Consider the following 113,148-nt stretch of genomic DNA (forward strand, 5'->3'; position numbering starts at 1 on the left):
CGAACTGTTCCGCGTCGAAGATCAGTTTGGCTCCTGGCCGCAGGTAATGAAAACCCACTTTGTCAGCGGCGGTGAGCTGGACAAACTGCTGGCGGCGGGGCGTAAGTAATGTTTGCTGCTGCATCTAAGCGCGTGCTGCCGGGCTTTACCCTGAGCCTCGGCACCAGCCTGCTGTTTGTCTGCTTGATTTTACTGCTCCCCCTGAGTGCGCTGGTGATGCAGCTGGCGCAGATGACCTGGGGTCAGTACTGGGAAGTAGTGACTAACCCGCAGGTGGTGGCGGCCTACAAAGTCACGCTGCTGTCGGCGTTTGTCGCCTCAATTTTTAATGGCGTATTTGGCCTGCTGATGGCCTGGATTCTGACGCGCTATCGCTTTCCGGGCCGGACGCTGCTCGATGCGCTGATGGACCTGCCGTTTGCTCTGCCGACGGCAGTCGCCGGCCTGACCCTCGCGTCACTGTTTTCAGTCAACGGCTTTTACGGCGAGTGGCTGGCGAAGTTTGATATCAAGGTGACCTATACCTGGCTCGGTATCGCGGTCGCCATGGCGTTTACCAGTATTCCTTTCGTGGTCCGGACGGTTCAGCCGGTACTTGAAGAGCTGGGGCCGGAATATGAAGAAGCGGCGGAAACGCTGGGCGCCACGCGCCTGCAGAGCTTCCGTAAAGTGGTGCTGCCTGAGCTCTCTCCGGCGCTGCTGGCTGGGATCGCGCTGTCATTTACGCGTAGCCTTGGCGAGTTTGGCGCGGTGATTTTCATCGCCGGCAACATCGCATGGAAAACCGAGGTCACTTCCCTGATGATTTTCGTGCGCCTGCAGGAGTTTGATTACCCGGCGGCGAGCGCGATTGCGTCGGTGATCCTGGCGGCTTCGCTGCTGCTGCTGTTTTCCATCAACACCCTGCAAAGTCGCTTTGGTCGACGTGTGGTAGGTCACTAATGGCGGAAGTTACTCAATTGAAGCGTTACGATGCTCCCCGCATCAACTGGGGGAAATGGTTTCTGATTGGCACCGGAATATTGGTTTCCGCTTTCATTCTGATCGTGCCGATGGTCTATATCTTCGTCCAGGCCTTCAGCAAAGGGCTGATGCCGGTACTGCAAAACCTGGCTAACCCGGACATGCTGCACGCAATCTGGCTGACGGTGATGATTGCGCTGATTACCGTACCGGTTAACCTGGTTTTCGGTACTCTGCTGGCGTGGCTGGTAACGCGTTTTAACTTCCCTGGCCGCCAGCTGCTGCTGACGCTGCTGGATATTCCTTTTGCCGTCTCGCCGGTGGTGGCGGGGCTGGTCTATCTGTTGTTCTACGGTTCCAACGGCCCGCTCGGCGGCTGGCTGGACGCGCATAACCTGCAAATCATGTTTGCCTGGCCGGGAATGGTGCTGGCCACCATTTTTGTCACCTGTCCATTTGTGGTGCGCGAGCTGGTTCCGGTGATGATCAGTCAGGGCAGTAATGAAGATGAAGCGGCGATCCTGCTCGGCGCGTCCGGCTGGCAGATGTTCCGCCGGGTGACTCTGCCGAATATCCGTTGGGCGCTGTTATACGGCGTGGTGCTGACCAACGCTCGCGCTATCGGGGAGTTCGGCGCCGTTTCGGTGGTTTCGGGCTCGATTCGCGGTGAAACCCTGTCGCTGCCGCTGCAGATTGAATTGCTGGAGCAGGATTACAATACCGTCGGTTCCTTTACCGCCGCAGCTCTGCTGACGTTAATGGCTATTTTGACTTTGTTTTTAAAGAGTATGTTGCAATGGCGCCTGGCTAATCAGGAAAAACGCGCGCAACTGGAGGGGAATCATGAGCATTGAGATTGTCAATATTAAGAAATCTTTTGGACGCACTCAGGTGCTGAATGATATCTCTCTGGATATCCCTTCCGGACAGATGGTCGCGCTGTTGGGGCCGTCCGGCTCCGGAAAAACCACGCTGCTGCGTATTATTGCTGGTCTGGAGAATCAATCCAGCGGTCATATTCGTTTCCATGGCACCGACGTGAGCCGCGTTCACGCCCGTGACCGTAAAGTGGGCTTCGTCTTCCAGCACTATGCGCTGTTCCGCCATATGACGGTATTTGAGAATATCGCCTTCGGCCTGACGGTGTTGCCGCGTCGTGAACGTCCGAACGCCGCCGGGATCAAAGCGAAAGTCACCCGGCTGTTGGAAATGGTGCAGCTGGCGCATCTTGCCGATCGCTACCCGGCGCAGCTTTCCGGCGGGCAAAAGCAGCGCGTGGCTCTTGCGCGTGCGCTGGCCGTTGAACCGCAGATTCTGTTGCTCGATGAACCCTTCGGTGCGCTGGACGCTCAGGTGCGCAAAGAGCTGCGCCGCTGGCTGCGTCAGCTGCATGAAGAGCTGAAGTTTACCAGCGTGTTTGTGACCCACGATCAGGAAGAGGCGATGGAAGTAGCTGACCGCGTGGTGGTCATGAGCCAGGGCAATATCGAACAGGCCGATGCACCGGAACAGGTCTGGCGTGAACCGTCCACCCGCTTCGTGCTGGAGTTTATGGGCGAAGTTAACCGCCTGAAAGGGATTGTTCGCGGTGGCCAGTTCCATGTCGGTGCGCATCGTTGGCCGTTGGGGTATACCCCGGCGTATCAAGGGCCGGTGGATCTGTTCCTCCGCCCCTGGGAAGTGGATATCAGTCGCCGTACCAGCCTCGATTCACCTCTGCCGGTTCAGGTACTGGAAGCCAGCCCGAAAGGGCACTACACCCAATTAGTTGTTCAGCCATTAGGGTGGTATGACGAACCGCTGACCGTCGTGCTGTCGGGCGATGACGCGCCGTATCGCGGTGAACGGCTGTTTGTCGGCTTACAAAATGCGCGACTCTATAACGGCAATCAGCGGATAGAGCCGCGTGAGGATATTGCTCTGGCGGAGTCAGCCTGATAGTTTATTGAATATGTTTATCGCCCGGTGACGCTGCGCTTACCGGGCCTACAGTTATCACTGCGTCTTGTAGGCCGGGTAAGCGAAGCGCCACCCGGCTTTTTTATTGAGTAAAAATCGTGAATACACTTGAACACACCATCGGTAATACCCCTCTGGTCAAGCTTCAGCGCATGGGACCGGACAATGGCAGTGAAATCTGGGTCAAACTGGAAGGCAATAACCCGGCGGGTTCAGTAAAGGACCGCGCCGCGCTTTCAATGATCGTTGAAGCCGAAAAACGCGGTGAAATAAAGCCTGGCGACGTCCTGATTGAAGCCACCAGCGGGAATACCGGTATCGCGCTGGCGATGATTGCCGCGCTGAAAGGCTATCAGATGAAGCTCCTGATGCCGGACAACATGAGCCAGGAGCGCCGGGCCGCGATGCTGGCCTACGGTGCCGAGCTGATTCTGGTCACCAAAGAGCAGGGGATGGAGGGCGCGCGCGATCTGGCGGCGGAAATGGCGCAGCGTGGCGAAGGGAAACTGCTGGATCAGTTCAATAATCCGGATAACCCCTATGCGCATTACACCACCACCGGACCGGAAATCTGGCAGCAGACCGCCGGGCGAATCAGCCATTTTGTCTCCAGTATGGGCACTACCGGCACCATCACCGGCGTATCCCGCTTTTTGCGTGAACAGGATAAGCCGGTGAGTATTGTGGGACTGCAGCCGGAAGAGGGCAGCAGCATTCCGGGTATTCGGCGCTGGCCGGCAGAGTATATGCCGGGGATTTTTAATGCTTCGCTGGTTGATGCGGTGCTGGATATTCACCAGCAGGATGCGGAAAACACCATGCGTATGCTGGCGGTACGGGAAGGTATTTTTTGCGGCGTTAGCTCCGGCGGCGCGGTGGCCGGCGCATTACGTATCGCGCGTGAAAATCCCGGCGCGGTAGTGGTGGCGATCGTCTGCGATCGCGGCGATCGCTACCTGTCTACCGGGGTTTTTGGCGAAGAGCACTTCAGCCAGGGGGCGGGTATTTAACGGGCTGGCGAGTCCAGCAGGTCGGTACCGTAGGAGTTATCTACGGTACACAGCCAGCGCTGCTCCTGCCGGCGAAAAACATAGGTGGCGCGGCGCGTGACCTGGGTGGTGCCTCCCTCCGGAGTCGGGATATCCAGCCGGGTTTCCATAATCACCAGCGCAGTGTCGCCGCCTTCCAGTATCTCCATTCTGCCTTGTGTCACCACCAGACGGTGCTGAAAATAGTCGGCAATGGCGAGAAAGGCTTTGCGGATGTTCTCCTTACCTTTCACCAGCCGTTCTGGCTGCACCACCAGCAGGGCATCCTCCGCGTAGTAGTCCATTAACGTATCGTAGTCTTCCTGCGATATTGCGCGGTCGCACGCTTCAATGACGGCTTTTAGCTGCGGGTTTACCATGAATACCCTCCGGGGTTAGTGCCGATAATGGGTCACCAGATTATCGAGAAATGTCCACAGCTTCTGGTTCATCTCGCGATAATCCCAGCTGCGCATCTCCTGTACGGAACGGATAAAACGCCGGCCTTTTGCCGCCTCAAGCTCCTCCTGCGAATGGGTGATGAGCCGTTCAATGACCTCTGCGTCAAATTCCATGTGGCACTGGAAACCATATACCCGGTCGCCATATTTCACAATTTGTCGCGGGCAACCTTCGCTTGCGGCCAGCACCGTTGCCGTCGGCGTCATGCCGGGCATATCGTTATGCCAGTGTCCCACGACCAGAGCAGGGCCAAAATGAGCGATATTCGGGTCACGTAAACCCTCTACGCTGAGGGTGACAGGGTAGTGGCCGATCTCTTTTTCCGGGCTTTGCATGACGGGGGCGCCCAGCGCTTCACCAATCAGCTGTGAGCCAAGACAGATGCCGATGACAATTCGCCCGGCGGCGATGGCCTGGGCAATAAGATTTTGTTCAGCATGTGTATCAAAATAAGCACACTCCGCCAGCGTAGTACGTGGTGACTGCGGGCCGCCGAGCACCACCAACATATCGAAGCCATCGGCGTTTGCCGGCAGCGGATCGCCGGCGTATACCCGTGACCAGCCGATGGTGTAGCCCCGATCCTGTGCCCAGTGGAGGCAGGCTCCCGGTGATTCAAAATGTTCGTGGACGATAAAATGAATTTGCATAGACGTCACTCCGGTCAGGGTTGGAGAACGAGGTGTAAATCGTCAGCCAGGCGCTCAATCTCATCATCGCTTAACGTTCCCGGCGATAGCCGAAGACCGTGCGATGGCGTGTGAATACCGAACGCTTCACCTTCGCGGACTAACCAGCCGGCGCGGGCTAAGCGCAGGGCGATTGGCTGGCTCGGCTCCGTTAGCGGCAGCCAGAAATTGAGGCCATCTCCCGGAGGGAAAGGGGGAAAACCGCGTTGGGTCAGGGCCGCGGCCAGTTTTTCATTCTGCCGACGATAATGGCGACGACTCTCCGCCAGCGAGGCAGTAAAGACGCTATCATTCAGGCAGGCAAAGGCAAAGCCCTGCAGCAGATGGCTGACCCACTGGCTGCCGGCGTTGAGCCGCAGACGTAGCGCTGCCGAGGTGGTGCTATCGCTGGCAACAAACGCCAGACGCAGGTCCGGCCCGAGCGTTTTTGACAGGGAGCGCACCAGCGCCCAGCGCTGAGTGGTGGCGGGCAGAGGGGAGTGCCAGGGCGTTGCCGATAACAATGCGAAGTGGTCATCAATAATCACCAGCACCTGCGGGTAATGAGCCAGTATCTCGCGAATAGCCGCTGCCCTGGCTTCACTGAAGCTACAGCCGGTCGGGTTGTGCGCGCGCGGGGTCAGAATGACGGCTCGCGCGCCGCTGCGTAAGGCCAGTTCCAGCTCGTCAGGCAACATCCCTTCTCCGTCAACTGCCACCGGACAGGCATGGAATCCGGCGTAGCGCAGCATATTGATACTGCTGAGGAAGCAGGGGTCTTCAACAACCACGCCGTCGCCGGGCAGAAGCAGGGCGCAAAGCAGCCGCTCCAGCGCATCGATGGCGCCACTGGTCAGGTTAATCTCAGCATGGATTCCCAGGTCCTGGTGCATCCAGCGCTGCGCCCAGGCCGCCAGCTTAGGTTCCACGGCGGCATCGCCGTACAGGTGTGGGGTCAGCGAGAGCTGACTCAGATAGCGAGCGAGATCCGGCAGGCGGCGGGGATCCGGGTTACCACCGGAGATATCTCTGAGTGGCGACGAGGGGTCTCCGCCTTCCTGCGGCAGGGGAGCATTCGCGGATTTAATGGCGGTACCGTTGCGCCCTTGACTGACGGCCAGCCCGGAGGTGACCAGCCGTTTATAGACCGCGGCGACGGTGTTGCGGTTAACCGTCAGTTCAGCAGCCAGCTCACGAACCGGAGGCAGCGTTTCTCCGGGTTTTAATACTCCGCTTTGTATCAGATGACGGATGTTATCAAAAATTTCACTGGCGGTTTTTCCAACGATCATTATTGACCTATGACAAAATGAATTTTAGCATAGGACGAATGATAATCAGAGTATGACCCGCTGTCCAGCGGGGGGAGAAGGGATGGGCCAACAAGACGAAATACAATCGGTACTCTTCAACGATAAGAGCCGGGCGCTGCAGGTCGACATCGTCGCCGTGCAATCGCAGGTCGTGTACGGCAGCGTCGGTAACAGTATCGCGGTGCCGGCCATTAAACAGCATGGACTGCGGGTGATGGCCGTGCCGACCGTGCTATTCAGTAACACGCCACACTACGATACGTTCTATGGCGGAGTGATTCCGGAAGCGTGGTTTGTGGGTTACCTGCAGGCGCTGGAGGAGCGTGACGCGCTGCGTGAACTGCGGGCGGTGACCACGGGATATATGGGCAGCGCGGTACAGATAGAACGCCTGGCGCAGTGGTTACGCCGGATCCGCGAATCTCACCCGCAGCTCTGTATTCTTGTTGATCCGGTCATTGGCGATGTCGACAGCGGGATCTACGTGAAGGCGGAGATTCCAGATGCCTATCGTACTCATCTGCTGCCGCTGGCGCAGGGGATAACGCCAAATTTGTTCGAACTGGAAACGCTGAGCGGAATGCCCTGCCGCCATCAGCAGGAGGCCATCGCTGCCGCGCGTAGTCTGTTATCCGACTCGCTGAAGTGGGTAGTGATTACCAGCGCCCCGGGAATGGACAGCGCGACGATTAACGTTCTGGTGGTAACGGCTGATTCGGTTGAGGTAGTGGTCCATCCGCGCGTTGAAACGGATCTGAAAGGTACCGGCGACCTGTTTTGCGCCGAGCTGATTAGCGGCCTGGTGTCGGGGCTGACGCTGGGAGCGGCGACGCAGGCTGCGGCGCAGCGGGTGCTGGCAGTGATGACCTGGACCGATCGGCAAGGCTGTGATGAGCTGATCCTGCCGCCGCCGGAGGTCACAGCATGAAGAGCTATCGTTTAGTTGTACGTCAGCAGGGGCGTATTGTTGGTTATTTTGAGACTGCCGGTAATGAGGCCCTGGAAGATGTCTGCGTGGCCCGGTCGCTGTTTGGCGTCACCGGTGGATACCAGTGCGATCTGTTGGTTTCAGATAGCGAACGGCGGATTCTGGAAAGTGGGCCAGAGGGGATGAAGGTACTCTCCCGGGAGAAATGCTTTCGGCCGGTAAAATCCATCCTGTAAAAAAAATGGCGCCATAGGGCGCCATTTTTTCTGCGGCAAGAATTACTTCTTGATGCGAATGACCGGGGTTTCACCCACGGTAACGCTACCGGAGAGTTTGATCAGCTCTTTGATCTCGTCCATGTTGGAGATAACAACCGGAGTCAGGGTCGACTTGGCTTTCTCTTCCAGCAGCGGCAGATCGAATTCGATGACCGGGTCACCCACTTTCACACGCTGACCTTCTTCGGCAATACGTTTGAAGCCTTCGCCTTTCAGTTCAACGGTATCAATACCGAAGTGAACAAACAGCTCAATGCCGCTATCCGATTCAATAGAGAATGCATGGTTGGTTTCAAAGATTTTACCGATGGTACCGTCTACCGGCGCAACCATTTTGTTGCCGGTAGGTTTGATGGCAATGCCATCACCCACAATTTTTTCCGCAAAAACCACATCCGGCACGTCTTCGATGTTGACGATCTCGCCAGAGAGCGGAGCAACAATCTCAATAGTTCCGGAGTCTTTTTTGTCATCAGAAACCAGAGATTTCAATTTATCGAACAAACCCATGATCTTCTCCTAAGCAGTAATTTGGGCCGCGCATCTCGTGGATTAGCAGATTGTTTTTTCTTCAATGAACTTGTTAACCAGCGTCATTAACTCGTCCGTTGTCGGTTGAGCAAGAGCCTGCTCTGCTAATACTTTCGCATCTTCGAAGTTCGTGTTACGAATAATCTTCTTGATACGCGGGATGGAAATGGCGCTCATAGAGAATTCGTCCAGCCCCATACCCAGCAACAGAAGTGTAGCACGTTCATCGCCCGCAAGCTCACCACACATGCCAGTCCATTTGCCTTCGGCATGAGAAGCATCAATGACTTGCTTAATCAGCGTCAGTACAGATGGCGACATTGGCTGGTAAAGATGTGAAATCATATCATTACCACGGTCAACTGCCAGAGTATATTGCGTTAAATCATTGGTTCCGATACTAAAGAAATCGACCTCTTTCGCTAAATGACGGGCAATCGTTGCCGCGGCTGGTGTTTCAACCATCACGCCGACTTCGATTTTTTCGTCGAATGCTTTACCTTCGTCACGCAGTTCCTGCTTGTAGATCTCAATCTCTTTCTTCAGCGCACGCACTTCTTCAACAGAGATGATCATCGGGAACATGATGCGAAGCTTACCGAACGCGGAGGCGCGCAGGATGGCACGTACCTGGTCACGCAGGATCTCTTTACGATCCATCGCGATACGTACTGCACGCCAGCCCAGGAACGGGTTTTCTTCTTTCGGGAAGTTCATGTACGGCAGTTCTTTATCGCCGCCAATGTCCATGGTACGAACGATAACGGCCTGAGAACCGCACGCTTCGGCAACCGCTTTATAGGCGGCAAACTGCTCTTCTTCAGTCGGCAGCGCATCGCGGTCCATGAACAGGAATTCTGTACGGTACAGACCGACGCCTTCTGCGCCGTTGCGCTCAGCGCCATCGACGTCACGTACGGTACCGATGTTGGCGCAGACTTCAACCTGATGTCCGTCCAGCGTAATCGCCGGCAGATCTTTCAGCTTAGCCAGTTCTGCTTTCTCTTCAGCGACCTGAATCTGCAGTTTACGCAGCTCTTCGATTTGTTCGTTGGTCGGGTTAACCAGAACCTGGTTATTCACCGCATCAAGGACCAGATAATCGCCGTTTTTCACCTGGGTGGTGACGCTACCGGTGCCCACGATGGCAGGCAGTTCAAGGGAACGCGCCATGATAGAGGTGTGGGAGGTACGGCCACCGGCGTCGGTGATGAAACCCAGCACCTTGTTCAGGTTCAGCTGTGCGGTTTCCGACGGAGTCAGATCGGCGGCAACCAGAATCACTTCTTCCTGAATCGCGCTCAGATCGATGATAGCCAGGCCGAGGATGTTGCGCAGCAGGCGCTTACCAATGTCACGTACGTCAGCCGCACGTTCTTTCAGGTATTCATCATCCAGCTCTTCCAGGGCAGTGGCCTGACCTTCGATAATCTCATTTGCTGCCGCATCGGCAGTCATCTGCTTATCTTTAATCAGGGCTATGATTTCCTGCTCAAGCTCCTCATCTTCCAGCAGCATGATGTGCCCTTCGAAGATGGCTTCTTTTTCTTCACCGAAAGTTTCACCAGCTTTGGTTTTGATGACCTCCAGCTGGGCGGAGGCCTTGGCGCGGCCGCTCAGGAAACGTTCGACTTCCTGATCAACCTTATCGGCAGAAATTTTCTTCCGGTCGATGACAATTTCGTCTTCTTTCAGCAGGAGAGCCTTACCGAAAGCGATACCCGGGGATGCTAAAATGCCTGAAATCATAACCCTACCTTACTTGTGACTGATATTAAAAAGAACCCGTGAACTTATTCGAGTTCAGCCATCAGTTTTACCAGATGCTCAACTGCTTTCTGCTCATCTTCGCCTTCAGCGGAGATAGTCACGACGGTACCCTGAGTCAGGCCCAGAGTCTGCAGTTTGAACAGGCTTTTGGCGCTGGCGCTTTTGCCGTTGGAGGTTACAGTGATCTCAGAAGTGAAGCCTTTTGCTTCTTTAACAAACTGAGCAGCAGGGCGGGTGTGCAGACCGTTCGGAGCGGTAATGGTAACTTCTTGCTGGAACATTATATTTCCCCAACTTATAGGTTTAGTGTTGTGGACCTAAAGTCTAGCCTAACGGCCAGGCTTTAGCCTGTATTGTTAGCGCCGGCATTACGTGTCTGGCTAAGGTGTCAGCAGCGTGTTCGCTGTGAAGACCATCTGGCCGTGGACGTCTGGCACGTCATTAAACATTATGCAGCGAAAGGAAGACTTGAACCAAATCATAAAATCGATTCAGCTTACGGAAATCCGATTATGAATAATTTCGCGCATCAAAATAAATGTGTTGGTTAAATACCAGACCCTACGCGGTGAATCAATGCCAGGAGGGGTAAAACTTTGACGTATGCCACAAAAAAGCACCTGAAAAGGTGCTTTTTTACACGATGCTAACGAGCTGGCATCACTGTTGCAGTTCTTTCTCGGTGAAGAGATCGGCAAACAGAGCGGTGCTTAAATAACGCTCACCTGAAGAGGGTAGGATAACCACAATATTCTTATTGGTAAAGGCCTCATCTTCCTGGAGCTTAAGCGCCGCAGCGACGGCCGCGCCGGATGAGATACCGGCCAGAATACCTTCTTCATCCATCAGACGACGTGCGGTGGAGATAGCTTCTTCGTTGGTGATAGCCACCACTTTATCAACCAGCTTCAGATCCAGGTTGCCTGGAATAAAGCCGGCACCGATGCCCTGAATTTTATGCGGACCTGGCTTCAGCTCAACGCCCGCCAGCGCCTGAGCGATAACCGGGGAGTCGGTCGGTTCAACCGCCACGGTGATCAGATCTTTTTTGCCTTTCGTGCCTTTAATATAGCGACTCACGCCGGTCAGCGTACCGCCAGTGCCGACGCCGGAGATAAAGACATCCACCTGGCCATCCGTATCTTCCCAGATTTCCGGGCCGGTGGTCTTTTCATGAATTTCCGGGTTTGCCGGGTTGCTGAATTGCTGCAGCAGCAGATATTTTTCCGGGTTGCTGGCGACAATCTCTTCTGCTTTCTGAATCGCGCCTTTCATGCCCTTCGCGCCTTCGGTCAGTACCAGATTCGCGCCGAGTGCTTTCAGCAGCTTACGACGTTCAATACTCATGGTTTCCGGCATAGTCAGCGTCAGCTTATAACCGCGCGCTGCCGCAACGTAGGCGAGAGCGATACCGGTGTTACCGCTGGTCGGTTCAACCAGCTCAACGCCTGCTTTCAGTACACCGCGTTTTTCGGCATCCCAAATCATATTGGCACCAATTCGGCATTTTACGCTAAAGCTCGGGTTGCGTGATTCAACCTTTGCCAGGATGCGCCCGTTACCGATTCGGTTCAGTCGTACTAACGGCGTGTGGCCGATAGTCAGGGAGTTGTCTTCAAAAATCTTACTCATGGCCCGTCCTTAACTGTATGAAATTTGGGATTACGGCTTCAGCATACCCGCTTAAAGAATATGCGGAAGTAAGGATTTAGCATATCTATATTCGGAAGGGAAATAATGGTAAGCCAGAAGGAATAAGGCGCGGTATATAGCCGCTGTGCTTCAGACCACGCGTTTGCTGGCCTGAAGCACTAGGCACAAGGAGAGGGCGCTATTTCCACATGGCGTGTTTATCGCGATAGCAATCGACCCACATGGCCGTTGCGCCGCAAATGGCCACCGGCAGGATAACGAGGTTGAGGACCGGGATCATGGTGAACAGGCTGGTCAGCGCGCCAAACTGCATATTGGTGACTTTACGGGTCCGCAGCGCTTCGCGCATGGTTTTAAACGGCACTTTGTGGTTGTCGAAGGGGTAGTCGCAGTACTGAATCGCCAGCATCCACGCGCTAAACAGGAACCACAGTACCGGCGCCAGCGTCTGGCCAATTCCGGGAATAAAATAGAGTATCAGCAGTACGATTGCACGCGGCAGGTACCAGGCGAACTTTTGCCACTCACGCTTCATAATGCGCGGCACGTCTTTCATGATGCCAAAAATGCCCACGTCCGGCGGCGTGGCGCCGGTCAGACGAGCTTCGAGCTGCTCTGCGAGCAGGCCGCTAAACGGCGCGGCAATCCAGTTGGCGATGGTCGAGAAGAAGTACCCGAACACGAGCAGGATAGAGATGACCACGATGGGCCACAGCAGATAGTTCAGCCATTGTAGCCACTGCGGAACATGGTTCATTAAGGATGGGATCCAGCTATCCAGGCGGGTGAACAGCCACCAGAAGGCGCCGCCCATCAAAATGATGTTAACTAACAGAGGCAGAAAGACGTAACGACGAATCCCCGGCAGCCCGATCAGTTTCCAGCCCTGCGAAAAATAGTAGACGCCGCTACGCGGGGTAGATGCGGATGTTGAAACCATGGTCAGGCGATGCTCCTCTTTTGACATCCTAACTGAATGCCCGCTTATTTTATCGGGTTGTCAGACAATAACCAGTTAGGAAATGTTCGAAAAAACAGCAAAAAGCACGATTTAGTTCATCTTTATGTAGTGAAAGCGGTAGACACACTTGCACTCGACGTAATCGGCAAATACTCTTAGTGAGTAAATGTTTGCCGTGGTGGCAAGGTGTTAGAACAACAGAGAATATAATGATGCAGGATTTGCGTCTGATATTAATCATTGTTGGCGCGATCGCCATACTCGCTTTACTGGTACACGGTTTCTGGACCAGCCGTAAAGAACGTTCCTCGATGTTTCGCGATCGCCCACTGAAACGTATGAAGTCTCGCGATGACGAAGAGTCTGAGAACGATGACTTTGATGACGATGTTGAAGGCGTAGGTGAAGTTCGCGTTCACCGGGTTAACCACGCCCCAAATGGCGTGCATGGGGAGCAAGAAGCACCTCGTCAGGCGCCGCCGCAACACCAATACCAGCCTCCTTACGAGCGTCAGGTGCAGCAGCCTGTGCGTCCGGAAGAGCCGGTACGGCAGCAGCCCGTTCAGCATCAGGCACCGCAGCCTCATGTACCGTCGCCTCAGGTGCAACAGCCACCGCAACCTGTCGCGCCACAGCAGCCTGTGCCGCCGCAATATCAGCCTCAGCAGTCGCCTCAGCAGCCGGTAGTTCAGAGTGCGCCGCAACAGCCTGCTCAGGTACAGCAGCCAGCGCCGCAGCCTGTCGCCGCACAGCCTCAGCCGGCAGCTGAACCGCAGGTCTCCGAGCCTCAGCAGCCAGCGCCAGCGCCGCAGCCAAAAGAACGCAAAGAAACGGTTATCGTCATGAACGTTTCTGCGCACCAGGGCACGCAGATTAACGGCGAAGTGCTGATTAACAGCATCCAGCAGGCGGGCTTTAAATTTGGTGATATGAATATTTTTCATCGCCATCTCAGTCCGGACGGCAGCGGTCAGGTTCTGTTCAGCCTGGCAAATATGGTTAAACCGGGTACCTTCAATCCTGATGGTATGGCCGACATGACTACGCCTGGCGTAACGATCTTTATGCAGGTGCCGTCGTTTGGTGATGAGCTACAAAACTTTAAACTGATGCTGCAATCTGCACAGTATATTGCCGATGAAGTCGGTGGTGTGGTGCTGGACGATCAGCGTCGGATGATGACCCCGCAAAAACTGCGCGAATATCAGGACCGTATTCGTGAAGTTAAAGAGGCTAACGCCTGATTTATTCCCCGGCGTTTCGTCTACCAATCCAGAACCCCCGCCTGCCGGGGGTTTTTTATCATTGATGGTGTGATATGGAACCGATCGAACAAAAACTAACTGAACTGCGAACCACGCTTCGCCATCATGAATATCTGTACCATGTTATGGATACCCCGGAGATTCCCGATGCGGAATATGACCGGTTAATGCGCGAACTGCGCGAGCTCGAAGCTCAGCATCCGGATCTGATTACCCCTGATTCTCCAACCCAACGCGTGGGCGCGGCGCCGCTGGCGTCATTCAGCCAGGTCCGCCATGAGGTTCCGATGCTGTCGCTGGATAACGTCTTTGATGAAGAGAGCTTCCTTGCCTTCAATAAGCGCGTTCAGGATCGACTCAAGAGCAGTGATGACCTGATCTATTGCTGTGAGCTAAAGCTGGACGGGCTGGCGGTCAGCATTTTGTATGAAAACGGCGTCCTGGTTCAGGCGGCAACCCGTGGCGATGGCACCACCGGCGAAGATATCACCGCCAACGTCAGGACAATTCGCGCCATCCCGTTGAGACTGCGTGGCGACAATATTCCACAACGGCTGGAAGTTCGCGGCGAGGTCTTCTTACCGCAGGCCGGCTTCGAAAAAATTAATGAAGAGGCCCGCCGTACCGGAGGGAAAGTGTTTGCTAACCCACGAAACGCGGCGGCAGGCTCTCTGCGTCAGCTCGATCCGCGAATTACGGCGAAGCGACCGCTTACTTTCTTTTGTTACGGCGTGGGCGCGCTGACTGGCGGTGAGCTGCCGGAGAGCCATTCCGGCCGTCTGCAGCAGTTTAAGGCATGGGGGCTGCCGGTTAGCGACCGGGTGACGCTCTGCCATACCCCAGAGGAAGTGCTTACTTACTACCGTAAAGTTGAAGAAGACCGTCCGAATTTAGGTTTTGATATTGATGGTGTGGTCATCAAAGTCGATTCCCTGGCGCTTCAGGAACAGCTTGGATTTGTGGCCCGTGCGCCGCGCTGGGCGGTGGCGTTTAAGTTCCCGGCGCAGGAGCAAATGACTTTTGTGCGCGACGTCGAGTTTCAGGTAGGGCGTACCGGAGCCATCACGCCAGTGGCTCGCCTGGAGCCGGTGCATGTGGCCGGTGTTCTGGTGAGCAATGCTACTTTGCACAACGCCGATGAAATAGAGCGCCTGGGGCTGCGAATTGGCGATAAAGTGGTGATTCGCCGCGCGGGGGACGTGATTCCTCAGGTCGTCAACGTCGTACTCTCCGATCGCCCGGAGGAGACGCGAGAGATCGTCTTCCCGACCCATTGTCCGGTGTGTAATTCTGATGTTGAACGGGTCGAAGGCGAGGCGGTAACGCGCTGTACCGGCGGGTTAATTTGCGGTGCGCAGCGTAAGGAAGCGCTAAAACATTTTGTCTCCCGCCGCGCGTTAGATGTGGAGGGCATGGGGGATAAAATTATCGACCAGCTGGTTGAGAAAGAGTACGTCCACACTCCGGCAGATCTCTTCCGCTTAACCGCCGGGAAACTCACCGGTCTGGATCGAATGGGGCCTAAATCAGCACAAAACGTGGTTAATGCCCTGGAAAAATCAAAAGCAACCACCTTTGCTCGTTTCCTCTACGCATTAGGTATTCGCGAGGTCGGTGAAGCAACGGCAGCGGGGCTGGCGGCCTATTTCGCCACGATTGAAGCGCTGGAGCAGGCTACTATTGAGGAGCTGCAAAAAGTGCCGGATGTGGGAATTGTCGTGGCCACGCACGTCTTTCACTTCTTTGCTGAAGAGAACAACCGCGATGTGATCGCGCAGCTCCGCGCGGAAGGGGTCAACTGGCCTGCGCCGGTGGTGGTCAATGCCGAGGAGATTGATAGCCCGTTTGCCGGTAAAACGGTTGTCCTGACCGGCAGTCTCAGCCAGCTTTCTCGCGATGATGCGAAGGCGCGGCTGATGGCGCTGGGGGCAAAAGTCGCCGGCAGCGTCTCGAAGAAAACGGATCTGGTGATTGCCGGCGAAGCGGCGGGCTCTAAACTTGCTAAAGCGCAGGAGCTGGGCATCGCCGTCATTGATGAAGCAGAAATGCTGCGGCTGCTGGGAGAATAAGGTGGATAAGGATCAGCTCATTGAGATTGCTAATACGGACATGCCGTTTGGTAAATACAAAGGCCGTCGCCTGATTGATGTGCCGGAAGAGTATTTGCTGTGGTTTGCCCGTAAAGACCAGTTTCCTGCCGGCCATCTTGGCGAGCTGATGGCATTAACTTTGTTGATTAAAACAGAAGGGCTGACCCAGCTGGTTCAGCCCTTGAAGAAGCCTCGTTAAGCCTCAGAGGCGCGGGTTTTCTCCTGCGCCAGCCGTGCTTCAGCCTGTCGTTTATAGCGTCGTGCCAGAACGGCGCACACCATCAGCTGAATCTGATGGAAGATCATTAGCGGCAGCACCATGATCCCCAGAATCGACGTCGGGAAGAGGATGTTGGCCATCGGTATCCCGTTTGCCAGGCTCTTTTTCGAACCACAGAAAACAATCGTGATTTCATCGGCCTTATTAAAGCCGCATTTGCGTGCGACGAAGATATTAATGGCAATCACGATAGCCAGCAGAACCAGGCTGACGACCACGATGAAGAGTAACGAGCCGACGCCGACTTTATGCCAGATGCCGTTCACTACTGCCTCGCTAAATGCGGAATAGACCACCAGCAGAATCGAAGTCTGGTCGGTTTTTGAGATCCACTTTTTATGCCGGGCAACCCAGTCGCCAATCCATGGGCGAGAGAGATGGCCAAGAACGAACGGCAGCAGAAGTTGCAGCATAATCTTACCGACCTGTTCCAGATTGCCGCCGGCGCCGTGCAGGTTCATCAGCAGACCGACCAATAGCGGCGAAATAAATATCCCCAGCAGACTTGAAGCCGATGCCGAGCAGACGGCCGCCGCGACGTTACCCCCTGCCAGCGAGGTAAAGGCAATGGCTGACTGAACGGTCGCAGGCAGAATGCAGAGATAGATAAATCCGGTATACAGCGCAGGGTCGACATTAATCGGCGCCCACCAGGCAAACAGCACGCCTAAAACAGGGAATACCACAAACGTGCTGCACATAACCCACAGGTGTAAACGCCAGTGGCTGCCGCCGGCGACGATGGCCTCGCGGGAGAGTTTCGCCCCGTGCATAAAAAACAGCAGCGCAATGGCGGCGGTGGTTAAATTTTCAAAGAAGGGAACAAAACCGCCGCGGGCCGGAAAAAAAGAGGCCAGCAGCACAACGGTGATAAGAGTCAGAGTAAAGGGATCAAGAATGCGGAAAAGTTTCATAAACGCTCCTGAAAATCGATATCGCTATTGTGCTTTTTCTATTTTGAGAAATAAAATTAATTTATTGCATCCATTCATGAATAAAAAATATGAATTATTCGCTCCGTCAGTTGAAGGTCTTCGTCACCGTCGCCAGAGCAAAAAGCTTCAGCCGGGCAGGGGAGATCATTGGTCTTAGTCAGTCTGCGGTCAGCCATAGCGTAAAAGAGCTGGAACACCAGACCGGCGTTCGTTTACTCGATCGTACGACCCGGGAGGTGGTGCTGACGGAGGCGGGACAGCAGCTGGCCGGTCGACTTGAGCGGCTGCTGGATGAACTGAACAGCACGCTGCGTGATGCCGGACGGGTCGGACAGCAGTTAACCGGAACCGTACGGGTGGCCGCCAGCCAGACGATTTCAGCGCATCTGATCCCACAATGCATTGCGCATAGTAACCAACGTTATCCGGAGATCGACTTTGTGCTGCACGATCGTCCGCAGCAGTGGGTGCTGGAAAGTATCCGCCAGGGGGAGGTGGATTTCGGTATTGTTATCGATCCCGGTGCGGCGACCGATCTGCAATGTGAGACGGTGCTGGCGGAACCTTTTTTGCTTTTATGTCGGGAGGATCATCCTTTTGCCGAAAGAGTATCGGTGAACTGGCAGGAGCTTCACGGCCAGCGGCTGGTATTGCAGGATTACGCCTCCGGCAGTCGGCCGCTGATTGATGCCGCGCTGGCGCGCTTTGGCATTGATGCCAATATTGTGCAGGAGATTGGGCATCCGGCTACGCTGTTTCCGATGGTGGAGTCAGGTATTGGTATCAGCATTCTACCGGCGCTGGCGCTACCGCTGCCTCAGGGCAACCATTTGCGGGTCAAGCGACTCACTCCGGTTGTTGAGCGTCAGCTGATGCTGGCGCAGCGTAAAAATCGTTCACTCTCTACCGCCGCGCAGGCGTTATGGGAAGTCGTGCGTGAAGAGGGAAATACGCTGACCGCGGGCAGAACTGACGATCCGCTGTATCAGCGGTGAAGCGTGCTTCAGTGGCGGCGAGCGTGGCATACAGAAACTAAAGTGAGGGATAGGGCTGGTGGCCCGGGCAGGATAACGCGCTTTGCTCGCCCTTCGGGCCGTCGCCGCGAGCGACTCCGTTGTCTCGCTTTGCTCGACTCGAACCTGCACGGTTGAGCATGGTGCTCAGAAACGAAAAAAGCGCCTGAAGGCGCTTTTTTCTGAATATGGTGGGTCGTGCAGGATATCACTCGTCCCATCCTGAGACTCGCCCTACGGGTCGCCGCATGCGGCGATGCAAAATCGTTCCCGACGATTTTGTCGAACCTGCGGCAGGTTCTCATCCTGCACGGTCGGGCATGATGCTCAGAAACGAAAAAAGCGCCTGAAGGCGCTTTTTTCTAAATATGGTGGGTCGTGCAGGATTCGAACCTGCGACCAATTGATTAAAAGTCAACTGCTCTACCAACTGAGCTAACGACCCGAAGTGGTGGGTGATGACGGGATCGAACCGCCGACCCCCTCCTTGTAAGGGAGGTGCTCTCCCAGCTGAGCTAATCACCCACTTCGGTACTTCACATTTTAACAAGAAATCCAGCTGGCGAGAAAGTGGTGGGTGATGACGGGATCGAACCGCCGACCCCCTCCTTGTAAGGGAGGTGCTCTCCCAGCTGAGCTAATCACCCACTTCTCAATTTCTTGCTACACGGCGGAGACTACATAAGTAGTGGTGGGTGATGACGGGTTCGAACCGCCGACCCCCTCCTTGTAAGGGAGGTGCTCTCCCAGCTGAGCTAATCACCCCCGCTGTGTGGAGTCGCATTATAGGGAGAGTTGAAAATGAGTCAACGCCTTTTCTAAATAATTTGTTTGTTCGTCGTAAAATTAGCCAAAACGATCGCAAAAGCATCCGCGGAGCATGATTTATAAACAAAAATAGCAAAGCGTGACGTTCAGACCTGAACAACATTGAGGAATCAGCCCACGGTGTTAGAATATTCACCCATAAATACCCACGGACTCTGCCGGTTGTCGGCATCTTTATTAAACGTAAGGCCATTTCATGAAAATCAAAACTCGCTTCGCGCCCAGCCCGACAGGCTATCTGCACGTTGGCGGCGCGCGTACTGCTCTCTATTCCTGGCTTTTTGCTCGTCATAACGACGGTGAGTTTGTACTGCGTATTGAAGACACCGATCTTGAACGCTCAACGCCGGAAGCAATTGAAGCCATCATGGATGGGATGAACTGGCTGAATCTGGAATGGGATGAAGGTCCGTACTTCCAGACCAAACGTTTTGACCGCTATAACGCCGTCATTGATGAAATGCTGGAAGCGGGTACCGCTTATAAATGCTATTGCTCCAAAGAACGTCTGGACGCGCTGCGTGAAGAGCAGATGGCAAACGGTGAAAAGCCGCGTTATGACGGACGCTGCCGCCACGGCCATGAACATCATGCCGATAACGAACCTTGCGTCGTACGTTTTGCTAACCCGCAGGACGGATCCGTTATTTTTGACGACCAGATCCGTGGGCCAATCGAATTCAGCAACCAGGAACTTGACGATCTGATCATCCGTCGTACCGATGGTTCTCCGACCTACAACTTCTGCGTGGTTGTGGATGACTGGGATATGGAGATCACCCACGTGATCCGCGGTGAAGATCATATCAACAACACCCCGCGTCAGATCAATATCCTGAAAGCGCTGAACGCCCCGGTCCCGGTATATGCCCACGTTTCCATGATTAATGGTGATGACGGTAAGAAACTCTCCAAACGTCACGGTGCCGTGAGCGTCATGCAGTATCGCGATGATGGCTACCTGCCGGAAGCGCTACTGAACTACCTGGTGCGTCTGGGCTGGTCCAGCGGCGATCAGGAGATCTTCAGCCGTGAAGAGATGATCAAGCTGTTCTCCCTTGGAGCGGTAAGCAAATCGGCCAGCGCATTCAACACGGATAAACTGCTGTGGCTGAACCATCACTATATTAATTCGATGGCGCCGGAATACGTAGCGACTTATCTGCAGTGGCATATTGAGCAGGAAAATATCGATACCCGTAACGGTCCGCAGCTGGCTGAACTGGTTACTCTGCTGGGTGAACGTTGCAAAACTCTGAAAGAGATGGCGGCAAGCTGCCGTTATTTCTACGAGGAGTTTGACGAGTTTGATGCGGACGCGGCGAAGAAACACCTGCGTCCGGTTGCTCGTCAGCCGCTGGAAGTCGTGCGTGACAAACTGGCCGCGATCACTGACTGGACAGCAGAAAATGTTCACCATGCTATTCAGGCGACGGCGGATGAGCTGGAAGTCGGGATGGGTAAAGTCGGGATGCCGCTGCGCGTTGCAGTGACCGGGGCAGGCCAGTCACCGGCTCTTGATGTGACTGTACATGCGATCGGTAAATCCCGCAGCGTAGAGCGTATCAATAAAGCGCTGACCTTTATTGCAGAACGCGAAAGCCAGCAATCCTGATTCAGAATTGCTCCTCGAAGCGTAACGAAGCGGCAGGGTATATCCTGCCGTTTTTTTTACCTATTTCTGACTGGCAATACCGAGACGTGACAAGAACCCACTGATTCCTTCACGGGCGAGAAGGTCCCGCAGGCGCTGCTGCTCTTCAGTCGTCATCAGATGCAGCGTTTCGGCAATCTGTCGCCAGATAGCGCCAGCATCGTTAACAAAATAGTGGCTGGACGGTTCTGCCAGCTGATGCTCGGTCAGCAGATGACGGAGTGCCGGAATATTGGCCAGAAAATCGAGGACCGGCTTATCAATAATGATCAGGCGAGCGCGGCCACCCTTTACGCCGGGAATAGTCTCGGTGCGCCATTTTTGTTCTCTGACCCAGCGGTTAATCGTTTGTCTGGCCAGCCCAAGGCAATCTGCCAGCTCTGCTGGCGTCATTTTATCTTTTAGTTTCATCATTATATTACTGGTCACGAATATCCAGTCGCTGGAGCAACCCGCGAATACCTTCGCGCAACAGTAGCGACATCAGCTGTTTTTGTTCCCCGGGAGTCATCTCTTTACTGAGCGTCAGCAGCAAGGGTTCAAGGTCGTTTTCTGCCGAAGAATAAGAAGGGGAGGGTTCCGCCACGCGCTGTGCGCTGCGAATAAATTCTTTGACCTGCTCATTAACGTGTACGAGACGCGCCTTACCGCCCTGCACGCCGGGACGAGGTGATGTTTGCCATCCCTCCTTACGTACCCATTTATTGATCGTCTGCCGGCTGAACCCGGTAAGATGCGCAATTTCTTCAGGTGTCATTCGTTCCTTGAGCATACTATTTCCTGAGTAAAAATGTGGGAATTAGTTGCTCATGTTATAGCATCCTTTTACGCGAAAGAGTGACATGTTTAACGTCTACCTGCGATAAGGCTCGCAATGTCAGCGAGTTGCCTGCTTTTTCAGCGATCAAATTGCGAGGCTTCATTTTGCCGTTGACACCTGACGAAGGAATTCATATTATGCCGCCCGTCAACACGACACGTTTTACGGTTCGGGGCTATAGCTCAGCTGGGAGAGCGCTTGCATGGCATGCAAGAGGTCAGCGGTTCGATCCCGCTTAGCTCCACCAAACTCTGTTCCCATCAGGTTTGGTTCGTAAAACACTTTGTGGGGCTATAGCTCAGCTGGGAGAGCGCTTGCATGGCATGCAAGAGGTCAGCGGTTCGATCCCGCTTAGCTCCACCAAATTCAGAACCCTCGCTACGGCGGGGGTTTTTTTTTGCCATCGCGAATGTAAAGCACTTTCTGGTTAAGTCAGTAAACTTACAGCCATTAGAATTCTATGTAATTTAAGATTCATCCTCAGGTTATTTTCTTGCCTGAATTTATTATCCCCTTTAGTATTTTATTTAATATAAAACAGCATTGCCCAGCGCCGGAGTTTTTATTAACAATAATGATTGATAACTTTAACATTAATATTAGAAAAACGTTACTTGCGTTGGTAGTTTGTTTAATTTCGATCCCAATAGCCAGATTTATTTCACCTCTGACTATTGTCGACGGAAATCAGGTTTTTCTCGCCTGGCTGCCATTAAGTATGATGTACGCTGTTATCTTTATTTTTGGCCGCTACGCAATCGCCCCATTAATTATTTCTTTTGCTATTACTAATCATATCATCCTTCCCCTGACGGTCTTACAGTCGGTGCTGCTGCTATTTTGCCAGCTATTCTCAGTGCTGGTGTCCTGCGCGATTGTCAGAATGCTGATTGGCAGAACCTGGCGCAGTGGGCTGACGGCAAAACATATGGGGACGCGGATTTTCTGGGGCGGTTTTTTTGCACCGATGTTAATGAAACTGACGATGTATCTGGTTGGTGTGTTTTTCTCATTTCCGCTGGCTATCTCTAGTTATTTCAAAGGGATGCCGGCTGTATATACCATTATTGATATACAAAGCCTGATCAGCGCTGCATTAATATTTACTACCTTCTTTTATTACCCAATGCGGATGATTATCAGTCCACGTTACGCTAAATTATTCTGGCGGCGTCATTGCCAGCCGTGGTTTACCCGTGAGCGTCGGGCATTTACTCTGTACTGGTTTATGGCGCTGGCGACTATATTACTGGTGCTTTGCGCCCCCTATGAAGCTGACTATATTGCAGGCTATTTAGTCCCACTTATTTTCATTCTCTATTTTATCGGCATTAGCCGCCTGGGCCATGTATTAATTCGTATTTCCTGGTCCGTTTCGGCGTTTTTACTCGTTGCCTATAATCGAAATTTTCTGCAAGGTGTCCAGACTGAATACTCTCTTTCATTTGTGCTTTCCGTGCTGATCTCATTTACCATCTGTTTGTTTTATATGGTAGATATTTACGGTCAGAACGAACGGATTAAACTCAGATGGCGGGATCAGGCCCAGGAAGATCCATTAACCGGGCTCCCGAATCTGCGTGCGCTGGAATGCTATCTACGCCAGGATGCTGATTTCGTCATCAGCAGCTTACGGATCGCTAACCTGGATTTTCTCAGTCGTCATTACGGCATGATGATGCGGGTGCATTGCAAACAGCAAATTGCCAGCAAGCTACGGCCGCTGCTGGGGGAAAGGGATGAACTCTTCCAGCTGCCGGGGAGCGAGTTATTACTGGTTTTAGGCGGGCCAGAGCCTTCCGCGCGGCTGGGCCATATGGTGGCGATGCTGAATCACAAGAAGTTCAGCTGGCATAATCAAACGCTGGAGCTGGAATTTGGCGCGGCGTGGGCAAGACATCGCGGTATCGAAGAAGACCTGCATCCCATGCTGGGCCAACTGAGCTGGCTGTCAGAACAGGCGGGGAACGGTCGGCAGGTGCTGGCGCTGGACGCCGCGCAAGAGCAGGTTTCTGACCAAACCAGCGAGCAGGTTCGGATGTTAACCCAGGTGAAGCGGGCGCTGAATGAACGCGATATTGAGCTGTATGCTCAGCCCATCCAGAATTCGGCGGGCGAGGGGTATCATGAAATCCTGACGCGGATGCGATGCGGCCAATTGATGATGACGCCGGACCAGTTTATTCCGCTGATTGTTCAGTTCAACCTGAGCCAGCGTTTTGACATGCTGGTGCTGGAGATGCTTTTCAGCACGCTGTATCAATATCCGGGACAACATTTTTCCGTTAATTTGCTGCCTTACACGTTGATGCAAAATGATAGCGCCGCGCAGATTATCGCCTTGTTTAAACGTTATCAGCTGTCACCGGAGGCCATTACCATCGAGATTACCGAAGAGCAGGCGTTCAGCGATGCGGGAGGGAGTATGCATAACATTCAGCTGCTGCGCGATTTTGGCTGCGCTATCGCCATTGATGATTTTGGTACGGGCTATGCCAACTACGAACGCCTGAAGCGCCTGCAGGCGGATATCGTAAAGATTGACGGCTGCTTTGTTCGCGATCTCGAGAGCGACCCGCTGGATGCGATTATGATTAAATCCATTATTGAAGTGGCGAAAGTTAAAAATATGACGGTGGTGGCGGAGTACGTCGAGACGGAAGAGCAAAAAGAGAAACTGCTGGCATTAGGCGTCGACTATTTGCAGGGATATTTAATCGGCAGGCCGCGGCCGCTCAGTGAGCTGCAGACGTAAAAAAGCCGGGGCAAGCCCCGGCTTTTTTATTATCTTGTCAGCTTACAGAACCAGCGCGGCAATAGACGCCGAGAGCACGCTCACCAGAGTCGAGCCGTAAACCAGCTTCAGACCAAAGCGGGAAACCACGTTACCCTGTTCTTCGTTCAGACCTTTAATCGCCCCGGCAATAATCCCGATAGAGGAGAAGTTGGCGAAGGAGACCAGGAAGATAGAGATAATGCCTTCAGCGCGCGGAGAGAGCGTGCTGGCAATTTTCTGCAGATCCATCATCGCCACAAACTCGTTCGAAACCAGTTTGGTGGCCATAATACTGCCCACCTGCAGCGCTTCCCCTGCCGGTACGCCCATCACCCAGGCAACCGGATAGAAGATGTAGCCAAGGATCCCCTGGAAGGAGATGCTGTAGCCAAACCAGCCGGTAACGGTAGCGAACAGGGCGTTCAGCGCGGAGATCAAGGCGATGAAACCGATCAACATGGCTGCAACGATAATGGCAACTTTAAAGCCTGCCAGAATGTATTCACCCAGCATTTCAAAGAAGCTCTGACCTTCATGCAGGTTGGACATCTGCAGGTTTTCTTCGCTTTCTTCGACGCGATACGGGTTAATCAGCGACAGGACAATAAAGGTACTGAACATGTTGAGCACCAGCGCAGCTACGACATATTTAGGCTGCAGCATCGTCATGTAGGCGCCGACGATAGACATGGAGACGGTCGACATCGCGGTCGCAGCCATGGTGTACATCCGGTTGCGCGACATTTTGCCCAGAATATCTTTATAGGCGATAAAGTTTTCTGACTGGCCCAGAATCAGGGAACTGACGGCGTTGAATGATTCCAGTTTGCCCATGCCGTTAATCTTGGACAGCACGGTACCAATGGCGCGAATGACGATAGGCAGGATACGAATATGCTGCAAAATCCCGATCAGCGCAGAGATAAAGACGATAGGGCAGAGAACTTTCAGGAAGAAGAAAGCCAGGCCTTTGTCATTCATATTGCCGAAAACAAAGTTTGTCCCTTCGTTTGCAAAGCCGAGAAGTTTTTCGAACATCTCGGAGAAGCCTTTCACAAAACCCAGACCGATATCAGAGTTCAGGAAGAACCATGCCAGCAAAACTTCAATGACAAGTAATTGAATAACATAACGAATACGAATTTGTTTACGGTTATGGCTGACCAGAAGGGCCAGTATAGCCACCACTACGATCGCGAGGATAAAATGCAAGACGCGGTCCATATTTGCTCCAAATATGAGGCAGGTTAAATTTCTGTGCACATTCTATGTAACAAGACCAAAGAAAACGAGATCAAATCCACACTATTGCAATGAACTGTGACTAATCACCAAATTAGTGATCAAACATACATTTTTGTTATGTAGCGTAAAGGTTTTAAAAGTTGCTTAGATTGTACTAATCTGTGATCTGGCGAGATGCAAATTCATCAATGCCACTTTTTTCGTTGTTAGCCGCTATCGTTCCCCCCTATCAAAGCAATAATGATCATCTTCCTAAATGAACTTGATAATCATTCGCATTTTGATAACATAAAACATAGCAAAGGCTATATTTCAGAGGCAGAAAATGACTAGCAGTCGCGTTGAGAATAGCAGCGGTCGCGCAGCGCGCAAGATGAAGCTCGCCTTGATGGGGCCTGCGTTCATTGCTGCCATTGGATATATCGATCCCGGCAACTTCGCCACCAATATTCAGGCGGGCGCCAGCTTCGGCTATCAGCTGCTGTGGGTAGTGGTATGGGCAAATCTGATGGCGATGCTGATTCAGGTGCTATCGGCAAAACTCGGGATTGCTACGGGTAAGAACCTGGCGGAACAGATTCGCGATCACTATCCGCGTCCGGTGGTGTGGTTTTACTGGGTGCAGGCGGAAATTATCGCCATGGCGACCGACCTCGCCGAATTTATTGGGGCAGCCATTGGCTTTAAGCTGATTCTTGGCGTGTCGTTACTGCAGGGCGCAATATTAACCGGGATTGCCACCTTCTTAATCCTGATGCTGCAGCGTCGCGGACAAAAGCCGCTGGAAAAAGCGATCGGTGGTTTACTGCTGTTTGTTGCTGCTGCCTACATTGTGGAACTGATTTTCTCGCAACCGGCGCTGGCGCCGCTGGCGAAAGGGATGATCGTCCCGAGTTTGCCGAACGGTGAAGCCGTGTTCCTTGCCGCCGGTGTGCTCGGCGCGACGATCATGCCACACGTCATCTATTTACACTCGTCGTTAACGCAGAATCTGCACGACGGTACGCGAAAAGAGCGTTATCACGCCACCCGCTGGGACGTTGCGATTGCGATGACCATTGCCGGGTTTGTCAACCTGGCGATGATGGCCACCGCCGCCGCCGCATTTCACTTTAACGGCCACACGGGGATTGCCGACCTGGATCAGGCCTATTTGACGCTGGAACCGCTGTTGAGCCACGCGGCCGCCACCATTTTTGGCCTCAGTCTGGTGGCCGCCGGGTTGTCATCGACGGTGGTGGGAACACTGGCAGGACAGGTCGTCATGCAGGGCTTTATTCGTTTCCATATTCCGCTGTGGTTTCGTCGTGCGGTAACGATGCTGCCTTCGTTTATTGTCATTATGATGGGACTGGACCCGACGAGAATTCTGGTGATGAGTCAGGTGCTGCTGAGCTTTGGCATCGCCCTGGCGCTGGTCCCGCTGCTGATTTTCACCAGTAATTCGCAGCTGATGGGCGATTTGGTCAATACCCTGTGGGTGAAACGGACAGGGTGGGTGATTGTCGGCGTTGTGGTGTTGCTTAATGGTTGGCTACTGGTCGGTACGATTTTCGGGCTGTAATCATGTCGATAGCCATGAAAAAGGGGAGCCATCTGGCTCCCCTTTTTGATTAATGATGGCCATGACCGTGGCCGCGACCGCCGCCTGGCCCACGTCCCCAGCCGCCGCGTCGGTCATCGCGGTCGTTCCAGCCTTCGCGATAGCCACGTTCGTAGGCTTTACGTTTATCCCAGCCGCGATGCCAGCCGTTATCGTGATGACGCCAGCGGTTATCGCGCCATTCATAGTGACGACGCCAGTAATCACGGTCGCGCCAGCCGCCACCGTCCCAGTAGTTACCGTAATTATCACGATCGCCTATTTGTAATTTTACAGATGGCAGCAGGGTGATCTCTCCGGCATTTGCAACCAGTGGCGCTGTGGCCAAAAGCACCGCAGCCAGAATCAGTGACCTGAACATACTCTTCTCCTTCACGATCGGGGCCTGAGCGCCGGATGATATTGGCGCTCATTGGGCCTGTTAACGTGATAGTACGGGGCGGTAAAGCCCCGCAGCATTGGATGAACTCCTAAATCGCGGATAAGAGCACTTTTTGCTAAAATAAAATTGAGTTTACGCCGCAAGGATGGCGTCAATTGCCGCACACTCTTCGGTGCCGAAATGGCGATTCGCCAGCATCCCCACGGCATCATCAAGCTGTGTGGTTTTGCTGGCGCCAATCAGTACTGAAGTCACTTTCTCTTCCCGTAAAACCCAGGCCAGAGCCATCTGTGAGAGCTTTTGCCCGCGGGCCGCGGCCAGCGCGTTCAGTTGACGAACCTTCTCGAGCTTCGCCTCGGTTAACTGCTCCGCTTGCAGGAAGCGGCTGCCGCTGGCGGCGCGAGAGTCTGCCGGAATACCCTGTAAATAGCGGTCGGTGAGTTGACCACCAGCCAGCGGTGAAAACGCGATGCTTCCCACCCCTTCAGTCTGCAGAAAATCAAGCAGTCCGTCCTCAACCCAGCGTTCGAGCATGGAATATTTAGGCTGATGAATCAGACACGGTGTCCCGAGGTCATTGAGGATGCGTACCGCTTCGGCAGCCTGCTCAAGCGGATAGTTGGAAAGCCCGACATACAGGGCCTTGCCCTGGCGCACGAGATGGTCCAGCGCACGCATCGTTTCCTGTAACGGTGTTTCGGGATCCGGGCGGTGATGATAGAAGATATCAACGTACTCCAGCCCCATCCGCTTCAGGCTTTGATCGAGACTGGCGACCAGGTATTTACGCGATCCCCAGTCGCCATAGGGGCCGTCCCACATGGTGTAACCGGCTTTACTGGAGATAATCAGTTCATCGCGCCAGGGTAAAAAGTCCTCCCGCAGGATGCGGCCGAAATTGCTTTCCGCCGAGCCCGGAGGCGGCCCGTAATTGTTGGCTAAATCAAAATGGGTTATGCCAAGATCAAAGGCATGTCGCAGCAGCTGACGGCTGGTTTCCACCCGCGTTTCGTCGCCAAAATTGTGCCAGAGGCCGAGTGAAATGGCCGGTAGCTTTAATCCGCTCCGGCCACAACGACGATATTCCATCGTTTGATATCGTGCCGCATTTGCCTGGTAAACCATACTTCCTCCGCAGATAGAACAGGTTGTGTATACGTTTACACTAAAGAATGTTCAGCGCGGAGTACACACTTCAAAGGCGTAAATTTTGCTTTCCACCCCGATTATTGACCGCTATCTGGACAGTTGGATCGCTTATTCAATACTCAGATCACCTGCAACGGGAAGAGGAGTATGGAGATGCAACCGACTTACACCATTGGCGATTATCTGCTGGATCGTCTCGTAGATTGCGGCATAGACCGCTTGTTTGGCGTACCTGGAGATTACAATTTACAATTCCTCGACCGCGTCATCGCGCACGAAGCGTTGGGATGGGTTGGCTGTGCGAATGAGCTGAATGCGGCCTATGCTGCCGACGGATATGCGCGCATTAAAGGCGCCGGGGCGCTGCTGACGACCTATGGCGTCGGCGAGCTGAGCGCCCTTAACGGCGTGGCCGGCAGCTATGCGGAACATATTCCGGTGCTACATATCGTCGGCGCGCCGGGCACCGGCGCCCAGCAGCGCGGAGAACTGCTGCACCATACGCTGGGAGATGGCGACTTCACGCACTTCGCGCGGATGAGCGAGCAGATCACCTGCACGCAGGCGACGTTGACGGCGGGGAATGCCTGCCACGAAATCGATCGCGTGCTGAGCGAGATGCTTACCCACCATCGCCCCGGTTATCTGATGTTACCTGCCGATGTGGCGAAAGCAAAAGCGACGCCGCCGGCTCGTCGTCTGGCGATCGAAGGGCCGCCTGCGGATGAGAATCAGCTGGCCGGGTTTCGTGAACATGCCGGGCAGATGCTGCGCAGCAGTCGGCAGGTATCATTGCTGGCGGATTTCCTCGCCCAGCGCTATGGCCTGCAGGATACGCTACGGATGTGGGTGGCGAAAACACCGATTGCCTGTGCCACGATGCTGATGGGAAAAGGGTTGTTTGATGAACAGCAGCCTGGTTTTGTCGGCACCTATAGCGGTATCGCCAGCGCGCCGCAAACGCGTGAGGCAATTGAAAACGCCGATACGATCATCTGCGTGGGTACCCGCTTCACCGACACCATCACTGCCGGATTTACCCAGCATTTACCCCTTGAACGCACGATTGAAATTCAGCCTTTTGCCGTCAGAGTGGGCGACCACTGGTTCAGCCGTATTCCGATGGATCAAGCCCTTAATGAGTTAATGATTCTGTCCGCCGGTCTGTCAGCAGAGTGGCGGTTGCCAGACTGCTCTGCGCCGGAGGTGGAAAGCGTGACGGGCGGTAGCCTTACGCAGGGAAGTTTCTGGAGTACCGTACAGGAGCAGCTGCGTCCCGGGGATATTATTCTTGCCGATCAGGGAACCGCGGCTTTCGGCGTTGCCGCGCTCAAGCTTCCCTCAGATGCCACCCTGTTGGTCCAGCCGCTGTGGGGATCGATAGGATTTACCTTACCGGCCGCCTACGGTGCCCAAACCGCAGCGCCGGGCAGGCGGGTCGTGCTGATAGTGGGCGATGGGGCAGCTCAGCTGACGATTCAGGAACTGGGGTCGATGCTACGCGATAAACAGAACCCGCTGATCCTGCTGCTTAATAACGAGGGGTATACGGTTGAACGAGCGATTCACGGTCCGGAGCAGCGTTACAACGATATTGCGCTGTGGGACTGGAACCGTTTGCCGGGAGCTTTCGCCCCCAATGTCCCTTCCCGATGCTGGCGCGTGACGCGGACGGAAGAGCTTGAAGAGGCGATGGCCGACAGTATTGGCTCCGATAAGCTGACGCTGGTGGAGGTTATGCTGCCCAAAATGGATATTCCTGACTTCCTGCGCGCGGTAACCCAGGCTCTGGAAGAGAGAAACAGCCGCGTCTAGTCGTTTCGTCGCCTGGCTATCATCATCGGCTTCCCGGCCAACAGCAGCCAGGCCGGGAGCATCACGATACACAGCAGCGGTAGCAGCGTCGTATCCGGTACGACGACCGCCGCCATAAACAGGCTGAGCCAGCCATCGCGGGTTACCACCAGAGTCATGCCCAGGATGGCGCAGGAGACCGTGATAGCGGCCGGAACGGCATCGACATGGGCGTGCAGCATAAAGCCGAGCGCCACGCCGACGAAGACCGCGGGGAATATTCGCCCGCCGCGAAAACCACTGGCGGCGGCGATCACCAGCGCCGCCAGCTTCACCAGCGCAATCAGTAAAAAGTCGCCGGCCGTCAGGGTCTGGCTTAAGGCGATTTGCTGCATCTCCTCCAGGCCTTTAAACAGCGTTATATGTCCGCCAGCAGCGCCGAGAATCCCCAGCAGCAGACCGCCGAGACCCAGCGTCAGCACCGGATTTTTCAGGCGGTTCATCAACGCATGTAGCCGCGGTAAGCACCAGACGGCCACCATGCCTACGGCAATGGCGATAAGCGTGACGATAGCGCCGCTTATGATATCAACGAAATGCATTTGCGGATAAACGGGGATGGGCAACGAGAAATGAGGATGGAAGAACAGATCCGTCGTCAGGGCGCCCGCCGCTGCCGCCAGCAGGGGGGCGAACAAGCGATCCCACAGCGGCACATCGTTACTGCTGTTGAGGGTTTGCGAAAAAATTAACGCGGCGGCCACCGGGGTGCCAAACAGCGCGCCGATCGTGCCGGAGGCGGCAAGAATGGTCCAGTCCAGCGAACTGACGCGAGGAAACAGACGAGAGCCGATTGCCACCGCAAGGGCGATATTCATTACCATTATGGGATGTTCCGGCCCAAGGCTGACGCCGCCCGCGAGACCTAATACGAGTGCTGCGACCAGACCCGGCAGCGCGCCGGTACTGATGGGCGCGCCAATTAATGATTCGGTGGCCGGGTCCGGCCCGGCATGTCCTGGGCTGAAACGGACCACCAGTCCCACGGCGATGCCGGTTAGCGTGAGTACGGCGATAGTCCACACCTGCCCGCTGGCCTCGATGCCTAAACTCAACGGCACGCTGGACCAGATAACATGCTGCAATATGGCCGCAATCTTCATCGTCACAATCAATACCAGGCTGGAAGCGATACCTATAATCACGGCGGGTATCGATAACAACAGCATCGTTCTGGCGCGCGGATGCAGCATGAAACATTTCCTTTTAAAGGTCGTGAAGCACGATTTTGCCCGTGCCTCTGAGGGGCGTCGATGCAAATGGTGCTGAAACGATAAACTGATGGCTATGCCTGACGATCCCGCAGTGCGTTGACAATCATTTTGCACAGATTACAACCTAAATGTGACATAGGTCGCTAAACTGTGGGCACTTATACGTTGGTCGTTGTTGTTAAGGCATCATGAATTTACAGTGTGCCAAAAGAATCATTTTGACTTTAGTGGAGCCGTAACGGAATGACAAAATTTGCTTTAGTAGGAGACGTCGGCGGAACCAATGCCCGACTGGCATTATGCGATATTGCAAGCGGGGATATTTCCCGGGCAAAAACCTATTCCGGGCTCGATTACCCCAGTCTTGAAGCCGTTGTCCGCGTCTATCTTGACGAGCAGGGCGTTGAGGTTGAAGACGGTTGCATCGCCATCGCCTGTCCGATCACCGGTGACTGGGTGGCAATGACCAACCATACGTGGGCTTTTTCCATCGCAGAGATGAAAAAGAACCTCGGGTTCTCACATCTGGAGATCATCAACGATTTTACTGCGGTATCGATGGCGATCCCGATGCTGAAAGCTGAGCATCTGATTCAGTTTGGCGGCACGACGCCGGTAGAGGGAAAACCTATTGCCGTCTACGGCGCAGGAACCGGCCTGGGCGTTGCGCATCTGGTGCATGTCGACAAACGCTGGGTGAGCCTGCCGGGGGAAGGGGGGCACGTTGATTTCGCGCCGAACAGCGAAGAAGAGGGGATTATCCTCGAAGAGCTGCGCGCTGAGCTGGGGCATGTGTCGGCCGAGCGTGTGTTATCCGGCCCGGGGCTGGTTAATCTGTATCGGGCGATAGTGAAATCAGACGGCCGCCTGCCGGAAAACCTCCAGCCGAAAGATGTGACCGAACGCGCGCTGGCTGACACCTGTATCGATTGCCGTCGTGCGCTGTCGCTGTTCTGCGTGATTATGGGACGCTTTGGCGGCAACCTGGCGCTGACGCTGGCCACCTTCGGCGGCGTGTATATTGCTGGCGGCATCGTCCCGCGCTTCCTGGAGTTCTTTAAAGCTTCCGGTTTCCGCGGCGGGTTTGAAGACAAGGGGCGCTTTAAAGCCTTCGTCCAGGATATTCCGGTCTACCTGATCGTGCACGATAATCCGGGCCTGCTGGGTTCCGGGGCGCATCTGCGCCAGACGCTCGGACAGATTCTCTAATCTTGTCATAGCCAGCCCGTTCCGGCGCAATCGTGCGCGGGCGGGCTATTCTCTTCGGCATACCCCTGCTACAGATGCATGAGCTGGCGAAATTCTTTGACCTTGCTGCGGCTGACCGGCACCTGAAACTCCAGATCGCGTAAGCGCAGAATATAGGTGTTGTTGAACCAGGGTTCAATCTCGCGAATTTTATTCAGGTTAACGCAGTATGAGCGGTGGCAGCGGAAGAAGTGTGCGGGCGGCAGCTTGCCGCAAAACTCCGTAATGTTCATTGGCATCACGAATGATTCCCGTCGGGTGTAGACAAAGGTCATTTTTTCGTGGGCTTCCGCATAGTAAATATCGTGAATACTGGTCACGATAATTCGCTCATCTTTAATGAGATTGATCGTGTCATTTTCCCGCTGCGGATTGGCAGCCGTCCCGGTCTGGCTGCCTGTCTGCTGCTGTAGTTGCCAGGCGCTGGCCAGCTTTTGCAGCATGTTAATGATGCGTGATTCCTGATACGGCTTCAGAATGTAGTCAAATGCTTCCAGTTCAAATGCCTCTACCGCGTGCTCTTTCCACGCGGTGATAAACACAATAAACGGTTTATGCGCGAACTGGCTGATATTCTGCGCCAGCAGAACGCCGTCCAGAGAAGGGATGTTGATGTCGAGAAAAATGGCATCAACCTTGTTGTGCTGCAGGAACTTCAGCACGTCCAGCCCGTCGTCGAATGTCCCGACAATCTCCATCTGGCTGTGGGTGTTAATTAACCACGTGAGCTCCTGCTGCGCCGGGAACTCGTCTTCAACTATGATGACTTTCATTTTTTCTCCGTTCATGGCAACAGAGACACCGGAGTGGTCTGGGAAGCAAGCTTGTTAGGCACGTAGAACGCAATTTCCGTTCCCGGATTCATGCGGCGGATATGGAGTCCTTCGCCATACAGCAATTTTACCCGATGGTGGACGTTGAGCAGGCCGATCTTATTACCCGGCATTTCATCCGCCTCTACCCGCGCGACCACGGCAGGATCGATACCATTCCCGGTATCGCGAACGCTAATCCGCACCCGATTACCACACTCGTTGATGCCGAGGGTGACGACGCCTTTGCCTTTGCACGGCTGGATCCCGTGGACAATGGCATTTTCCACCAGCGGCTGAATCAGCAGGCTCGGTATCACGCAGCTGACCTCATCGTCGATGTCGTAGATGACGGTAAGCTTGTCGCCGAAGCGCGCCTGTTCGATGGCAATATAATCCTTGATTTGGTACAGCTCTCTTTTGATATCAATCTGTTCGTCGTCTTTTAATTCAATGTTATAGCGTAAATAGCGCGACAAATTAAAAATGAGCTGACGGGCGGTATCCGGATTCATGCGGATCGAGGATGAAATCGCATTGAGGGCGTTAAAGAGAAAGTGCGGGTTGATTTTGCTCTGTAGGGCGCGCAGCTCGGCCTTGTTGGCCATTTCACGCAGCTGTTCTGCCCGCGAGACCTCCAGCTGAGTAGAGATAATTTGCGACAGGCCGACGGCCATCTCCTGCAGGGACGAGGTGATGCGGTGGGCATGGCAGTAATAAATTTTCAGCGTACCGGTCACCACGCCTTTCTCCCGTAGCGGAATGACCAGCATGGAGTGAATCTCCGGCGTTCTGTAGGCCTCATCATTGTTTTTAATAATGATTTTCCCACTCTCGATAGCCTGGCGCGTGGTGGGGCTGATGTCATTATCACTATCGTGATAGTTGCTTTCGCCAAACCCGACGTAGGCCAGAACCCGATCGGTAGTGGTGATGGCCACCGCGTCGGCATTGATATCGCGGCGAATAATGTCGCACACCTGGCGCAGGGATTCGCTGTTCACATGACGGAAGAGCGGCAGCGTTTTGTTGGCGATATCCAGCGCCAGTTTTGCCTGGCGCGCGGCGCTGGCCTCCTTTTCACCCTCGACGCTCTGGACCAGTAGCACGATAAAGCCGATACAGACGCTGCCGAGGATCATCGGGATGCCGATTTTGGAGACGATATCAATGCCCAGCGAAAACGACGGCGCCCAAAAGACCACGAGGATCATGGTTAAGGTTTCGCAGAGCATCCCGGCGAGAATCCCGATCTTCCAGCGCTGAGCTTTCGGCACTTTGCGATTAATCAGCCCTGACAACAACCCGGCGACAATACTGGTGATAAAGCAGGGGATAGCGGTTACACCGTCGATATCAATAAGATAGCGATGAACGCCGGCAATCACCCCAACGATAGCTCCGACCCAGGGGCCAAACAGAATTCCCCCGGACATCACCGCGATAATCCGCACGTTGACCAGAGAACCCTCTACCGGCACGCCAGACCAGGTACTGAACAGCGCAAACAGGGAAAAAATGGCGATAACCGCCAGCAGCTCTTTCGGCGTATGTGCAGATTTATGCAGTAGCTCGCGAAACAGGCGCAGACGGATAAGGAAAAAAAGGCAAATCAACATGAGTGCCGCGCGGTCAAAAACCGCCAGCAGCATTGTGAATATTTCGTGCATGGGTGCGCCGTGTCTATCGCGGGAAAGCAACATGATAAAAAACCTCGCGGCAGAAGGCCAGCCGAAGCGTCGAATAGGGAAAAGTCATACTAAAAAAAGGGGATTGATCGCCGGGCCGGTGTCAACCTGATGAGCGGAGGGTGAATGATAAAAACAGGTAAACTAATAGATATTAATATGTTGCATCTAATTTTCGTACCGGCTAAATCGAGGACCTCTGCCGCTGCATGCCATGATGCAGATGCCCGCTTTTTTCGCCGACGATTATTTTTTTCTCACCCCCTCGACAGCATCATTTTTTTCGGGTTATTTTCTAAGCTCGTCGCAAACGCGACAGCGTCGCTCGGACGGTCCGGGCGCTAACGTTACTCTGAGGAATCTATGACTGCATCCAGTCCTGAACGCCGTTTTACGCGTATCGATCGTCTGCCCCCTTACGTTTTTAATATTACTGCTGAACTGAAAATGGCTGCGCGTCGGCGCGGTGAAGATATTATCGATTTCAGCATGGGCAACCCGGACGGCGCGACGCCGCCGCATATCGTGGAAAAACTTTGCACCGTTGCCCAGCGGCCCGATACGCACGGCTACTCCACCTCCCGCGGTATTCCTCGCCTGCGCCGCGCCATTTCGCGCTGGTATCAGGATCGCTATAACGTTGAGATCGATCCGGAATCGGAAGCGATTGTTACAATTGGCTCAAAAGAGGGGCTGGCGCATCTGATGCTGGCGACGCTGGATCATGGCGACACGGTGCTGGTGCCCAATCCAAGCTACCCGATCCATATCTATGGCGCGGTTATTGCCGGGGCGCAGGTGCGTTCAGTGCCGCTGGTGGAAGGCGTTGATTTCTTCAATGAGCTGGAGCGGGCGATTCGTGAAAGCTACCCGAAACCGAAAATGATGATCCTCGGTTTCCCGTCCAATCCGACCGCGCAGTGCGTCGAACTGGAATTCTTTGAAAAAGTGGTCGCGCTGGCCAAGCGTTACGATGTGCTGGTGGTACACGATCTGGCCTATGCCGATATCGTTTATGATGGCTGGAAGGCCCCTTCGATTATGGAAGTCCCCGGCGCGCGCGATGTGGCCGTGGAGTTCTTTACCCTCTCCAAAAGCTACAACATGGCCGGCTGGCGTATCGGCTTCATGGTCGGTAATAAAACGCTGGTCAATGCCTTGGCGCGTATTAAAAGCTATCACGATTATGGCACCTTCACTCCATTGCAGGTCGCGGCAATTGCGGCCCTGGAAGGCGACCAGCAGTGCGTTCGCGATATCGCCGAGCAGTACAAGCGCCGTCGCGATGTGCTGGTTAAAGGGCTGCACGAAGCAGGCTGGATGGTCGAGTGTCCGAAGGCATCCATGTATGTTTGGGCGAAGATCCCCGAGCAGTATGCGGCGCTGGGCTCGCTGGAGTTTGCGAAAAAGCTGCTGCAGGACGCGAAAGTATGCGTTTCGCCGGGTATCGGCTTCGGCGATTACGGGGATACCCATGTGCGTTTTGCGCTTATCGAAAATCGCGATCGTATCCGCCAGGCCATTCGCGGGATCAAATCGATGTTTCGTGCCGACGGGCTGTTGCCAGCATCGGGCAAGTCAGCCGGCGAAAGCCTCGAATAACGGCGCGAAATAAAGAAACGCAGCAACAAAAAACGGGAGCCGCTGGCTCCCGTTTTTTTTGACTCTGGCTGTGCTTAAATCATCAGGGCAAAAGTACCGGCCCAAACGATGACCATAAAAGATACGCCCATAATAAAGTATTTCACGACTCATCACTCCGCGTTCTCGGCGAAACGCCTAAATGAATTTAATCTTCATTGTTGATTCTGATCCGTCGCAGCAAAACCAGAGGATTCTGGCGGCCGCGGCAGGTCGAAATTCTGTGCTGTAACTGCTCCAGATGGCGCTAATGTACGCCTAAAAAATGAGGGAAACAAGGGGCATTTTTTTATTAATTTTTAGTTACTTACGAGTGTCGTGATTCGGCGACACATTAATTTCATTCGGTAATAAATTCCATTCTGGCGACGGCTTTTTGCCGTTGCCGCCGTGATGCGATAGCTGTTTGATTTTGGGATTTATTCTCCTGGCGATGCCAACGATGCGCTGCGGGAAACGCTCTCCCGCGGCGCAACATTCGGGCTTAATCGGCGGCGCGTTCAGGCCGGTGCCAGGCCTGCGGATAGCGTGCCGGTACAAAACGCAGGGTGACGCCCATCAGAGCAGCGACGCAGACGGCATGAAACGCCCAGTCCAGCACATAATTGCCGCTCAGGCTTCGCAGCAGACCCGACAACCACGGGGAGGCACCGGCCAGCATAAAACCGATGCCCTGCATAAAGGTCACCAGTCGGCCTGCAATCGCCGGATGGCGGGCGTGATCGAGCGCCAGGACCAGGCACAACGGGAATGCGCCGCCTAATCCTATGCCGCCGCACACGGCCCATAGCAGCGGGAGCTGTAGCGGCAGCCAGATAAACCCGCAGAAACCAATAAGCTGCAGCACCAGCGTCAATAGTAATAGTCTGCGGCGATCGTCGTGACGTGCCAGCATCGGTATCAGCAACGCGCCGGCGGTCTGGCCTACGGTCATCATGGCCAGCAGGGTTCCGCTAAACTGAGCGCTATAGCCCAACTGCATGTAATAAGGGGGCAGCCAGGCGATCAGACTGGCGTAGCCGCCGTTAATCAGACCGAAGTACAGCCCGAGCGTCCAGGCGCGGCGGCGGCGGAAAACGGACCCGCTGACCTGAGGTGCGGCCTGATGTTGCCCGGCAGGTCGCATGCGGCTGACTGACCACCAGCCGAGCAGCGCTGCGATGGCGGGAAGAGCCCACCAGGCGAGCGCGTGATGCCAAAGGGCGCTGTGCCGCGCCAGCCACGGCGTCAACGCGGCTCCCAGGCCTCCGCCGCCCATGAGCGCCGCTGACCACAGCCCCATGACCTGCGGCGTTCGCTGGGGAAACTGACGCTTTATCACTGCCGGAATCGTCGCCTGAATAATACCGATTCCGATCCCGCCGAGCAGGGCGCTACTCAGCAGCAGCCCGCTGTGCGGCGTGAATTCACGAAGCACGGCGCCTGAGGCGATCATCATCAGGCTCAGTACCATCCCGCGACTTTCGCTGACATGGCGCTGAGTCCACGGACTTGCCAGCGCCAGGAGTCCCATCGCGATGACCGGGATCGCGGTGAGTAGCGAAACGAGGGTAAATCCCATTCCGCTGGCCTGTTGTAGCTGGGGAAGAAGCGGGCCGATGGAGGTCAAAAGCGGGCGCATATTGATGCCGATCAGTACCAGCACCAGAAGCATCAGGCCGTTGCGCGACATCGGGCTCATTTTTGCTTATCCGCCCACAGCTGATAAAGCGCGAGGCCTTCGGGCTGAGGGCTATGGTGAATCGGGAGTGATTGCGTTTCCAGCGGTTGACTTAGCTGATGGTAGATAGCGGCGGTGGAGAGCCGGAAGGGCTCGCCATCCCGGTTACTGTTGGCGAAATAAACCTCGCGGATGCCGGTCAAATAGATAGCGCTCAGGCACATCGGGCAGGGCTGACCGCTGGCATAAATGATGCACTCGCTGAGCACCTGGCTGCCCAGATGCTGTGAGACGTCGCGAATGGCGTTGAGTTCGGCATGTGCGGTCGGATCGCCGTTTTGATGCAGGGTGTTGACGGCCCGGGCGACAATATCACCCCTGTGGACGATGAGCGCGCCAAACGGACGCCCGCCGTTTTCAACATTGGCTGTGGCGAGGGCGATGGCGTGCTGAAGATAACTATCGTGAACTGACATAGCGGCTCCGGAGAGGAAAGGCAGATCTGTTGCGGGAAGAGGAACTTTACGGCTGTACACAGGGCAGAGTACGCATTTTGTTTTATAAGTTAAAAGACTTATTTATGATTGACTCTATTGGTTTTACTTATAGGAGTGCCCATGCTGCTACGCCATCTCACCTGTTTTCTGGCGGTTGCGGAACATCGCAGTTTTACCCGAGCCGCGACGGCGCTGCATGTTTCGCAGCCGGCGCTTTCTCAACAGATCCGCCAGCTTGAAGAGCTGCTGGGCGTCCTGTTATTTGACCGCAGCGGGCGGCAGATTCGTTTGACCGATTCCGGCGAGGTCTGGCTCACTTATGCCCGCCGGGTGCTACAGGAACTGGAAGAGGGTAAACGAGCGCTGCTGGATGTAGAAGACCTGCAGCGGGGAACGCTGCGGGTGGCGATGACGCCGACGTTTACGACCTACTTTATGGGGCCGCTGGTAGCGGCTTTTTATCAGCGTTATCCGAACATCACGCTGACGATGCGTGAAATGGCCCAGCAGCGGATGGAAGCGTTATTGCTTAACGACGAGCTGGATGCCGGGATTGCTTTTGCCGATAGCGGCTCAAGGGATATTGTGGCCACGCCTTTATTCAGCGAAACGCTGGCGCTGGTGGTGGGGCGACATCATCCGCTGGCGGGTCAGCGCCGTATGAAGCTGGAGGCGCTCAATCAGCAATCGTTGATTTTATTGAGCGAGGAGTTTGCGACGCGTGGGCAAATCGACAGCTATTGCCGGCAGCACGGTATTCAGCCAACGGTGCACATGGAGGCCAACTCTATCAGCGCGGTGCTGACGGTGATTCAACATACCCAGCTTGCGACGCTGTTACCGGCCGCCATCGTACGGGACCGCGACGATCTGGTGGCGGTGACGCTCATGCCGGTGCTGCTGGAGCGAACGGCTTGCCTGCTGCAGCACAAAGAGGCCTGGCAGAGTGCCGCGGCGCGCGCGTTTAGCGCGATGGCATTACAGATCGCCGGGGAGCTTAGCAGTGGGAAAACCTTGTGATAGTGTCCGCTTACCAGGTATAGCCGACGGCCAGAATGCCATACAGTTCGCCGTTGTGCTGAACGAGGGGGCTGTCGGCGATATCTTTATCATACAGCTCGTAGTTGGCGGCGAACATGCCAACCCAGTGGGGGCTGAAACGGTAGCTGGTAATAATCGCCGCCATTGGTGAGACGGTGGTACCGGTATCCCACTGCGGGCGCTGGCTGGTGGCTTCGCTGGCCGAGACGCCGCCAAAATAGTAGTTGGCCATATTGCTACTGCGGATCATCAGTCCCATCCCCGGCATGATCAGCAGATTATCTTTGATGACGGGAAAATCTGCCCACAAAAGCAGCTCCTGGCCATTGCTGCGCCCCGTCACGTCGGAGCTGATACGGGCGCTCAGCAGCGCATAGGGCGTAATCAGCGTGGTGCCGATACCGGCTTCAAACTCGCCTTTTCGCTGCTCCATACCCTTGAACGCGCTATTATCGCTGGGATCTAAGTTGCCAAATCGCCAGCGGCCATAGCCGTAAAAAGCCACTTTGTCGTCGATATGAAAATAGTAACGGGCGCGATCGCCGAGATAGATCAACCGATCGCCGAAGTAGAGCCCGCCGGGAATAAAGTAAGTTTCATTATTTTGCTTCTCGTAGCGCGCCGTTCCGCTAATCGTTGCGGCTCCCAACACCAGTCCTTTTGGGACCGGACTGTTCGGATTCGATGCGGAGAAGATATCGATGGAACCCAGGTCAACCTCGGCGCTGGCGGGCGAACAACACAGCATCATGGAGCAGAGAGTGGCAGCAGGGTAGCGAAATGGTTTCATCCGGATTCCAAATATGGTGAGGGATTATGGCGCTAATACGCGCAGATGCTCTGCAGATAAAATATTGCCAATGTGAATATATACCAGCGCGGGTCAGTCAGTAGGCGAGTTTTTTATTTTTTCTAAATTTATAAGACCGTTTTTTATGGGCTATAAAGGTCTTAATCCGCCGCGTCCAGGCAGCGGACTGTTTTTTAACCGGCCTGGTCAGAGTGAGCGAATGTGCCCGCCGTCGCCAACCTGAGCCTGACGATACCATTCCATCAGTTCAAACGTTCCTTCTTCACCTTCCGCAGGTGCCCAGGTGACATAATCCCCGGCAGCAACCGGCTGATAGCCGCCGTGTTTGACCTCAAAAATAACGCCGCCGGCGTCCAGCGACAGAACCGCATGCCAGGTCCCGGCATCCATCTCTAGCGCCGTACACTCTTCACCTAATACGATGCGGCGAGTGACGTAACCGAGATCATCAAAAGTCAGTACCACAAAGCGCCCGCTGAGAGCTAACAGCAGTTCAAAGGTGTGCGGATGACGGTGAGGGCGAATGTAGGTGCCCGGTTCCATCGCGATCGCCAGACGTTGTACGGGATCGGTTAATTCCGGGTGAAAATTACGATGTGCACGCAAACGAGGTGAGCGCGCTGCCGCATCGCTCTGCTGTTGCATGTCGCTGAAAGTGATGTATTTCATTTAGCCGCCTGACGTGAGGTCCGAGATTGCGAATGGTTTCGCTACCGTGAATGAGCTTTGCACTGTTTTGCAGAAAGCCAGTCGCCGCATTGTATCCATTTCCCCTGAGTGGCGCGCACTGTTTTTCGGTTCATCAAGCGTCGTCTCACGTGGCAAATTCAACCCGCCACGCCATTGACCTTTTGGCGACTTCCTGGATCATGGTGGACCGTAGCTTGCTCCTTTTTATATATATGACACCTTCCATAAATTCTGATAATTATTATCTTATGTCAGCGGTGCAAAAATAAAATGCATTCATTTTATGAATTAACTATCTTTCTAAGATATGGCTGGTTTTATATAACTCGTTTTTTTAAAGTGAGATTTTTTCTCATTGTCTGAGGATTATTCTTATTTTAATGTCGTTGTTGTTTTAAATTTTTAGAGTAATTGAGTGATTTAATCTGGAAATCCCCGGTGAACTGCGCTATGCCATTGATGCCGAACTCAAAGGTATTGGCCTGGTGCGCTATCGCACGGAGTTTATGCCCGAAGGACGAGTGTTACTCCAACACCTTAAATACCAGCAATATCTCGACACGACCACCCGCATGTAAGGCCGGATAGCACCATGTCAGTAAAATTCGCCGTGCCTCAAAAATCCTCCATAGCTTCAGACACGTCAGATGGATATCCGGTTATGAATGACATGACTCCACATAAAATTAAAACCGGCGGCGATCCGCGTACCTTGTCAGATTATGCCGCCCTGCGTGATGAACTGAGTAAGCTGAGCCATCCGGCGCGCCCGGATGTGAACTGGCAATATGCCGAAAAGCTCTGCCTTTCATTATTTGAACAAAACAGTGTTGAACTGCAAACGGCTGCCTGGTATACGCTTGCGCGGACGCATCTGGCCGCATTGGCTGGTTTGAATGACGGACTGGCAATACTGGAGGCCCTGATAAGCCATCAGTGGGGCGCGCTCTGGCCTCACCTGTACATGCCCGCATGGAAATCCTCAGTGGTCTGAGTCAGCGTCTGCAGCAACGGATGCGCACGCTCCTGCTGAATTACAGCGACCTCAGCCAGCTATATCGGGCAGAGCAGTTGCTTACCGGTCTCTGCGTCGTGCTACAGCGCCTGGAACTTAAACACCTGAGTCAGTTTGATGCCTTGCGTACGCTGATGCACAACCATGCCGCCCGGCTGGAAAACTGTGATGACACCGCCGGTTGCGCTGGTGTGACCATTGAGCCCGGTATCGTGCTGTCTGCGACGGTAATGAATGGCAACGAGCACCCTTGCCGGTTGCCCACCTGAAGGGGAGATCGCGTCGGATAGTACAGGGAAGTGGGTGTATGTCGCGCAATCAGAACCCGAGGAGAATATCGACGTACAGGCGGCAATACCCGCGCCGGTAAAAAAAACGAAATCCTTCGCCGCCGGGCTGTGCACCATGCTGGTGGTCAGCGTCGCGACGGTATGGGGTTGGCATATCTTGCTGCGGCCTGACCCACTTCAGACTCAGCTCGTCGCCTCACTTGCGCCGTTACCTGCAGCACTCACACCTGCACAGCTGGATGTGCTGCGCCAGCGATCCTCATTATCACCTGTGGTTATCACACAAACCCAGCAGCAGCTTGCCCGACTGGACAAGCTTCCTCCTGACTGGAATATCGCCTGGAGCAGGCAGCTTCTGGAACAGGCTCAGACGCTTTGGCCGGAGCAGGCTAAATCTCTGACACAACAGTGGCAGCAGCAGCTTAGCGCTGCCTCATTGCCGGTAGAAAATCTCAATGGCTGGTATCAGGGAATGACGACGCTACAGAAACTGAGTAACAATCTGAACGGGCTTGATGAGCAAAAGGGTAAATATATGACGGTCAGTGAGCTGAAATCAGTGGTCTTTTCCGCCATGCAGTCCTTTAATCAATCCATACCCGCTGAAGAGCAACCGCGGGTATTATCACAAACACCTGTTGGCAAATCGTTACCGGTTGCGGACAGGACTCAACTGGAGATGCATCCGAAGCAATTGGCTGCCCGTTATGCTGAAATAAAACAGAAGGCATCGAAATAAAATTTTTATTATTCATTAAATTAATTCAATTTTCGTGCGAGACAATCTGCTGGGGACTGACTCTTTCCTGACATCGATTTCCTTCTATTCCGGTCTACACCGCCCGACAGTTTGCAAGTCTGTAAGTATGAGCAACAGAGAGTTCATGCGCGGGCACTTTGAGCCGTTATGTTAATCGTGAGATAGATTCCTGCGACGTCAGCGAGTTCACCGGCGTTGTCTCCAGGTTTTGCCGTCTCGACCTGACGTGCATTCAGCAGCTTCAGGGACTCACTATTTATTGAACAGGATAAACTCACATTAAGGCCCGCAAACGCGCATTGTTTTACGCTCAAACCGGTAGACATCAGTTGATGAACCATAGCCACCGTCGAAGGTTGATTCCTGAGTACGAGGGAAGGCGATGGAATCTGAAAGAGGTCAGGAGAGGTATATATGGTGTCCCCTGCAGGAATCGAACCTGCAACTAGCCCTTAGGAGGGGCTCGTTATATCCATTTAACTAAGGGGACGAAGCGGCGGGAGTATAGCGTTTTTTTCCTTGTTCGTTAAGCATCTATGGGTTGACTGCTTAAACTCTCGCCACTTAAGGGTGTTTTTTCGCCTTGAGCCGCTCCTTTTTGTCGTTGCTCATGTCGTTACGGATCTGCGCGTGGCTGAGCAGCGCAAAAATAAAAGTGCCGCCGCAAATGTTGCCAGCCAGCGTCGGCAGTGCGAAAGGCCAGATGAAGTCTTGCCAGGGCAGCGAGCCGTTGAAGACCAGGTAGAAAATCTCAACGCTGCCGACAACGATATGGGTGGTATCGGCGAGCGCAATCAGCCAGGTCATCATAATGATCACCACGATTTTGGCCGCGCCGGCGGCGGGAAACATCCATACCATGGTCGCCACCAGCCAGCCGGAAATAATCGCATTGGCAAACATTTCAGACGGCGTATTTTCCATGACCTTTAAACTGATCTCCTGGAACGCGCCGCGGGTGGCATCGTCAAAAATCGGCATCATATTAAAGGCCCAGGCCGCAATTGCCGTACCGACCAGGTTACCTATAAGCACCACGCCCCATAGACGTAGCAGGAGGCCAATATTCCCGGGCGTCGGCTTATGCATGATAGGTAATACCGCGGTGACGGTATTCTCGGTAAACAGCTGCTGGCGAGCCATGATGACAATAACAAACCCGAAGGTATAGCCCAGATTCTCCAGTAAATAACCACCGGGAAGTTCGCTCAGGTGAACATGGAAAATCCCTTTCGCCACCATCGAGGCCCCCATCGACAGGCCGGCGGCTACCGCTGACCACAGAAGAGCAAGGGCATCGCGCTCCAGCTCTTTTTCTCCCTCCTGACGGATCTCTTCATGGGTGGCCATCGCACGTGAGGGCAGGCGCTTCTCGTTGACCTCAATCGGTTCGCCATCCTGTTTTTCATCGCTTTCAACCTCCACCTCTTCGCTATGAGGACGTTCGTGAGGTTTGGGATCTGTCGTCATGGCATTTCCTCCTGCATTTTTTCGTTCTCATAAGCGTAGAGATGTTTCACCCGACCGGCCCGGGATAACCTCCTAAATTTTTCCTAATGGCAAGAATAGCAATACGGATATTGCAAAATATGTATAGAATCAGGGCGCAACAATTATGCCAAAGAAGGCTATGCTGAAAGCAGGCACCAGATTGCAATTTGCTTCGGGCGATATCGTAATGGAGGCTGCAGTCCCCGGATAACCCACAGCAATAGCCAAAATTAACAGGGAGACACCTATGAATTTTCGCCTGTCGGCGCTTGCGCTTGGCGCCACATTGCTGGTGGGATGTGCCAGTTCCAGCTCTGGCGATCTGCCGCAGGGGCGTTCAGACCCGCTTGAAGGGTTTAACCGTACGATGTTCGACTTCAACTTTAACGTGGTGGATCCGTACGTGCTGCGTCCGGTTGCCGTCGCCTGGCGTGATTATGTCCCGCAGCCGGCGCGCAACGGGCTGAGTAACTTCACCAGCAACCTTGAAGAACCGGCGGTGATGGCGAACTACTTCCTGCAGGGCGATCCCTATAAAGGTATGGTGCACTTTACCCGCTTCTTCCTTAACACCCTTCTCGGGATGGGCGGTCTGATTGATGTCGCTGGGATGGCCAACCCGAAACTGCAGCGTGTTGAACCGCACCGCTTTGGTAGTACCCTGGGTCATTATGGCGTGGGTTACGGTCCTTATGTACAACTGCCGTTCTATGGCAGCTTTACGCTGCGTGATGAAGGCGGTGACATGGCTGATGGTCTGTATCCGGTGCTTTCCTGGCTGACCTGGCCGATGTCCATCGGTAAGTGGGCGGTTGAAGGGGTTGAGACTCGCGCTCAGCTGCTGGACTCCGATGGCCTGCTGCGCCAGTCTTCCGACCCGTATATCATGGTTCGCGAAGCCTACTTCCAGCGTCATGACTTTATTGCCAACGGCGGTAAACTGACGCCGGTCGAGAACCCTAACGCTCAGGCGATTCAGGGCGATCTGAAAGATATCGACTCGCAGTAAACGCGATTAAATATGACAATAAAAAAGGGTGAACTTGCGTTCACCCTTTTTTTATACTGCCAGACCGATCAGAAACGGTAGTTGAAGTTTGCGCCGTACAGCCAGGCTTTGCCTTCAGAACGGAAGGTGTAAGGACCTTCTTTAATTTCTACGTGCTGACCGTGCATGTATGAAACCCCCACGTCAACCGAAGCATCTTTGTTGAAGGCATAGGTGGTACCCGCGCTCAGCCACAGACGATCCTGATCCGGGATGGAGATAGAACGGGTGCTTGCCGGTACCGGGCTATCATCGAAGGCGATACCGGTACGGAAGGTCCAGTTATCGTCGTAGTAATAGGTGGTACCCAGCGCGATGCGGTAGGCATCTTTAAAGCTCTCATCTTTATAGAACAGCGTTTGGCCATCGGAACCAGTAGCTTTCAGCTCCTGGAACTGGCTCCAGCTGGTATAAGCAAGGCTATAGTGCACGGCCCATTTTGGCGCGACGCGGTTGTAACCTGACAATTCCCACATTTCTGGCAGGTTCAGCGTCAAAGAGCCCGGGATTGTCGAACCGCCGGTTGGGTAAGGGAAGCCCGGGACAGCCGTATTCATATTGCTACGATAATCACCGTCGAAATCGATTTTAACTTCAGACCGGTAGGTTAGGCCGTAGCGGTTGTTTTTGTCCACTTCATACAGAATACCCGCGTTCCAGCCAAATCCCCACTTATCACCTTTCAAGCGAGCAATCTGTTGATCCGCTGGAATCGCTGCGAGCTGCTGCGCTTTGGCAATCGCAGCTGGCCGCGCAGCAGCTGGTAAATTAGGCACCTGCTGCATAATCTGGCCCGCAGCGAGCATACCGGCATCGCCAGCATAACGTTCAATTTTCGCCTTGGCGTAGACTGCATCAAAGCCAAGACCAAAACTCCAGTGGTCGTTAAGGCGATAAGCACCGCTCAGGTTCAGGTTGACAGTTGTCAAATCTGTTTGGCCGCCCATGGTCCCGGCAGCATAATCGTCGGCGTACTCGGTAGCCAGACCGTAGTTAGAAGTAATTGAAGCCCCCCAGCCAAACCGATCGTTAATCGGGGCAACGTAATGTAAATTCGGCACCCATGCGGTTGGCGCAATATTATCGGCATTCAGACTTTTGCCAGATGGCGACTTGCCAGAAATATTCACATCGGGATCAATAAATATCGCGCCCGCAGACATCGTTGGGCGATCGAACATCATGATCAATGCTGGGTTACGGCTGGCATTGCCCGCGTCGTCAGCAATTGCACCTTCACCGGAATAGGCGCGGCCCAGACCTGATGAAGAGAATTCATTTAACTGAAAGCCTGCTGACCAGGCCTGTGTTGAAACAAGTGCTACAGCCACTGCGAGGGCAGATTGGGTAAAGCGGGTTTTCTGGCTCATGCCCATAACCTCATTGAGTTATTTTTATTTAAACTATGTTACATGCCGTAACAGAAGCGCGAAGTGTAGGGTCTGCTTTACGACAGAGAAATCAGACCAGTGCGCTGAGTATAGGTCTGACCAGATGAGATGTTGCAAGTTTGTTTATGAGATTTTTCAGTTGTGATACGAAAAAAGCGATCCAGTTAGCAAAATTGGCCTCGTTCGTATTATCTAAACAGGGCATTTTTTGTTTTGGATCATTTTTAAGTGTGATTTCGGTCACTTAGGACTTTTGTCGCCATTAACGACTGGAGGCCGGGAGGCGCCGCGCGTAAAATAACCTCATCAATTGTCTGGCACCTTGAGTGCATATACAGAGGAAATCTACGATGAGTAAATGTAGTGCTGATGAAACCCCGGTTTGCTGCTGTATGGATGTTGGCACCATTATGGACAACACCGATTGCACCGCCTCTTACAGCCGGGTTTTTGCCAATCGCGCCGAAGCGGAACAAACTCTCGCCGCGTTGACTGAGAGAGCACGTGGCGTGGAATCTGAACCGTGCAAAATTACCCCGACCTTTACCGACGTTGAAGGCGGTGTGCAGCTGGATATCGATTTTGTCTTCTGCTGTGAAGCCGAAACGCTGATTTTCCAGCTCGCTCTGCGTTAATTTCTCCTCAACGCCCCTCTCGTCAGGGGCGTTATCTCCTCCCTTCTATGTGTTTTGGCTCCCACTTTTTCTCTTCGCCGATTGGCTTAATGTAAAAAATTAGTTAAAACTGTTATCAGGTCAGACCACTTGGTTTTATCGGTTAACAGGGGAAAGTCATGAGTCAGGCATTACCGCTTGTCACCCGTCAAGGCGATCGCATTGCCATTGTCAGCGGTTTACGTACGCCGTTTGCCCGTCAGGCCACGGTATTTCACGGTGTTCCCGCCGTTGATTTGGGAAAAATGGTTATCAGCGAAATGCTGGCTCGTAGCGATATTCCCCCGGAAATGATTGAGCAGCTGGTATTTGGCCAGGTGGTGCAGATGCCAGAAGCGCCAAATATTGCGCGCGAAATTGTGCTTGGCGCCGGCATGAGCGTACACACCGATGCCTACAGCGTAAGTCGCGCCTGCGCCACCAGTTTTCAGGCCGTCGCCAACGTCGCGGAGAGCCTGATGGCGGGAACGATCCGCGCAGGTATTGCCGGCGGGGCAGACTCTTCATCCGTTCTGCCGATCGGCGTCAGTAAAAAGCTGGCCCGTACGCTGGTGGATGCCAATAAAGCGCGCACTCTCGGACAGCGCCTGAAGCTCTTCTCCCGTTTACGCCTTCGCGATCTTTTACCGGTCCCGCCTGCGGTTGCCGAGTATTCGACCGGGCTGCGGATGGGGGATACCGCTGAGCAAATGGCAAAAACATGGGGTATTACCCGTGAACAGCAGGACGCGCTGGCACACCGCTCGCACCAGCTAGCGGCGAAAGCCTGGGAAGAGGGGAAGCTGGCTTCTGAAGTGATGACTGCGTATGCGCCGCCGTTTCGTGAACCGCTGGAAAACGACAACAATATTCGTAAAAATTCAACCCTGGCTGATTACCAAAAGTTACGTCCGGCTTTTGACCGCAAGCATGGCACGGTCACTGCGGCAAACAGTACGCCGCTAACCGACGGTGCCGCGGCGGTGATCATGATGACCGAGTCTCAGGCCAAAGCGCTGGGCTTAACCCCGCTTGGCTACCTGCGCAGCTACGCCTTTACCGCCATCGATGTCCGCCAGGATATGCTGTTAGGGCCGGCGTGGTCAACGCCGCTGGCGCTCGAAAGGGCGGGGCTGACCCTGGCTGACTTAACGCTTATCGACATGCATGAGGCCTTTGCCGCGCAGACGCTGGCGAATCTTCAGTGCCTGGCCAGCGACCGCTTTGCTCGCGACGTGCTCGGGCGCTCGCAGGCGACCGGGGAAGTCGACGAAAGTAAATTCAATGTCCTCGGTGGTTCAATTGCCTACGGGCATCCTTTTGCAGCCACCGGCGCGAGGATGATTACCCAGACGCTACATGAACTGCGGCGCAGGGGGGGCGGATTTGGCCTGGTGACCGCCTGTGCGGCGGGTGGTCTCGGCGCGGCGATGATTCTGGAGGCGGAATAATGGACATGGCATCGGCATTTACCCTCGATATTCGTCCGGACAACGTTGCCGTCATCACGATCGATTCGCCCGGTGAAAAGATGAATACCCTGAAGGCCGAATTTGGCCAGCAGGTGCGGGCGATCGTTCGCCAGATTCGTGATAATAAAACCCTCCGCGGCGTGGTGCTGATTTCCGCAAAACCGGACAATTTTATCGCCGGCGCGGATATCAATATGATTGCCCGCTGCGCCACCGCTCAGGAAGCGGAAGCGCTCGCCCGCCAGGGGCAACAAATTATGGCGGAGATCCATGGCCTGGCGATTCCGGTCATTGCCGCTATCCACGGCGCCTGCCTGGGCGGCGGCCTTGAGCTGGCGTTGGCCTGCCATGGACGGGTATGCAGCGATGACGAGAAAACGCGTCTGGGTCTGCCTGAGGTCCAGCTGGGGCTGCTGCCGGGATCCGGCGGTACTCAGAGATTACCCCGACTGATCGGTGTCAGCGGCGCCCTGGAGATGATTTTGACCGGCAAGCAGCTTCGCGCGCGCCAGGCGTTAAAAGCGGGCCTGGTGGATGAGGTGGTTCCGCAATCAATTCTGCTGCAGACGGCGGTGGAACTGGCGCTGAAAGGGCGGCCGGCGAGCCGCAGTATGCCGATCCGTGAGCGGGTGCTGGCCGGACCGCTGGGCCGTAATCTGCTGTTTCGGCTGGTGGGGAAAAAGACCCGACAGAAAACCCAGGGCAACTATCCTGCCGCCGAGCGCATTCTGCAGGTGATTGAAAATGGATTAGCTCACGGCTGTAGCAGCGGCTATGCCGAGGAAGCACGTGCCTTTGGTGAGCTGGCGATGACCTCGCAATCTCAGGCGTTGCGATCGATATTCTTTGCCAGCACGGATTTGAAAAAAGATCGTGGTGCCGATGCGCAGGCCGGGCCACTGAATCGCATCGGCATTCTCGGTGGCGGTCTGATGGGCGGCGGAATTGCGTATGTTACCGCCTGCAAAGGCGGGCTTCCGGTGCGTATCAAAGATATTCAGGCTCGGGGGATTAACCATGCGCTGAAATACAGCTGGGATCTGCTGGACAAGCAGGTGCGCCGCCGCTATCTGCGCGCCAGTGAACGGGATCGTCAGCTGACGTTGATTTCCGGCACCACGGATTATCAGGGATTTGCCCATCGCGATGTGGTGATCGAGGCCGTCTTCGAGGATTTAGCTCTTAAACAGCGGATGGTGGCCGAGATCGAAGCACACTGTAGCCCGCAGACGATCTTTGCCTCCAATACCTCTTCGCTCCCTATCGGCGACATTGCGGCGCAGGCCAGTCGACCGGGGCAGGTGATTGGCCTGCACTTCTTCAGCCCGGTAGAGAAAATGCCGCTGGTTGAAGTGATCCCCCATCAGCATACCGATCCGCAGACGATTGCGACGGTAGTCAAGCTGGCCAAAATGCAGGGGAAAACGCCGATCGTCGTGGCGGATAAAGCGGGTTTCTACGTCAACCGTATTCTGGCGCCTTACATCAACGAAGCGATGCGCTTACTCGTGGAAGGTGAGCCCCTTGATCATATCGATAAATCATTGGTGAAATTCGGTTTTCCTGTTGGGCCGATTCAACTGCTGGATGAAGTCGGAATTGATACCGGGACCAAAATTCTGCCGGTACTGGAAGCCGCGTGGGGAGAGCGTTTTAGCCCGCCTGCAAACATCATTGATGCGATCTTGAATGACGATCGCAAAGGTAGAAAAAATAGCCGCGGTTTCTATCTTTATGAGACAAAAGGGCGTACAAGCAAAAAACGACCCGATGCTACGGTCTATTCGCTGCTGGGCGTTTCTGCCCCGCAGGCGCGCTTATCCGGCCAGCAGATAGCTGAGCGTTGCGTCATGATGATGCTTAACGAAGCCGCGCGCTGCTTCGATGAGCAGGTCATCCGCGGCGCCCGCGATGGCGACATTGGCGCGGTGTTCGGTATTGGCTTCCCGCCGTTTCTTGGCGGCCCGTTCCGTTATATGGATCAACTCGGGGCGGGTGAAGTTGTTGCCATCTTGCAACGTCTGGCCGCTCAGTACGGCCCACGGTTTACCCCATGCGAGAATTTATTGCGTATGGCCGGGCAGGGGGCAACCTTTTGGCCCACTGCTGAACGGACGACCTAAGTTCTGGTCAAAGAAGATAAATCCGGCGATGAATGACGTGGTCTGTTGGCTGTTTTGTAAACAATCATTGACTATACTTACGCCATTGAGGTAAAAAACAGCGTTTCATTCGTTGGATGAATCAGGCACAATGCCCGGCCACCGGGTCGACTGCGTGCTATCCACGCAGGTAAGACTGCGGTGCTTCTGGTTAACAAAAGCGGTGCAATATGCAAGTTTTTATCATGCGTCACGGCGACGCTGCCCTCGATGCAGCCAGTGACTCGGTTCGTCCCTTAACCGTTTGTGGTTGTGATGAGTCCCGTCAGATGGCAACCTGGCTGAAAGGTCAAAAAGTGGATATTGAACGGGTTCTTGTCAGTCCTTACCTGCGTGCTGAACAGACGCTGGATGTGGTAAGAGAGTGCATGGACCTGCCTGAAAATGTCGACGTGATGCCGGAGCTCACGCCGTGTGGCGATGTTGGCATGGTCAGTGCCTGGCTTCAGACGCTGAACAATGAAGGTGTTTCAACGGTGCTGGTTGTTTCGCACCTGCCGCTGGTGGGGTACCTCGTCTCAGAGCTGTGCCCGGGAGAAACTCCCCCGATGTTCACCACTTCGGCTATTGCCTGTGTCACCCTTGATGCAGATGGCAAGGGCGAGTTCAACTGGCAGATGAGCCCCTGCAACCTGAAGATGGCGAAGGCTATCTGACTCCCCCCGGAGCGTCCGTATTACGGAAGCTCCGGCGGCTGCCACTCTTCAACTTCAATCAGCACCAGCAGTGCGGCGTCTCCGCCGTACTCTTTTGGCGCCTGATGAAAAGCCATGATGTGCGGATGTTGCGCAAGCCAGAGCGGCGTTTGCTGCTTGAGGATGTGTTTCCCGTGCCCGTGCATCACGCAGGCGCAAAAGACATGTTCGCGACGGCAGGCGGCGATCAGCGCCCCCAGCTCCTGCTTCGCCTGCTGCTGGGTCAACCCGTGCAGATCGAGAAACAGCTCCGGCGAATAATCCCCGCGGCGCAGTTTTTTCAGTTCAAAGTGGCTCACGTCCGGGCGAACATATTTGACCGCTCCTTCGGTATTCAGCAGCGGCTGAAACTCATCGGAAAAATAGTGGCTGTTATCGGCCTGCTCCTGAAGTAAGCGCTTTGGCGGTACTTCGGTGATTTTCTTGCGCAGCGGGCGGTGCACGATGGTGTCCTGCTTAATCTGACGCGTGCCGGTCATTAACTGGCGGAACAACGCCTGATCCTCGTCGCTTAGCGATGTTTTCTTTTTCATTGCCCACTCTCATCATTTCTTTTCGCTAGTTTACCCGACTCGGCCTCTGTTCAGGCAAGCAAAACGTATTTTTCCCCGTCCGCCTGACGTAAGAATGCTGATTTATCGCCGTCTTCGTGGCAAACTAGCCGCCGAATTTACAGTAGAGCGTGTCCTGGAGGATGGCGTGGATAAAATTTTTGTTGATGAAGCGGTCAATGAGCTGCATACCATTCAGGACATGCTGCGTTGGGCGGTCAGTCGTTTCAGCGCGGCGAATATCTGGTACGGCCATGGCACGGACAACCCGTGGGATGAGGCGCTGCAGCTGGTATTGCCCTCGCTCTACCTGCCGCTGGATATTCCGGAGGATATGCACTCCGCGCGTCTGACTTCCAGCGAAAAACACCGCATTGTTGAGCGCGTGATTCGCCGGATCAACGAACGTATTCCGGTTGCCTATTTGACCAATAAAGCCTGGTTCTGCGGCCATGAATTTTTCGTGGACGAACGTGTGCTGGTGCCGCGTTCCCCGATCGGCGAGCTTATCAATAATCACTTCGCCGGCCTGATTGACCATCAACCGCAGCACATTCTGGATATGTGCACCGGCAGCGGCTGCATTGCGATCGCCTGCGCTTACTCTTTCCCGGAAGCGGAAGTGGACGCGGTGGATATCTCCGTTGATGCGCTGGCCGTTGCCGAGCAGAACGTTGAAGCGCACGGCCTGATCCATCAGGTGACGCCGATTCGTTCCGACCTGTACCGCGACCTGCCGAAAGTGCAGTACGACCTGATCGTCACCAACCCGCCGTACGTTGATGAAGAAGATATGTCCGACCTGCCGGGCGAATATCGTCATGAGCCGGTACTGGGTCTGGCTTCCGGCAGCGATGGTCTGAAGCTGACGCGCCGCATCCTCGGTAATGCGCCGGATTATCTCAGCGACGACGGTATTCTGATTTGTGAAGTCGGTAACAGCATGGTACATCTGATTGAGCAGTATCCGGACGTGCCGTTTACCTGGCTTGAGTTTGAAAATGGCGGGGATGGCGTCTTCATGCTGACCAAACCGCAGCTGATCGCCGCCCGCGCGCATTTCGGCATTTATAAAGACTAAAAAACAACACGCAAACATGACGGAGCCGTGATGGCAGGAAACACAATTGGACAACTCTTTCGCGTCACAACCTTCGGCGAATCGCACGGTCTGGCGCTGGGCTGCATTGTTGACGGAGTGCCGCCGGGCATTCCGCTGACTGAAGCCGATCTGCAGCACGATCTGGATCGTCGTCGTCCGGGGACCTCACGCTACACCACGCAGCGTCGTGAACCGGATCAGGTGAAGATCCTCTCCGGCGTATTCGAAGGCGTGACGACCGGGACCAGCATTGGTCTGCTGATTGAGAATACCGATCAGCGTTCTCAGGACTATGGCGCGATTAAAGACGTTTTCCGTCCAGGGCATGCTGACTATACCTACGAGCAGAAATACGGCCTGCGCGATTATCGCGGCGGCGGACGTTCCTCAGCGCGTGAAACCGCAATGCGGGTGGCGGCCGGGGCGATTGCCAAGAAATACCTCGCGGAAAAATTCGGCATTGTGATTCGCGGCTGTTTGACCCAGATGGGCGATATTCCTCTGGCAATCAAAGACTGGGAACAGGTTGAACAAAACCCGTTCTTCTGCCCGGACCCGGATAAAATTGAAGCGCTTGATGAACTGATGCGCGGTCTGAAGAAAGAGGGCGACTCCATCGGAGCAAAAGTGACCGTGGTCGCTGATGGCGTGCCACCGGGACTCGGTGAGCCGGTATTCGACCGTCTGGATGCCGACATTGCCCATGCGCTGATGAGCATCAATGCGGTGAAGGGCGTGGAAATTGGCGATGGTTTTGAGGTGGTGAAACTGCGCGGTAGCCAAAATCGCGATGAAATCACTAAAAATGGTTTCCAGAGCAACCATGCGGGCGGCATTCTTGGCGGTATCAGCAGCGGTCAGCAGATCGTCGCGAATATCGCGCTGAAGCCGACCTCCAGCATCACCGTACCGGGTCATACGATTAACCGTCACGGTGAAGAAGTCGAGATGATCACCAAAGGGCGCCACGATCCTTGCGTGGGCATCCGTGCGGTGCCGATCGCGGAAGCAATGCTGGCGATCGTGCTAATGGATCACTTTATGCGTCAACGCGCGCAAAATGGCGACGTGACGACATCAATTCCACGCTGGTAATCGATGAAAAAAAACGTTATCGCTCTGCTGGCGCTGGTCGCCAGCTCTGCCTGCCTTGCGGCGACGCCGTGGCAAAAAATCACCCAGCCGATTAGCGGCAGCGCGCAGTCAATTGGCGCATTTGCCAACGGCTGTATCGTCGGCGCGCAGGCGCTGCCGCTGAGCGCGACCAGTTATCAGGTCATGCGCACCGACCAGCGCCGCTACTTCGGCCATCCGGACCTGATCCAGTTTATTCAGCGTCTGGGCAATCAGGTGCAGAGTCAGGGAATGGGGACGCTGCTGATTGGCGATATGGGGATGCCAGCGGGCGGACGCTTTAACGGCGGTCATGCCAGTCACCAGAGCGGGCTGGATGTTGATATTTTCCTTCAGCTCCCGCAGACGCGCTGGAGTTCAGCGCAGCTCCTGAAACCACAGGCGCTGGATCTGGTGGCTCGCGACGGCAAGCGCGTGGTGCCGTCGCTGTGGAGCCCGCAAATCAGCCATCTGATTAAGCTGGCGGCAGAAGATAACGACGTCACGCGCATCTTTGTTAATCCGGCAATCAAGCAGCAGCTCTGTCTGGATGCTGGCAACGATCGCGGGTGGCTGCGCAAAGTCCGGCCATGGTTCCAGCATCGTGCACATATGCACGTTCGTCTGCGCTGCCCGGCGGGCAGCCTGGAGTGCGAAGAACAGGCGCCACCGCCACCGGGCGATGGCTGCGGTGCCGAGCTACAAAGCTGGTTTGAACCCCCAAAACCCGGAACAACCTCTCCTGTGAAGAAGACGCCGCCTCCGCTGCCGCCTTCCTGCCAGGCGCTACTGGATGAGCATGTGCTGTAATGGAAAGCTTTATTGAGCTGTTTATGGTGTCGCCGACGGTACTGGTGGCGCTTTTTTTCGTGGCTGTTCTGGCGGGATTTATTGATTCCCTGGCGGGCGGCGGCGGGCTGTTGACGGTTCCGGCGCTGATGGCGGCAGGGCTGCCTCCGGCGCAGGCGCTGGCGACCAACAAGCTGCAGGCCTGCGGGGGATCGCTTTCCGCGTCGCTCTATTTTATCCGCCGCAAGGTGGTGAACCTGGCGGATCAGAAGCTCAATATCCTGATGACGTTTATCGGCTCAACCACCGGTGCGCTGCTGGTGCAGCACGTCCAGTCCGATATTCTGCGCCAGATCCTGCCGGTGCTGGTGATCGGCATTGGCCTGTACTTCCTGCTGATGCCAAAATTAGGCGAAGCAGACCGTCAGCGTCGGCTGTACGGCCTGCCGTTTGCCCTGATCGCCGGCGGCTGCGTAGGTTTTTATGATGGTTTCTTCGGTCCAGGCGCGGGCTCTTTCTATGCGTTGGCTTTCGTCACTCTTGCCGGGTTTAACCTCGCCAAATCCACCGCTCACGCCAAAGTGCTGAACGCGACCTCTAACGTCGGTGGGCTATTGCTGTTTATCATTGGCGGCAAAGTGATTTGGGCGACCGGTTTCGTGATGATGGCGGGGCAGTTTATTGGCGCCCGCGCCGGCTCACGTCTGGTTCTGAGTAAAGGACAATCGTTGATTCGTCCGATGATTGTGGTTGTCTCCGCCGTGATGAGCGCGAAACTTCTTTATGACAGCCACGGTGCTGAAATTCTTCAGTGGTTGGGAATTCATTAATGCAACAGCAACACCATTATCAGCAGCTGATCGCTATTTTTGACGGCTGCTTTGCCGATGATTTTAATACCCGTCTGATTAAAGGCGATGACGAACCGATCTATCTTCCGGCAGATAGCGACGTGCCGTATAACCGCATTGTGTTTGCCCATGGCTTTTACGCCAGCGGCCTGCATGAGATTTCCCACTGGTGCATCGCGGGCAAAGCGCGTCGCGAGCAGGTTGATTTCGGCTACTGGTACTGCCCGGATGGCCGTGATGCCATGACCCAGTGTCAGTTTGAAGATGTTGAGGTGAAACCGCAGGCGCTGGACTGGCTGTTTTGCGTGGCGGCAGGTTTTCCGTTCAACGTGAGCTGTGACAATCTGGAGGGCGACTTCGAGCCTGACCGCATTGCCTTTCAGCGGCGGGTTCATGCACAGGTTATGACCTTGCTGGAGCAAGGGATCCCTGAACGTCCGGCGCGGTTTATCCGCGCGTTACAAGAATATTATCAGACGCCGCCACTGACGGCAGAACAATTCCCGTGGCCGGAAGACCTGCAATAAAGCCACGTTTGACACTAGAAGAGGAAAGACAATGCTCGCGGAGTTTGAATCACGCATTCTGGCGTTGATTGATGAAATGGTAGACCACGCCAGTGATGATGAACTGTTTGCCAGCGGCTATCTGCGCGGCCACCTGACGCTGGCGGTAGCCGAGCTGGAAGGAGGGGACGATCACTCTGCGAAAGCCATCAACGATCGGGTGATTCGCAGCCTGGAGAAAGCGATCGGCGCAGGCGAACTGTCGCCGCCGGACCAGATTCTGGTGCAGGGAATGTGGAATAATTTGTATCAGCGGGCAAAGCAATAATCCCCTGACTGCCTGGCCTGAAAAACAGGCCAGGTCGCGTGACGCCGGGTATCGCCCTGATGTCGCGCGGCTTTTTGTCCCAACCGACGGCGATCGCCGCCGTTCGGCTTATTTCACCGCTTTTCCCTTCAGCAGCTTCCTCACCCATAATCGATTCGGATTCAGCGCCGCCAGCGTCTCTCGGTCCAGCGGCAGCGGTTCGTGGCTCATCTGCGCCGCCAGTATTTCCGCCGTCAGCGGGGCGGAGCATAGCCCGCGCGAACCCAGCGCCCCCAGCACGAACAGATTGCGGTAAACCGGTGCCGTCGGCGCCTGCGTCTGGTGTTCGGCCAGCGTCGCGTACTGCGATAACGTGGCGTCATAATCCGGTACATTGCCCACCATCGGTAGGTGATCGCGGGTGGCGCAGCGCACGCCGCAGCGGGCGTCATTTCCGCGGGTATCTACCTCCTGCACCCATGCTGCCTGCGGGAAGCAGTCGATCAGCCGTTGGCGGTTTTGCTGTTGATCATCGGCGCTAAAGGTCGCCTCCGTCTGTCCGCGGTGGTAGCTGGCCCCGATGCAGTGCTGCTGATAACGTGGGTTTTGTGGCGTCAGGTAGCCGTCGTAGCACAATACCTGGCGCAAAGCGGACAGCGCAGGCGTGGTCGGAATATGGCTCACCTGTCCTGCCACCGGATACGCCGGCAGCCGCGCAGTCTGAGGGAAGTCGGTCAGATGATGGCCGTTTGCCAGCACCACCACCTCATGACGCAGCTGCTCATTGAGCTGCCAGCCGTCATGGTCAGCAGCCAGCGTTGTGACCTTAACCTGATATCGGGTGCGCAGGCCCCGGGTTGCCGCCAGCGCAAAAAGTTCTGCCGTCAGCTGCTGCGGATAGAGCCAGCCCCCGGAGGGATAGGTGATTCCACCGCAGCCGGTTTCGACGCCGGCGATCTGCGCGACGGTTTGCGCGCTGACGGCCGCAGCAATCTCTTCCGGCAGGTCGAGTGCCAGCATCTGCGCGATTTTCTGTGCGCTCTTTTCGTCCCAGGCAAGCTGGGTGACGCCGCACCACTGATGGTCGAACATGATCGGAAGGGCGTCATACAGGCGGCGGGCGAAGGTAAATGCCGCCGGGAAGAAGCGGGCCAGCGCCGGATCGTGCTGGCTAAGCAGAGGATAGAGCGCTCCCTGGCGGTTACCGGATGCGCCTTCAGCCGGGGCGTTATCCGCGCAGTACAAGGTGACTTGCCAGCCGCGGCGGAGCAGCGCGAGCGCAAGCAGGGCGCTGGCGATACCGCCGCCGACAATCGCCGCATCGCGTTGCTGGCTACCGGTTCGTGCAAACCAGGGCGTGCGGGCGGGGATATTCAGCGTCCGGGTCATTTCACCGATCAGCATTTCGCGTTTGCGGCCGAACCCTTTATGTTTCTGCATGGTAAAGCCTGCTTCCTGCAGGCCGCGACGGACAAAACCGGCGGAGGTAAAGGTGGCCAGCGTGCCGCCCGGTCTGGCCAGGCGGGCCATTGCCCCGAACAGCTCCGGTGTCCACATATCCGGATTTTTCGCCGGTGCGAAACCATCAAGAAACCAGGCGTCGACCTGCTGATTCAGCGAATCATCGAGCTCGTGGGTCAGCGTGTTGATATCCCCGAACCACAAATCCAGCGTGATGCGTCCGTCATCCAGCAGCAGACGATGGCAGCCAGCGATCGCCAGCGGCCACTGCGCCTGTAATTGTTCTGCCCACGGCGCCAGTTCCGGCCAGTGCTGATGAGCCCGTCGTAGATCGGCGGAGGTCAGCGGAAATTTTTCGAAACTGATGAAATGTAACCTTTGCAGGGTAGCTTCAGGATTATCGCGGCGAAAAACATCAAACGCCTGCCAAAGTGTCAGGAAGTTGAGACCGGTGCCGAACCCGCTCTCGGCGACCACAAACAGCGGGTGTGGATGGGCCGGGAAGCGTGCATCGAGGCGGTTGCCGCCGAGGAAAACGTAGCGCGTCTCTTCCAGACCATTGTCATTGGAAAAGTACACGTCATCGAAATCTCGGGAAACAGGTGTACCCTCAGCGTTGAATTCCAGGTTGGCAGGTTGTATGGCGTTTTGTTTCACGTAAGTTACTCGAATCTCAAGGCGTAGAACGATCTTAACGATGTGTGCCGGGGGGCGCAAATTTATACACAAAATGGCTGATCGGACTTGTTCGGCGTACAAGTGTACGCTATTGTGCGACTCGAAACTTAAAATAGTGTGACTTACAGAGGTATTGAATGAAACGTGCAGTGATTACTGGCCTGGGCATCGTTTCCAGCATCGGTAACAACCAGCAGGAAGTCCTGGAATCTCTGCGTGAAGGGCGCTCGGGGATCACTTTCTCTCAAGAATTCAAAGATTCTGGTATGCGCAGCCACGTGTGGGGTAACGTTAAACTGGACACCACAGGTCTTATCGACCGCAAAGTGGTCCGTTTCATGAACGATGCCTCTATCTATGCTTATCTCTCTATGCAGCAGGCTGTAGCCGATGCTGGACTGAAAGAAGAAGTTTATCAGAACAACCCTCGCGTAGGCCTGATTGCCGGTTCCGGCGGTTCTTCAAAATCTCAGGTGTTTGGCGCAGATGCGATGCGTAGCCCACGCGGCCTGAAAGCAGTTGGTCCTTACGTTGTGACCAAAGCGATGGCTTCTGCGGTATCCGCTTGCCTCGCCACTCCGTTCAAAATCCACGGTGTGAACTATTCTATCAGCTCCGCTTGCGCGACTTCAGCTCACTGTATCGGCAGCGCGGTTGAACAAATTCAGCTTGGCAAACAGGACATCGTTTTTGCTGGCGGCGGCGAAGAGCTGTGCTGGGAAATGGCCTGTGAATTCGACGCCATGGGCGCACTGTCCACCAAATACAACGAAACGCCGGATAAAGCATCCCGCACTTATGATGCGCACCGCGACGGTTTTGTTATCGCCGGCGGCGGCGGTATGGTTGTGGTTGAGGAACTGGAGCATGCTCTGGCGCGCGGCGCGCACATCTATGCCGAAGTGGTCGGCTACGGCGCAACGTCTGACGGTGCGGACATGGTTGCTCCGTCTGGTGAAGGCGCAGTACGTTGTATGAAACAGGCAATGGCCGGTGTAGACACGCCGATTGACTACCTGAACTCCCACGGAACCTCGACTCCGGTCGGTGACGTGAAAGAACTGGGTGCCATTCGCGAAGTCTTCGGCGACCACAGCCCGGCTATCTCTGCGACCAAAGCGATGACCGGCCACTCTTTGGGCGCCGCGGGTGTGCAGGAAGCGATCTACTCTCTGCTGATGCTGGAACATGGCTTTATTGCGCCAAGCATTAACATCGAAGAGATGGATGAGCAGGCGGCGGGTCTGAACATCGTCACCAAACCGACTGAACAAGCGCTGACGACCGTGATGTCCAACAGCTTCGGTTTCGGCGGCACCAACGCCACGCTGGTGATGCGTAAACACACGGCATAATCGGCTGGTTATCCAACCGGTATGTCAAAAGGTAGCCTGCGGGCTAATGCGGGTCACTGAAAGGTGACCCGCATTTTTTTGCTTATTCCATGCTGACCATTCCGCCGCTGAAAAACCTTTTGCAAGGATATCGCAACGTGACGGCCACGGGACGAGAACGCCGGTGCGCATCCAGGACCGGTCTTCAGGGTAAAAACACCAGGAGCGTTTTTGAACAACGTTAGCGTGGCCCCGGAGGGGGAATCCCATGGATGGGACGAATAAGGCGGCCAGAGGGCAGGTCGAGACAGGGGGGGAGTCCGGCCCGGTCCGCCAGATGAAGCCGGAGTGGAGCATACCGCGCAGCGGCCGTTTTCAGCGCAATGCCGGGGGGCATGGGGGCGAGCGAAACGCCCGCCATGCCGTTCACCCGCAGCGGGTGTGAGAACAGTGGCGGATGCATCGTGCACGGAACATACCGCAAAAGTGAACGGAATATCCCACGGAACACATGCTCCAGAGTACGAAACCCCTCTCGCGCAAACCAGCGTAAAAACGACATCCCTGGCTCAACCGCGACCTAAAGGAGAGAGACTCCTGCAGAGTGTTGAAAATCTGACAGCGCCGCATCAAAAACGGTAATCTCTTTGAGATGACGGATACTTATACCTTCGCCGGATCGTTCAACCGATCCTGAAACCATCGGCATTAGCCTGCGGGCTCCCTTTTTGTCGGCTTGACAGAGCCGGACCTCTACAGGCAAACTGCTGCGAAACATTATCCCCCCGGTAATGCGTAAGCGTTTAACGTCAACCAACGCGCCTTAACCCTGATAATCAGGTGGAGGGGGCGTGGCTACTACCTCGCCTTACTCTGCGAACTGGAGTAAAGCATGTCCGCAGCGACTGAAACAACAAATACCCCGTCAGCGAATATTCCATTATTTCGTATTACCTTTGCCGTTTTTCTGACCTATATGACCGTCGGCCTGCCGCTACCCGTGATCCCGCTCTTTGTCCACCATGAGCTGGGCTTCGGCAATACGCTGGTCGGCGTAGCGGTAGGCATTCAGTTTCTGGCGACGGTGCTGACCCGTGGCTACGCCGGTCGTCTGGCCGATCAACATGGCGCCAAGCGTTCGGTGCTGCAGGGTATGCTTGCCTGCGCATTAGCCGGGGCGGCGTGGCTGCTGGCCGCGTTACTGCCGGTTTCCGTGCTGGTCAAATTTGCGCTGCTGGTACTGGGGCGTTTGATCCTCGGATTTGGTGAAAGCCAGCTGTTGACCGGAAACCTGAGCTGGGGACTGGGGCTGGTTGGCCCCGCGCGTTCAGGCAAGGTCATGTCCTGGAACGGGATGGCGATGTACGGCTCATTGGCCGTGGGCGCGCCGCTGGGACTGATGATCTACTCGCATTTTGGCGTTGTGGTTCTCGCCTGCGTCACGATGGGACTACCGCTGCTGGCGCTGGCAATCAATGGTACGGTCAGTAAAGTTCCGGCGCACGGCGGCGAAAGGCCATCGCTATGGAGCGTCGTCGGTATGATCTGGCGTCCGGGCATCGGTCTGGGGCTGCAAGGGGTGGGGTTTGCCGTGATTGGTACCTTTGTCTCACTCTATTTCGCCAGCCGCGGCTGGGCGATGGCGGGCTTCACGCTGACCGCGTTTGGCGGCGCCTTTGTGCTGATGCGTATCCTGTTTGGCTGGATGCCGGATCGCTTTGGCGGCATAAAAGTGGCGATGGTGTCGCTGCTGATCGAGGCCATTGGCCTGACGCTGCTGTGGCTGGCGCCAGATGCCTGGGTTGCCCTGGCCGGTGCGGCGTTGACCGGTTGCGGCTGCTCGCTCATCTTCCCGTCCCTTGGCGTTGAAGTTGTCAAACGCGTACCGGCTCAGGTTCGCGGTACCGCGCTCGGCGGCTATGCGGCCTTTCAGGATATTTCATACGGTGTCACCGGCCCGCTTGCCGGGCTGCTCGCCACGTCGCTGGGCTACTCTTCTGTTTTTCTGGCGGGGGCAATATGCGCGGTTCTGGGCATTTTCATGACGCTGTTCTCCCTACGTCAATAACGTGATTCCCGGTCTTCAGCGAGGGAGACCGGGGGCTTTCCGTGGAAGGTAATACTTCACCTGAAACTCAAACATGTTGGTATAGAGAATGGAATAGTCGATCGGCTGATGCTGCTCATCAATCGCCTGAGTTTGCATTTTGATGATCGGATCTTTGGTACTGATATGCAGCAGCGTGGCCAGTTCCGGGGAGGGGAGTATCGGCACAATGGATTCGTAGCAACCGTCAATTCGTATCCCGCATTCGTTTTCTATATACGAGAACTTCGACTTTTTCATATGGGCGATTGTCAGGTCAGGAAAGCGCGTTGCCGAGAGCCAGGTTTCTTCTAATTGCATCGCAATGTTATCGATAAAACGCAATCTTTTAGCATAATATACAAGTTCACCGTGCTGTAACTGCAAACCTTTCGCGATTTCTTGCGAGGCGGTTTGCAATTCAAATTTGAGAATTTGACTAGAGGGCGTTTTGCCTTCGTTGCGGGCAATTTCGGTAAAACTGTCTAAATGCGTCACCGATGCCTGGAAATGTTTATTTCTAATCCAGGTCCCCGAACCGTGTCGCCGCTCGATTAAACCCTCCTCCTCCAGAGCCTTTAGCGCCTTACGTAGTGTATTTCGCGAAACATCATAAAGTTCTGCTAATTCTTTTTCTGATGGCAGAAGATCGCCAATGCTATAGAGCGGACTATTAATTTTGTTTTTCAGTAAATTAACTACATTTTTATAAACCACTTTTGAACCTCAATAATCCCTTTTAAAACATTGGGTTGTTGTTATGCATCGTTAAATTTACGCCAATACGTTCATTTTTTTCCTGGTTTCTGAACAACTTTTCTCTTGCTAACTGTGATCGCAACTGCGGATAAGAAAATTAACAATTATTACAGTGCTCGTCAATTGAGACTGATGAACAGGAAAGGGAAGGAAAATGAAAAATATATTGTTAGTTTGTGCTGCCGGGATGTCCACCAGTATGTTAGTGAAACGCATGCAGGAGCATGCTGCGGCGTCAGGGATTGCGGTAAATATCAATGCGCTGGCCATTTCTGAAGCCAAAGAAAAAATCAAAAAAAACGCAGTGGATGTGGTTTTATTAGGGCCGCAGGTTCGTTTCCAGAAAAGTGAAATAGAAGAGGTGGCTCACGGTAAAATGCCGGTTGCGGTTATTGATATGAAATATTACGGGCAAATGGATGGCCCGGCGGTGTTAGACAGTGCGCTTACCTTACTGGCCAATAAATAATTCTTTGTCTATTACCCCGGTTAACGCCTGAATTTCAGCGTCGTGCCGCCGGATACCTCTGCTCCAGTGCTGGGGCGCTATCGCAGATTATCGATAAAAATAAGGGTTCATCATGAGTTTTATGAATGCCTTTGAACGCGGCATGGAGAAAATCCTTGTCCCCGTGGCTATAAAACTAAATTCTCAGATTCACGTATCGGCGATTCGGGATGCATTTATTTTATCCTTCCCAATCGTGATGGCCAGTTCGCTGATTATCTTAATTAACTTTGCAATATTGTCTCCTGATGGTTTTATTGCCAGCATTTTACATTTGGGAACAATATTCCCGAATCTTGCTGATGCACAGCAAATTTTTACCCCGGTGATGAATGGCTCAGTCAATATTATGGCAATATTGATTACCTTTCTCGTCGCGCGCAATATCGCGATTAGCTTCCAGCAGGACGATCTGCTGTGCGGACTAACGGCGATTGGCGCCTTTTTTGTGGTCTATACACCTTATACCATCATCGATGGTCAGGCTTATCTGACGACAAAATATCTCGGGCCGCAGGGGCTGTTTGTAGCCATTATCGTTGCGCTGATCTCCAGCGAGGTCTTTTGCCGGCTGGCGCGTAACCCGAAAGTGACCATTACGATGCCGGCAGCGGTACCGCCGGCGGTGGCGCGCTCGTTCAAGGTGCTGCTGCCGATCTTCTTTGTGATGATTTTCTTTTCCATCATGAACTACCTGCTGACCCGCATCTCGCCGAACGGCCTTAACGATCTGATCTATACGCTGATTCAGGCGCCGCTGAAGGATATGGGGACCAACATTATCACCGTTCTGATTCTGGGGCTGGTGGCAAACTTCCTGTGGGTGCTGGGGATCCACGGGCCCAATACCGTTGCGGCGATTCGGGAAACTATTTTCTCGGAAGCGAATCTGGAAAACCTCTCCTATGCGGCCTCACACGGCACCACATGGGGGGCGCCTTATCCGATAACCTGGACCGGCATCAACGATGCGTTCGCCAACTGCGGCGGCTCGGGGATGACGCTGGGGCTGCTGCTGGCCATCTTCATCGCTTCGCGGCGTAAGGATTATCGCGATCTGGCGAAAATGGCCTTCGTACCGGGTTTGTTCAATATCAACGAACCGGTGATGTTTGGTTTACCGATCGTCCTGAACCCGATTCTGGTGATTCCGTTTATCCTGGTTCCTTTCATTAACTCGTTGATTGGTTACTTCTTTATTAGCATGGAGTTTATTCCGCCGATTGCCTATGCGGTTCCGTGGACCACGCCAGGTCCGCTGATTGCCTTCTTTGGGACCGGCGGTAACTGGTTAGCGCTCTTTGTCGGCATTCTGTGCCTCGCTGTTTCAACGCTGATCTATTTACCGTTTGTGATTGCGGCGAACAAGGTGAATACCGCAGCGGCCGCTGAGTAATAAAAACGTGGGGAAATAAATATGTTTGCTGATGAAAGCACGGTGATGGAACTGCTTATCCATGCCGGACAGGCCCGCTCGGATGCAATGGAAGCCATCGCCGCCTCGCGCCGCCGGGAATGGGAGACCGTTGAGACGCTAATGGCCAGCTCAGAAATGGCCTGCCGGGAGGCGCACAAGATACAAACGGCGCTGATTGGTCTGGATGAAGGCTGCGGGAAAATGACCGTCAATCTCATTCTGGTTCACGCGCAGGACCATTTAATGACCGCGATGCTGTGCCAGGACTTAGCCAAAGAAATTATTGCGCTGCGACAAGAAATCTCTGCCTGACTTTCCCTGCCTTCAGTCATCCGGCTGAAGGCGTATTATAAAAATATGCAAGGTACTCTATGTATTCAAGTCAATTGAAGGTTAGCTTATTGTCTCTATCGGTACTTCTGGCTATTTCGTCACCCGCTGTTTTAGCAGCGAAATTAACGATTGAACAACGTCTTGAATTGCTGGAATCAGAATTATCAGCCAATAAAAAAGAATTGCAAAAAACGCAATCACAATTATCGACATATAAAGATAAAGTGGCCGTGTTGCAAAAAAGTATAAAAGAGAATGAACAAAGAAATGTCACCGCGGGTTACCCGACGGCGACCTCTCCGGTGGCAGAAAATATCGCCAATGAAAATAATGAAATCAGCCAACGGGCGGCGCCGGCAGAAGTCAAAGCGACACAGCAGGTGGCGGTCATTAATACCGACGGCAAGAAGGCGAAAGTTGAGAGCGTGACCATGAAGGATCTCAGCAAATTCGTCAAAGAGGATATTGGCTTCAGCTATCAGGGTTATCTACGTTCCGGCTGGGGCACCTCAAATCACGGGTCGTCGCAGACCTATGCGGCGGGTTCGCTGGGCCGCTTTGGTAATGAAATGAGCGGCTGGTTTGATTTGACCTTAAATCAGCGGGTTTATAACCAGGATGGGAAAACCGCCAATGCCGTCGTGACCTACGATGGTAATGTTGGTGAGCAGTATAACGATGCCTGGTTTGGCGACACCAATAACGAAAACATTCTTCAGTTCAGCGATATCTATCTCACCACCAAAGGATTCCTGCCGTTTGCGCCGGAGGCTGATTTTTGGGTAGGTAAACACAAGCTGCCGGAGTATGAAATCCAGATGCTTGACTGGAAATCGTTGACCACCGATGTTGCAGCCGGTATCGGGATCCAGAACTGGGCGCTGGGCGTCGGGCAGCTTGACGCGTCTCTCAGCCGCAATGATGTGGATGTTTATTCGCGTGATTTCACGCAGACCACACAAATGAACACCAATTCGGTGGATCTGCGCTATCGCAACATTCCGCTGTGGAAAAACGGCTCGCTGTCGTTGATGGGCAAATATGCTTTTGCAAACAAGAATGATGAACAGGAGAAAAACGAGGAGAACAATAGCTACTTTACGCTCAAGGATAGCTGGATGGCCACCGGGATCATCCGTCAGGAGCTGGCGCGTAAGGGCTTTAATGAATTTACGCTCCAGGTGGCGAATAACTCTTATGCCAGCAGTTTCTCGAACTTCTCCGGCGCCAGTAACTCCATGGCTCACGGGCGCTACTACTATGGCGATCATACTAATGGCGTCGCTTTACGTTTGATTTCACAGGGCGAAATGTACCTGGCCGATCGCGTGATTATGGCCAATGCGCTGGTCTGGTCGCACGGGAACGATATCTACAGTTACGAAAGCGGCGCGCATAGCGATTTTGACAGCTTCCGCGCGGTGATTCGCCCGGCGTGGATTTGGGATACCTGGAATCAGACCGGGGTGGAGTTAGGCTGGTTTGCGCAGAAAAACAAAACGGAGCAAGGCAAGGATTTGAAAGAATCGGCGTATAAAACGACGCTCTATCATGCGCTGAAAGTCGGGCCGAGTCTGTTAGGTTCGCGACCGGAAATTCGTTTCTACGGGACCTATATCAATATTCTGGATAACGGCCTGTCACAGTACCGGTTCAACGACGACAGCAAAGATGAATTGATGCTGGGCGTGCAGGCCGAGGTGTGGTGGTAATTGCCTCATCAAGACACCAACGCCCGTATCGTGCGGGCGTTTGAGTATAAAGATAACCGCCACCGATACCCTGTCTGCCGGTCAGCAACGCGGAATTACATCACCAGCCAGAGCAGAGCGATAAGCAGTATCAATACCAGAACAATCACTCCCGGCTTTTTGAGCCGCCCGACGAGCGAAGAGGGTTCCGGCGGCAGCGCGGGAATGGCCAGCGTTTCTTGCGCCCGGGCGACACGAAGCACAAAGACCTTATTCAGCAGCGTCAGAATCTGCGTTGCGCTCAACGCCGTTTGCGGCGTGACGTGCCAGTTGTGTTGGGCGAAATCGACGATCTTTTGCCACTCCTGCGCTTCCAGCGGCTGCTTCAGCGCCGCCTGCAGAGAGGTCAGGGTCGGGGCTGACTGCGCGCTGAGCGTCTGTCGCGCCTGTAGCCAGTAGGAGAGGGGAGTGAAGTGGGTTGCCGGAATCAGCTCACCGGTTTTTACACCGCACAGCTCCAGCATTGACTGCCAGATCAGTTTCCCGGGTTCGCCGGTTGCGGCGGCAAGACGGCTTACCTGCTGATTAAGCGTGTTGTGCTCCGCGGGCAACAGCGGGCGCAGAGTCGGCTGGCGCTGCTGCGGCTGAGGGATCGACAGCTGGCCGTTTTGCAGGAGCTGCAGCATATTTTGCAACTGCTCCTGCGTCAGCGCATGCAGCGTCGTTTGCCCATAATGCTGGCGAATATAATCGCTCACTGCCTGACGGTTGTTCCCCTGACTCAGCAACTCGCTCAACTGCGCCAGAATCTGGCGCTGATGGTGATTTTGCTGCGCCACGGTTACGCGTTGATTCAGGTTGTTTTCGGCAGCGCTAAAGTGGCACGCCAGCAGCGGCGCATCGCCTTTGAGCCCCAGATCGTGCTTGATTCCCGCCCACACTTCCGCGTTCTGCTGCGAAGTTAACGCGACCAGGCGCGTAATCAGTCGCTCGAGAACGGTACGTTGTTGCATGGTTAGCGCGGGCTCTCCGGCGACGGAAGCGCCGGTTCCCGGGGGACGATCGGACATACCTGAAACGGGTTGTGTCATATTAATCCTTTCCGTATTGCTGTACAGAGGCCCGGTGATGATGTTCCTGGCGGCGAGATTATGGCACACTTCCCCGGTTTACTCTCGTTCTCAGACAGGTACTGAACCGTGAAAATCCTCGTTGATGAAAATATGCCCTATGCCCGCGAGCTTTTTAGTCGCCTGGGCGAAGTCGAGGCGGTCCCCGGCCGTCCCGTCCCCGTCGACGCGCTGACCGGCGCCGATGCGTTGATGGTTCGCTCGGTCACGAAAGTCAATGAAGCGCTGCTCGCCGGCAAGGCAATTAAATTCGTGGGCACCGCGACAGCCGGTACCGATCATGTCGATCAGACGTGGCTGCAGCAGGCCGGAATTGGCTTTTCTGCCGCGCCCGGTTGCAATGCGATAGCGGTCGTAGAATATGTTTTCTCGGCGCTGCTGATGCTGGCTGAGCGCGATGGTTTCGCGCTGACCGATCGTACCGTCGGCATCGTCGGCGTTGGCAACGTCGGTGGGCGCCTGCAAAAGCGTCTGGAAGCGCTGGGGATCAAAACGCTGTTGTGCGATCCGCCGCGTGCCGACCGGGGCGATGAAGGCGACTTCCGTACCCTGGATGAGCTGGTAGAGGAAGCGGACGTTCTGACGTTCCACACGCCTTTATATAAAGAAGGTCGTTACAAAACCCTGCATCTGGCGGATGAGGCGCTGATTCGCCGTCTGAAACCGGGAAGCGTACTGATCAATGCCTGCCGCGGACCGGTGGTGGATAACGGCGCGCTGCTGGCCTGTCTACAAAGCGGGCAGGCGTTGAGCGTCGTGCTTGATGTCTGGGAACCTGAGCCGGATTTGAACCTTGCGCTGCTGGATCGCGTAGATATTGGCACCGCGCACATCGCGGGCTACACCCTCGAAGGCAAAGCGCGCGGGACGACGCAGGTGTTTGAAGCCTACAGCGCCTTTATCGGCCATCCGCAACAGGTGGCGCTGGACACGTTGCTGCCCGCCCCGGAGTTTGGCCGCATTACCCTGCACGGCGCGCTCGATCAGCCAACGCTGAAACGATTGGTGCATTTGGTGTATGATGTGCGCCGCGATGATGCGCCGCTGCGAAAAGTGGCCGGCGTGCCGGGTGAGTTTGACAAGCTGCGCAAAAATTATCAGGAACGCCGCGAATGGTCATCACTGTACGTGCAGTGCAGCGATGTGCAGGCGGCGACGCTGCTGCGTCAGCTCGGTTTTAATGCCGTACATCACCCCATTCGTTAATGTCTTCTTAATGACCCTGTTGGATACTCCGGCAGGGTCGCTTTTCTCTGGAGTAAACCACCATGTCTGAAGGCTGGAATATTGCCGTACTGGGCGCAACGGGCGCCGTCGGCGAAGCCCTGCTCGACACCCTTGCTGAACGTCAGTTCCCGGTGGGTGATATCTATGCGCTGGCGCGCAATGAGAGCGCGGGAGAGCATCTGCGTTTTAGCGGTAAGTCGGTGATCGTGCAGGATGCTGCCGTATTTGACTGGACCCAGGTACAGCTGGCCTTTTTTGCCGCCGGCGTTGAAGCGACGGCGGCCTATGTTGATGAGGCGACCAATGCCGGTTGTCTGGTTATCGATCTCAGCGGTCTGTTTGCGCTGGAGCCGGACGTACCGCTGGTTGTGCCGGAAGTGAACCCGTTTGTGCTGGCCGATTATCGCAATCGCAACGTCATCGCCGTCGCCAACAGCCTGACCAGCCAGCTGCTGACGGCGCTGAAACCGCTGATCGATGAAGGCGGCCTGTCGCGTATCAGCGTGACCAGCCTGATCTCCGCTTCCGCATACGGTAAAAAAGCCGTTGATGCGCTGGCGGGGCAGAGCGCGAAGCTGCTCAACGGTATGCCAATCGATGATGAAGATTTCTTTGGCCGTCAGCTGGCGTTTAACATGCTGCCGCTGCTGCCGGATCGTGAAGGTAGCGTGCGCGAAGAGCGCCGTATTGTCGATGAAGTTCGTAAGATCCTCCAGGATGAAGGATTGATGGTTTCAGCCAGCGTCGTGCAGTCGCCGGTGTTCTACGGTCATGCGCAGATGGTGAACTTCGAAGCGATGCGTCCGCTGGCGGCAGAAGAGGCTCGCGATGCCTTCACTCGCGGCGAAGATATTGAGCTCTCCGCCGAGCGCGAATTCCCGACTCAGGTCGGCGATGCTTCAGGTACTGCGCAACTCTCCGTCGGCTGTGTACGCAATGATTACGGCATGCCGGAACAGATTCAGTTCTGGTCCGTTGCCGATAACGTCCGCTTCGGCGGCGCGCTGATGGCGGTGAAAATCGCGGAGAAACTGGTGCAGGAGTATTTGTACTGATGTCTGAGATGGAGCAGCAGCCGGTCTATAAAATCGCGCTGGGCATCGAGTACGACGGCAGCAAATATTACGGCTGGCAGCGGCAAAACGAAGTTCGCAGCGTGCAGGAGAAGCTGGAAAAGGCGCTCTCGCAGGTGGCAAATGAACCGATTAACGTATTCTGCGCCGGTCGCACCGACGCCGGTGTTCATGGCACCGGCCAGGTTGTGCATTTTGAGACCCACGCGCTGCGCAAAGACGCGGCCTGGACGCTGGGGGTCAATGCGAATTTGCCGGGCGATATCGCCGTCCGTTGGGTGAAACATGTCCCGGACGATTTTCACGCCCGCTTCAGCGCCACCGCGCGTCGCTACCGTTACGTCATCTATAATCACCGTCTGCGTCCGGCGGTGTTAAGCCAGGGCGTCACCCATTATCATCAGCCTCTGGATGCGGAGCGGATGCAGCGCGCCGCCCAGTGTTTGCTGGGTGAAAATGATTTCACCTCATTTCGCGCGGTGCAGTGTCAGTCGCGCACGCCGTGGCGAAATATTAACCATATTAGCGTCACGCGGTATGGCGCGTATGTGGTGGTGGATATCAAAGCAAATGCCTTTGTACATCATATGGTAAGGAACATTGTCGGCAGCCTGATGGAAGTAGGGGCCGGGAACCAGCCAGAGAGCTGGATAGCAGAACTTCTGGCGGCGAAAGACAGGAAGCTGGCCGCCGCGACGGCAAAAGCAGAAGGGTTGTATCTGGTGTCGGTAGATTATCCGGCCCGCTACGATCTGCCGGTGATGCCGATGGGCCCGCTGTTTCTGGCGGACTAACATTAACGCTTTATCCTTCAGGCTGCCCGCTTGTTGGCCGCATCTGAGCGTTCCGGTCGGGGAATTATTTCTACGACCGGAAACGAGCGGTTTGTTGTCGCACGGCATCCTGGCCGATTTTGTGTCGTGTCATTAAGGACTCATACAATATGGACCTGATTCGTTTTTTAATTGATTTCATCCTGCATATTGATGTTCATCTGGCTGAGCTGGTTGCCAGTTATGGCGTCTGGGTATACGCCATTCTGTTTTTGATTCTGTTCTGTGAAACGGGTCTGGTGGTGACGCCATTCCTGCCCGGCGATTCGCTGCTGTTCGTGGCCGGCGCGCTGTCGGCGCTGCCGACGAACGATCTGAACGTGCATCTGATGGTGGCATTGATGGTCATTGCGGCCATTGTCGGCGATGCGCTGAACTACACTATCGGACGGCTGTTTGGCGAAAAGCTCTTCAGTAATCCTGATTCGAAGATTTTCCGACGTAGCTACCTGGACAAAACCCATTCGTTCTATGAGCGTCACGGCGGCAAAACGATTATTCTTGCGCGTTTTGTGCCGATCGTCAGAACCTTCGCACCGTTTGTGGCGGGAATGGGCCATATGTCCTATCGTCATTTTGCCGCGTATAACGTGGTTGGCGCGCTGCTGTGGGTTCTGCTGTTTACCTATGCAGGCTACCTGTTTGGCGATTTGCCGATCGTTCAGGAAAACCTGAAGCTGCTGATTGTCGCCATTATTGTTCTGTCGGTGCTGCCTGGGGTCATTGAAATTATTCGCCACAAGCGCGCGGCGGCGAAGCAGACGAAATAACCCTCCTGCTTTTATCTGCGTCGGGCAGCAGCCTGCTGCCCGAAGAGGGAAGTGTGAGCGGTACGACCACTTTTTTATCCCATGTTACGGGATGTTATGATTTAATGTGCAACATTCATGGTCTGTAAGGGTCAAAAATGGCATTATGCGCCCCTTACGACAAAACTGGCATCGACCAGGTTCAGGCAGAAAGGTTATCAATGAGCTGGATTGAACGAATTAAAAGCAATATCACTCCCACCCGCAAGGCAAGCATTCCTGAGGGTGTATGGACTAAGTGCGACAGCTGCGGGCAGGTTCTGTACCGCGCAGAGCTGGAGCGCAACCTGGAGGTTTGCCCTAAGTGCGATCACCACATGCGTATGTCGGCGCGTAATCGCCTGCATAGCCTGTTGGACGAAGGTTCCCTGGTGGAGCTGGGAAGCGAGCTCGAGCCGAAAGATGTGCTGAAGTTCCGCGATTCGAAAAAATACAAAGACCGTCTGGCGTCCGCTCAAAAAGAGACCGGTGAAAAAGATGCGCTGGTGGTCATGAAGGGCACTCTGCACGAGATGCCGGTTGTCGCAGCAGCATTCGAATTCTCCTTTATGGGCGGCTCGATGGGCTCGGTGGTTGGCGCTCGCTTCGTGCGCGCGGTAGAACAGGCGCTGGAAGATAATTGCCCGCTGATTTGCTTCTCCGCTTCCGGCGGCGCGCGTATGCAGGAAGCGCTGATGTCGCTGATGCAGATGGCGAAAACCTCAGCCGCGCTGGCGAAAATGCAGGAGCGCGGTTTACCGTATATCTCCGTACTGACCGACCCGACCATGGGCGGCGTATCGGCGAGCTTCGCCATGCTGGGCGATCTCAATATCGCGGAACCGAAAGCGCTGATCGGCTTTGCGGGGCCTCGCGTTATCGAGCAGACCGTACGTGAGAAACTGCCGCCGGGCTTCCAGCGCAGTGAGTTCCTGATTGAAAAAGGGGCGATCGATATGATCGTTCGTCGCCCGGAAATGCGTCTGAAGCTGGCCAGCATTCTGGCGAAGCTGATGAATCTTCCGGCACCCAGCCAGGACGTCTCTCACGAAGGTGAGGTGGTGCCACCGGCACCGGATCAGGAACCAGAGGCCTGATAATTCGGAGGGCAGGCCTGACGGCGCTGCCCTTTTTTAATTCTATGCGCCATCATTCAAACTGCGGCGCGGCGGAAAGGCTAAAGCCCCGTCAGGACCCGGTCCAATGGACAGCGCGGGTGACGAGCGCTGCCGGCAAGAGGCAGTTTGAAGGATGAAGCGTATTTACCGTTAACACTCGCGGACATCATGGAAAAAAAACCTATTCCTCAGGCCACGTCGCCCCTGGCTACGTGGCTTTCCTATCTGGAACATCTGCACAGTAAAACCATCGATCTGGGGCTGACCCGCGTGAGCGAAGTCGCCGAACGGATGGCGGTGTTAAAGCCTGCGCCGTTCGTCTTCACGGTGGCGGGAACCAACGGTAAAGGAACCACCTGCCGCACGCTGGAGTCTGTGCTGATCGCGGCGGGCTACAAGGTTGGGGTTTACAGTTCGCCGCATCTGGTGCGCTATACCGAGCGCGTACGCGTACAGGGCGCGGAGCTGCCGGAAGCGGCGCATACCGCCTCTTTTGCTGAAATTGAAGCGGCGCGCGGTGAGATTTCCCTGAGCTATTTCGAGTTTGGCACGCTCTCTGCCCTGTGGTTGTTTAAGCAGGCGCAGCTCGACGTGGTGATCCTTGAGGTTGGTCTCGGCGGGCGTCTTGATGCCACCAACATCGTCGATGCGGATGTGGCGGTGGTAACCAGCATCGCCCTGGATCATACTGACTGGCTGGGACCGGATCGGGAAAGCATTGGCCGTGAGAAGGCCGGTATTTTCCGTGCCGGCAAACCGGCCGTCGTTGGTGAACCGGAGATGCCCCATACCATCGCCGAGGTGGCCGCCGGGAAAGGGGCAACGCTTCTGCGTCGCGACGTCGACTGGCGCTATGTCGCCGGCGAGCAGACGTGGTCATTCAGTGACGGAGAGGGGACACTGGCGGATTTACCGTTGCCTCAGATTCCGCTGCCGAATGCCGCCACGGCGCTGGCGGCGCTGCGAGCCAGCCGACTCCAGGTGAGCGATCGGGCAATTCGCGACGGTATTAAACAGGCGATGCTGCCGGGGCGTTTTCAGATAATCAGCGAAACGCCGCGCGTGATTCTCGATGTGGCGCATAACCCCCATGCGGCAGCCTGGCTCGCCGGACGTCTCAAAAGCCTGTCGAAAACGGGGCGCGTGCTGGCGGTTGTTGGTATGCTGCATGATAAGGATATTGCCGGCACGCTGGCAAACCTGACGGCGGAAGTGGATAGCTGGTACTGTGCGCCTCTGGAAGGGCCGCGCGGTGCAACGGCGCAACAGCTGCAGGAGCATTTGCAGGCAGGAAAAGCTTACGCCAACGTGGCTCAGGCCTGGCATGCGGCGATGGCCGATGCCAGACCGGAAGATACGGTGCTGGTGTGTGGTTCATTCCATACGGTGGCGCATGTAATGGAAGAAATAGAGGCGGGGAGAATCGGTGGCGAGTAAGTTTCAGAACCGTTTAGTCGGGACGATTGTGCTGGTCGCGCTGGGGGTGATTATCCTCCCGGGGCTGCTTGATGGTCAGAAAAAGCATTATCAGGACGAGTTCGCGGCAATTCCACTGGTGCCAAAACCGGGCGATCGCGATGAGCCGGATATGCTGCCGGCGGCGACTCAGGCTCTTCCGGCTCAACCGCCGGAAGGGGCGGCGGAAGAGGTCAGAGCGGGAGACGCCGCGGCGCCGTCATTGGATCCGTCGCGTATCCCGGTTAACAGCAACAGTTTCGATGATGTGCAGGAGCCGGTGGTCGCACCGAAGCCGCAGCCTCAACCGAAACCGCAGCCTCAACCGAAACCGCAGCCTCAGCCGTCGAAGCCGGTGGAGAAGCCGCAGCCGCAGCAACAAACCGTTGCCCAGACGCCGCCGGCGAAACCGGCCGAGATACCTGCTCCGACCGGCAAAGCCTATGTGGTGCAGCTCGGTGCGTTGAAGAATGCGGATAAGGTCAATGAAATCGTCGGTAAGCTGCGCTCCTCCGGGTTTAAGGTCTACACGTCGCCTTCGACGCCGGTTCAAGGTAAAATTACCCGTATTCTGGTCGGTCCCGATACCTCAAAAGATAAACTGAAAGGGCAGCTTGGCGACCTGAAACAGATCTCCGGCCTGAGCGGTGTGGTCATGGGATATAGCCCCAACTAATCTTGTCCCTCGCCGCGCTGGTGAGGGGCGAAGCTCCTGTCTGACGTGCTTTCAGGAGGCGCAAGACAGCATGGCGTTGAATGTTTTTTCAGCGCCATTTTTATTTCTGTAGGGCACGGAAATCCCTACGCAAACGTTTTCTTTTTCTGTTAGAATGCGCCCCGAACCGGATGACAGGGCGTAAATCGTGGGATGTTTATGGTCTGGATTGATTACGTCATTATAGCGGTGATTGGTTTTTCCTGTCTGGTAAGCCTGATCCGCGGCTTTGTTCGTGAAGCGTTATCGCTGGTAACCTGGGGATGTGCTTTCTTTGTCGCCAGTCATTACTACACTTACCTGGCTGTCTGGTTCACGGGCTTTGAAGACGAAATGGTCCGCAATGGGATTGCTATCGCGATACTGTTTATCGCAACGCTTATCGTTGGCGCCATCGTTAACTATGTGATTGGCGCACTGGTTGAGAAAACGGGCCTGTCGGGTACCGACAGGGTGTTAGGGATCTGTTTTGGCGCCCTGCGTGGCGTGCTGATTGTCTCTGCGATTCTGTTCTTTCTCGATAGTTTTACCGGTATGGCGAAAAGCGAAGACTGGCAAAAGTCAGAGCTTATCCCGCAGTTCAGTTTCGTTATCAGATGGTTTTTTGACTATCTGCAAAGCTCGTCAAGTTTCTTGCCCAAAGCATAAGCGTTGGGATGTGGCTGAACGAGGAAAAGACGTATGTGCGGTATTGTCGGTATCGCCGGTGTTATGCCGGTAAACCAGTCGATTTATGACGCGTTAACGGTGCTTCAGCATCGTGGCCAGGATGCCGCAGGCATCATCACTATTGATGCAAATAACTGTTTCCGTTTGCGTAAGGCGAACGGACTGGTGAGCGACGTTTTTGAAGCTCGCCACATGCAGCGTATGCAGGGCAATATGGGGATTGGCCATGTTCGCTATCCTACGGCGGGCAGCTCAAGTGCCTCCGAGGCGCAGCCTTTCTACGTCAACTCACCGTATGGTATTACGTTGGCGCATAACGGCAATCTGACCAACGCGCACGAGCTGCGTAAGAAGCTGTTTGAAGAAAAACGCCGCCATATCAACACCACTTCCGATTCTGAAATCCTGCTCAACATCTTCGCCAGCGAGCTGGATAACTTCCGTCATTATCCTCTGGAAGCAGATAACATTTTTGCCGCGATCGCTGCGACGAACCGTCAAATCCGCGGTGCCTACGCCTGCGTGGCGATGATCATTGGTCACGGTATGGTTGCCTTCCGCGATCCAAACGGCATCCGCCCTCTGGTGTTGGGGAAACGTGATGTTGGCGATGGTCGTACCGAGTATATGGTGGCCTCCGAGAGCGTGGCGCTGGATACCCTGGGCTTCGAATTCCTGCGCGATGTGGCGCCGGGTGAAGCGGTCTATATTACCGAGAAGGGCCAGCTGTTTACCCGTCAGTGCGCGGAGAATCCGGTCAGCAACCCGTGCCTCTTTGAGTACGTCTATTTTGCTCGCCCGGACTCGTTTATCGACAAGATTTCCGTCTACAGCGCGCGCGTCAATATGGGCACCAAACTGGGTGAGAAGATCGCTCGTGAATGGGAAGATCTGGACATTGACGTGGTCATTCCGATTCCGGAAACTTCCTGCGATATCGCGCTGGAAATTGCCCGTATCCTCGATAAGCCTTATCGCCAGGGCTTCGTGAAAAACCGTTACGTCGGCCGGACCTTCATCATGCCGGGCCAGCAGCTGCGCCGGAAGTCGGTGCGTCGTAAGCTTAATGCCAACCGCGCGGAGTTCCGGGATAAAAACGTGCTGCTGGTGGATGACTCCATCGTGCGTGGGACCACCTCGGAACAGATTATTGAGATGGCGCGCGAAGCCGGCGCGAAAAAGGTCTATCTGGCTTCCGCAGCGCCAGAGATTCGTTTCCCGAACGTTTACGGCATTGATATGCCGACGGCAACCGAGCTTATTGCCCACGGTCGCGAAGTGGACGAAATCCGCCAGATCATTGGCGCGGATGGCCTTATCTTCCAGGATCTGAACGATCTGATTGAGGCTGTACGTGTGGAAAATCCGGATATTCAGCAGTTTGAATGTTCGGTATTTAACGGCGTGTACGTCACTAAGGATGTGGACCAGCAGTACCTCGATTATCTCGACTCCTTACGTAATGACGATGCGAAAGCGGTGCAGCGTCTGAACGAAGTGGAAAACCTGGAGATGCACAACGAAGGCTAATTAACCCGAGCGTTGTGAAAAGCCCGCCGTCATCCGACCGCGGGCTTTTGTGTTTTTGCCGCGTGGCCGTAAGGCTTGCGTCCGGTGCTATAATCCGGCAAAGTCTGCCCCATTATGTGGAAGAGGCAATCATCGTGAAACGACTTATTATTGGTATCTCCGGCGCCAGCGGCGCCATTTACGGTGTGCGACTGCTTCAGATTTTACGCGATGTGCCTGATGTCGAAACGCATCTGATCATGAGCCAGGCAGCGCGGCAGACGCTGGCGCTGGAGACCGACTATTCTCTACGGGAAGTGCAGGCGCTGGCGGATGTGGTCCATGATGCGCGCGATATCGCCGCCAGTATCTCGTCGGGGTCGTTTAAGACCGCCGGCATGGCGATACTGCCTTGCTCGGTGAAAACGCTTTCCGGAATTGTTCACAGCTATACCGATGGTCTGCTGACCCGTGCGGCGGACGTGGTCCTCAAAGAGCGTCGTCCGCTGGTCCTGTGCGTGCGGGAAACGCCGTTCCATCTTGGTCATCTGCGCCTGCTGGTGCAGGCCGCAGAGATGGGCGCGGTGATTATGCCGCCGGTTCCGGCTTTCTACCATCGCCCGCAAACCCTCGACGATGTGATTAACCAGACGGTCAACCGGGTTATCGATCAGTTCGATATTACCCTTCCTCAGGATCTTTTTACCCGTTGGCAGGGACCTTCAGGCGCACTAAAGTAGTGCGTGCCGTGAACTTTTGCGCCTCCGCAGTGCAATTTTGTCGCCCCGATCAAATCCTCAACATTTAATTTGTTTTTTTGCGTTCGGCCACTGCGGTTTGTCCGTCAATGCTGTTATCTTCCCTCTTAAGACAATCCTGCAACTTTATATTAACAAATTTAACGCTGTTTCCAGCACGCACTGAGAAGATGGCATAAAACCTGCAGGATGAGTCGGCTACACATAACGAAGCAACGCACCATATAACAACATCACGACACTTAAGGGTATTGTATGAAGAAGACGATCCTGGCCCTCTCTTTAATCATGGGAATCAGCAGCGCTTCCAGCGTTTTTGCCGCGCTTCCGCAAAGCATTCGTATCGGTACCGATGCCACCTACGCGCCTTTCTCCTCGAAGGATGCGAAAGGGGATTTCGTTGGTTTTGATATCGATTTGGGCAACGAGCTGTGCTCGCGTATCAAAGTAAAATGTACCTGGGTGGGGAGCGACTTTGATTCATTGATTCCTTCGCTGAAGGCGAAGAAAATTGACGCCATTATCTCTTCCTTGTCGATTACTGAAAAACGTCAGCAGGAGATTGCCTTCTCTGACAAGCTGTATGCCGCTGACTCCCGTCTGATTGCGCCAAAAGGTTCATCAATCCAGCCGACGCTGGAATCCCTGAAGGGCAAACACGTCGGGGTACTGCAGGGTTCAACTCAGGAGGCGTACGGCAATGAACGCTGGCGTAGCCAGGGCGTGGATGTCGTTGCCTACCAGAACCAGGATCTGATCTACTCCGACCTTGCTGCCGGCCGTCTTGACGCTGCGCTGCAGGATGAAGTCGCCGCCAGCGAAGGCTTCCTCAAACAACCTGCCGGTAAAGATTTCGCCTTTGCCGGTCCCTCTGTCAAAGATAAAAAATTCTTCGGTGATGGTACCGGCATTGGCCTGCGTAAAACCGATGGCGAGCTGAAAGCCGCTTTCGACAGTGCGTTGGCTGAAATGCGTAAAGACGGGACCTACGACAAAATGGCGAAGAAATACTTCAACTTCAACGTCTACGGTGACTAAGCACGCCGCTGGCCCGGGAAACCGGGCCTGAGGGACTTCGCATGTCCACGATTGCACTAAATTGGTGCAAGTTTGCCTGCGGTGTTCCGATTTGGTGCATAAAAGGCGGTTTTGTCGGGCGCTTAATGCATAGTTAAGCGTTTATGGTGCGAAATAATTGGCTTCCGGGCGCAGAATGCTTTGCCTTACCGGGGCGAATAATGGCACGATAACTGCCGTAAGTACTTCTAATAAACTCGTTAGAATGACAGTCTGTTGAGGATAGTTATGAAAAAACTGGCGTTGTCTCTTTCTTTAGCGCTGGCCCTTTCCAGCGTTAGCACGGTATTCGCAGCCATTCCGCAAAAACTACGTATCGGTACCGATCCAACTTATGCCCCGTTCGAATCGAAAAATGCGCAGGGTCAGTTGATTGGTTTTGACATCGATTTGGCAAAAGAGCTGTGTAAGCGTATCAATACGCAATGTACCTTCGTTGAAAACCCGCTGGATGCGCTGATCCCCTCTTTAAAAGCGAAGAAAATCGATGCGATTATGTCTTCGTTGTCCATTACCGAAAAACGTCAGCAGGAAATTGCTTTCACCGACAAACTTTACGCTGCAGATTCCCGTCTGGTTGTGAAAAAAGGCAGTGATATCACGCCGGATCTCGCGAAACTGAAAGGCAAGCGTATCGGTGTGCTTCAGGGGACCACCCAGGAGACCTATGGTAATGAGCACTGGGCACCGAAAGGGATTGAAATTGTCTCTTATCAGGGCCAGGACAATATCTATTCCGACCTGACCGCCGGGCGCATCGACGCGGCGTTCCAGGATGAAGTCGCCGCGAGCGAAGGCTTCCTCAAACAGCCTGTTGGTAAAGATTACCAGTTTGGCGGTCCGTCGATTAAGGATGAAAAACTGTTTGGCGTCGGTACCGGCATGGGCCTGCGTAAAGAGGACAACGAGCTGCGCGAGGCGTTAAATAAGGCCTTCGCGGATATGCGCAAAGATGGCACCTACGACAAGCTGGCAAAAAAATATTTCGATTTTAACGTGTACGGTGACTAAGCATCATACGTACCCCATCGCGCGCATATTGGCGCGTGATGGTCGATGACAGACAGGGCAGACAGCATGCTGTACGGGTTTTCACAGGTTATTTTACAGGGCGCTCTTGTCACACTGGAGCTGGCTCTTAGTTCGGTTGTGCTGGCGGTCCTCATTGGTCTGGCGGGTGCCGGAGCTAAGCTATCGAGCAATCGACCGCTGGCGCTGGTATTTGAAGGCTACACCACGCTAATTCGTGGCGTGCCCGATCTGGTGCTGATGCTGCTGATTTTCTACGGTCTGCAGATTGCGCTGAATACGCTCACCGACGCACTGGGACTATCACAGTTTGATATTGACCCAATGGTCGCGGGGATTATTACGCTGGGCTTTATCTACGGTGCCTATTTTACTGAAACCTTCCGCGGCGCTTTCATGGCGGTTCCGAAAGGACACATCGAAGCGGCGACGGCCTTTGGCTTCAGTAACGGGCAGACCTTCCGGCGGATCCTCTTTCCGGCAATGATGCGCTATGCGTTACCGGGAATTGGCAACAACTGGCAGGTTATCCTCAAGGCAACGGCGCTGGTCTCTCTGCTGGGGCTGGAAGATGTGGTCAAAGCCACCCAGCTGGCGGGGAAAAGTACCTGGCAGCCGTTCTACTTTGCGATCGTCTGCGGTCTGGTTTATCTCGTGTTTACCACAGTTTCCAATGGTGTACTGCTGCTGCTTGAACGCCGTTACTCCGTGGGCGTGAAGAGGGCTGACCTGTGATTGAGATTATTCAGGAGTACTGGAAATCGCTGCTGTGGACCGACGGCTATCGCTTTACCGGGGTGGCTATCACGCTGTGGCTGCTGATCTCCTCGGTGGTGATGGGCGGCATACTGGCAGTATTTCTCGCTATCGGTCGTGTCTCTAGCAATAAATACATTCAGTTTCCGATCTGGCTGTTTACCTATGTGTTCCGCGGTACGCCGCTGTACGTACAGCTGCTGGTGTTTTACTCCGGGATGTATACGCTGGAAATCGTCAAAGGCACCGAGCTGCTGAACGCCTTTTTCCGCAGCGGCCTCAACTGTACGGTGCTGGCCTTAACGCTCAATACCTGCGCCTATACCACGGAGATTTTTGCCGGGGCGATCCGTTCCGTCCCTCCCGGGGAAATTGAAGCGGCGCGGGCCTATGGTTTCTCATCGGTCAAAATGTATCGCTGCATTATTTTGCCGTCTGCGCTGCGTATCGCGCTGCCAGCGTACAGCAACGAAGTGATTCTGATGCTGCACTCCACCGCGCTGGCTTTTACTGCCACCGTGCCGGATCTGCTGAAAATCGCCAGGGATATTAACTCGGCGACCTATCAGCCGTTCACCGCCTTCGGGATTGCCGCGGTGCTCTATTTAATTATTTCGTATGTGCTGATTAGCTTGTTCCGCAAGGCGGAAAAGCGCTGGTTGCAGCATATAAAACCTTCTTCGACGCATTGAGACCGCCATGTCCGACAATAAATTAAATGTTATCGATCTCCATAAACGTTACGGCGAGCATGAGGTGCTGAAAGGCGTCTCGTTACGGGCGCAAGCCGGAGACGTTATCAGCATTATCGGTTCATCGGGTTCCGGTAAAAGTACCTTTTTGCGCTGCATTAACTTCCTGGAAAAGCCCAGCGAAGGCACCATCGTGGTTAACGGGCAGAATATTGGTCTGGTTCGCGACAAAGACGGCCAGCTGAAGGTCGCGGATAAAAACCAGCTGCGTCTGCTGCGTACGCGCCTGACGATGGTGTTCCAGCATTTCAATCTGTGGAGCCATATGACGGTGCTGGAAAACGTCATGGAAGCGCCGATTCAGGTTCTCGGGCTGAGCAAGCAGGAAGCGCGCGAGCGGGCGGTGAAATATCTGGCGAAAGTGGGTATCGATGAGCGCCAGCAGATCAAATACCCGGTGCATCTCTCCGGCGGTCAGCAGCAGCGCGTCTCCATTGCGCGTGCGCTGGCGATGGAGCCCGATGTGCTGCTGTTTGACGAACCGACTTCCGCGCTTGATCCTGAACTGGTCGGGGAAGTGCTGCGTATCATGCAGAAGCTGGCGGAAGAGGGCAAAACCATGGTGGTAGTGACCCATGAAATGGGCTTTGCGCGCCATGTCTCTTCGCACGTCATTTTCCTGCATCAGGGCAAGATTGAAGAAGAAGGCCATCCGGATGAGCTGTTCGGCAATCCGAAAAGCCCACGCCTGCAGCAGTTCCTGAAAGGCTCCTTGAAGTAAGCCTTGCTGTCTCCCGGCGAAACCGCTCGCCGGGAGCAGATTACCGCTCCAGCCGATATACCCAGTCATCGTAATCGACGCCGTTCAGGTGGTAGGCTTTTTCCAGCACCTGAATCCGCACAAAACCGTGTTTTTCCAGCAGACGCGCCGACCCGATATTGTCACCCAGTACCCAGGCGTTGATGGCATTGACGCCGAGCTGGCTAAAGCCGTAATCACATATCGCCCGCAGCGCTTCACTGGCATATCCCTGACCCTGCGCCTCCGGGATGAGGGCATATCCGACATCGGCTTCATGCGGATTTTTACTGCTGATGCGCAGGCCGATATCACCGATGGCCACACCTTTTTTATCGCGCAGCACAAACACGCCGGGATCCGCGCAGCGCGCGGCAAACAGGGTACGCAGCGCGGGTTCATCGAGCATTTCACCCATAAAGCGCATGACCTGACGATCGCGACGCAGACGGAGGAAAAAAGGCCAGTCGGATAAGCTAAACGGCGAGAGGCGCAGGCGCGGGGTAGTGAGTATTGTCATAAAGCAGTCCATAAAGGTGAATGACTCCGCCACCTTAACACCATAAAGCGCCGGAATGTTTACGCGTCTAACCGACCGTCGGCGAAGCCTGGCGCTGATTTTCGAGCCCGCGAAGGTAGCGCAGCACGGTTTTGCTCTCTGGCGTAGCCCTCAATTGTAACGCCAGGTTGAGGTTATCCAGTACTGCCGCGTGGGCGACCAGCGGTGAGTCTTCGGCAAGACGTCCCTCCATAACCAGCCATCTGACGACGGTTTTCCAGCGCCACAGCGGCGAATTGCCCTTAACGCGCTGTACCGGTCCCGGAAACTGGCCCGAACCTCTCGCGCCATCTTTCAGCAGGGCAATGGCCTGTCGCGTCAGGCCGGCGAGTTCGGCAATATCGCTTAATCCTACCAGCGCGGAATCGACGGATTCGACCCGCGCGTTCAGAGCCGGTGCGGATTCGATATCGGCAATGGCTGACAGAATGGCCCGCTCGAGAGAGTCGCTTTCGCGAGCGAACTCCAGATAGACCGCGGTTCCGTAAAAACAGACCAGCGCATCAGCGCAGCCTGCCGTATGCACCGCATCCTCAAGCCCCTCGGTATGAACAGTGACGCCGGAGAGGGTGAGCGTAAAATTATACAGCGCCATGGCTAAATCCTTCTGGTGGTGAATTTTATTCGCTGTAGGCGGCTGGCAGCGGTCGACCATTCTGATGAGTTGCCGGGCGTGGTTAATGGGTACCGCAGGTGTACTCCAGATGCTCATCATATGCTCCGGATGATGGGCCGTACCGCATATTAATCGGCCAAAACAGTGGGCGCTTTTGCCGCCAGGGAGAAAAATCCAGCCCTGCGCCAGCGCGTAGTCAATGGCTGCTCTGATATGTTTATCCGGATGTTCCTTCATCGCTGGGTCCTGGTCATCCTGAATGAGGTGTTGACGATTGTCAACGGTTGGGGGTGTTGAGTTGTAGAGCGGGGGTTATGACAGAGTGAGAGGGAAGCGAATTCACAATTAAGGCGGGGCTAAACGGGCTCGTTTTACGCGCTGCGAGGTGGGTTCCACAAGATAATCGTCCAGGGAGACCGATGCGATCTCCCTGAGCGAAATGAACTAGCGCAGCATGTCGGCCAGCGCTTCTTCCAGATCGTACCAGCGGAAGCCAAAACCGGCATCCTCCAGGCGCCGGGGCAACGCCCGCTGCCCGCCGAGCACCAGTACCGACGACTCTCCCATCAGCAGGCGAATCGCCGTTGCCGGTACGCGGAAAATTGCCGGACGATTCAGCGCATGCCCGAGAGAATGGGCAAACTGTTCATTGCGGACCGGATAAGGGGAAACCATATTGAAAGGCCCGCTGAGATCGTTATCCAGCAGCCACAGAATGCCGTTGACCATATCATCGATATGAATCCAGGCCAGATACTGCCTGCCGTTACCAATAGGGCCGCCGAGTCCAAGCCTGAAGAGCGGCATCAGTTTGGCCAGGATCCCGCCCGTCGGCGCCAGCACCGCGCCGGTGCGCAGCAGGCAGACGCGGGTGCGATCGCTTTGCGCCTCGCAGGCCAGCTGCTCCCAGCGGGCGCAGAGTTTGTGGGTAAATTCATTGTGCGGCGGCTCATCTTCGGTCACCACAACTTCCCCGAGATCGCCGTAAAAGCCTACGGCAGAGCCGCTGATCAGCACGGCGGGTGGCGTATCGCTGGCGTTGAACAGATTCACCAGCTTTTGAGTGATATCCCAGCGGCTGTGACACAGACGCTGCTTTTGCTCCGCCGTCCAGCGTTTGTCGGCGATAGGTTCGCCTGCCAGATTGATGACGGCATCAATCTCATTGAGGTGATGATGGCCTTCGAAGCCGCGCCACAAGGTGACGCGGGCATCCAGCCGGGTTTGCGCTTTTTCCGGGCTGCGCGTTGATACCGTTACGTGATGCCCAAGCTCCAGCAGCCGGGGGATCAGATGCCGGCCAATCAGGCCGGTACCGCCAGTAAGCAGAATCCTCATAGCGCCTCCCTAAGAAGCTTAGCGCCGCCAGCTCATGGTCATTGAGACGGAGTCGGCGTAGCGCAGTGCATAAAGTTTATCGATCTCAACTTCAGCATAAGTGACCCAGTGATGTTCGCATGCGATATCGAGCACATCCTGAGTTAATTTTTCCAGCAGCGAGAAGCGGTTATTCTCAATATGGCTGATGATACGTTTGGTAATCGTGCGGTAATTCAGCGCATCGTTGATATCTTCACTGTTGCGTGACCGCTCCGCCGGGTAGTGAATCGCAACATTAACCACCACATCCTGGCGGTTAGCGATTTCTTCTTCTTTGATTCCGATAAAAGTACGTAAGCGTAGGTTCTTTATACGAATAATGGCGTCTGGCTGAGACATTGCAGGCTTCCTCCGTGTTGTCATTTCCGCAATCATACATGAAAGCAAGCCATGCGAGCAGGGGGGTTATTGGTGTTGTATTTTTATCAGCGCCTGCCCGGTGGCCGGACGCTGACGAATGCGTTCAAACCAGTTATGAATCGCCGGAAAATGCGCGAGATCAATACGCTGGCGAGGGTGGGCGCGAATCCACGGCCAGCAGGCAATATCGGCAATACTGTAATGTTCGCCGCCGAGCCATGGGCTGACCTCCAGACGACGGTTCAGTACGTTGTACAACCGCTGGGTCTCGACCTGATAACGCTCGATGGCATAGGGCACCGCCTGCGGCGCGCTGTGATTGAAATGGTGATTCTGCCCCAGCATAGGGCCTAATCCGCTGACCTGCCAGAACAGCCACTGTAGCGTGGTATGGCGCTCGCGCAGCTCACCGCTAAGCAGTTTTCCTGATTTTTCCGCCAGATAGAGCAGGATTTCACCTGACTCAAACAGGCCGAGCGGCGCTCCGCCGTCGACGGGGAGGTGGTCGACGATAGCGGGAATTTTATTATTCGGCGAGAGAGCGAGAAACTGCGGGCGAAACTGTTCCCCTTTATTGATATCGACCCGAATCAGGCGATAGGCCAGCTGCGCCTCTTCGAGAAAGAGAATGATTTTCTGGCCGTTAGGGGTGGGTGCGTAGTAAAGGTCGATCATGGTGACTCCCGCCGTCGTAGGTCGCACGTGTTCGAGTATAGGCGACCTGCCGCTATCCGGGAGGAGGGGCGCTAAATTTTGCCGGCAGGATCGGGACGGTCGCGTAACTCGTGCACCAGGCTGATAAAAGCCTTCAGCCCGGGCGGAACGTGGCGGCGGCCGGGATAATAGAGGCGTAGGCCGGCAAACGACGGACACCACTCATCCATCACGCTGACGAGCCTGCCGCAGGCCAGATCTTCTTTGATAAACCAGTCCGAGATAAAGGCCAGGCCGAGGCCGGCAAGTACCGCACGGTGGATGGCGCCCATTTCACTGAGGGTAATACGCGGCGGGACGTTAACCGTCAGCTTTTGTTGCTGGCGCTCCAGCTCCCAGTGATAGAGACCGCCGTGCGACATACGCATCCCGATGCTCTGATGATGCAGCAGATCTTCCGGGCTGTGCGGAATGCCGCAGCGGGCAAAATATTCCGCCGTACCGACGATACGCATCCGCACATCGGGCGTCAGCGTAACGGCAATCATATCCTGCGGCAGCGACTCTGCCAGGCGGATGCCGGCGTCGTAACCCTCGGCGACAATATCGACCAGCCGGGACTCGGTGGTGATGTCGAGACGCATGTCCGGGTAGCGCTTGAGGAAGGCATCGAACAGCCCGAACAGCAGGGCAACGCTCTCGCGTGGCGCATTGATGCGCAGTGTACCGGTCGGCATTTCCGGTTGAGTGGCAATCTCTTCCGATGCGCGCTGAATTTCTGCCAGCGCAGGCGCCACGCGCTCGACGTAGCGTCGCCCGGCCTCCGTCAGCGCAACGCTGCGGGTGGTACGGTTAAACAGACGTACGTTGAGCCGCGCCTCCAGTCCGGCGACGGCGTTGCTGATGGCGGTGGCCGACATGCCCAGCTCCCGGGCGGCCGCTCGGAAGCTCTGGCGGTGGGCTACGGCAAGGAGGACTTCCAGTTCAGTCAGACCGCTACGGTGCATAATTATCCCGATTTTCGTGACAGGCTGTGTTGATTATACCCTCTTATCGGGGCAATACGTCGACTCTATACTTCCCTTCATCAAATCAATGAGGAAGACGAATATGCTGCACATCGATAAAATTTATATCAACGGTGAATTTGTCACCCCGCACGGCAGCGAAACCTTTGCGCTGTTCAACCCGGCGACGGAAGAGGTGATTGGCCAGGCACGGCTGGCGGATGAAGAGGATGCCCGGCGCGCGATTGCCGCAGCAAAAGCAGCGTTTCCTTGCTGGTCACGGACGACGAAACAGCAGCGTCTGGATGTCCTTGAGCGGATGTACCAGGCCGTCCGGGCGAGAGAGGCGGATTTACGTGAGGCGATTGTGACCGAATATGGCGCCCCGGCTTCGCGCTCGCAATGGATGGCGGCATGGCCGGCGCAAACCATTAAACAGGCGATGGAGACGCTGGCGAGCTTCGAATTTGTTGAACCGGCGGGGCGTGCGCAGGTTGTGATGACGCCGGTCGGCGTGGCGGGGTTGATTACGCCGTGGAACAGCGATGCTGGTTTTATCTGTAGCAAGCTGGCGACGGCGATGGCGGCAGGCTGTACGACGGTGATTAAACCCAGCGAGATGAGCGCCTGGCAGACGCAGATCGTCACCGAAGCGCTGCACGCGGCGCAGATCCCCGCCGGAGTCGTTAACATCGTGACCGGACGGGGCGAAGTGGTGGGGGATATTATTAACCATCATCCCGATATTGCTAAAATTTCTTTCACCGGTTCTACCGCCGTAGGGAAACATATTATCGCCAGCGGTGCGCAAACCTTGAAACGCGTCACGCTGGAACTTGGCGGTAAATCACCGACCCTCATTCTGGATGATGCCGATATGCAGCAGGCGGTTTCGCTGGCGCTGGCGGCCGGATTTATGAATAGCGGGCAGGCCTGCATCGCCGGGACGCGAATTCTGGTGCCCGCCGGGCGTCTGGCGGAGTTTGAACAGGCTATTGTGCAGGCGATGGCGGACTATATCTCCGGCGATCCGCGCGACGCGCAGACGACAATTGGCCCGATGGTCAGCCGGAAACAGTGGCAACGGGTGCAGGATTATATTCGCCTGGGGCAGCAGGAGGGGGCAAGATTGCTTATCGGCGGTGAAGGGCGACCGCAGGGAATGGAAAAAGGCTGGTGCGTGAAACCGACCGTATTCAGCGATGTCCACAACCAGATGCGCATTGCGCGAGAAGAGATCTTTGGCCCGGTGCTGGTACTGATTCCCTATCAGGATCAGGCGCAAGCCATCGCGATAGCCAACGATACGACCTATGGCCTGAGCGCCCTGGTATTAAGCGGCGATCGGCAGCGTGGTCAGGAGGTTGCGCTGGCGATAGAGTCCGGGCGCGTGCTGGTCAATACCCTTGAACATGAACCGCAGGCGCCGTTCGGTGGCTTCAAGCAATCCGGGCTGGGACGTGAAATGGGCAAATGGGGAATGCAGGCTTATCTGGAGCCGAAAACGATGATCATCGGCTAGCCGTCAGGGGATGCAAAATCCTCATGGTGCGGTAAGTGACATCCCTTAAAAGACAGGATATGTTGACTTATCGCCCCATAATTTATTGAGGATGCCATGAGCCAGCCCGTCATTACCCTGTGGTCCGATTCGCGTTTTTTCTCGCCGTACGTGATGTCCGTCTACGTTGCCCTGCAGGAAAAAAGCCTGCCATTTGCTCTCAAAACCATCGATCTCGATAGCGGCGAAAACCAGCAGCCTGGCTGGAAAGGTTATACCGTGACCCGCCGCGTGCCGTTGTTAGAAGTGGAGGAGTTCGCGCTTAGCGAATCGTCCGCGATTAGCGAGTATCTGGATGAACGTTTCGCACCGCCGGAGTGGGAGCGGCTCTATCCCCACGATCTGCAAAAGCGGGCCCGGGCGCGGCAGGTACAAGCCTGGCTGCGCAGCGATCTGATGCCCATTCGCGAGGAGCGATCTACCGACGTGGTATTCGCGGGGCAAAAGAAACCGGAGCTTAGCGCCGCGGGCCGTAAAAGCGCGGACAAATTATTCGAAACCGCGTCTGAACTGCTGGCCCACGGCGGCAATAATCTGTTCGGGGAGTGGTCGATTGCCGATACCGATCTTGCCCTGATGATCAACCGGCTGGTGCTTAACGGTGATGCGGTCCCGGAGCCGCTGGCGGACTATGCGACATTCCAGTGGCAGCGGGCGTCGGTTCAGCGTTTTGTCGCACTGTCAGCTAAACGCGCGGGCTGATTCGAGGCAGCGGTTCCGCTATCATAGGCGCATCGAAATGCGTGGAGACGGAAGAAATGAAGCTGATGTTTGCATCGGATATTCATGGTTCCCTGCCCGCTACTGAACGCGTTCTGGAACGGTTCGCGCAAAGTGGGGCGCAGTGGCTGATTATTCTTGGCGATGTACTGAACCATGGGCCGCGGAATGCGTTACCCGAAGGCTATGCGCCGGCGGACGTTGCTGTGAAGCTCAACGGCGTCGCGCAACGGGTGATCGCCGTTCGCGGTAACTGCGACAGCGAAGTCGATCAGATGCTGCTGGACTTCCCCATCACTGCGCCCTGGCAGCAGGTGCTGAGCGAACGCACCCGCCTGTTTCTGACCCACGGGCATCTGTACAGCCCCGAAAAAATGCCTCCTCTCGCCGCTGGCGATGTCCTGGTTTATGGTCATACTCATATTCCGGTAGCCGAGAAGCGCGGCGATATTTTTCTCTTCAATCCCGGCTCGGTCAGCATTCCCAAAGGGGGATTTTCCGCCAGCTACGGCCTCCTGGAAGGGGACCGACTACAGGTTTTAGCACTTGATGATCATCAGGTTATTGCAGAGGTTGCAATTAACCCGTAATTTACCCCCCAACCGTAAAGACGCGCCGCGAGAGCGCTTTCAAAAGTAAGGTTTCCTGATGGCGGAACAGAACGATTTGGCAAGCACAGAATGGGTAGACATTGTTAATGAAAACAATGAGGTGATAGCGCAGTCCAGCCGCGAGCAAATGCGCGCGCAGTGCCTGCGTCATCGGGCAACCTATATTGTTGTTCATGATGGGATGGGCAAAATCCTGGTGCAACGTCGTACCGAGACCAAAGATTTCCAGCCGGGCATGCTGGATGCTACCGCCGGCGGCGTGGTGCAGGCCGATGAGCAGCTGCTGGATTCGGCTCGCCGGGAAGCGGAAGAAGAGCTGGGGATTGCCGGCGTGCCGTTCGCCGATCATGGCCAGTTCTATTACGAAGATAAGCATTGTCGCGTCTGGGGAAGCCTGTTTAGCTGTGTGTCGCACGGCCCCTTTGCCTTGCAGGAAGAGGAGGTGAGCGAAGTGTGCTGGCTGACGCCGGAAGAGATTACCGCTCGCTGCGATGAATTCACCCCGGATTCATTAAAAGCGCTGGCGCTGTGGATGACGCGCAATGCCGGGAATGACTACGCGGACTCTGACGATGAGGGTAAAGAGTAGCTTTTGCCAGGCATCGGGAAGTCGTCACCGCTCAGATGTCGATTCGGCACGGAAGTCGAGCAAAAGAAAAGGCAGCCATCGGGCTGCCTTTTTTGATCTCAGCGCTAAATTACTGCTGCTGCTGAGAAGACTGAATCGCGGTCAGGGCGATGGTGTAGACGATATCGTCTACCAGCGCGCCACGAGACAGGTCGTTTACCGGCTTACGCATACCCTGCAGCATTGGCCCGATGGAGATCAGGTCAGCAGAACGCTGTACGGCTTTGTAAGTGGTGTTACCGGTGTTCAGATCCGGGAAGATGAACACGGTCGCACGTCCGGCAACCGGCGAGTTTGGCGCTTTGGATTTCGCCACGTCAGCCATCACCGCCGCGTCATACTGCAGCGGGCCGTCGATCATCAGGTCAGGACGTTTTTCCTGTGCCAGACGGGTCGCTTCACGAACTTTTTCGACGTCGCTACCGGCACCAGAATTACCGGTGGAGTAGGAGAGCATCGCTACGCGCGGCTCAATGCCGAAAGCGATGGCGGAATCGGCGGACTGAATAGCGATTTCAGCCAGCTGTTCTGCGGTCGGATCCGGGTTGATGGCGCAGTCGCCGTAAACGTAAACCTGTTCCGGCAGCAGCATGAAGAACACGGAAGAGACCAGAGAGCTGCCCGGTGCCGTTTTGATCAGCTGCAGCGGCGGACGGATGGTGTTGGCGGTAGTGTGAACTGCGCCGGAAACCAGGCCGTCGACTTCGTCTTGTTCCAGCATCAGCGTGCCGAGAACGACGTTGTCTTCCAGCTGCTCGCGGGCAACCGCTTCGGTCATCCCCTTGCTCTTACGCAGTTCGACCAGACGAGCGACGTAGCTTTCGCGAACCACATCCGGATCGACGATTTCGATACCAGCGCCCAGCTCGACGCCCTGAGCGGCAGCAACGCGGTTGATCTCATCCGGGTTACCCAGCAGGACACAGGTCGCAATACCGCGTTCTGCGCAGATTGCTGCGGCTTTAACGGTACGCGGCTCGTTACCTTCCGGCAGAACGACGCGTTTACCCGCTTTGCGCGCCAGCTCGGTCAGCTGGTAGCGGAAGGCCGGCGGAGACAGGCGGCGGCTACGTTCGGAGGTCGCGGTCAGAGACTCGATCCAGTCAGCGTTAATGTAGTTGGCAACGTATTCCTGAACTTTCTCAATGCGCTCGTGATCGTCAACCGGAACTTCGAGGTTGAAGCTCTGCAGGCTCAGGGAGGTCTGCCAGGTGTTGGTGTTCACCATAAAGACCGGCAGGCCGGTCGCGAATGCACGTTCGCACAGCTTGCTGACGCGCGCGTCCATTTCGTAAGCACCGGTCAGCAGCAGCGCGCCGATTTCAACGCCGTTCATGGCGGCGAGGCAGGCGGCGACCAGAACATCAGGACGGTCTGCGGAAGTCACCAGCAGAGAACCGGCACGGAAGTGTTCGAGCATGTGCGGGATGCTGCGCGCGCAGAAGGTGACAGACTTCACGCGGCGGGTGTTGATGTCACCTTCGTTGACGATGGTGGCATTCAGGTGGCGAGCCATATCGATCGCACGCGTTGCGATCAGATCGAAGCTCCACGGTACCGCGCCCAGAACCGGCAGCGCGCTGCCAGACTGCAGCTGAGCCGGATCGATCTTCACGACTTTCGCTTTGGAAGAGTCATCGAAGATTTCCGACAGATCGGGACGGGTACGACCCTGTTCGTCAACCGGTGCGTTCAGCTTGTTGACGATAACACCGGTAATGTTGGTGTTTTTCGCGCCGCCGAAGCTGTTGCGGGTCAGCTCGATACGTTCGTTCAGCTGTTCCTGGGTGTCGGTACCCTGAGACATCACGAAGACGATTTCCGCGTTCAGCGTTTTGGCGATTTCGAAGTTCAGAGACTGAGCAAACTGATGTTTACGGGTCGGGACCAGACCTTCAACCAGCACCACTTCTGCATCCTGAGTCGCGGCGTGATAGTTGGCGATGATCTCTTCCATCAGCACATCTTTCTGGTTGCCGGACAGCAGCGACTCGACGTGGCTCATCTTCAGCGGCTCGGCGGCCGGAAGGCTTGAATTAGCACGAACGATGGTGGTCGTCTGGTCTGGCGCATCGCCGCCAGCGCGCGGTTGGGCGATAGGTTTAAAGACGCTCAGACGAACGCCTTTGCGTTCCATTGCACGGATAACACCGAGGCTGACGCTGGTCAGGCCAACGCTGGTTCCGGTCGGGATCAGCATGATTATACGGGACACGATATATCCTCTTTCGTTACCGCCAGTATCAGGCGGGATACAAAACTGCACCACCAGCTTCCCGTTATATTTCAAGTTGCATGTGCGTTGGCTTTCCTGGTTCACTCCGGTCACGTACTACCTGTACGTGACCGGGGATTCTGTGGGTCGCCGCCTTCCAGCAACTCGAATTATTTAGGGTTTCGCTGGCGGTGTGGAATCAGGCAGTCAGACGATTGGCGTCTTGCGCGATAACCAGCTCTTCGTTGGTCGGGATGACCAGAGCCGGGCGGGTGCCTTCTTTGTTGATGAAGCCAGACTTGCCGAAACGGGCAGCCAGGTTACGCTCGTGATCAACTTCGAAGCCCAGAACGCCCAGTTTGCCCAGAGACAGTTCACGAACCATTGCTGCGTTTTCACCGATACCACCGGTGAAGATAACGGCATCCAGACGACCGTCCATCAGCGCGGTGTAGGAACCGATGTACTTGGCCAGACGATGGCAGTAAACGTCCATTGCACGTTTAGCATCGGCTTTATCGGTGTAGTTGTCTTCAACATAACGGCAGTCGCTGGTGACTTCGGTCAGACCCAGCAGGCCAGACTCTTTGGTCAGCATTTTGTTGATAGCATCAACGCTCATGCCCAGGGAGTCGTGCAGGTGGAAGATGATAGCCGGGTCGATGTCGCCAGAGCGGGTACCCATGACCAGACCTTCCAGCGGGGTCAGACCCATAGAGGTGTCAACGCATTTACCGTTGCGGATAGCGGATACAGAACCACCGTTGCCCAGATGGCAGGTGATGATGTTCAGCTCTTCAACCGGCTTGTTCAGGACTTTAGCCGCTTCCTGAGTCACGTAGAAGTGGCTGGTGCCGTGCGCGCCGTAGCGACGTACGCCGTGCTCTTTGTACAGGCTGTACGGCAGAGCATACAGATAGGATTCTTCCGGCATAGTCTGATGGAACGCGGTGTCGAACACGGCAACGTTCTTCTCTTTCAGATGCGGGAATGATTTCAGCGCTTCAGCAATACCGATCAGGTGAGCCGGGTTGTGCAGCGGAGCGAAAGAGGCGGAATCTTTGATGCCCTGGATAACGGAATCATCAATGACCACGGAACTGGTGTATTTTTCACCACCGTGAACAATACGGTGGCCGATTGCGGTCAGCTGAGCAGACAGTTCTGGTTTTTGTGCCAGAATAGTGTTAACGATAAAGTTAAGCGCTTCACTGTGAGCGGCGCCAGCGCCTAAATCTGCTTCGTGTTTGCTGCCGTCCATTTTCCACTTAATACGTGCTTCAGGAAGATGGAAACATTCGGCTAAACCAGACAGATATTCGTCACCGTTTACGGCATCAAGGATAGCAAATTTCAGTGAGGAGCTACCGCAGTTCAGAACCAGTACTAACTTACTCGACATGGAAGTACCTTTTATGATACGTGGCTAAAAAAACGTCAGTGTGTCACAAAGCGTAGCGCAGGATGACAACGACATTTATGATTAACATCATGCCTTGTTCTGTTTTCGGGCACGATGGGAGAAGTACATTTGATTTTATGCCATTTTGGATAATTTTCAGCCAATGGCAGAATGTGCGATAATTTGACTAACCTGGTCAAAGGGTCTATCGCCCTTTCAGGCGGGCACAGGATACCTGATTGCCGCAGCCATTGCCAAAATGTTTTGAACGTTGTCATGCACAGTTGGTGTTTTGCACGAATTTTTTAAGTTTTATATGTAAAGTTGAGGTAAAGCCATGTCGACCCCCGATAATCGTCCCGTCAGCTTCTTTAGCTTGTTCCGCCGCGGGCAGCACTACGCAAAGACCTGGCCTTTGGACAAACGCCTCGCCCCGGTATTTATTGAAAACCGCATTATTCGCGCAACCCGTTACGCTATCCGCATCATGCCGCCGATCGCGGTCTTTACACTGTGCTGGCAAATCGCGCTGGGTGGGCAGCTGGGTCCGGCGGTGGCGACGGCGCTGTTTGCCCTGAGTTTACCGATGCAGGGATTATGGTGGCTGGGTAAGCGTTCGGTGACGCCGCTGCCGCCGTCGGTACTGAACTGGTTTTATGAAGTGCGTGGCAAATTGCAGGACGCAGGACAGGCGCTGGCGCCGGTCGAGGGTAAGCCGGATTATCAGGCATTAGCTGACACGCTTAAGCGCGCCTTCAAACAACTGGATAAAACTTTCCTTGATGATTTGTAATTCACTAAGGAAAACGCATATAAAAGAAGGCGCATGATTAATGCGCCTTCTTTTTTCACGCCGTAAAGTGCTACAGGAGTCAAAAAATGGAAATGACCAATGCGCAGCGTCTGATTTTATCTAATCAGTACAAGATGATGACGATGCTCGACCCGGACAACGCTGAACGTTACCGCCGTCTACAGACCATCATCGAGCGTGGATACGGATTGCAAATGCGCGAACTGGATCGCGAGTTTGGCCAACTGACGGAAGAAACCTGCCGTACCATCATCGATATTATGGAAATGTATCATGCGCTGCATGTCTCCTGGACGAACCTGAAGGACGCAAGTGAAATCGACGAACGCCGGGTCACCTTCCTCGGATTTGATGTTGCAACCGAAGCGCGCTTCCTCGGCTATGTTCGCTTTATCGTCAACGTTGAGGGGCGCTACAGCCACTTTGACGCCGGCACCCATGGCTTTAACTCACAGACGCCGATGTGGGATAAATACCAGCGCATGCTCAACGCCTGGCACGCTTGCCCGCGTCAGTACCATTTAAGCAGCAACGAAATTAATCAAATTATTAATGCCTGATGGAGGTTTCCGTGCAGTGTAAAGGTTTCCTGTTTGATCTTGACGGGACGTTAGTCGATTCATTACCCGTAGTGGAGCGCTCGTGGTGCAAATGGGCGGATCGTTTCGACATCCCGCACGATGAGATGCTGAACTTCATTCATGGCAAGCAGGCGATAACCTCTTTACGCCATTTTCTACCGGGGCGCAGCGAAGAGGAAGTGCAGGCGGAGTTCCGCTGGCTTGAAGCGGTTGAAGCGGCGGATACCGATGGAATCACTGCCCTGCCGGGTGCGGTGGCGCTGCTGACTACTCTCGATGAAGCCGCGATCCCATGGGCTATCGTCACTTCCGGTTCGGTACCTGTTGCCCATGCGCGCCATCGCGCGGCGGGCCTGCCAAATGCCCGCGTTTTTGTGACGGCTGAGCAGGTGAAACAGGGTAAACCGGCCCCGGATGCCTATCTGCTCGGGGCGGAACGCTTAGCGCTGGCGCCGCAAGAGTGCGTCGTGGTCGAGGACGCGCCCGCCGGTTTGCTTTCCGGCCTGACGGCAGGCTGCCGGACAATCGCGGTGAACGTACCGGCAGATGCGCCGCGTCTGAACGAGGCGGATCTGGTCTTAACCTCCCTCGAAAACCTGGCTGTCGTCCGCACGTCGGACGGGAAGGTGAATGTGACGGTTAAAGACTAATCTCATGACGTAGCCCCGCATGGCCGGGGCTTTTTTATGCAAAAATTCCAGCTCCATCTTCAGACAAGGATAGGTTGTGAACGGTGAACTGATTTGGGTGTTGTCTCTTCTTGCCGTCGCGGTTGTGCTCTTTGCCAGTGGGAAAGTGCGCATGGATGCGATTGCGCTGCTGGTGATTGTCGCCTTTGTCCTCAGCGATACGCTGACGCTCAGCGAAGCGTTCTCGGGTTTTAGCGATCCGAACGTGATCCTTATTGCGGCGCTGTTTATTATCGGCGATGGTTTGGTCCGTACCGGGGTGGCGACCAAAGTCGGCAGCTGGCTGGTGAGCGTGGCCGGCAACAGCGAAACGAAAATGCTGGTCTTTCTGATGCTGACCGTCGCCGGGCTTGGCGCGTTTATGAGCTCGACCGGCGTGGTCGCTATTTTTATTCCGGTGGTTCTCAGCGTCTCCATGCGGATGAATACCTCGCCATCGCGTCTGATGATGCCGCTAAGCTTTGCTGGCCTAATCAGCGGGATGATGACGCTGGTGGCTACGCCGCCTAACCTGGTTGTGAACAGCGAGCTGTTACGTGAAGGGCTGCATGGATTCAGCTTTTTTAGCGTCACGCCGATTGGCCTGGTGGTGCTGCTGCTGGGCGTCGTCTATATGCTGGCGGTGCGCTTTATGCTCAGAGGCGGGGAGAGCGACCACGCGCGGGACGGGCGGAAAAGGAGCACCTTTCGCGATTTAATCAAAGAGTACCACCTGACCGGCCGGGCCCGCCGTCTGGCCATTCGTCCGGGGTCTCCCATGATTGGCCAGCGGCTTGATGACCTCAAGCTGCGTGAACGCTACTGCGCCAACGTGATCGGCGTAGAGCGCTGGCGCCGTTTTCGTCGGGTTATCGTCAATGTGAACGGTGTATCCGAGTTTCGTGCCCGCGACGTGCTGCTGATCGACATGTCCGCGTCAGACGTTGATTTACGCCAGTTCTGCGGCGAGCAAATGCTTGAACCGATGGTACTGCGCGGCGAATACTTTTCAGATCAGGCGCTGGATGTGGGGATGGCCGAAGTCGCGCTGATTCCGGATTCGGAACTGATCGGTAAAACGGTCCGCGAGATCGGTTTTCGCACCCGCTTTGGGCTCAATATTGTCGGCCTGAAGCGCGACGGTAAAGCCATGGATGGGTCGGTCGTCGACGAGTCTTTGCAGCTTGGCGATATTGTGCTGGTGGTCGGAAACTGGCGCCAGATAGCCCTGCTGGCGAAACGCGGTCGCGATTTCGTCGTATTGAATATGCCCGTGGAGGTGAACGATGCCTCGCCCGCGCACAGCCAGGCGCCGCACGCTATCTTTTGCCTGGTCCTGATGGTCGCCCTGATGCTCACCGACGAGATCCCCAACCCGATAGCGGCGATTATTTCCTGCCTGCTGATGGGTAAATTCCGCTGTATTAATGCTGAGAGCGCTTATAAAGCGATTCACTGGCCAAGCATTATATTAATCGTCGGGATGATGCCCTTTGCGCTGGCGTTGCAAAAAACCGGCGGCGTCGATTTGGTGGTGGAAGGGTTGATGGATGTTGCCGGCAGCAAAGGCCCTTACGTGATGCTGGGCTGTCTGTTCGTGATGTGCGCCACTATTGGTCTGTTTATTTCCAACACGGCCACGGCGGTGCTGATGGCGCCGATAGCCCTGGCGGCGGCGAAATCCATGGACGTCTCGCCTTATCCTTTTGCCATGGTGGTGGCGATGGCGGCTTCGGCTGCCTTTATGACGCCGGTCTCTTCACCGGTAAATACGCTGGTGCTGGGTCCGGGAAAATATACCTTCAGCGATTTTGTGAAGATTGGCGTGCCGTTCACCGTCCTGGTGATGGTGGTTTGCGTGCTGCTCGTTCCGATGCTGTTTCCGTTTTAACCGCTTCGGCACAGCCCCGGTCTGATGCGCATAGCGCAGACCGGGGCACGGTATAGTTACAGCGGGGAATCCTGGCTGATTTCATCCAGCGACAGCTGGAAGCTCGGGACGAAGACCTGCATAAAGTAGTCCATCTCCTCGCTGCGCCGGGATTCCAGCGTTTTCTCAAGCCGGCCCTTGGCCAGTAGAAACTCGTTGTTGCCGGCGGACAGCTCCTCCAGACATTTCAGGTAGGCGCAGAGCGCGTCGGCCTGCTTGACGATCGATTGCTCATCTTCGCTATAGCGATGCTCGTCGATCAGCGGTTCAAAAATATCGCGCAGTTCGTCAGGAACCATGTCGATAAGCTTCTGCTGGGCAATCTTCTCGATGGCTTTATATTCTTGCGCAATCTGCGAGTTGAAATATTTGACTGGAGTCGGCAGATCGCCGGTTAACACTTCCGATGCATCGTGGTACATCGCCAGCAGGGCGATTCGCTCGGCGTTAACCTTGCCACCAAACATCCGGTTTTTGATCGCGGCCAGCGCGTGGGCAACCATCGCCACCTGCAGACTGTGCTCGGAGACGTTTTCTGTCCGTACATTACGCATCAGCGGCCAGCGGTTAATTAACTTCAGGCGAGAGAGGTGGGCAAAGAAATGACTCTGACTCATAGCAACCCTTAATCAGTGACAACATCGGGTCCTATTGTGCGCAGGGATTGCCGCCGGATGCAAATACCGGCGGCCGGGCAAGGGTTATCCGAGCTGGTGATAGCCGGAGAGGAAGCGGCCAAAGCGAGAAATCGCCATTTCCAGATCGTCCTCACGCGGGAGGGTGACAATACGCACATGATCCGGCCACGGCCAGTTAAAGGCGCTTCCCTGAACCAGCAGGACTTTCTCCTGCAGCAGGAAGTCGAGCACCATCTTCTGATCGTCGTGAATGTTAAAACGCTTTGCGTCGATTTTCGGGAACATATAGAGCGCGCCTTTCGGCTTCACGCAGGAGACGCCGGGGATCTCGTTGATCAACTCCCAGGCGCGGTTGCGCTGTTCGTACAGTCTGCCGCCGGGAACGATAAACTCGCTGATGCTTTGATAGCCGCCTAATGCGGTTTGAATCGCGTGCTGTGCCGGTACGTTAGCGCACAGACGCATAGAGGCCAGCATCTCCAGGCCTTCGATATAGCCTTTCGCGTGTTTCTTCGGTCCGTTCAGTACCATCCAGCCCTGGCGAAAACCGGCAACGCGGTAGGTTTTGGACAGGCCGTTAAAAGTCACCGTCAGCAGGTCGGGAGCCAGCGCGGCGATCGAATGGTGCTGGGCTTCGTCGTAGAGGATCTTGTCGTAGATCTCATCGGCGAAGATGATCAGGTTGTGCTGGCGGGCAATCTCCACGATCTCCATCAGCAGCTCTTTCGAGTACACCGCACCGGTCGGGTTATTCGGGTTAATAATCACGATGCCGCGCGTACGCGGGGTGATTTTGGCGCGAATATCGTCGAGGTCAGGGAACCAGTCGGCAGATTCATCGCACAGATAGTGCACCGCCTTGCCGCTGGAGAGCGAGACGGCGGCAGTCCACAGCGGATAATCTGGTGCCGGAACCAGCATTTCATCGCCGCTGTTCAGCAGCGCCTGCATGGCCTGAACAATCAGTTCTGAGACGCCGTTACCGATATAAATATCTTCGACCGTCACATCGCGCATACCGCGCGCCTGATAGTGCTGCATGATAGCCTTACGCGCCGAGTACAGGCCTTTCGAGTCACAATAACCCTGGGCGGTAGGCAGATTGCGAATAACATCAACAAGGATCTCGTCGGGGGCGTCAAAGCCGAACGGCGCCGGGTTGCCGATGTTCAGTTTCAGGACTTTATTGCCTTCTTCTTCAAGGCGTTTTGCCTCTTTCAGAACCGGGCCACGGATGTCGTAACAGACGTTATCTAACTTGCTGGATTTTTCGATAGGGGACATGAATCTTTGACCTTTTAGCTGTTATCGCCACTCCCTGCCGTGGAAGTCAGCACGGAACAATGTACTCTTCATCCCCGAGGTTTTGAAGGGTTAGCAGGAGAAGATTTTGCTTATGTGATTTTTTTGGTTTAATTGATTTGTCTGGTGATTGCCGTTGTCTTTTATAGAATATGCCTTTAAGTGGTGTTTTAGTGGTTAATAATTGTGTTGAATTCGCTTTTTTGTGAACATTTATATGGTTTGTCGTCCAGGGTGTAGCGCCGGAGGTTATTTTTTGCGCATGGTACGCAGGCGCGTATGAAAAGGCGTATAACGGGTAAAAGGTGGTGGCTGTAACGGTAATGTTAAATATGCTTAATAAGAATATTTAATTAATTAAAAAGCTTTTATTTTTTCGCAATCTGGAATTTTCTTTTTGTTAATTAAATTAAAGTCATGAAAAAAAGTTTAAAATTGGCTTTAATAATAATGATTAGACCTTATAAATAATTCAGTTTTCGGTTAGGATACCGGCGTTAATATCGATTAAGAACCTGTTTTTTTGCAGGTTAAGTTATTAATATATTGTTATTGCAGGCTTTTTTTGTTTGGTTTTTTCGCTTTTTACAATGGATGTGCTGGGATGCTGATGACATCATCCTTTGCCGTAGGCGCCTTTTTTTGAAGGTCGTCACAGAAATCAAAACGGTGTAATAGAAAGCGTAGAACTACGAACAATATATGACTCAGACGTTTCGCGCACTTGTCGCGGGCGAGTACTTTCACATGCAATAACGTTCATCCAGCTGCATATTCCGTTTGTGAATTGCACAAGGCTCAAGGATTAGCCGGAAACCTGGAGCACAGCATCAACAAGGCAGGTCCGCATTCGCCACCTGTAAGTGAAGAAATATGATAAATGCAAATCGTCCGATACTGAATCTCGACCTCGATCTGCTGAGAACATTCGTTGCCGTCGCCGATCTGAGTACTTTTGCCGCTGCCGCAGCAGCGGTATGCCGGACTCAGTCAGCCGTAAGTCAACAGATGCAACGTCTGGAACAGCTGGTCGGAAAAGAGCTCTTTGCCCGCCATGGGCGGAATAAATTGCTGACCGAGCAGGGTATTCAACTGCTGGGCTACGCACGCAAAATCCTGCGTTTTAATGATGAAGCCTGTATGTCGCTGATGTTCAGTAGCCTGCAAGGGATCTTAACGATTGGCGCATCTGATGAAACAGCCGAGACTATTTTACCGTTTTTGTTGAACCGGATCGGCAGTTTTTACCCGAAACTGACGCTGGAAATTAAGGTTCTTAATCATACTGAAGCGGTGGATATGCTGGCGAGCGGGGAGATTGATCTCGCGCTGACGACTCACCAGGCAACGGATTTTGATACGCTGATCCTGCGCACCTCGCCAACGCTATGGTACTGCGCTGCCGATTATGTATTGCCGCGGGAAGAGTCGATCCCGCTGATCCTGCTTGAAGCGCCAGGCCCGTTCCGTGAGGACATCATTGCCGCGTTGAATGCCGCCAGCGCGCCGTGGCATCTGGCCCATTCCGCCTCGACGCTTGCGGGTGTCAAAGCGGCGGTAAAAGCAGGGCTTGGTGTTACCGCTCGTCCGGTAGAAATGATGAGCCCCGAGCTACGGGTTGTCGGCAAGAATGAGGGGCTTCCTGCGCTGCCGGATACGCAATATGTGCTGAGCTGTAACGCGCACAGGATAAGCGAGTCGGCGCAGGCTATTTTCCAGTCGCTGACCCAGGATTATAACCCCTGGTCGTCTGAGCCTGCGCTTACCCCGGAAGGGGGAGATAATTCCCTCATTTCCTGAGTGGAATTAGTTACACAGATCACAAAAAGCTGGTAACAAATTGTAAGTGTAAAAATGAGCCGCTAAGGTCTGAATTATACCTTGCGGTTCTTTTTTTTCTTATTTTACAGGGATTTTTAATATTTTGTCGTTTTATTGATATATTTATCAATGGTTTACATTCAATGTGGCGTTCGTTCTCCGACTTTTCCCTGCACTTTCAATACTTCATGCTAATGTTAAAAAACCGGCCGGATTGTTGCTGTTTTATAGGTTTAATTAACAAAACCGTGTCACAGATCAAAAAAATACCCCTCCTTAGGGGGAGGAATCGAGGCTAAATCCTGTCAAAATAGACGGGTAATTTTGATTTACACCAGAAACGGACACGATTCAACAACACTAAATCCGGTTTGTATGCAAGGTTATTACGCATAAAAGGGCATTTAATGTTAATGAAAAAAATCTAATGTAAATTAATGTTGTTAAAACTTTTGTTGAAGTTGACAAAAGGTTAAAGAAAGGGGTAAAAAGCCACCGCATACAGCCTTCTACGATAAGTAGGGACGCTTTTTTGCAAGGTTATTTTTTTATTCCTCCCCGTGAAACGCTGTGGCGTTCATCTGCCAGCAAGAGCAGAGGGTTTAGCGCTACACTTTTTTGGTTAAGCAATGCGTATGTCAACATCCACTGAAGTCATCGCTCATCATTGGGCATTCGCTATATTTCTCATCATTGCCATCGGCCTGTGCTGCCTGATGCTTGTCGGGGGCTGGTACCTCGGCGGTCGCGCGCGCGCGCGTAGCAAGAACACGCCGTTTGAATCGGGGATCGACTCCGTTGGTTCGGCTCGCTTACGTCTTTCTGCGAAGTTTTATCTGGTTGCCATGTTCTTCGTTATCTTCGACGTGGAAGCTCTGTATCTCTACGCATGGTCGACTTCTATCCGCGAAAGCGGCTGGGTCGGCTTTGTGGAAGCCGCAATTTTCATTTTAGTGCTACTGGCAGGTCTGGTTTACCTCGTTCGTATCGGCGCACTGGACTGGACGCCTGCGCGTTCCCGTCGCACGCTGGTTAATTCAGAAACAGACAGTCCCACTAACCGTCATATGCAGTAAAAGCGAGGCAATAAGATGGATTATACGCTCACCCGCATAGATCCTAACGGTGAGAACGACCGTTACCCCCTGCAGAAACAGGAGATCGTAACCGACCCCCTGGAGCAAGAAGTCAATAAAAGCGTGTATATGGGGAAACTCGAACATGCGCTGCATGACATGGTGAACTGGGGCCGCAAGAACTCAATCTGGCCCTACAACTTCGGCCTGTCATGCTGCTACGTTGAAATGGTAACGTCATTCACTGCGGTGCATGACGTTGCGCGTTTTGGCGCCGAGGTACTGCGTGCTTCTCCTCGTCAGGCGGACCTGATGGTTGTCGCCGGCACCTGCTTCACCAAAATGGCGCCGGTCATTCAGCGTCTGTATGACCAGATGCTGGAGCCTAAGTGGGTTATCTCCATGGGCGCCTGTGCCAACTCCGGCGGGATGTACGATATTTATTCTGTCGTCCAGGGCGTGGACAAGTTTATTCCGGTTGATGTTTACATCCCGGGCTGTCCGCCGCGTCCGGAAGCTTATATGCAGGCGCTGATGCTGCTGCAGGAGTCCATTGGTAAAGAACGTCGCCCGCTCTCGTGGGTGGTTGGCGATCAGGGCGTGTACCGCGCCAACATGCAGTCGGAACGCGAGCGTAAACGTGGTGAACGCATTGCAGTGACCAATCTGCGGACACCGGACGAGATTTAACTTGCGCCTGCGGGCGGCGGAATAACACTTCGCAAATCAATCTACAACAGCGCGAAGCCTCGCCCGGCAGTCACCACGGACCTTTTGCAATGGTGAACAATATGACCGATTTACATGCGCATGACGCCGCACCAGCCTGGCAAACCCGCGATCACCTTGATGACCCGGTGATCGGCGAACTGCGCAATCGTTTTGGGCCGGATGCCTTTACCGTTCAACCTACCCGCACCGGCGTTCCGGTGGTCTGGGTCAAGCGCGAACAGCTACTGGAGGTGGGTGATTTCCTGAAGAAATTGCCGAAACCTTACGTTATGCTGTTCGATCTGCACGGGATGGACGAACGTCTGCGCACCCACCGTGACGGACTTCCCGCCGCGGATTTTTCCGTTTTCTATCACCTGATTTCCATTGAACGCAATCGTGACATTATGCTCAAGGTAGCATTGTCCGAAAACGATCTGCGCGTGCCGACTTTTACCAAACTGTTCCCGAACGCCAACTGGTATGAGCGCGAAACGTGGGAAATGTTCGGGATTGATATCGAAGGCCACCCGCACCTGACGCGCATCATGATGCCGCCGACCTGGGAAGGCCATCCGCTGCGCAAAGACTATCCGGCGCGCGCCACCGAATTCGATCCGTTTGAGCTGACTAAAGCCAAGCAGGATCTGGAAATGGAAGCGCTGACCTTCAAACCGGAAGAGTGGGGCATGAAGCGCGGAACCGAAAACGAGGACTTTATGTTCCTCAACCTCGGCCCGAACCACCCGTCTGCCCACGGTGCTTTCCGTATCGTTCTGCAGCTTGATGGCGAAGAGATCGTCGACTGCGTACCGGATATCGGCTACCACCACCGTGGCGCTGAGAAGATGGGCGAACGTCAGTCCTGGCACAGCTACATTCCGTATACCGACCGTATCGAATACCTCGGCGGCTGCGTCAATGAGATGCCGTACGTGCTGGCGGTCGAAAAGCTGGCGGGGATCACCGTACCGGATCGCGTGAATGTGATTCGCGTGATGCTCTCCGAGCTGTTCCGCATTAACAGCCACCTGCTGTACATTTCGACCTTTATTCAGGACGTCGGTGCGATGACGCCGGTGTTCTTTGCCTTTACCGACCGTCAGAAGATCTACGATCTGGTGGAAGCCATTACCGGTTTCCGTATGCACCCGGCGTGGTTCCGCATCGGCGGCGTCGCGCACGACCTGCCGCGCGGCTGGGATCGCCTGCTGCGCGAGTTCCTTGAGTGGATGCCAAAGCGTCTGGATTCTTACGAGAAAGCCGCGCTGCGCAACAGCATTCTGATTGGCCGTTCAAAAGGCGTTGCCGCCTATAACGCCAAAGAAGCGCTGGAGTGGGGCACGACCGGTGCGGGCCTGCGCGCAACGGGGATTGGCTTCGACGTGCGGAAATGGCGTCCATATTCTGGCTATGAAAACTTTGACTTTGAAGTGCCAACCGGTGGCGGTATCTCTGACTGCTATACCCGCGTGATGCTGAAAGTCGAAGAACTGCGCCAGAGCCTGCGCATTCTTCAGCAGTGTCTCGATAACATGCCGGAAGGCCCGTTCAAAGCGGATCATCCGCTGACGACGCCGCCGCCGAAAGAGCGCACGCTGCAGCATATCGAAACCCTGATTACGCACTTCCTGCAGGTTTCCTGGGGCCCGGTCATGCCGGCCAACGAATCCTTCCAGATGATTGAAGCGACGAAGGGTATTAACAGTTACTACCTGACCAGCGACGGCAGCACCATGAGCTATCGTACCCGTATCCGCACGCCGAGCTATGCGCACCTGCAGCAGATCCCGTCGGCGATTCGCGGCAGCCTGGTATCCGACCTGATCGTTTATCTGGGTAGTATCGATTTTGTTATGTCAGACGTGGACCGCTAATTATGCACGAGAATCAACAACCACAAACCGAGGCTTTTGAGCTGAGTGCGGCAGAGCGTGAGGCCATTGAGCACGAGAAGCACCACTACGAAGACCCGCGTGCGGCGTCCATCGAAGCTCTGAAGATCGTTCAGAAACAGCGCGGCTGGGTGCCGGATGGCGCGATCTACGCGATCGCTGACGTACTGGGTATCCCGGCAAGCGATGTGGAAGGGGTCGCCACTTTCTACAGCCAGATCTTCCGCCAGCCGGTTGGCCGTCACGTGATCCGCTATTGCGATAGCGTGGTTTGCCATATCACTGGCTTCCAGGGCATTCAGTCAGCTATCGAGAAAAAGCTCGACATCAAACCGGGTCAAACCACCTTTGATGGCCGCTTTACTCTGCTGCCGACCTGCTGCCTGGGCAACTGCGACAAGGGACCGACGATGATGATTGATGAGGATACTCATAGTTATCTGACGCCGGAGGCGATTCCTGACCTGTTGGAGCGGTATAAATGAAGACAGTGATCCGCACTCCCGAAACGCATCCTTTAACCTGGCGTCTGCGTGATGACAAACAGCCGGTATGGCTGGATGAGTATCAGAGCAAAAACGGCTATGCCGGCGCGCGTAAAGCGCTGCTGGGCCTGGCGCCGGATGAGATCGTCAATCAGGTGAAAGACGCCGGTCTGAAAGGACGCGGCGGCGCGGGCTTTTCCACCGGTCTGAAGTGGAGCCTGATGCCGAAAGACGAATCCATGAACATCCGTTACCTGCTGTGTAACGCCGATGAGATGGAGCCGGGCACCTATAAAGACCGTCTGCTGATGGAGCAGCTGCCGCACCTGCTGGTGGAAGGCATGCTGATCTCCGCGTTTGCGCTGAAAGCGTACCGCGGCTACATCTTCCTGCGCGGCGAGTATATTGAAGCGGCGGTCCATTTACGCCGCGCGATTGCCGAAGCGACCGAAGCCGGTCTGCTGGGCAAAAACATTCTCGGCACCGGTTTCGATTTCGAACTGTTCGTGCACACCGGAGCAGGGCGTTATATCTGCGGCGAAGAAACCGCGTTGATTAACTCCCTCGAAGGTCGTCGCGCCAACCCGCGTTCCAAGCCGCCGTTCCCGGCGAGCTCCGGCGTGTGGGGTAAACCGACCTGCGTGAACAACGTTGAAACCCTGTGTAACGTCCCGGCGATTCTGGCCAACGGCGTTGAGTGGTATCAGAACATTTCAACCAGCAAAGATGCCGGTACCAAGCTGATGGGCTTCTCTGGCCGGGTGAAAAATCCGGGCGTCTGGGAACTGCCGTTCGGCACCACCGCGCGCGAAATTCTGGAAGATTATGCCGGCGGCATGCGTGATGGCCTGAAGTTTAAGGCCTGGCAGCCGGGCGGCGCGGGCACCGACTTCCTGACCGAAGCGCATCTTGACCTGCCGATGGAGTTCGAAAGTATTGGTAAAGCGGGGAGCCGTCTGGGTACCGCGCTGGCGATGGCCGTTGACCATGAGATTGGTATGGTGTCGCTGGTGCGCAATCTGGAAGAGTTCTTTGCCCGCGAATCCTGCGGCTGGTGTACGCCGTGCCGCGACGGTCTGCCGTGGAGCGTGAAAATTCTGCGCGCTCTGGAGCGCGGTGAAGGCCAGCCGGGAGATATCGAGACACTTGAGCAACTGTGTCGGTTCCTTGGTCCGGGCAAAACCTTCTGTGCGCATGCGCCAGGTGCGGTAGAACCGCTGCAGAGCGCCATTAAATATTTCCGCGACGAATTCGAAGCAGGCATTAAGCAGCAGTTTAGTAATACCCATGCTATCAACGGGATTCAGCCGAACCTGCTTAAGACGCGCTGGTAATGTCTCCACAAGCTCGTTCAGCCTGCGCCAACGCGGCGGCCTGAACGACAAAGTGGTAACGATTTTTTAATTTGGAAGCATGCTAATGGCTACGATTCATGTAGACGGCAAAGAATACGAGGTCAACGGAGCGGACAACCTGTTAGAGGCTTGTCTCTCTCTTGGTCTTGATATTCCATACTTTTGCTGGCATCCGGCGCTTGGGAGCGTCGGTGCTTGCCGCCAGTGTGCGGTGAAGCAATATCAAAACGCGGAAGACACGCGTGGTCGCCTGGTGATGTCCTGTATGACACCGGCATCCGACGGCACCTTTATCTCTATCGACGACGGCGAAGCGAAGCAGTTCCGCGAGAGCGTAGTGGAGTGGCTGATGACCAACCACCCGCACGACTGCCCGGTCTGTGAAGAAGGGGGCAACTGCCACCTGCAGGATATGACCGTCATGACCGGTCACAGCTTCCGTCGCTACCGTTTCACCAAGCGTACCCACCGTAACCAGGACCTGGGGCCGTTCATCTCTCATGAAATGAACCGCTGCATCGCCTGCTATCGCTGCGTGCGTTACTACAAAGATTACGCTGACGGTACCGACCTGGGCGTTTACGGTGCGCATGACAACGTCTACTTCGGTCGTCCGGAAGATGGCGTGCTGGAAAGCGAATTTTCAGGCAACCTGGTTGAGGTCTGCCCGACCGGCGTATTCACCGATAAAACGCACTCCGAGCGCTATAACCGTAAATGGGATATGCAGTTTGCACCCAGCATCTGCCAGCAGTGTTCCATCGGCTGTAACATCAGCCCGGGCGAGCGCTATGGCGAACTGCGCCGTATCGAAAACCGTTACAACGGTACCGTTAACCGCTACTTCCTCTGCGACCGCGGCCGTTTTGGCTATGGCTATGTGAACCTGAAAGACCGCCCGCGTCAGCCGGTTCAGCGCCGTGGCGACGATCTGATTACCCTTAACGCCGAGCAGGCCATGCAGGGCGCGGCGGATATTCTGCGTCAGTCGAAAAAAGTGATTGGTATCGGCTCACCGCGCGCCAGCATTGAAAGCAACTTTGCGTTGCGTGAGCTGGTGGGCGCGGAGAACTTCTATACCGGCATTGCGAAGGCTGAGCAGGAACGTCTGCAGATGATGCTGACCGTGCTGCGTGACGGCGGTATTCATACCCCGACGCTGCGCGACATTGAATCCTACGATGCGGTTCTGGTACTCGGGGAAGATATTACCCAGACCGGCGCCCGCGTTGCCCTGGCCGTGCGCCAGGCGGTGAAAGGAAAAGCGCGTGAAATGGCCGCGGCGCAGAAAGTCGCCGACTGGCAGATCGCCGCGATCCTCAACATCGGTCAGCGCGCGAAGCATCCGCTGTTTGTCACCAATATCGATGACACCCGTCTTGACGATATCGCCGCGTGGACCTATCGCGCGCCGGTCGAAGATCAGGCGCGTCTGGGCTTCGCCATTGCCCATGCGCTGGATGAAACCGCCCCGGCGGTGGACGGACTGAGCAGCGATCTGAAAGGCAAAATTGACGTGATCGTCCAGGCGCTGGCCGGGGCGAAGAAACCGCTGATTGTCTCCGGGACTAACGCCGGCAGCATTGAAATCATCCAGGCAGCGGCTAACGTCGCGAAAGCGCTGAAAGGCCGCGGTATTGACGTCGGCGTCACCATGGTCGCCCGGGCAGTGAACAGCGTTGGCCTTGGCATGATTGGCGGCGGCTCTCTGGAAGAGGCGCTGAGCGAGCTGGAAACCGGCGCTGCCGATGCGGTTGTTGTGCTGGAAAACGATCTGCATCGCCATGCTTCTGCCGCGCGCGTTGACGCCGCGCTGGCCAAAGCGCCGCTGGTGATGGTCGTTGACCATCAGCGCACCGCCATTATGGACAAAGCGCACCTCGTGCTTTCTGCGGCGAGCTTCGCCGAAAGCGACGGAACCGTGGTCAATAACGAAGGGCGCGCGCAGCGTTTCTTCCAGGTCTACGACCCGTCCTACTACGATGCGAATACCGTGATGCTGGAAAGCTGGCGCTGGCTGCACTCGCTACACAGCACCGTCGACAACCGTCAGGTTGACTGGACGCAGCTGGATCATGTGATTGATGCCGCCATTGCTAAGCTGCCGCAGCTGGCGGGTATTAAAGATGCCGCGCCGGACGCGACCTTCCGCATTCGCGGGCAGAAACTGGCTCGTGAACCGCATCGTTATAGCGGTCGTACGGCGATGCGCGCCAATATCAGCGTGCATGAACCCCGCCAGCCGCAGGATAAAGACACCATGTTTGCCTTCTCGATGGAAGGGAACAACCAGCCGTCTGCACCGCGTTCGCAAATCCCGTTCGCCTGGGCTCCAGGCTGGAACTCCCCGCAGGCGTGGAACAAGTTCCAGGATGAAGTGGGTGGCAAACTGCGCCATGGCGATCCGGGCGTACGTCTGATCGAAGCTTCCGCCAGCGGTCTTGAGTACTTTACCGCGGTGCCGGCAGGCTTCCAGGCTGAAGAAGGTCAGTGGCGTATCGCGCCGTACTACCATCTGTTCGGCAGCGATGAACTGTCGCAGCGTTCTCCGGTCTTCCAGAGCCGCATGCCGCAGCCGTACATCAAGCTGAACCCGGCCGATGCTGCGAAGCTGGGCGTCAATGAGGGGGCGATGATTTCGTTCCGCGTTGATGGCCAGACGCTCAGCCTCCCGCTGGTGATTTCTGCGGGTCTGACGGCAGGGCAGGTGGGTTTACCGATGGGCATGCCGGGTATTGCGCCGGTACTGACCGGAGCACGTATTGACACTCTGCAGGAGGCGAAAGCATGAGTTGGTTAACACCGGATCTCATCGACATTCTGTTAAGCATCCTTAAGGCAGTGGTGATTCTGCTGGTGGTGGTGACCTGCGGCGCGTTCATGAGCTTTGGCGAACGTCGTCTGCTGGGGCTGTTCCAGAACCGCTACGGACCTAACCGTGTGGGCTGGGGCGGCTCGCTGCAGCTCGTCGCCGACATGATCAAGATGTTCTTTAAAGAGGACTGGGTTCCGCGCTTTACGGACCGCGTGATCTTTACTCTGGCGCCGGTTATCGCCTTTACCTCCCTGCTGCTGGCTTTTGCTATCGTGCCGGTCAGCCCGACGTGGGTGGTCGCCGACCTGAACATCGGCATCCTGTTCTTCCTGATGATGGCCGGTCTGGCGGTTTACGCCGTGCTGTTCGCCGGCTGGTCGAGTAACAACAAATACTCGCTGCTGGGTGCAATGCGTGCCTCCGCGCAGACCCTGAGCTACGAAGTGTTCCTCGGTCTGTCGCTGATGGGCGTGGTGGCACAGGCGGGGTCGTTCAACATGAGCGATATCGTCAACAACCAGGCGCATCTGTGGAACGTGATTCCGCAGTTCTTCGGCTTCGTGACTTTCGCGATCGCCGGCGTTGCGGTTTGTCACCGTCACCCGTTTGACCAGCCGGAAGCCGAGCAGGAACTGGCCGATGGTTACCACATCGAATATTCCGGCATGAAGTTCGGTCTGTTCTTTGTCGGTGAATACATCGGGATTGTCACCGTTTCAGCGCTGATCGTCACGCTGTTCTTCGGCGGCTGGAATGGCCCATGGTTACCTCCGTTCATCTGGTTCGCGCTGAAAACCGCGTTCTTCATGATGATGTTCATTTTGATCCGCGCATCATTACCGCGTCCGCGCTATGACCAGGTAATGTCCTTTGGCTGGAAGGTATGCCTGCCGTTAACGCTGATCAACTTGTTGGTAACGGCGGCTGTCATTCTCTGGCAGGCGCAATAAGGGGTGAATTGACCATGACCTTAAAAGAATTATTGGTGGGGTTTGGCACCCAGGTCCGCAGTATCTGGATGATCGGGATGCATGCCTTCGCCAAACGTGAGACCCAGATGTATCCGGAAGAACCGGTATATCTGCCGCCGCGCTACCGTGGCCGTATCGTGCTGACGCGCGACCCGGACGGTGAGGAGCGCTGCGTTGCCTGTAACCTGTGTGCGGTAGCGTGTCCGGTAGGCTGTATCTCTTTGCAAAAAGCAGAGACCAAAGATGGCCGCTGGTACCCGGAGTTTTTCCGTATCAACTTCTCACGCTGCATTTTCTGCGGTTTGTGTGAAGAAGCGTGCCCGACCACGGCGATTCAGTTGACCCCGGACTTCGAACTGGGCGAATACAAGCGTCAGGATCTGGTGTACGAAAAAGAGGATCTGCTGATTTCCGGTCCGGGCAAATACCCGGAATATAACTTCTACCGGATGGCGGGTATGGCAATCGACGGCAAAGATAAGGGCGAAGCAGAGAACGAAGCTAAGCCTATCGACGTCAAGAGCCTGTTACCGTAAGGAGAGGGCAATGGAATTCGCTTTTTATATCTGTGG

At 55.0% G+C, this 113,148-nt stretch carries 107 protein-coding genes, 7 tRNA genes, 2 other RNA genes and 2 pseudogenes (2 of these 118 running past the window's edge); 73 read left to right on the forward strand and 45 right to left on the reverse strand.

Going from position 1 to position 113,148, the window contains the following annotated elements:
- The 5 genes from DSD31_RS06930 to cysM form a co-directional block, all read left to right on the forward strand.
- Window positions 1-109: the final stretch of a sulfate ABC transporter substrate-binding protein gene (locus DSD31_RS06930; protein WP_004866103.1), read on the forward strand. 908 nt of this gene lie to the left of the window's left edge; only the last 109 of its 1,017 coding nucleotides appear in the window; the start codon falls outside the window, past its left edge; the stop codon is at window positions 107-109.
- The gene (gene cysT / locus DSD31_RS06935; protein ID WP_004866101.1) at window positions 109-942 is read left to right on the forward strand and encodes a sulfate/thiosulfate ABC transporter permease CysT; all 834 of its coding nucleotides are present in this window, start codon (window positions 109-111) and stop codon (window positions 940-942) included. The genes DSD31_RS06930 and cysT overlap by 1 nt, the downstream gene beginning before the upstream one ends.
- The gene (gene cysW, locus DSD31_RS06940; RefSeq protein WP_004866100.1) at window positions 942-1,817 is read left to right on the forward strand and encodes a sulfate/thiosulfate ABC transporter permease CysW; all 876 of its coding nucleotides are present in this window, start codon (window positions 942-944) and stop codon (window positions 1,815-1,817) included. Before cysT ends, cysW begins: the two co-directional genes overlap by 1 nt.
- On the forward strand, window positions 1,807-2,901 hold the full coding sequence (cysA, locus tag DSD31_RS06945) for a sulfate/thiosulfate ABC transporter ATP-binding protein CysA (protein ID WP_004866097.1): 1,095 nt from the start codon (window positions 1,807-1,809) through the stop codon (window positions 2,899-2,901). Before cysW ends, cysA begins: the two co-directional genes overlap by 11 nt.
- 119 nt (window positions 2,902-3,020) lie before the next feature.
- Window positions 3,021-3,932, forward strand: a complete 912-nt coding sequence (gene cysM, locus DSD31_RS06950; protein ID WP_004866094.1) for a cysteine synthase CysM — start codon at window positions 3,021-3,023, stop codon at window positions 3,930-3,932.
- Here the strand turns inward: cysM and DSD31_RS06955 are convergent.
- The 3 genes from DSD31_RS06955 to ptsJ are packed head-to-tail and all read right to left on the reverse strand — an operon-like array spanning window position 3,929 to window position 6,372.
- Window positions 3,929-4,330 carry a YybH family protein gene (locus DSD31_RS06955; protein WP_004866092.1) on the reverse strand — a complete coding sequence of 134 codons (402 nt, stop codon included), beginning with the start codon at window positions 4,328-4,330 and terminating at the stop codon, window positions 3,929-3,931. The two genes, cysM and DSD31_RS06955, sit on opposite strands and share 4 nt — an antisense overlap.
- Before the next feature lie 15 nt (window positions 4,331-4,345).
- The gene (locus tag DSD31_RS06960; RefSeq protein WP_048025196.1) at window positions 4,346-5,062 is read right to left on the reverse strand and encodes a type 1 glutamine amidotransferase; all 717 of its coding nucleotides are present in this window, start codon (window positions 5,060-5,062) and stop codon (window positions 4,346-4,348) included.
- A 14-nt stretch (window positions 5,063-5,076) separates the two neighbouring features.
- On the reverse strand, window positions 5,077-6,372 hold the full coding sequence (ptsJ, locus tag DSD31_RS06965; protein WP_069476539.1) for a MocR-like B6 salvage transcription factor PtsJ: 1,296 nt from the start codon (window positions 6,370-6,372) through the stop codon (window positions 5,077-5,079).
- A gap of 82 nt (window positions 6,373-6,454) precedes the next feature.
- Here ptsJ and pdxK point away from each other — a divergent pair, with 82 nt between their 5' ends.
- Window positions 6,455-7,321, forward strand: a complete 867-nt coding sequence (gene pdxK, locus DSD31_RS06970) for a pyridoxine/pyridoxal/pyridoxamine kinase (RefSeq protein ID WP_004866083.1) — start codon at window positions 6,455-6,457, stop codon at window positions 7,319-7,321.
- Entirely contained in the window at window positions 7,318-7,557 is a 240-nt protein-coding gene (locus tag DSD31_RS06975; RefSeq protein WP_004866079.1) for a hypothetical protein, read from the forward strand. Before pdxK ends, DSD31_RS06975 begins: the two co-directional genes overlap by 4 nt.
- Window positions 7,558-7,599: 42 nt before the next feature.
- Here DSD31_RS06975 and crr read toward each other — a convergent pair whose 3' ends face one another.
- From crr to cysZ, 5 genes are all read right to left on the reverse strand, one after another.
- Window positions 7,600-8,109 carry a PTS glucose transporter subunit IIA gene (crr, locus tag DSD31_RS06980; RefSeq protein ID WP_003861316.1) on the reverse strand — a complete coding sequence of 170 codons (510 nt, stop codon included), beginning with the start codon at window positions 8,107-8,109 and terminating at the stop codon, window positions 7,600-7,602.
- 42 nt (window positions 8,110-8,151) lie between these two features.
- A complete protein-coding gene (gene ptsI / locus DSD31_RS06985; RefSeq protein ID WP_004866073.1) occupies window positions 8,152-9,879 on the reverse strand; it encodes a phosphoenolpyruvate-protein phosphotransferase PtsI in 1,728 nt (575 codons plus the stop codon).
- Window positions 9,880-9,923: 44 nt separating this feature from the next.
- Window positions 9,924-10,181: a phosphocarrier protein Hpr gene (gene ptsH, locus DSD31_RS06990; RefSeq protein WP_000487600.1), complete on the reverse strand. Its 258-nt coding sequence runs from the start codon at window positions 10,179-10,181 to the stop codon at window positions 9,924-9,926.
- Window positions 10,182-10,560: 379 nt separating this feature from the next.
- The gene (gene cysK, locus DSD31_RS07000) at window positions 10,561-11,532 is read right to left on the reverse strand and encodes a cysteine synthase A (RefSeq protein ID WP_004865450.1); all 972 of its coding nucleotides are present in this window, start codon (window positions 11,530-11,532) and stop codon (window positions 10,561-10,563) included.
- Between the two features lie 199 nt (window positions 11,533-11,731).
- Window positions 11,732-12,493: a sulfate transporter CysZ gene (cysZ, locus tag DSD31_RS07005; protein WP_064356788.1), complete on the reverse strand. Its 762-nt coding sequence runs from the start codon at window positions 12,491-12,493 to the stop codon at window positions 11,732-11,734.
- 230 nt (window positions 12,494-12,723) lie between these two features.
- Between cysZ and zipA the strand changes: the two genes are divergently transcribed.
- The 3 genes from zipA (at window position 12,724) to DSD31_RS07020 (ending at window position 16,068) form a co-directional block, all read left to right on the forward strand.
- Window positions 12,724-13,758 (forward strand): cell division protein ZipA, encoded by a 1,035-nt coding sequence (gene zipA, locus DSD31_RS07010; RefSeq protein ID WP_015583739.1) that lies wholly within the window; start codon window positions 12,724-12,726, stop codon window positions 13,756-13,758.
- Window positions 13,759-13,832: 74 nt separating this feature from the next.
- On the forward strand, window positions 13,833-15,848 hold the full coding sequence (ligA, locus tag DSD31_RS07015) for an NAD-dependent DNA ligase LigA (RefSeq protein WP_004865440.1): 2,016 nt from the start codon (window positions 13,833-13,835) through the stop codon (window positions 15,846-15,848).
- A 1-nt stretch (window position 15,849) separates the two neighbouring features.
- On the forward strand, window positions 15,850-16,068 hold the full coding sequence (locus tag DSD31_RS07020; RefSeq protein ID WP_004865436.1) for a DUF3820 family protein: 219 nt from the start codon (window positions 15,850-15,852) through the stop codon (window positions 16,066-16,068).
- Here the strand turns inward: DSD31_RS07020 and DSD31_RS07025 are convergent.
- On the reverse strand, window positions 16,065-17,063 hold the full coding sequence (locus DSD31_RS07025; protein WP_004865433.1) for a bile acid:sodium symporter family protein: 999 nt from the start codon (window positions 17,061-17,063) through the stop codon (window positions 16,065-16,067). The two genes, DSD31_RS07020 and DSD31_RS07025, sit on opposite strands and share 4 nt — an antisense overlap.
- Window positions 17,064-17,152: 89 nt before the next feature.
- On the opposite strand from DSD31_RS07025, the gene DSD31_RS07030 reads away from it, so the two are divergent.
- Window positions 17,153-18,079 (forward strand): LysR family transcriptional regulator, encoded by a 927-nt coding sequence (locus tag DSD31_RS07030; RefSeq protein ID WP_004865428.1) that lies wholly within the window; start codon window positions 17,153-17,155, stop codon window positions 18,077-18,079.
- A 56-nt stretch (window positions 18,080-18,135) separates the two neighbouring features.
- Here the strand turns inward: DSD31_RS07030 and DSD31_RS07035 are convergent.
- The 6 genes from DSD31_RS07035 to DSD31_RS07060 form a co-directional block, all read right to left on the reverse strand.
- Window positions 18,136-18,260: non-coding RNA, RtT sRNA (locus tag DSD31_RS07035), on the reverse strand.
- 26 nt (window positions 18,261-18,286) lie between these two features.
- A non-coding RNA gene (locus tag DSD31_RS07040) (RtT sRNA) lies at window positions 18,287-18,423 on the reverse strand.
- 43 nt (window positions 18,424-18,466) lie between these two features.
- A tRNA-Lys gene (locus DSD31_RS07045) sits at window positions 18,467-18,542 on the reverse strand.
- A 4-nt stretch (window positions 18,543-18,546) separates the two neighbouring features.
- Window positions 18,547-18,622, reverse strand: a tRNA-Val gene (locus tag DSD31_RS07050).
- 46 nt (window positions 18,623-18,668) lie between these two features.
- A tRNA-Val gene (locus tag DSD31_RS07055) sits at window positions 18,669-18,744 on the reverse strand.
- 42 nt (window positions 18,745-18,786) lie between these two features.
- Window positions 18,787-18,862, reverse strand: a tRNA-Val gene (locus DSD31_RS07060).
- A gap of 259 nt (window positions 18,863-19,121) precedes the next feature.
- Here DSD31_RS07060 and gltX point away from each other — a divergent pair.
- On the forward strand, window positions 19,122-20,540 hold the full coding sequence (gene gltX / locus DSD31_RS07070; RefSeq protein ID WP_004865422.1) for a glutamate--tRNA ligase: 1,419 nt from the start codon (window positions 19,122-19,124) through the stop codon (window positions 20,538-20,540).
- 60 nt (window positions 20,541-20,600) lie between these two features.
- Here the strand turns inward: gltX and DSD31_RS07075 are convergent, their stop codons facing one another.
- Window positions 20,601-20,993, reverse strand: coding sequence for a YfeC-like transcriptional regulator (locus DSD31_RS07075; protein WP_015583740.1), 393 nt, complete (start codon window positions 20,991-20,993; stop codon window positions 20,601-20,603).
- Between the two features lie 4 nt (window positions 20,994-20,997).
- Complete coding sequence (locus tag DSD31_RS07080) at window positions 20,998-21,351, reverse strand: YfeC-like transcriptional regulator (RefSeq protein ID WP_088911900.1); 354 nt, start codon at window positions 21,349-21,351, stop codon at window positions 20,998-21,000.
- Window positions 21,352-21,570: 219 nt separating this feature from the next.
- Here DSD31_RS07080 and DSD31_RS07085 point away from each other — a divergent pair.
- The 3 genes from DSD31_RS07085 (at window position 21,571) to DSD31_RS07095 (ending at window position 24,154) form a co-directional block, all read left to right on the forward strand.
- A tRNA-Ala gene (locus tag DSD31_RS07085) sits at window positions 21,571-21,646 on the forward strand.
- Between the two features lie 40 nt (window positions 21,647-21,686).
- Window positions 21,687-21,762: transfer RNA gene (locus tag DSD31_RS07090), tRNA-Ala, on the forward strand.
- Window positions 21,763-21,973: 211 nt separating this feature from the next.
- Window positions 21,974-24,154 carry a sensor domain-containing phosphodiesterase gene (locus DSD31_RS07095; RefSeq protein WP_015583741.1) on the forward strand — a complete coding sequence of 727 codons (2,181 nt, stop codon included), beginning with the start codon at window positions 21,974-21,976 and terminating at the stop codon, window positions 24,152-24,154.
- A gap of 42 nt (window positions 24,155-24,196) precedes the next feature.
- On the opposite strand, the gene DSD31_RS07100 is transcribed toward DSD31_RS07095, so the two are convergent.
- A complete protein-coding gene (locus DSD31_RS07100; protein ID WP_004865408.1) occupies window positions 24,197-25,399 on the reverse strand; it encodes a NupC/NupG family nucleoside CNT transporter in 1,203 nt (400 codons plus the stop codon).
- A gap of 346 nt (window positions 25,400-25,745) precedes the next feature.
- Between DSD31_RS07100 and DSD31_RS07105 the strand changes: the two genes are divergently transcribed.
- On the forward strand, window positions 25,746-26,984 hold the full coding sequence (locus DSD31_RS07105) for an Nramp family divalent metal transporter (RefSeq protein WP_004865403.1): 1,239 nt from the start codon (window positions 25,746-25,748) through the stop codon (window positions 26,982-26,984).
- Window positions 26,985-27,033: 49 nt separating this feature from the next.
- Here the strand turns inward: DSD31_RS07105 and DSD31_RS07110 are convergent, their stop codons facing one another.
- Entirely contained in the window at window positions 27,034-27,384 is a 351-nt protein-coding gene (locus DSD31_RS07110; protein WP_004865399.1) for a DUF2502 domain-containing protein, read from the reverse strand.
- Window positions 27,385-27,537: 153 nt separating this feature from the next.
- Window positions 27,538-28,530, reverse strand: coding sequence for an L-glyceraldehyde 3-phosphate reductase (mgrA, locus tag DSD31_RS07115; RefSeq protein ID WP_004865396.1), 993 nt, complete (start codon window positions 28,528-28,530; stop codon window positions 27,538-27,540).
- Between the two features lie 177 nt (window positions 28,531-28,707).
- On the opposite strand from mgrA, the gene DSD31_RS07120 reads away from it, so the two are divergent.
- Window positions 28,708-30,369 carry an alpha-keto acid decarboxylase family protein gene (locus DSD31_RS07120; RefSeq protein WP_004865393.1) on the forward strand — a complete coding sequence of 554 codons (1,662 nt, stop codon included), beginning with the start codon at window positions 28,708-28,710 and terminating at the stop codon, window positions 30,367-30,369.
- Here DSD31_RS07120 and DSD31_RS07125 read toward each other — a convergent pair.
- Window positions 30,366-31,601 carry an ion channel protein gene (locus DSD31_RS07125; protein ID WP_004865391.1) on the reverse strand — a complete coding sequence of 412 codons (1,236 nt, stop codon included), beginning with the start codon at window positions 31,599-31,601 and terminating at the stop codon, window positions 30,366-30,368. The two genes, DSD31_RS07120 and DSD31_RS07125, sit on opposite strands and share 4 nt — an antisense overlap.
- 264 nt (window positions 31,602-31,865) lie before the next feature.
- Between DSD31_RS07125 and glk the strand changes: the two genes are divergently transcribed.
- Window positions 31,866-32,831 carry a glucokinase gene (gene glk / locus DSD31_RS07130; protein WP_015583743.1) on the forward strand — a complete coding sequence of 322 codons (966 nt, stop codon included), beginning with the start codon at window positions 31,866-31,868 and terminating at the stop codon, window positions 32,829-32,831.
- A 68-nt stretch (window positions 32,832-32,899) separates the two neighbouring features.
- Here the strand turns inward: glk and DSD31_RS07135 are convergent, their stop codons facing one another.
- Both DSD31_RS07135 and DSD31_RS07140 read right to left on the reverse strand, forming a co-directional pair.
- Entirely contained in the window at window positions 32,900-33,643 is a 744-nt protein-coding gene (locus DSD31_RS07135; RefSeq protein ID WP_015583744.1) for a LytR/AlgR family response regulator transcription factor, read from the reverse strand.
- 11 nt (window positions 33,644-33,654) lie between these two features.
- The gene (locus tag DSD31_RS07140; RefSeq protein ID WP_015583745.1) at window positions 33,655-35,352 is read right to left on the reverse strand and encodes a sensor histidine kinase; all 1,698 of its coding nucleotides are present in this window, start codon (window positions 35,350-35,352) and stop codon (window positions 33,655-33,657) included.
- A gap of 381 nt (window positions 35,353-35,733) precedes the next feature.
- Here DSD31_RS07140 and alaC point away from each other — a divergent pair, with 381 nt between their 5' ends.
- The gene (gene alaC, locus DSD31_RS07145; protein WP_004865380.1) at window positions 35,734-36,972 is read left to right on the forward strand and encodes an alanine transaminase; all 1,239 of its coding nucleotides are present in this window, start codon (window positions 35,734-35,736) and stop codon (window positions 36,970-36,972) included.
- 74 nt (window positions 36,973-37,046) lie between these two features.
- On the opposite strand, the gene ypdK is transcribed toward alaC, so the two are convergent.
- The 3 genes from ypdK to DSD31_RS07160 form a co-directional block, all read right to left on the reverse strand.
- Window positions 37,047-37,118: a membrane protein YpdK gene (ypdK, locus tag DSD31_RS07150; RefSeq protein ID WP_099130696.1), complete on the reverse strand. Its 72-nt coding sequence runs from the start codon at window positions 37,116-37,118 to the stop codon at window positions 37,047-37,049.
- Window positions 37,119-37,495: 377 nt separating this feature from the next.
- A complete protein-coding gene (locus DSD31_RS07155) occupies window positions 37,496-38,692 on the reverse strand; it encodes a cyanate transporter (RefSeq protein ID WP_113990922.1) in 1,197 nt (398 codons plus the stop codon).
- Entirely contained in the window at window positions 38,689-39,147 is a 459-nt protein-coding gene (locus DSD31_RS07160; protein ID WP_044349625.1) for a nucleoside deaminase, read from the reverse strand. The genes DSD31_RS07155 and DSD31_RS07160 overlap by 4 nt, the downstream gene beginning before the upstream one ends.
- A gap of 141 nt (window positions 39,148-39,288) precedes the next feature.
- Between DSD31_RS07160 and cynR the strand changes: the two genes are divergently transcribed.
- Entirely contained in the window at window positions 39,289-40,188 is a 900-nt protein-coding gene (cynR, locus tag DSD31_RS07165) for a transcriptional regulator CynR (RefSeq protein ID WP_004865371.1), read from the forward strand.
- A gap of 10 nt (window positions 40,189-40,198) precedes the next feature.
- Here cynR and DSD31_RS07170 read toward each other — a convergent pair whose 3' ends face one another.
- Both DSD31_RS07170 and DSD31_RS07175 read right to left on the reverse strand, forming a co-directional pair.
- Complete coding sequence (locus tag DSD31_RS07170; protein ID WP_004865368.1) at window positions 40,199-40,999, reverse strand: MipA/OmpV family protein; 801 nt, start codon at window positions 40,997-40,999, stop codon at window positions 40,199-40,201.
- A gap of 207 nt (window positions 41,000-41,206) precedes the next feature.
- On the reverse strand, window positions 41,207-41,689 hold the full coding sequence (locus tag DSD31_RS07175) for a WbuC family cupin fold metalloprotein (protein ID WP_015583750.1): 483 nt from the start codon (window positions 41,687-41,689) through the stop codon (window positions 41,207-41,209).
- A 452-nt stretch (window positions 41,690-42,141) separates the two neighbouring features.
- Here DSD31_RS07175 and DSD31_RS26390 point away from each other — a divergent pair.
- A pseudogene (locus tag DSD31_RS26390) lies at window positions 42,142-42,288 on the forward strand (type VI secretion system baseplate subunit TssE); the annotation flags it as partial.
- Between the two features lie 83 nt (window positions 42,289-42,371).
- A pseudogene (locus tag DSD31_RS07185) lies at window positions 42,372-43,754 on the forward strand (VasL domain-containing protein).
- 436 nt (window positions 43,755-44,190) lie between these two features.
- Here DSD31_RS07185 and DSD31_RS07195 read toward each other — a convergent pair.
- Window positions 44,191-44,265 (reverse strand) — tRNA-Arg (locus DSD31_RS07195).
- A gap of 74 nt (window positions 44,266-44,339) precedes the next feature.
- Window positions 44,340-45,245: a formate/nitrite transporter family protein gene (locus DSD31_RS07200; protein ID WP_004865281.1), complete on the reverse strand. Its 906-nt coding sequence runs from the start codon at window positions 45,243-45,245 to the stop codon at window positions 44,340-44,342.
- Window positions 45,246-45,513: 268 nt separating this feature from the next.
- Here DSD31_RS07200 and mlaA point away from each other — a divergent pair, with 268 nt between their 5' ends.
- Entirely contained in the window at window positions 45,514-46,275 is a 762-nt protein-coding gene (mlaA, locus tag DSD31_RS07205) for a phospholipid-binding lipoprotein MlaA (RefSeq protein WP_015583753.1), read from the forward strand.
- Window positions 46,276-46,343: 68 nt separating this feature from the next.
- On the opposite strand, the gene fadL is transcribed toward mlaA, so the two are convergent.
- Window positions 46,344-47,684: a long-chain fatty acid transporter FadL gene (fadL, locus tag DSD31_RS07210; protein WP_162786312.1), complete on the reverse strand. Its 1,341-nt coding sequence runs from the start codon at window positions 47,682-47,684 to the stop codon at window positions 46,344-46,346.
- A gap of 371 nt (window positions 47,685-48,055) precedes the next feature.
- Here fadL and DSD31_RS07215 point away from each other — a divergent pair, with 371 nt between their 5' ends.
- The 4 genes from DSD31_RS07215 (at window position 48,056) to sixA (ending at window position 52,648) form a co-directional block, all read left to right on the forward strand.
- Window positions 48,056-48,340: a YfcZ/YiiS family protein gene (locus DSD31_RS07215; protein WP_004865274.1), complete on the forward strand. Its 285-nt coding sequence runs from the start codon at window positions 48,056-48,058 to the stop codon at window positions 48,338-48,340.
- Window positions 48,341-48,498: 158 nt separating this feature from the next.
- Entirely contained in the window at window positions 48,499-49,809 is a 1,311-nt protein-coding gene (gene fadI, locus DSD31_RS07220) for an acetyl-CoA C-acyltransferase FadI (RefSeq protein ID WP_032718007.1), read from the forward strand.
- Complete coding sequence (gene fadJ / locus DSD31_RS07225) at window positions 49,809-51,953, forward strand: fatty acid oxidation complex subunit alpha FadJ (RefSeq protein ID WP_015583756.1); 2,145 nt, start codon at window positions 49,809-49,811, stop codon at window positions 51,951-51,953. The genes fadI and fadJ overlap by 1 nt, the downstream gene beginning before the upstream one ends.
- A gap of 209 nt (window positions 51,954-52,162) precedes the next feature.
- Window positions 52,163-52,648 carry a phosphohistidine phosphatase SixA gene (sixA, locus tag DSD31_RS07230; protein WP_015583757.1) on the forward strand — a complete coding sequence of 162 codons (486 nt, stop codon included), beginning with the start codon at window positions 52,163-52,165 and terminating at the stop codon, window positions 52,646-52,648.
- Between the two features lie 20 nt (window positions 52,649-52,668).
- On the opposite strand, the gene smrB is transcribed toward sixA, so the two are convergent.
- The gene (gene smrB, locus DSD31_RS07235) at window positions 52,669-53,220 is read right to left on the reverse strand and encodes an endonuclease SmrB (RefSeq protein WP_015583758.1); all 552 of its coding nucleotides are present in this window, start codon (window positions 53,218-53,220) and stop codon (window positions 52,669-52,671) included.
- Between the two features lie 166 nt (window positions 53,221-53,386).
- Between smrB and prmB the strand changes: the two genes are divergently transcribed.
- The 6 genes from prmB to DSD31_RS07265 are packed head-to-tail and all read left to right on the forward strand — an operon-like array spanning window position 53,387 to window position 57,927.
- The gene (gene prmB / locus DSD31_RS07240) at window positions 53,387-54,319 is read left to right on the forward strand and encodes a 50S ribosomal protein L3 N(5)-glutamine methyltransferase (RefSeq protein ID WP_113991382.1); all 933 of its coding nucleotides are present in this window, start codon (window positions 53,387-53,389) and stop codon (window positions 54,317-54,319) included.
- Between the two features lie 30 nt (window positions 54,320-54,349).
- Window positions 54,350-55,435, forward strand: coding sequence for a chorismate synthase (gene aroC, locus DSD31_RS07245; protein ID WP_004865259.1), 1,086 nt, complete (start codon window positions 54,350-54,352; stop codon window positions 55,433-55,435).
- A gap of 3 nt (window positions 55,436-55,438) precedes the next feature.
- The gene (gene mepA, locus DSD31_RS07250) at window positions 55,439-56,263 is read left to right on the forward strand and encodes a penicillin-insensitive murein endopeptidase (RefSeq protein ID WP_113990924.1); all 825 of its coding nucleotides are present in this window, start codon (window positions 55,439-55,441) and stop codon (window positions 56,261-56,263) included.
- A complete protein-coding gene (locus DSD31_RS07255) occupies window positions 56,263-57,072 on the forward strand; it encodes a sulfite exporter TauE/SafE family protein (protein ID WP_004865251.1) in 810 nt (269 codons plus the stop codon). Before mepA ends, DSD31_RS07255 begins: the two co-directional genes overlap by 1 nt.
- A complete protein-coding gene (locus DSD31_RS07260) occupies window positions 57,072-57,620 on the forward strand; it encodes an elongation factor P hydroxylase (RefSeq protein WP_004865249.1) in 549 nt (182 codons plus the stop codon). The genes DSD31_RS07255 and DSD31_RS07260 overlap by 1 nt, the downstream gene beginning before the upstream one ends.
- A gap of 31 nt (window positions 57,621-57,651) precedes the next feature.
- Window positions 57,652-57,927: a YfcL family protein gene (locus DSD31_RS07265; RefSeq protein ID WP_004865246.1), complete on the forward strand. Its 276-nt coding sequence runs from the start codon at window positions 57,652-57,654 to the stop codon at window positions 57,925-57,927.
- Between the two features lie 108 nt (window positions 57,928-58,035).
- On the opposite strand, the gene mnmC is transcribed toward DSD31_RS07265, so the two are convergent.
- Window positions 58,036-60,024 carry a bifunctional tRNA (5-methylaminomethyl-2-thiouridine)(34)-methyltransferase MnmC2/FAD-dependent 5-carboxymethylaminomethyl-2-thiouridine(34) oxidoreductase MnmC1 gene (gene mnmC, locus DSD31_RS07270; RefSeq protein WP_044349059.1) on the reverse strand — a complete coding sequence of 663 codons (1,989 nt, stop codon included), beginning with the start codon at window positions 60,022-60,024 and terminating at the stop codon, window positions 58,036-58,038.
- A gap of 158 nt (window positions 60,025-60,182) precedes the next feature.
- Here mnmC and fabB point away from each other — a divergent pair, with 158 nt between their 5' ends.
- From fabB to DSD31_RS07280, 3 genes are all read left to right on the forward strand, one after another.
- Complete coding sequence (gene fabB / locus DSD31_RS07275; protein ID WP_004865242.1) at window positions 60,183-61,400, forward strand: beta-ketoacyl-ACP synthase I; 1,218 nt, start codon at window positions 60,183-60,185, stop codon at window positions 61,398-61,400.
- A gap of 247 nt (window positions 61,401-61,647) precedes the next feature.
- On the forward strand, window positions 61,648-61,824 hold the full coding sequence (locus DSD31_RS26130) for a hypothetical protein (protein ID WP_155763452.1): 177 nt from the start codon (window positions 61,648-61,650) through the stop codon (window positions 61,822-61,824).
- Window positions 61,825-62,271: 447 nt separating this feature from the next.
- The gene (locus tag DSD31_RS07280; RefSeq protein WP_015583761.1) at window positions 62,272-63,447 is read left to right on the forward strand and encodes an MFS transporter; all 1,176 of its coding nucleotides are present in this window, start codon (window positions 62,272-62,274) and stop codon (window positions 63,445-63,447) included.
- Between the two features lie 15 nt (window positions 63,448-63,462).
- Here DSD31_RS07280 and DSD31_RS07285 read toward each other — a convergent pair whose 3' ends face one another.
- Window positions 63,463-64,182 carry a GntR family transcriptional regulator gene (locus DSD31_RS07285; protein WP_004865235.1) on the reverse strand — a complete coding sequence of 240 codons (720 nt, stop codon included), beginning with the start codon at window positions 64,180-64,182 and terminating at the stop codon, window positions 63,463-63,465.
- A gap of 196 nt (window positions 64,183-64,378) precedes the next feature.
- Between DSD31_RS07285 and DSD31_RS07290 the strand changes: the two genes are divergently transcribed.
- The 4 genes from DSD31_RS07290 to DSD31_RS07305 all read left to right on the forward strand — a co-directional run bounded on the left by DSD31_RS07290 (window position 64,379) and on the right by DSD31_RS07305 (window position 68,194).
- The gene (locus tag DSD31_RS07290; protein ID WP_004865232.1) at window positions 64,379-64,693 is read left to right on the forward strand and encodes a PTS sugar transporter subunit IIB; all 315 of its coding nucleotides are present in this window, start codon (window positions 64,379-64,381) and stop codon (window positions 64,691-64,693) included.
- 112 nt (window positions 64,694-64,805) lie between these two features.
- Window positions 64,806-66,128 (forward strand): PTS sugar transporter subunit IIC, encoded by a 1,323-nt coding sequence (locus DSD31_RS07295; RefSeq protein WP_004865230.1) that lies wholly within the window; start codon window positions 64,806-64,808, stop codon window positions 66,126-66,128.
- A 21-nt stretch (window positions 66,129-66,149) separates the two neighbouring features.
- Window positions 66,150-66,461 (forward strand): PTS lactose/cellobiose transporter subunit IIA, encoded by a 312-nt coding sequence (locus tag DSD31_RS07300; RefSeq protein WP_004865228.1) that lies wholly within the window; start codon window positions 66,150-66,152, stop codon window positions 66,459-66,461.
- Between the two features lie 59 nt (window positions 66,462-66,520).
- Window positions 66,521-68,194 carry a carbohydrate porin gene (locus DSD31_RS07305; protein WP_113990925.1) on the forward strand — a complete coding sequence of 558 codons (1,674 nt, stop codon included), beginning with the start codon at window positions 66,521-66,523 and terminating at the stop codon, window positions 68,192-68,194.
- Window positions 68,195-68,289: 95 nt separating this feature from the next.
- Here DSD31_RS07305 and flk read toward each other — a convergent pair whose 3' ends face one another.
- Complete coding sequence (flk, locus tag DSD31_RS07310) at window positions 68,290-69,264, reverse strand: flagella biosynthesis regulator Flk (RefSeq protein WP_044023501.1); 975 nt, start codon at window positions 69,262-69,264, stop codon at window positions 68,290-68,292.
- 108 nt (window positions 69,265-69,372) lie between these two features.
- Between flk and pdxB the strand changes: the two genes are divergently transcribed.
- From pdxB to hisP, 15 genes are all read left to right on the forward strand, one after another.
- A complete protein-coding gene (gene pdxB / locus DSD31_RS07315) occupies window positions 69,373-70,509 on the forward strand; it encodes a 4-phosphoerythronate dehydrogenase PdxB (protein WP_048023246.1) in 1,137 nt (378 codons plus the stop codon).
- A gap of 62 nt (window positions 70,510-70,571) precedes the next feature.
- Window positions 70,572-71,585: an aspartate-semialdehyde dehydrogenase gene (locus tag DSD31_RS07320; protein ID WP_015583767.1), complete on the forward strand. Its 1,014-nt coding sequence runs from the start codon at window positions 70,572-70,574 to the stop codon at window positions 71,583-71,585.
- Window positions 71,585-72,397 (forward strand): tRNA pseudouridine(38-40) synthase TruA, encoded by an 813-nt coding sequence (gene truA / locus DSD31_RS07325; protein ID WP_015583768.1) that lies wholly within the window; start codon window positions 71,585-71,587, stop codon window positions 72,395-72,397. The genes DSD31_RS07320 and truA overlap by 1 nt, the downstream gene beginning before the upstream one ends.
- 149 nt (window positions 72,398-72,546) lie before the next feature.
- The gene (locus DSD31_RS07330; RefSeq protein ID WP_015583769.1) at window positions 72,547-73,206 is read left to right on the forward strand and encodes a DedA family protein; all 660 of its coding nucleotides are present in this window, start codon (window positions 72,547-72,549) and stop codon (window positions 73,204-73,206) included.
- Between the two features lie 200 nt (window positions 73,207-73,406).
- On the forward strand, window positions 73,407-74,321 hold the full coding sequence (gene accD, locus DSD31_RS07335) for an acetyl-CoA carboxylase, carboxyltransferase subunit beta (protein WP_015583770.1): 915 nt from the start codon (window positions 73,407-73,409) through the stop codon (window positions 74,319-74,321).
- Between the two features lie 189 nt (window positions 74,322-74,510).
- Complete coding sequence (folC, locus tag DSD31_RS07340; RefSeq protein ID WP_113990926.1) at window positions 74,511-75,779, forward strand: bifunctional tetrahydrofolate synthase/dihydrofolate synthase; 1,269 nt, start codon at window positions 74,511-74,513, stop codon at window positions 75,777-75,779.
- On the forward strand, window positions 75,769-76,473 hold the full coding sequence (gene dedD / locus DSD31_RS07345; protein ID WP_015583772.1) for a cell division protein DedD: 705 nt from the start codon (window positions 75,769-75,771) through the stop codon (window positions 76,471-76,473). The genes folC and dedD overlap by 11 nt, the downstream gene beginning before the upstream one ends.
- A gap of 198 nt (window positions 76,474-76,671) precedes the next feature.
- A complete protein-coding gene (cvpA, locus tag DSD31_RS07350) occupies window positions 76,672-77,160 on the forward strand; it encodes a colicin V production protein (RefSeq protein ID WP_004865201.1) in 489 nt (162 codons plus the stop codon).
- Window positions 77,161-77,193: 33 nt separating this feature from the next.
- Window positions 77,194-78,711, forward strand: coding sequence for an amidophosphoribosyltransferase (purF, locus tag DSD31_RS07355; protein WP_015583773.1), 1,518 nt, complete (start codon window positions 77,194-77,196; stop codon window positions 78,709-78,711).
- A gap of 134 nt (window positions 78,712-78,845) precedes the next feature.
- Window positions 78,846-79,430, forward strand: a complete 585-nt coding sequence (locus tag DSD31_RS07360) for a UbiX family flavin prenyltransferase (protein WP_015583774.1) — start codon at window positions 78,846-78,848, stop codon at window positions 79,428-79,430.
- Between the two features lie 273 nt (window positions 79,431-79,703).
- Window positions 79,704-80,486, forward strand: coding sequence for a lysine/arginine/ornithine ABC transporter substrate-binding protein ArgT (argT, locus tag DSD31_RS07370; protein WP_004865192.1), 783 nt, complete (start codon window positions 79,704-79,706; stop codon window positions 80,484-80,486).
- Window positions 80,487-80,753: 267 nt separating this feature from the next.
- Entirely contained in the window at window positions 80,754-81,536 is a 783-nt protein-coding gene (hisJ, locus tag DSD31_RS07375) for a histidine ABC transporter substrate-binding protein HisJ (RefSeq protein ID WP_015583775.1), read from the forward strand.
- 66 nt (window positions 81,537-81,602) lie between these two features.
- A complete protein-coding gene (locus DSD31_RS07380; protein WP_015583776.1) occupies window positions 81,603-82,289 on the forward strand; it encodes a histidine ABC transporter permease HisQ in 687 nt (228 codons plus the stop codon).
- A complete protein-coding gene (gene hisM / locus DSD31_RS07385; protein ID WP_004865184.1) occupies window positions 82,286-83,002 on the forward strand; it encodes a histidine ABC transporter permease HisM in 717 nt (238 codons plus the stop codon). The genes DSD31_RS07380 and hisM overlap by 4 nt, the downstream gene beginning before the upstream one ends.
- 7 nt (window positions 83,003-83,009) lie before the next feature.
- Window positions 83,010-83,783 carry a histidine ABC transporter ATP-binding protein HisP gene (hisP, locus tag DSD31_RS07390; protein ID WP_015583777.1) on the forward strand — a complete coding sequence of 258 codons (774 nt, stop codon included), beginning with the start codon at window positions 83,010-83,012 and terminating at the stop codon, window positions 83,781-83,783.
- A 40-nt stretch (window positions 83,784-83,823) separates the two neighbouring features.
- On the opposite strand, the gene DSD31_RS07395 is transcribed toward hisP, so the two are convergent.
- The 6 genes from DSD31_RS07395 to DSD31_RS07425 all read right to left on the reverse strand — a co-directional run bounded on the left by DSD31_RS07395 (window position 83,824) and on the right by DSD31_RS07425 (window position 88,377).
- A complete protein-coding gene (locus DSD31_RS07395; protein WP_032718027.1) occupies window positions 83,824-84,321 on the reverse strand; it encodes a GNAT family N-acetyltransferase in 498 nt (165 codons plus the stop codon).
- Window positions 84,322-84,388: 67 nt separating this feature from the next.
- The gene (locus DSD31_RS07400; RefSeq protein ID WP_113991383.1) at window positions 84,389-84,955 is read right to left on the reverse strand and encodes a DNA-binding protein; all 567 of its coding nucleotides are present in this window, start codon (window positions 84,953-84,955) and stop codon (window positions 84,389-84,391) included.
- Window positions 84,956-85,420: 465 nt separating this feature from the next.
- Window positions 85,421-86,314 (reverse strand): TIGR01777 family oxidoreductase, encoded by an 894-nt coding sequence (locus tag DSD31_RS07410; RefSeq protein WP_015583780.1) that lies wholly within the window; start codon window positions 86,312-86,314, stop codon window positions 85,421-85,423.
- An 18-nt stretch (window positions 86,315-86,332) separates the two neighbouring features.
- The gene (folX, locus tag DSD31_RS07415; RefSeq protein WP_015583781.1) at window positions 86,333-86,695 is read right to left on the reverse strand and encodes a dihydroneopterin triphosphate 2'-epimerase; all 363 of its coding nucleotides are present in this window, start codon (window positions 86,693-86,695) and stop codon (window positions 86,333-86,335) included.
- 66 nt (window positions 86,696-86,761) lie between these two features.
- Window positions 86,762-87,391 (reverse strand): GSH-dependent disulfide bond oxidoreductase, encoded by a 630-nt coding sequence (gene yfcG, locus DSD31_RS07420; protein WP_015583782.1) that lies wholly within the window; start codon window positions 87,389-87,391, stop codon window positions 86,762-86,764.
- Window positions 87,392-87,462: 71 nt separating this feature from the next.
- A complete protein-coding gene (locus DSD31_RS07425) occupies window positions 87,463-88,377 on the reverse strand; it encodes a LysR family transcriptional regulator (RefSeq protein WP_015583783.1) in 915 nt (304 codons plus the stop codon).
- 103 nt (window positions 88,378-88,480) lie between these two features.
- Here DSD31_RS07425 and DSD31_RS07430 point away from each other — a divergent pair, with 103 nt between their 5' ends.
- The 4 genes from DSD31_RS07430 (at window position 88,481) to yfcD (ending at window position 91,858) form a co-directional block, all read left to right on the forward strand.
- Window positions 88,481-89,899, forward strand: a complete 1,419-nt coding sequence (locus DSD31_RS07430; protein ID WP_048756690.1) for an aldehyde dehydrogenase family protein — start codon at window positions 88,481-88,483, stop codon at window positions 89,897-89,899.
- A gap of 96 nt (window positions 89,900-89,995) precedes the next feature.
- Window positions 89,996-90,640: a glutathione transferase gene (gene yfcF / locus DSD31_RS07435; protein WP_015583785.1), complete on the forward strand. Its 645-nt coding sequence runs from the start codon at window positions 89,996-89,998 to the stop codon at window positions 90,638-90,640.
- A gap of 56 nt (window positions 90,641-90,696) precedes the next feature.
- Window positions 90,697-91,248: a phosphodiesterase gene (gene yfcE / locus DSD31_RS07440; RefSeq protein WP_015583786.1), complete on the forward strand. Its 552-nt coding sequence runs from the start codon at window positions 90,697-90,699 to the stop codon at window positions 91,246-91,248.
- 58 nt (window positions 91,249-91,306) lie between these two features.
- Window positions 91,307-91,858 carry an NUDIX hydrolase YfcD gene (yfcD, locus tag DSD31_RS07445; protein WP_015583787.1) on the forward strand — a complete coding sequence of 184 codons (552 nt, stop codon included), beginning with the start codon at window positions 91,307-91,309 and terminating at the stop codon, window positions 91,856-91,858.
- A 109-nt stretch (window positions 91,859-91,967) separates the two neighbouring features.
- On the opposite strand, the gene pta is transcribed toward yfcD, so the two are convergent.
- Window positions 91,968-94,112, reverse strand: a complete 2,145-nt coding sequence (gene pta / locus DSD31_RS07450; protein ID WP_015583788.1) for a phosphate acetyltransferase — start codon at window positions 94,110-94,112, stop codon at window positions 91,968-91,970.
- 199 nt (window positions 94,113-94,311) lie between these two features.
- Complete coding sequence (gene ackA, locus DSD31_RS07455; protein ID WP_004865128.1) at window positions 94,312-95,514, reverse strand: acetate kinase; 1,203 nt, start codon at window positions 95,512-95,514, stop codon at window positions 94,312-94,314.
- A gap of 337 nt (window positions 95,515-95,851) precedes the next feature.
- Here ackA and yfbV point away from each other — a divergent pair, with 337 nt between their 5' ends.
- The 4 genes from yfbV to DSD31_RS07475 all read left to right on the forward strand — a co-directional run bounded on the left by yfbV (window position 95,852) and on the right by DSD31_RS07475 (window position 99,468).
- A complete protein-coding gene (gene yfbV, locus DSD31_RS07460; protein ID WP_015583789.1) occupies window positions 95,852-96,307 on the forward strand; it encodes a terminus macrodomain insulation protein YfbV in 456 nt (151 codons plus the stop codon).
- A gap of 86 nt (window positions 96,308-96,393) precedes the next feature.
- Entirely contained in the window at window positions 96,394-96,888 is a 495-nt protein-coding gene (locus DSD31_RS07465; RefSeq protein WP_004865120.1) for a YfbU family protein, read from the forward strand.
- The gene (locus DSD31_RS07470) at window positions 96,888-97,559 is read left to right on the forward strand and encodes a sugar phosphatase (RefSeq protein ID WP_304466132.1); all 672 of its coding nucleotides are present in this window, start codon (window positions 96,888-96,890) and stop codon (window positions 97,557-97,559) included. Before DSD31_RS07465 ends, DSD31_RS07470 begins: the two co-directional genes overlap by 1 nt.
- Before the next feature lie 76 nt (window positions 97,560-97,635).
- Window positions 97,636-99,468 (forward strand): SLC13 family permease, encoded by a 1,833-nt coding sequence (locus tag DSD31_RS07475; protein ID WP_015583791.1) that lies wholly within the window; start codon window positions 97,636-97,638, stop codon window positions 99,466-99,468.
- 56 nt (window positions 99,469-99,524) lie between these two features.
- Here DSD31_RS07475 and yfbR read toward each other — a convergent pair whose 3' ends face one another.
- Window positions 99,525-100,124: a 5'-deoxynucleotidase gene (yfbR, locus tag DSD31_RS07480; protein ID WP_004865109.1), complete on the reverse strand. Its 600-nt coding sequence runs from the start codon at window positions 100,122-100,124 to the stop codon at window positions 99,525-99,527.
- Window positions 100,125-100,208: 84 nt separating this feature from the next.
- A complete protein-coding gene (gene alaA / locus DSD31_RS07485; protein WP_004865108.1) occupies window positions 100,209-101,429 on the reverse strand; it encodes an alanine transaminase AlaA in 1,221 nt (406 codons plus the stop codon).
- Between the two features lie 891 nt (window positions 101,430-102,320).
- Here alaA and DSD31_RS07490 point away from each other — a divergent pair.
- The 10 genes from DSD31_RS07490 to nuoJ form a co-directional block, all read left to right on the forward strand.
- Window positions 102,321-103,247: a LysR family transcriptional regulator gene (locus DSD31_RS07490; protein ID WP_015583792.1), complete on the forward strand. Its 927-nt coding sequence runs from the start codon at window positions 102,321-102,323 to the stop codon at window positions 103,245-103,247.
- Window positions 103,248-103,897: 650 nt separating this feature from the next.
- A complete protein-coding gene (gene nuoA, locus DSD31_RS07505) occupies window positions 103,898-104,344 on the forward strand; it encodes an NADH-quinone oxidoreductase subunit NuoA (RefSeq protein WP_004865103.1) in 447 nt (148 codons plus the stop codon).
- Between the two features lie 15 nt (window positions 104,345-104,359).
- Window positions 104,360-105,034 carry an NADH-quinone oxidoreductase subunit NuoB gene (nuoB, locus tag DSD31_RS07510; protein WP_002913178.1) on the forward strand — a complete coding sequence of 225 codons (675 nt, stop codon included), beginning with the start codon at window positions 104,360-104,362 and terminating at the stop codon, window positions 105,032-105,034.
- 89 nt (window positions 105,035-105,123) lie between these two features.
- Window positions 105,124-106,932 carry an NADH-quinone oxidoreductase subunit C/D gene (gene nuoC, locus DSD31_RS07515; protein WP_015583793.1) on the forward strand — a complete coding sequence of 603 codons (1,809 nt, stop codon included), beginning with the start codon at window positions 105,124-105,126 and terminating at the stop codon, window positions 106,930-106,932.
- A 2-nt stretch (window positions 106,933-106,934) separates the two neighbouring features.
- A complete protein-coding gene (gene nuoE, locus DSD31_RS07520) occupies window positions 106,935-107,435 on the forward strand; it encodes an NADH-quinone oxidoreductase subunit NuoE (protein WP_004104075.1) in 501 nt (166 codons plus the stop codon).
- The gene (nuoF, locus tag DSD31_RS07525) at window positions 107,432-108,769 is read left to right on the forward strand and encodes an NADH-quinone oxidoreductase subunit NuoF (RefSeq protein ID WP_032717992.1); all 1,338 of its coding nucleotides are present in this window, start codon (window positions 107,432-107,434) and stop codon (window positions 108,767-108,769) included. The genes nuoE and nuoF overlap by 4 nt, the downstream gene beginning before the upstream one ends.
- A gap of 85 nt (window positions 108,770-108,854) precedes the next feature.
- Complete coding sequence (gene nuoG / locus DSD31_RS07530; protein ID WP_015583795.1) at window positions 108,855-111,581, forward strand: NADH-quinone oxidoreductase subunit NuoG; 2,727 nt, start codon at window positions 108,855-108,857, stop codon at window positions 111,579-111,581.
- Window positions 111,578-112,555: an NADH-quinone oxidoreductase subunit NuoH gene (gene nuoH / locus DSD31_RS07535; protein ID WP_004865093.1), complete on the forward strand. Its 978-nt coding sequence runs from the start codon at window positions 111,578-111,580 to the stop codon at window positions 112,553-112,555. Before nuoG ends, nuoH begins: the two co-directional genes overlap by 4 nt.
- Before the next feature lie 14 nt (window positions 112,556-112,569).
- A complete protein-coding gene (nuoI, locus tag DSD31_RS07540) occupies window positions 112,570-113,112 on the forward strand; it encodes an NADH-quinone oxidoreductase subunit NuoI (protein WP_004865092.1) in 543 nt (180 codons plus the stop codon).
- Between the two features lie 10 nt (window positions 113,113-113,122).
- Window positions 113,123-113,148, forward strand: the beginning of a protein-coding gene (gene nuoJ / locus DSD31_RS07545) for an NADH-quinone oxidoreductase subunit J (protein ID WP_015583796.1). Its footprint extends 529 nt past the window's final position; the window shows 26 of its 555 coding nt (coding positions 1-26); the start codon lies at window positions 113,123-113,125; its stop codon lies off the right edge, out of view.

It is taken from the genome of Klebsiella sp. X13 (assembly GCF_003323835.1).
Lineage (GTDB): Bacteria > Pseudomonadota > Gammaproteobacteria > Enterobacterales > Enterobacteriaceae > Klebsiella > Klebsiella ornithinolytica.

What these genes read in the sequence shown, in the direction of transcription:
- cysT (WP_004866101.1), top strand. Translation starts at nt 109, where the DNA reads ATGTTTGCTGCTGCATCTAAGCGCGTGCTGCCGGGCTTTACCCTGAGC.
- yfbV (WP_015583789.1), top strand. Translation starts at nt 95,852, where the DNA reads ATGTCGACCCCCGATAATCGTCCCGTCAGCTTCTTTAGCTTGTTCCGC.
- ptsJ (WP_069476539.1), bottom strand. Translation starts at nt 6,372, where the DNA reads ATGATCGTTGGAAAAACCGCCAGTGAAATTTTTGATAACATCCGTCAT.
- DSD31_RS07470 (WP_304466132.1), top strand. Translation starts at nt 96,888, where the DNA reads ATGGAGGTTTCCGTGCAGTGTAAAGGTTTCCTGTTTGATCTTGACGGG.
- fadL (WP_162786312.1), bottom strand. Translation starts at nt 47,684, where the DNA reads ATGAGCCAGAAAACCCGCTTTACCCAATCTGCCCTCGCAGTGGCTGTA.
- nuoA (WP_004865103.1), top strand. Translation starts at nt 103,898, where the DNA reads ATGCGTATGTCAACATCCACTGAAGTCATCGCTCATCATTGGGCATTC.
- DSD31_RS07490 (WP_015583792.1), top strand. Translation starts at nt 102,321, where the DNA reads ATGATAAATGCAAATCGTCCGATACTGAATCTCGACCTCGATCTGCTG.
- folX (WP_015583781.1), bottom strand. Translation starts at nt 86,695, where the DNA reads ATGTCTCAGCCAGACGCCATTATTCGTATAAAGAACCTACGCTTACGT.
- DSD31_RS07140 (WP_015583745.1), bottom strand. Translation starts at nt 35,352, where the DNA reads ATGCACGAAATATTCACAATGCTGCTGGCGGTTTTTGACCGCGCGGCA.
- nuoG (WP_015583795.1), top strand. Translation starts at nt 108,855, where the DNA reads ATGGCTACGATTCATGTAGACGGCAAAGAATACGAGGTCAACGGAGCG.
- DSD31_RS07215 (WP_004865274.1), top strand. Translation starts at nt 48,056, where the DNA reads ATGAGTAAATGTAGTGCTGATGAAACCCCGGTTTGCTGCTGTATGGAT.
- ackA (WP_004865128.1), bottom strand. Translation starts at nt 95,514, where the DNA reads ATGTCGAGTAAGTTAGTACTGGTTCTGAACTGCGGTAGCTCCTCACTG.
- yfbR (WP_004865109.1), bottom strand. Translation starts at nt 100,124, where the DNA reads ATGAGTCAGAGTCATTTCTTTGCCCACCTCTCTCGCCTGAAGTTAATT.
- DSD31_RS26130 (WP_155763452.1), top strand. Translation starts at nt 61,648, where the DNA reads ATGGATGGGACGAATAAGGCGGCCAGAGGGCAGGTCGAGACAGGGGGG.
- crr (WP_003861316.1), bottom strand. Translation starts at nt 8,109, where the DNA reads ATGGGTTTGTTCGATAAATTGAAATCTCTGGTTTCTGATGACAAAAAA.
- ptsI (WP_004866073.1), bottom strand. Translation starts at nt 9,879, where the DNA reads ATGATTTCAGGCATTTTAGCATCCCCGGGTATCGCTTTCGGTAAGGCT.
- DSD31_RS07125 (WP_004865391.1), bottom strand. Translation starts at nt 31,601, where the DNA reads ATGCTGCATCCGCGCGCCAGAACGATGCTGTTGTTATCGATACCCGCC.
- DSD31_RS07105 (WP_004865403.1), top strand. Translation starts at nt 25,746, where the DNA reads ATGACTAGCAGTCGCGTTGAGAATAGCAGCGGTCGCGCAGCGCGCAAG.
- DSD31_RS07320 (WP_015583767.1), top strand. Translation starts at nt 70,572, where the DNA reads ATGTCTGAAGGCTGGAATATTGCCGTACTGGGCGCAACGGGCGCCGTC.
- DSD31_RS07030 (WP_004865428.1), top strand. Translation starts at nt 17,153, where the DNA reads ATGAATTATTCGCTCCGTCAGTTGAAGGTCTTCGTCACCGTCGCCAGA.
- glk (WP_015583743.1), top strand. Translation starts at nt 31,866, where the DNA reads ATGACAAAATTTGCTTTAGTAGGAGACGTCGGCGGAACCAATGCCCGA.
- DSD31_RS07080 (WP_088911900.1), bottom strand. Translation starts at nt 21,351, where the DNA reads ATGCTCAAGGAACGAATGACACCTGAAGAAATTGCGCATCTTACCGGG.
- pdxK (WP_004866083.1), top strand. Translation starts at nt 6,455, where the DNA reads ATGGGCCAACAAGACGAAATACAATCGGTACTCTTCAACGATAAGAGC.
- folC (WP_113990926.1), top strand. Translation starts at nt 74,511, where the DNA reads ATGGAAAAAAAACCTATTCCTCAGGCCACGTCGCCCCTGGCTACGTGG.
- DSD31_RS07280 (WP_015583761.1), top strand. Translation starts at nt 62,272, where the DNA reads ATGTCCGCAGCGACTGAAACAACAAATACCCCGTCAGCGAATATTCCA.
- yfcG (WP_015583782.1), bottom strand. Translation starts at nt 87,391, where the DNA reads ATGATCGACCTTTACTACGCACCCACCCCTAACGGCCAGAAAATCATT.
- gltX (WP_004865422.1), top strand. Translation starts at nt 19,122, where the DNA reads ATGAAAATCAAAACTCGCTTCGCGCCCAGCCCGACAGGCTATCTGCAC.
- alaA (WP_004865108.1), bottom strand. Translation starts at nt 101,429, where the DNA reads ATGTCCCCTATCGAAAAATCCAGCAAGTTAGATAACGTCTGTTACGAC.
- DSD31_RS07025 (WP_004865433.1), bottom strand. Translation starts at nt 17,063, where the DNA reads ATGAAACTTTTCCGCATTCTTGATCCCTTTACTCTGACTCTTATCACC.
- nuoC (WP_015583793.1), top strand. Translation starts at nt 105,124, where the DNA reads ATGGTGAACAATATGACCGATTTACATGCGCATGACGCCGCACCAGCC.
- cysA (WP_004866097.1), top strand. Translation starts at nt 1,807, where the DNA reads ATGAGCATTGAGATTGTCAATATTAAGAAATCTTTTGGACGCACTCAG.
- cvpA (WP_004865201.1), top strand. Translation starts at nt 76,672, where the DNA reads ATGGTCTGGATTGATTACGTCATTATAGCGGTGATTGGTTTTTCCTGT.
- DSD31_RS07395 (WP_032718027.1), bottom strand. Translation starts at nt 84,321, where the DNA reads ATGACAATACTCACTACCCCGCGCCTGCGCCTCTCGCCGTTTAGCTTA.
- nuoE (WP_004104075.1), top strand. Translation starts at nt 106,935, where the DNA reads ATGCACGAGAATCAACAACCACAAACCGAGGCTTTTGAGCTGAGTGCG.
- cynR (WP_004865371.1), top strand. Translation starts at nt 39,289, where the DNA reads ATGCTGCTACGCCATCTCACCTGTTTTCTGGCGGTTGCGGAACATCGC.
- DSD31_RS07265 (WP_004865246.1), top strand. Translation starts at nt 57,652, where the DNA reads ATGCTCGCGGAGTTTGAATCACGCATTCTGGCGTTGATTGATGAAATG.
- yfcF (WP_015583785.1), top strand. Translation starts at nt 89,996, where the DNA reads ATGAGCCAGCCCGTCATTACCCTGTGGTCCGATTCGCGTTTTTTCTCG.
- DSD31_RS07120 (WP_004865393.1), top strand. Translation starts at nt 28,708, where the DNA reads ATGCAACCGACTTACACCATTGGCGATTATCTGCTGGATCGTCTCGTA.
- DSD31_RS07075 (WP_015583740.1), bottom strand. Translation starts at nt 20,993, where the DNA reads ATGATGAAACTAAAAGATAAAATGACGCCAGCAGAGCTGGCAGATTGC.
- DSD31_RS07135 (WP_015583744.1), bottom strand. Translation starts at nt 33,643, where the DNA reads ATGAAAGTCATCATAGTTGAAGACGAGTTCCCGGCGCAGCAGGAGCTC.
- nuoH (WP_004865093.1), top strand. Translation starts at nt 111,578, where the DNA reads ATGAGTTGGTTAACACCGGATCTCATCGACATTCTGTTAAGCATCCTT.
- sixA (WP_015583757.1), top strand. Translation starts at nt 52,163, where the DNA reads ATGCAAGTTTTTATCATGCGTCACGGCGACGCTGCCCTCGATGCAGCC.
- nuoB (WP_002913178.1), top strand. Translation starts at nt 104,360, where the DNA reads ATGGATTATACGCTCACCCGCATAGATCCTAACGGTGAGAACGACCGT.
- aroC (WP_004865259.1), top strand. Translation starts at nt 54,350, where the DNA reads ATGGCAGGAAACACAATTGGACAACTCTTTCGCGTCACAACCTTCGGC.
- alaC (WP_004865380.1), top strand. Translation starts at nt 35,734, where the DNA reads ATGACTGCATCCAGTCCTGAACGCCGTTTTACGCGTATCGATCGTCTG.
- ligA (WP_004865440.1), top strand. Translation starts at nt 13,833, where the DNA reads ATGGAACCGATCGAACAAAAACTAACTGAACTGCGAACCACGCTTCGC.
- DSD31_RS07290 (WP_004865232.1), top strand. Translation starts at nt 64,379, where the DNA reads ATGAAAAATATATTGTTAGTTTGTGCTGCCGGGATGTCCACCAGTATG.
- fadI (WP_032718007.1), top strand. Translation starts at nt 48,499, where the DNA reads ATGAGTCAGGCATTACCGCTTGTCACCCGTCAAGGCGATCGCATTGCC.
- DSD31_RS07425 (WP_015583783.1), bottom strand. Translation starts at nt 88,377, where the DNA reads ATGCACCGTAGCGGTCTGACTGAACTGGAAGTCCTCCTTGCCGTAGCC.
- cysK (WP_004865450.1), bottom strand. Translation starts at nt 11,532, where the DNA reads ATGAGTAAGATTTTTGAAGACAACTCCCTGACTATCGGCCACACGCCG.
- DSD31_RS07200 (WP_004865281.1), bottom strand. Translation starts at nt 45,245, where the DNA reads ATGACGACAGATCCCAAACCTCACGAACGTCCTCATAGCGAAGAGGTG.
- DSD31_RS07330 (WP_015583769.1), top strand. Translation starts at nt 72,547, where the DNA reads ATGGACCTGATTCGTTTTTTAATTGATTTCATCCTGCATATTGATGTT.
- nuoI (WP_004865092.1), top strand. Translation starts at nt 112,570, where the DNA reads ATGACCTTAAAAGAATTATTGGTGGGGTTTGGCACCCAGGTCCGCAGT.
- purF (WP_015583773.1), top strand. Translation starts at nt 77,194, where the DNA reads ATGTGCGGTATTGTCGGTATCGCCGGTGTTATGCCGGTAAACCAGTCG.
- DSD31_RS07300 (WP_004865228.1), top strand. Translation starts at nt 66,150, where the DNA reads ATGTTTGCTGATGAAAGCACGGTGATGGAACTGCTTATCCATGCCGGA.
- DSD31_RS06960 (WP_048025196.1), bottom strand. Translation starts at nt 5,062, where the DNA reads ATGCAAATTCATTTTATCGTCCACGAACATTTTGAATCACCGGGAGCC.
- mgrA (WP_004865396.1), bottom strand. Translation starts at nt 28,530, where the DNA reads ATGGTTTACCAGGCAAATGCGGCACGATATCAAACGATGGAATATCGT.
- hisP (WP_015583777.1), top strand. Translation starts at nt 83,010, where the DNA reads ATGTCCGACAATAAATTAAATGTTATCGATCTCCATAAACGTTACGGC.
- DSD31_RS07170 (WP_004865368.1), bottom strand. Translation starts at nt 40,999, where the DNA reads ATGAAACCATTTCGCTACCCTGCTGCCACTCTCTGCTCCATGATGCTG.
- mlaA (WP_015583753.1), top strand. Translation starts at nt 45,514, where the DNA reads ATGAATTTTCGCCTGTCGGCGCTTGCGCTTGGCGCCACATTGCTGGTG.
- DSD31_RS07400 (WP_113991383.1), bottom strand. Translation starts at nt 84,955, where the DNA reads ATGGCGCTGTATAATTTTACGCTCACCCTCTCCGGCGTCACTGTTCAT.
- accD (WP_015583770.1), top strand. Translation starts at nt 73,407, where the DNA reads ATGAGCTGGATTGAACGAATTAAAAGCAATATCACTCCCACCCGCAAG.
- DSD31_RS07410 (WP_015583780.1), bottom strand. Translation starts at nt 86,314, where the DNA reads ATGAGGATTCTGCTTACTGGCGGTACCGGCCTGATTGGCCGGCATCTG.
- cysW (WP_004866100.1), top strand. Translation starts at nt 942, where the DNA reads ATGGCGGAAGTTACTCAATTGAAGCGTTACGATGCTCCCCGCATCAAC.
- DSD31_RS07295 (WP_004865230.1), top strand. Translation starts at nt 64,806, where the DNA reads ATGAGTTTTATGAATGCCTTTGAACGCGGCATGGAGAAAATCCTTGTC.
- DSD31_RS07465 (WP_004865120.1), top strand. Translation starts at nt 96,394, where the DNA reads ATGGAAATGACCAATGCGCAGCGTCTGATTTTATCTAATCAGTACAAG.
- DSD31_RS07305 (WP_113990925.1), top strand. Translation starts at nt 66,521, where the DNA reads ATGTATTCAAGTCAATTGAAGGTTAGCTTATTGTCTCTATCGGTACTT.
- DSD31_RS07175 (WP_015583750.1), bottom strand. Translation starts at nt 41,689, where the DNA reads ATGAAATACATCACTTTCAGCGACATGCAACAGCAGAGCGATGCGGCA.
- fadJ (WP_015583756.1), top strand. Translation starts at nt 49,809, where the DNA reads ATGGACATGGCATCGGCATTTACCCTCGATATTCGTCCGGACAACGTT.
- mepA (WP_113990924.1), top strand. Translation starts at nt 55,439, where the DNA reads ATGAAAAAAAACGTTATCGCTCTGCTGGCGCTGGTCGCCAGCTCTGCC.
- DSD31_RS07095 (WP_015583741.1), top strand. Translation starts at nt 21,974, where the DNA reads ATGATTGATAACTTTAACATTAATATTAGAAAAACGTTACTTGCGTTG.
- DSD31_RS06955 (WP_004866092.1), bottom strand. Translation starts at nt 4,330, where the DNA reads ATGGTAAACCCGCAGCTAAAAGCCGTCATTGAAGCGTGCGACCGCGCA.
- DSD31_RS07160 (WP_044349625.1), bottom strand. Translation starts at nt 39,147, where the DNA reads ATGTCAGTTCACGATAGTTATCTTCAGCACGCCATCGCCCTCGCCACA.
- ptsH (WP_000487600.1), bottom strand. Translation starts at nt 10,181, where the DNA reads ATGTTCCAGCAAGAAGTTACCATTACCGCTCCGAACGGTCTGCACACC.
- yfcE (WP_015583786.1), top strand. Translation starts at nt 90,697, where the DNA reads ATGAAGCTGATGTTTGCATCGGATATTCATGGTTCCCTGCCCGCTACT.
- zipA (WP_015583739.1), top strand. Translation starts at nt 12,724, where the DNA reads ATGATGCAGGATTTGCGTCTGATATTAATCATTGTTGGCGCGATCGCC.
- DSD31_RS07100 (WP_004865408.1), bottom strand. Translation starts at nt 25,399, where the DNA reads ATGGACCGCGTCTTGCATTTTATCCTCGCGATCGTAGTGGTGGCTATA.
- flk (WP_044023501.1), bottom strand. Translation starts at nt 69,264, where the DNA reads ATGACACAACCCGTTTCAGGTATGTCCGATCGTCCCCCGGGAACCGGC.
- DSD31_RS07155 (WP_113990922.1), bottom strand. Translation starts at nt 38,692, where the DNA reads ATGAGCCCGATGTCGCGCAACGGCCTGATGCTTCTGGTGCTGGTACTG.
- cysZ (WP_064356788.1), bottom strand. Translation starts at nt 12,493, where the DNA reads ATGGTTTCAACATCCGCATCTACCCCGCGTAGCGGCGTCTACTATTTT.
- DSD31_RS07110 (WP_004865399.1), bottom strand. Translation starts at nt 27,384, where the DNA reads ATGTTCAGGTCACTGATTCTGGCTGCGGTGCTTTTGGCCACAGCGCCA.
- DSD31_RS07380 (WP_015583776.1), top strand. Translation starts at nt 81,603, where the DNA reads ATGCTGTACGGGTTTTCACAGGTTATTTTACAGGGCGCTCTTGTCACA.
- truA (WP_015583768.1), top strand. Translation starts at nt 71,585, where the DNA reads ATGTCTGAGATGGAGCAGCAGCCGGTCTATAAAATCGCGCTGGGCATC.
- hisJ (WP_015583775.1), top strand. Translation starts at nt 80,754, where the DNA reads ATGAAAAAACTGGCGTTGTCTCTTTCTTTAGCGCTGGCCCTTTCCAGC.
- DSD31_RS06975 (WP_004866079.1), top strand. Translation starts at nt 7,318, where the DNA reads ATGAAGAGCTATCGTTTAGTTGTACGTCAGCAGGGGCGTATTGTTGGT.
- fabB (WP_004865242.1), top strand. Translation starts at nt 60,183, where the DNA reads ATGAAACGTGCAGTGATTACTGGCCTGGGCATCGTTTCCAGCATCGGT.
- argT (WP_004865192.1), top strand. Translation starts at nt 79,704, where the DNA reads ATGAAGAAGACGATCCTGGCCCTCTCTTTAATCATGGGAATCAGCAGC.
- DSD31_RS07430 (WP_048756690.1), top strand. Translation starts at nt 88,481, where the DNA reads ATGCTGCACATCGATAAAATTTATATCAACGGTGAATTTGTCACCCCG.
- smrB (WP_015583758.1), bottom strand. Translation starts at nt 53,220, where the DNA reads ATGAAAAAGAAAACATCGCTAAGCGACGAGGATCAGGCGTTGTTCCGC.
- nuoF (WP_032717992.1), top strand. Translation starts at nt 107,432, where the DNA reads ATGAAGACAGTGATCCGCACTCCCGAAACGCATCCTTTAACCTGGCGT.
- yfcD (WP_015583787.1), top strand. Translation starts at nt 91,307, where the DNA reads ATGGCGGAACAGAACGATTTGGCAAGCACAGAATGGGTAGACATTGTT.
- DSD31_RS07255 (WP_004865251.1), top strand. Translation starts at nt 56,263, where the DNA reads ATGGAAAGCTTTATTGAGCTGTTTATGGTGTCGCCGACGGTACTGGTG.
- DSD31_RS07260 (WP_004865249.1), top strand. Translation starts at nt 57,072, where the DNA reads ATGCAACAGCAACACCATTATCAGCAGCTGATCGCTATTTTTGACGGC.